118 protein-coding genes, 5 tRNA genes, 1 pseudogene and 1 riboswitch (1 of these 125 cut by a window edge) are annotated in these 115,343 nt (G+C 45.6%); of the genes and pseudogenes, 40 read left to right on the top strand and 84 right to left on the bottom strand.

Annotated features, from left to right (window positions below; genetic code table 11):
* Nucleotides 1-612, bottom strand: partial view of an alanine racemase gene (gene alr / locus Pas1_RS04800; protein WP_112238475.1) — the 5' portion only. The gene continues 489 nt to the left of window position 1, outside the view; 612 of the gene's 1,101 nt are visible here — the first part of the coding sequence; it begins with the start codon at nt 610-612; the stop codon falls past the left edge of the window.
* Nucleotides 613-687: 75 nt separating this feature from the next.
* On the opposite strand from alr, the gene lplT reads away from it, so the two are divergent.
* Entirely contained in the window at nt 688-2,007 is a 1,320-nt protein-coding gene (gene lplT, locus Pas1_RS04795; RefSeq protein ID WP_112294650.1) for a lysophospholipid transporter LplT, read from the top strand.
* Between the two features lie 2 nt (nt 2,008-2,009).
* On the opposite strand, the gene Pas1_RS04790 is transcribed toward lplT, so the two are convergent.
* From Pas1_RS04790 to scpA, 8 genes are read right to left on the bottom strand one after another with little or no spacing between them, the layout of a single operon-like run.
* Entirely contained in the window at nt 2,010-2,519 is a 510-nt protein-coding gene (locus Pas1_RS04790) for a uracil-DNA glycosylase family protein (RefSeq protein ID WP_112294649.1), read from the bottom strand.
* Complete coding sequence (rimI, locus tag Pas1_RS04785; RefSeq protein WP_112294648.1) at nt 2,516-3,028, bottom strand: ribosomal protein S18-alanine N-acetyltransferase; 513 nt, start codon at nt 3,026-3,028, stop codon at nt 2,516-2,518. Before rimI ends, Pas1_RS04790 begins: the two co-directional genes overlap by 4 nt.
* Entirely contained in the window at nt 3,028-3,738 is a 711-nt protein-coding gene (tsaB, locus tag Pas1_RS04780; RefSeq protein WP_112294647.1) for a tRNA (adenosine(37)-N6)-threonylcarbamoyltransferase complex dimerization subunit type 1 TsaB, read from the bottom strand. The genes rimI and tsaB overlap by 1 nt, the downstream gene beginning before the upstream one ends.
* A 21-nt stretch (nt 3,739-3,759) precedes the next feature.
* On the bottom strand, nt 3,760-4,224 hold the full coding sequence (locus tag Pas1_RS04775) for a VOC family protein (protein WP_112204049.1): 465 nt from the start codon (nt 4,222-4,224) through the stop codon (nt 3,760-3,762).
* Between the two features lie 9 nt (nt 4,225-4,233).
* Nucleotides 4,234-6,258, bottom strand: coding sequence for an acetyl-CoA carboxylase biotin carboxylase subunit (accC, locus tag Pas1_RS04770; protein ID WP_192874768.1), 2,025 nt, complete (start codon nt 6,256-6,258; stop codon nt 4,234-4,236).
* Nucleotides 6,259-6,281: 23 nt separating this feature from the next.
* Nucleotides 6,282-7,814 carry an acyl-CoA carboxylase subunit beta gene (locus Pas1_RS04765; RefSeq protein ID WP_112294645.1) on the bottom strand — a complete coding sequence of 511 codons (1,533 nt, stop codon included), beginning with the start codon at nt 7,812-7,814 and terminating at the stop codon, nt 6,282-6,284.
* Between the two features lie 9 nt (nt 7,815-7,823).
* Complete coding sequence (gene meaB, locus Pas1_RS04760) at nt 7,824-8,846, bottom strand: methylmalonyl Co-A mutase-associated GTPase MeaB (protein WP_404824864.1); 1,023 nt, start codon at nt 8,844-8,846, stop codon at nt 7,824-7,826.
* A 21-nt stretch (nt 8,847-8,867) separates the two neighbouring features.
* Entirely contained in the window at nt 8,868-11,051 is a 2,184-nt protein-coding gene (scpA, locus tag Pas1_RS04755; RefSeq protein ID WP_112294644.1) for a methylmalonyl-CoA mutase, read from the bottom strand.
* 94 nt (nt 11,052-11,145) lie between these two features.
* Between scpA and Pas1_RS04750 the strand changes: the two genes are divergently transcribed.
* Entirely contained in the window at nt 11,146-11,784 is a 639-nt protein-coding gene (locus tag Pas1_RS04750; RefSeq protein WP_112204059.1) for a GntR family transcriptional regulator, read from the top strand.
* 78 nt (nt 11,785-11,862) lie between these two features.
* Here the strand turns inward: Pas1_RS04750 and Pas1_RS04745 are convergent, their stop codons facing one another.
* Nucleotides 11,863-12,207: a c-type cytochrome gene (locus tag Pas1_RS04745; RefSeq protein WP_112295168.1), complete on the bottom strand. Its 345-nt coding sequence runs from the start codon at nt 12,205-12,207 to the stop codon at nt 11,863-11,865.
* A 13-nt stretch (nt 12,208-12,220) separates the two neighbouring features.
* Nucleotides 12,221-12,583 (bottom strand): c-type cytochrome, encoded by a 363-nt coding sequence (locus Pas1_RS04740; RefSeq protein ID WP_112204062.1) that lies wholly within the window; start codon nt 12,581-12,583, stop codon nt 12,221-12,223.
* A gap of 152 nt (nt 12,584-12,735) precedes the next feature.
* Here Pas1_RS04740 and Pas1_RS04735 point away from each other — a divergent pair, with 152 nt between their 5' ends.
* Nucleotides 12,736-13,194 carry a RidA family protein gene (locus Pas1_RS04735; protein ID WP_112294643.1) on the top strand — a complete coding sequence of 153 codons (459 nt, stop codon included), beginning with the start codon at nt 12,736-12,738 and terminating at the stop codon, nt 13,192-13,194.
* Between the two features lie 9 nt (nt 13,195-13,203).
* On the opposite strand, the gene parC is transcribed toward Pas1_RS04735, so the two are convergent.
* Both parC and Pas1_RS04725 read right to left on the bottom strand, forming a co-directional pair.
* The gene (gene parC, locus Pas1_RS04730; RefSeq protein WP_225971656.1) at nt 13,204-15,672 is read right to left on the bottom strand and encodes a DNA topoisomerase IV subunit A; all 2,469 of its coding nucleotides are present in this window, start codon (nt 15,670-15,672) and stop codon (nt 13,204-13,206) included.
* Entirely contained in the window at nt 15,672-17,660 is a 1,989-nt protein-coding gene (locus Pas1_RS04725; RefSeq protein ID WP_112294642.1) for a DNA topoisomerase IV subunit B, read from the bottom strand. Before Pas1_RS04725 ends, parC begins: the two co-directional genes overlap by 1 nt.
* Before the next feature lie 78 nt (nt 17,661-17,738).
* Here Pas1_RS04725 and Pas1_RS04720 point away from each other — a divergent pair, with 78 nt between their 5' ends.
* From Pas1_RS04720 to Pas1_RS04680, 9 genes are all read left to right on the top strand, one after another.
* A complete protein-coding gene (locus tag Pas1_RS04720; RefSeq protein WP_112294641.1) occupies nt 17,739-18,959 on the top strand; it encodes a CaiB/BaiF CoA transferase family protein in 1,221 nt (406 codons plus the stop codon).
* 62 nt (nt 18,960-19,021) lie between these two features.
* On the top strand, nt 19,022-20,203 hold the full coding sequence (locus Pas1_RS04715; protein ID WP_112295166.1) for an MFS transporter: 1,182 nt from the start codon (nt 19,022-19,024) through the stop codon (nt 20,201-20,203).
* Between the two features lie 138 nt (nt 20,204-20,341).
* Nucleotides 20,342-20,416 (top strand) — tRNA-Arg (locus tag Pas1_RS04710).
* A gap of 161 nt (nt 20,417-20,577) precedes the next feature.
* Nucleotides 20,578-21,426, top strand: coding sequence for an NUDIX hydrolase (locus Pas1_RS04705; RefSeq protein ID WP_112238195.1), 849 nt, complete (start codon nt 20,578-20,580; stop codon nt 21,424-21,426).
* 27 nt (nt 21,427-21,453) lie between these two features.
* Nucleotides 21,454-21,550: riboswitch (TPP riboswitch) on the top strand.
* 37 nt (nt 21,551-21,587) lie between these two features.
* Complete coding sequence (gene thiC / locus Pas1_RS04700; RefSeq protein WP_112209233.1) at nt 21,588-23,483, top strand: phosphomethylpyrimidine synthase ThiC; 1,896 nt, start codon at nt 21,588-21,590, stop codon at nt 23,481-23,483.
* Between the two features lie 21 nt (nt 23,484-23,504).
* Nucleotides 23,505-24,644 (top strand): FAD-dependent oxidoreductase, encoded by a 1,140-nt coding sequence (locus Pas1_RS04695; protein ID WP_112294640.1) that lies wholly within the window; start codon nt 23,505-23,507, stop codon nt 24,642-24,644.
* Entirely contained in the window at nt 24,635-24,832 is a 198-nt protein-coding gene (thiS, locus tag Pas1_RS04690) for a sulfur carrier protein ThiS (RefSeq protein ID WP_112204076.1), read from the top strand. Before Pas1_RS04695 ends, thiS begins: the two co-directional genes overlap by 10 nt.
* Before the next feature lie 14 nt (nt 24,833-24,846).
* Nucleotides 24,847-25,665: a thiazole synthase gene (locus Pas1_RS04685; RefSeq protein WP_112238480.1), complete on the top strand. Its 819-nt coding sequence runs from the start codon at nt 24,847-24,849 to the stop codon at nt 25,663-25,665.
* A 7-nt stretch (nt 25,666-25,672) separates the two neighbouring features.
* On the top strand, nt 25,673-26,599 hold the full coding sequence (locus Pas1_RS04680; RefSeq protein ID WP_112294639.1) for a thiamine phosphate synthase: 927 nt from the start codon (nt 25,673-25,675) through the stop codon (nt 26,597-26,599).
* Nucleotides 26,600-26,612: 13 nt separating this feature from the next.
* Here Pas1_RS04680 and thiD read toward each other — a convergent pair whose 3' ends face one another.
* Nucleotides 26,613-27,491 (bottom strand): bifunctional hydroxymethylpyrimidine kinase/phosphomethylpyrimidine kinase, encoded by an 879-nt coding sequence (gene thiD, locus Pas1_RS04675; protein ID WP_112294638.1) that lies wholly within the window; start codon nt 27,489-27,491, stop codon nt 26,613-26,615.
* 21 nt (nt 27,492-27,512) lie between these two features.
* On the opposite strand from thiD, the gene Pas1_RS04670 reads away from it, so the two are divergent.
* Nucleotides 27,513-27,587, top strand: a tRNA-Asn gene (locus Pas1_RS04670).
* A gap of 37 nt (nt 27,588-27,624) precedes the next feature.
* Here the strand turns inward: Pas1_RS04670 and Pas1_RS04665 are convergent.
* Nucleotides 27,625-28,905: a TAXI family TRAP transporter solute-binding subunit gene (locus tag Pas1_RS04665; protein WP_112294637.1), complete on the bottom strand. Its 1,281-nt coding sequence runs from the start codon at nt 28,903-28,905 to the stop codon at nt 27,625-27,627.
* A gap of 45 nt (nt 28,906-28,950) precedes the next feature.
* Here Pas1_RS04665 and Pas1_RS04660 point away from each other — a divergent pair, with 45 nt between their 5' ends.
* Nucleotides 28,951-29,493 carry a hypothetical protein gene (locus Pas1_RS04660; protein ID WP_112294636.1) on the top strand — a complete coding sequence of 181 codons (543 nt, stop codon included), beginning with the start codon at nt 28,951-28,953 and terminating at the stop codon, nt 29,491-29,493.
* Here Pas1_RS04660 and Pas1_RS04655 read toward each other — a convergent pair.
* From Pas1_RS04655 to cysS, 14 genes are all read right to left on the bottom strand, one after another.
* Nucleotides 29,490-31,175, bottom strand: a complete 1,686-nt coding sequence (locus Pas1_RS04655; protein ID WP_112294635.1) for an AMP-binding protein — start codon at nt 31,173-31,175, stop codon at nt 29,490-29,492. The two genes, Pas1_RS04660 and Pas1_RS04655, sit on opposite strands and share 4 nt — an antisense overlap.
* A gap of 15 nt (nt 31,176-31,190) precedes the next feature.
* The gene (locus tag Pas1_RS04650; protein WP_112204108.1) at nt 31,191-31,472 is read right to left on the bottom strand and encodes a YqjK family protein; all 282 of its coding nucleotides are present in this window, start codon (nt 31,470-31,472) and stop codon (nt 31,191-31,193) included.
* 15 nt (nt 31,473-31,487) lie between these two features.
* A complete protein-coding gene (locus Pas1_RS04645; protein WP_112204110.1) occupies nt 31,488-31,859 on the bottom strand; it encodes a phage holin family protein in 372 nt (123 codons plus the stop codon).
* Between the two features lie 6 nt (nt 31,860-31,865).
* On the bottom strand, nt 31,866-32,204 hold the full coding sequence (locus tag Pas1_RS04640; protein ID WP_112204112.1) for a DUF883 family protein: 339 nt from the start codon (nt 32,202-32,204) through the stop codon (nt 31,866-31,868).
* Between the two features lie 86 nt (nt 32,205-32,290).
* Entirely contained in the window at nt 32,291-32,587 is a 297-nt protein-coding gene (locus tag Pas1_RS04635; protein ID WP_112204115.1) for a hypothetical protein, read from the bottom strand.
* Nucleotides 32,588-32,926: 339 nt separating this feature from the next.
* The gene (locus tag Pas1_RS04625) at nt 32,927-35,974 is read right to left on the bottom strand and encodes an efflux RND transporter permease subunit (RefSeq protein WP_112294633.1); all 3,048 of its coding nucleotides are present in this window, start codon (nt 35,972-35,974) and stop codon (nt 32,927-32,929) included.
* 3 nt (nt 35,975-35,977) lie between these two features.
* Entirely contained in the window at nt 35,978-37,111 is a 1,134-nt protein-coding gene (locus Pas1_RS04620; RefSeq protein WP_204881700.1) for an efflux RND transporter periplasmic adaptor subunit, read from the bottom strand.
* A gap of 187 nt (nt 37,112-37,298) precedes the next feature.
* Nucleotides 37,299-38,825, bottom strand: a complete 1,527-nt coding sequence (locus Pas1_RS04615; protein ID WP_112294632.1) for an efflux transporter outer membrane subunit — start codon at nt 38,823-38,825, stop codon at nt 37,299-37,301.
* A 98-nt stretch (nt 38,826-38,923) separates the two neighbouring features.
* Nucleotides 38,924-39,018: transfer RNA gene (locus Pas1_RS04610), tRNA-Ser, on the bottom strand.
* Nucleotides 39,019-39,081: 63 nt separating this feature from the next.
* A complete protein-coding gene (locus tag Pas1_RS04605; RefSeq protein ID WP_112238239.1) occupies nt 39,082-40,332 on the bottom strand; it encodes an aspartate kinase in 1,251 nt (416 codons plus the stop codon).
* A gap of 52 nt (nt 40,333-40,384) precedes the next feature.
* On the bottom strand, nt 40,385-41,713 hold the full coding sequence (tilS, locus tag Pas1_RS04600) for a tRNA lysidine(34) synthetase TilS (RefSeq protein WP_112294631.1): 1,329 nt from the start codon (nt 41,711-41,713) through the stop codon (nt 40,385-40,387).
* On the bottom strand, nt 41,679-42,650 hold the full coding sequence (locus Pas1_RS04595) for an acetyl-CoA carboxylase carboxyltransferase subunit alpha (protein WP_112204129.1): 972 nt from the start codon (nt 42,648-42,650) through the stop codon (nt 41,679-41,681). The genes tilS and Pas1_RS04595 overlap by 35 nt, the downstream gene beginning before the upstream one ends.
* A 9-nt stretch (nt 42,651-42,659) precedes the next feature.
* On the bottom strand, nt 42,660-43,313 hold the full coding sequence (locus Pas1_RS04590) for a DNA-3-methyladenine glycosylase family protein (RefSeq protein ID WP_112294630.1): 654 nt from the start codon (nt 43,311-43,313) through the stop codon (nt 42,660-42,662).
* Nucleotides 43,314-44,735 (bottom strand): cysteine--tRNA ligase, encoded by a 1,422-nt coding sequence (gene cysS / locus Pas1_RS04585; protein WP_112294629.1) that lies wholly within the window; start codon nt 44,733-44,735, stop codon nt 43,314-43,316.
* Nucleotides 44,736-44,820: 85 nt separating this feature from the next.
* On the opposite strand from cysS, the gene Pas1_RS04580 reads away from it, so the two are divergent.
* Genes Pas1_RS04580 through Pas1_RS04570 form a run of 3 tightly spaced genes read left to right on the top strand, consistent with a single transcriptional unit; the run spans nt 44,821 to nt 46,935 of the window.
* Nucleotides 44,821-45,678, top strand: coding sequence for a tetratricopeptide repeat protein (locus Pas1_RS04580; protein WP_112204135.1), 858 nt, complete (start codon nt 44,821-44,823; stop codon nt 45,676-45,678).
* Nucleotides 45,650-46,153: a peptidylprolyl isomerase gene (locus Pas1_RS04575; protein ID WP_112294628.1), complete on the top strand. Its 504-nt coding sequence runs from the start codon at nt 45,650-45,652 to the stop codon at nt 46,151-46,153. Before Pas1_RS04580 ends, Pas1_RS04575 begins: the two co-directional genes overlap by 29 nt.
* On the top strand, nt 46,150-46,935 hold the full coding sequence (locus Pas1_RS04570; protein ID WP_112204139.1) for a UDP-2,3-diacylglucosamine diphosphatase: 786 nt from the start codon (nt 46,150-46,152) through the stop codon (nt 46,933-46,935). The genes Pas1_RS04575 and Pas1_RS04570 overlap by 4 nt, the downstream gene beginning before the upstream one ends.
* Before the next feature lie 30 nt (nt 46,936-46,965).
* Here Pas1_RS04570 and Pas1_RS04565 read toward each other — a convergent pair whose 3' ends face one another.
* Nucleotides 46,966-47,754: an inositol monophosphatase family protein gene (locus Pas1_RS04565; protein ID WP_112204141.1), complete on the bottom strand. Its 789-nt coding sequence runs from the start codon at nt 47,752-47,754 to the stop codon at nt 46,966-46,968.
* 126 nt (nt 47,755-47,880) lie between these two features.
* Here Pas1_RS04565 and Pas1_RS04560 point away from each other — a divergent pair, with 126 nt between their 5' ends.
* Both Pas1_RS04560 and cysE read left to right on the top strand, forming a co-directional pair.
* Nucleotides 47,881-48,639: an RNA methyltransferase gene (locus tag Pas1_RS04560; RefSeq protein WP_112238249.1), complete on the top strand. Its 759-nt coding sequence runs from the start codon at nt 47,881-47,883 to the stop codon at nt 48,637-48,639.
* Between the two features lie 23 nt (nt 48,640-48,662).
* Nucleotides 48,663-49,427 carry a serine O-acetyltransferase gene (gene cysE, locus Pas1_RS04555; RefSeq protein WP_112204145.1) on the top strand — a complete coding sequence of 255 codons (765 nt, stop codon included), beginning with the start codon at nt 48,663-48,665 and terminating at the stop codon, nt 49,425-49,427.
* On the opposite strand, the gene Pas1_RS04550 is transcribed toward cysE, so the two are convergent.
* The gene (locus Pas1_RS04550; RefSeq protein WP_112294627.1) at nt 49,428-50,045 is read right to left on the bottom strand and encodes an FKBP-type peptidyl-prolyl cis-trans isomerase; all 618 of its coding nucleotides are present in this window, start codon (nt 50,043-50,045) and stop codon (nt 49,428-49,430) included.
* A 146-nt stretch (nt 50,046-50,191) separates the two neighbouring features.
* On the opposite strand from Pas1_RS04550, the gene Pas1_RS04545 reads away from it, so the two are divergent.
* Nucleotides 50,192-51,319, top strand: coding sequence for a cupin domain-containing protein (locus Pas1_RS04545; protein WP_225971655.1), 1,128 nt, complete (start codon nt 50,192-50,194; stop codon nt 51,317-51,319).
* A 108-nt stretch (nt 51,320-51,427) separates the two neighbouring features.
* The gene (locus Pas1_RS09690; RefSeq protein WP_168183332.1) at nt 51,428-51,598 is read left to right on the top strand and encodes a hypothetical protein; all 171 of its coding nucleotides are present in this window, start codon (nt 51,428-51,430) and stop codon (nt 51,596-51,598) included.
* A 71-nt stretch (nt 51,599-51,669) separates the two neighbouring features.
* On the opposite strand, the gene bamC is transcribed toward Pas1_RS09690, so the two are convergent.
* From bamC to Pas1_RS04500, 9 genes are all read right to left on the bottom strand, one after another.
* Nucleotides 51,670-52,806 (bottom strand): outer membrane protein assembly factor BamC, encoded by a 1,137-nt coding sequence (gene bamC, locus Pas1_RS04540; protein WP_112295165.1) that lies wholly within the window; start codon nt 52,804-52,806, stop codon nt 51,670-51,672.
* 8 nt (nt 52,807-52,814) lie between these two features.
* On the bottom strand, nt 52,815-53,687 hold the full coding sequence (dapA, locus tag Pas1_RS04535; protein ID WP_112295163.1) for a 4-hydroxy-tetrahydrodipicolinate synthase: 873 nt from the start codon (nt 53,685-53,687) through the stop codon (nt 52,815-52,817).
* Between the two features lie 77 nt (nt 53,688-53,764).
* Nucleotides 53,765-54,328: a class I SAM-dependent methyltransferase gene (locus Pas1_RS04530; RefSeq protein WP_225971654.1), complete on the bottom strand. Its 564-nt coding sequence runs from the start codon at nt 54,326-54,328 to the stop codon at nt 53,765-53,767.
* A 2-nt stretch (nt 54,329-54,330) separates the two neighbouring features.
* Nucleotides 54,331-55,533: a tryptophan--tRNA ligase gene (locus Pas1_RS04525; protein ID WP_112204151.1), complete on the bottom strand. Its 1,203-nt coding sequence runs from the start codon at nt 55,531-55,533 to the stop codon at nt 54,331-54,333.
* Nucleotides 55,534-55,560: 27 nt separating this feature from the next.
* Complete coding sequence (locus tag Pas1_RS04520; protein ID WP_112294625.1) at nt 55,561-56,409, bottom strand: 3',5'-nucleoside bisphosphate phosphatase; 849 nt, start codon at nt 56,407-56,409, stop codon at nt 55,561-55,563.
* 9 nt (nt 56,410-56,418) lie between these two features.
* Entirely contained in the window at nt 56,419-57,522 is a 1,104-nt protein-coding gene (gene zapE, locus Pas1_RS04515; RefSeq protein ID WP_112294624.1) for a cell division protein ZapE, read from the bottom strand.
* Nucleotides 57,523-58,959 carry a dihydrolipoyl dehydrogenase gene (gene lpdA, locus Pas1_RS04510; protein ID WP_112294623.1) on the bottom strand — a complete coding sequence of 479 codons (1,437 nt, stop codon included), beginning with the start codon at nt 58,957-58,959 and terminating at the stop codon, nt 57,523-57,525.
* Between the two features lie 11 nt (nt 58,960-58,970).
* On the bottom strand, nt 58,971-60,182 hold the full coding sequence (odhB, locus tag Pas1_RS04505; protein WP_112204160.1) for a 2-oxoglutarate dehydrogenase complex dihydrolipoyllysine-residue succinyltransferase: 1,212 nt from the start codon (nt 60,180-60,182) through the stop codon (nt 58,971-58,973).
* Nucleotides 60,183-60,221: 39 nt separating this feature from the next.
* Entirely contained in the window at nt 60,222-63,077 is a 2,856-nt protein-coding gene (locus Pas1_RS04500; protein WP_112294622.1) for a 2-oxoglutarate dehydrogenase E1 component, read from the bottom strand.
* A gap of 269 nt (nt 63,078-63,346) precedes the next feature.
* Between Pas1_RS04500 and Pas1_RS04495 the strand changes: the two genes are divergently transcribed.
* Nucleotides 63,347-64,057 carry a helix-turn-helix domain-containing protein gene (locus Pas1_RS04495; RefSeq protein ID WP_112209259.1) on the top strand — a complete coding sequence of 237 codons (711 nt, stop codon included), beginning with the start codon at nt 63,347-63,349 and terminating at the stop codon, nt 64,055-64,057.
* Nucleotides 64,058-64,163: 106 nt separating this feature from the next.
* Here Pas1_RS04495 and Pas1_RS04490 read toward each other — a convergent pair whose 3' ends face one another.
* The 16 genes from Pas1_RS04490 to Pas1_RS04415 form a co-directional block, all read right to left on the bottom strand.
* Nucleotides 64,164-64,451: an H-NS histone family protein gene (locus Pas1_RS04490; protein ID WP_112238262.1), complete on the bottom strand. Its 288-nt coding sequence runs from the start codon at nt 64,449-64,451 to the stop codon at nt 64,164-64,166.
* A 175-nt stretch (nt 64,452-64,626) separates the two neighbouring features.
* Entirely contained in the window at nt 64,627-65,049 is a 423-nt protein-coding gene (locus Pas1_RS04485) for a PaaI family thioesterase (protein ID WP_112204168.1), read from the bottom strand.
* 27 nt (nt 65,050-65,076) lie between these two features.
* Nucleotides 65,077-65,153, bottom strand: a tRNA-Pro gene (locus Pas1_RS04480).
* Nucleotides 65,154-65,198: 45 nt separating this feature from the next.
* On the bottom strand, nt 65,199-65,558 hold the full coding sequence (locus tag Pas1_RS04475; protein WP_112204170.1) for a MerR family transcriptional regulator: 360 nt from the start codon (nt 65,556-65,558) through the stop codon (nt 65,199-65,201).
* Complete coding sequence (locus Pas1_RS04470; protein ID WP_112204171.1) at nt 65,536-65,859, bottom strand: integration host factor subunit alpha; 324 nt, start codon at nt 65,857-65,859, stop codon at nt 65,536-65,538. The genes Pas1_RS04475 and Pas1_RS04470 overlap by 23 nt, the downstream gene beginning before the upstream one ends.
* Nucleotides 65,860-65,916: 57 nt before the next feature.
* Nucleotides 65,917-68,370 (bottom strand): phenylalanine--tRNA ligase subunit beta, encoded by a 2,454-nt coding sequence (gene pheT / locus Pas1_RS04465; protein ID WP_112294621.1) that lies wholly within the window; start codon nt 68,368-68,370, stop codon nt 65,917-65,919.
* Between the two features lie 14 nt (nt 68,371-68,384).
* Entirely contained in the window at nt 68,385-69,431 is a 1,047-nt protein-coding gene (gene pheS, locus Pas1_RS04460) for a phenylalanine--tRNA ligase subunit alpha (protein ID WP_112294620.1), read from the bottom strand.
* 26 nt (nt 69,432-69,457) lie between these two features.
* Entirely contained in the window at nt 69,458-69,823 is a 366-nt protein-coding gene (rplT, locus tag Pas1_RS04455; RefSeq protein ID WP_112204177.1) for a 50S ribosomal protein L20, read from the bottom strand.
* A 25-nt stretch (nt 69,824-69,848) separates the two neighbouring features.
* Nucleotides 69,849-70,046: a 50S ribosomal protein L35 gene (gene rpmI, locus Pas1_RS04450; RefSeq protein WP_112204179.1), complete on the bottom strand. Its 198-nt coding sequence runs from the start codon at nt 70,044-70,046 to the stop codon at nt 69,849-69,851.
* A gap of 103 nt (nt 70,047-70,149) precedes the next feature.
* On the bottom strand, nt 70,150-70,674 hold the full coding sequence (gene infC / locus Pas1_RS04445) for a translation initiation factor IF-3 (protein WP_174683302.1): 525 nt from the start codon (nt 70,672-70,674) through the stop codon (nt 70,150-70,152).
* A gap of 41 nt (nt 70,675-70,715) precedes the next feature.
* A complete protein-coding gene (gene thrS, locus Pas1_RS04440; RefSeq protein ID WP_112204183.1) occupies nt 70,716-72,638 on the bottom strand; it encodes a threonine--tRNA ligase in 1,923 nt (640 codons plus the stop codon).
* A gap of 94 nt (nt 72,639-72,732) precedes the next feature.
* Nucleotides 72,733-72,809: transfer RNA gene (locus Pas1_RS04435), tRNA-Val, on the bottom strand.
* 18 nt (nt 72,810-72,827) lie between these two features.
* Complete coding sequence (locus tag Pas1_RS04430) at nt 72,828-74,798, bottom strand: RelA/SpoT family protein (protein ID WP_112294619.1); 1,971 nt, start codon at nt 74,796-74,798, stop codon at nt 72,828-72,830.
* A 12-nt stretch (nt 74,799-74,810) separates the two neighbouring features.
* On the bottom strand, nt 74,811-76,751 hold the full coding sequence (locus tag Pas1_RS09840; RefSeq protein WP_318784738.1) for an alpha/beta fold hydrolase: 1,941 nt from the start codon (nt 76,749-76,751) through the stop codon (nt 74,811-74,813).
* Between the two features lie 36 nt (nt 76,752-76,787).
* The gene (locus Pas1_RS04420) at nt 76,788-77,438 is read right to left on the bottom strand and encodes a CoA transferase subunit B (RefSeq protein ID WP_112204190.1); all 651 of its coding nucleotides are present in this window, start codon (nt 77,436-77,438) and stop codon (nt 76,788-76,790) included.
* Nucleotides 77,439-77,467: 29 nt separating this feature from the next.
* Complete coding sequence (locus tag Pas1_RS04415; protein WP_112204192.1) at nt 77,468-78,166, bottom strand: CoA transferase subunit A; 699 nt, start codon at nt 78,164-78,166, stop codon at nt 77,468-77,470.
* Nucleotides 78,167-78,311: 145 nt separating this feature from the next.
* Between Pas1_RS04415 and Pas1_RS04410 the strand changes: the two genes are divergently transcribed.
* Nucleotides 78,312-79,982: an electron transfer flavoprotein-ubiquinone oxidoreductase gene (locus Pas1_RS04410; protein WP_112294617.1), complete on the top strand. Its 1,671-nt coding sequence runs from the start codon at nt 78,312-78,314 to the stop codon at nt 79,980-79,982.
* On the opposite strand, the gene Pas1_RS04405 is transcribed toward Pas1_RS04410, so the two are convergent.
* From Pas1_RS04405 to Pas1_RS04390, 4 genes are all read right to left on the bottom strand, one after another.
* A complete protein-coding gene (locus Pas1_RS04405) occupies nt 79,974-81,146 on the bottom strand; it encodes an MFS transporter (protein ID WP_112294616.1) in 1,173 nt (390 codons plus the stop codon). The two genes, Pas1_RS04410 and Pas1_RS04405, sit on opposite strands and share 9 nt — an antisense overlap.
* A 15-nt stretch (nt 81,147-81,161) precedes the next feature.
* A complete protein-coding gene (aroC, locus tag Pas1_RS04400) occupies nt 81,162-82,271 on the bottom strand; it encodes a chorismate synthase (protein ID WP_112294615.1) in 1,110 nt (369 codons plus the stop codon).
* A 32-nt stretch (nt 82,272-82,303) separates the two neighbouring features.
* Nucleotides 82,304-82,759: a CBS domain-containing protein gene (locus Pas1_RS04395; RefSeq protein WP_112294614.1), complete on the bottom strand. Its 456-nt coding sequence runs from the start codon at nt 82,757-82,759 to the stop codon at nt 82,304-82,306.
* A gap of 82 nt (nt 82,760-82,841) precedes the next feature.
* Nucleotides 82,842-83,690 carry a YhjD/YihY/BrkB family envelope integrity protein gene (locus Pas1_RS04390; RefSeq protein WP_112209269.1) on the bottom strand — a complete coding sequence of 283 codons (849 nt, stop codon included), beginning with the start codon at nt 83,688-83,690 and terminating at the stop codon, nt 82,842-82,844.
* A 19-nt stretch (nt 83,691-83,709) separates the two neighbouring features.
* Here Pas1_RS04390 and wrbA point away from each other — a divergent pair, with 19 nt between their 5' ends.
* The 7 genes from wrbA (at nt 83,710) to Pas1_RS04355 (ending at nt 87,333) form a co-directional block, all read left to right on the top strand.
* Nucleotides 83,710-84,312: an NAD(P)H:quinone oxidoreductase gene (gene wrbA / locus Pas1_RS04385; RefSeq protein WP_112294613.1), complete on the top strand. Its 603-nt coding sequence runs from the start codon at nt 83,710-83,712 to the stop codon at nt 84,310-84,312.
* 11 nt (nt 84,313-84,323) lie between these two features.
* Complete coding sequence (locus Pas1_RS04380) at nt 84,324-84,710, top strand: DUF2069 domain-containing protein (protein ID WP_112209271.1); 387 nt, start codon at nt 84,324-84,326, stop codon at nt 84,708-84,710.
* A gap of 124 nt (nt 84,711-84,834) precedes the next feature.
* The gene (locus Pas1_RS04375; protein WP_112204208.1) at nt 84,835-85,023 is read left to right on the top strand and encodes a hypothetical protein; all 189 of its coding nucleotides are present in this window, start codon (nt 84,835-84,837) and stop codon (nt 85,021-85,023) included.
* A gap of 155 nt (nt 85,024-85,178) precedes the next feature.
* The gene (locus Pas1_RS09685) at nt 85,179-85,481 is read left to right on the top strand and encodes a hypothetical protein (protein WP_112294612.1); all 303 of its coding nucleotides are present in this window, start codon (nt 85,179-85,181) and stop codon (nt 85,479-85,481) included.
* Nucleotides 85,482-85,484: 3 nt separating this feature from the next.
* Nucleotides 85,485-86,288 (top strand): polyphosphate kinase 2, encoded by an 804-nt coding sequence (gene ppk2, locus Pas1_RS04365; RefSeq protein ID WP_112204210.1) that lies wholly within the window; start codon nt 85,485-85,487, stop codon nt 86,286-86,288.
* An 85-nt stretch (nt 86,289-86,373) separates the two neighbouring features.
* Nucleotides 86,374-87,048, top strand: coding sequence for a DUF3313 domain-containing protein (locus Pas1_RS04360; RefSeq protein ID WP_112204212.1), 675 nt, complete (start codon nt 86,374-86,376; stop codon nt 87,046-87,048).
* Nucleotides 87,049-87,060: 12 nt separating this feature from the next.
* Nucleotides 87,061-87,333 (top strand): EF-hand domain-containing protein, encoded by a 273-nt coding sequence (locus Pas1_RS04355; protein WP_225971653.1) that lies wholly within the window; start codon nt 87,061-87,063, stop codon nt 87,331-87,333.
* 21 nt (nt 87,334-87,354) lie between these two features.
* Here Pas1_RS04355 and Pas1_RS04350 read toward each other — a convergent pair whose 3' ends face one another.
* Both Pas1_RS04350 and Pas1_RS04345 read right to left on the bottom strand, forming a co-directional pair.
* Complete coding sequence (locus tag Pas1_RS04350) at nt 87,355-87,783, bottom strand: hypothetical protein (protein ID WP_112294611.1); 429 nt, start codon at nt 87,781-87,783, stop codon at nt 87,355-87,357.
* Between the two features lie 44 nt (nt 87,784-87,827).
* The gene (locus Pas1_RS04345; RefSeq protein WP_112294610.1) at nt 87,828-88,049 is read right to left on the bottom strand and encodes a hypothetical protein; all 222 of its coding nucleotides are present in this window, start codon (nt 88,047-88,049) and stop codon (nt 87,828-87,830) included.
* Between the two features lie 210 nt (nt 88,050-88,259).
* Here Pas1_RS04345 and Pas1_RS09640 point away from each other — a divergent pair, with 210 nt between their 5' ends.
* Nucleotides 88,260-88,427, top strand: a complete 168-nt coding sequence (locus tag Pas1_RS09640) for a hypothetical protein (protein WP_158525186.1) — start codon at nt 88,260-88,262, stop codon at nt 88,425-88,427.
* A gap of 111 nt (nt 88,428-88,538) precedes the next feature.
* Nucleotides 88,539-90,122 (top strand): rhodanese homology domain-containing protein, encoded by a 1,584-nt coding sequence (locus tag Pas1_RS04340; RefSeq protein WP_112294609.1) that lies wholly within the window; start codon nt 88,539-88,541, stop codon nt 90,120-90,122.
* Between the two features lie 3 nt (nt 90,123-90,125).
* On the opposite strand, the gene Pas1_RS04335 is transcribed toward Pas1_RS04340, so the two are convergent.
* The 3 genes and pseudogenes from Pas1_RS04335 to Pas1_RS09870 form a co-directional block, all read right to left on the bottom strand.
* The gene (locus tag Pas1_RS04335) at nt 90,126-91,871 is read right to left on the bottom strand and encodes an alkaline phosphatase (RefSeq protein ID WP_112294608.1); all 1,746 of its coding nucleotides are present in this window, start codon (nt 91,869-91,871) and stop codon (nt 90,126-90,128) included.
* A gap of 305 nt (nt 91,872-92,176) precedes the next feature.
* A complete protein-coding gene (locus Pas1_RS04330; protein WP_112294607.1) occupies nt 92,177-92,959 on the bottom strand; it encodes a glutathione S-transferase family protein in 783 nt (260 codons plus the stop codon).
* Between the two features lie 396 nt (nt 92,960-93,355).
* Nucleotides 93,356-93,460: pseudogene (locus tag Pas1_RS09870) on the bottom strand (integrase core domain-containing protein); the annotation flags it as partial.
* A gap of 285 nt (nt 93,461-93,745) precedes the next feature.
* Between Pas1_RS09870 and Pas1_RS04320 the strand changes: the two are divergent.
* Together Pas1_RS04320 and Pas1_RS04315 are read left to right on the top strand one after the other, a co-directional pair.
* Nucleotides 93,746-94,501: a hypothetical protein gene (locus tag Pas1_RS04320; RefSeq protein ID WP_112294605.1), complete on the top strand. Its 756-nt coding sequence runs from the start codon at nt 93,746-93,748 to the stop codon at nt 94,499-94,501.
* The gene (locus Pas1_RS04315) at nt 94,494-94,763 is read left to right on the top strand and encodes a hypothetical protein (RefSeq protein ID WP_112294604.1); all 270 of its coding nucleotides are present in this window, start codon (nt 94,494-94,496) and stop codon (nt 94,761-94,763) included. Before Pas1_RS04320 ends, Pas1_RS04315 begins: the two co-directional genes overlap by 8 nt.
* 383 nt (nt 94,764-95,146) lie before the next feature.
* On the opposite strand, the gene Pas1_RS09565 is transcribed toward Pas1_RS04315, so the two are convergent.
* The 3 genes from Pas1_RS09565 to Pas1_RS04300 form a co-directional block, all read right to left on the bottom strand.
* Nucleotides 95,147-95,959 (bottom strand): hypothetical protein, encoded by an 813-nt coding sequence (locus tag Pas1_RS09565; RefSeq protein WP_136625604.1) that lies wholly within the window; start codon nt 95,957-95,959, stop codon nt 95,147-95,149.
* 61 nt (nt 95,960-96,020) lie between these two features.
* On the bottom strand, nt 96,021-96,833 hold the full coding sequence (locus Pas1_RS04305; protein ID WP_112294602.1) for a hypothetical protein: 813 nt from the start codon (nt 96,831-96,833) through the stop codon (nt 96,021-96,023).
* Nucleotides 96,834-96,898: 65 nt separating this feature from the next.
* Nucleotides 96,899-99,124 (bottom strand): tetratricopeptide repeat protein, encoded by a 2,226-nt coding sequence (locus tag Pas1_RS04300; RefSeq protein WP_225971652.1) that lies wholly within the window; start codon nt 99,122-99,124, stop codon nt 96,899-96,901.
* 482 nt (nt 99,125-99,606) lie between these two features.
* On the opposite strand from Pas1_RS04300, the gene Pas1_RS04295 reads away from it, so the two are divergent.
* A complete protein-coding gene (locus Pas1_RS04295; RefSeq protein WP_215336886.1) occupies nt 99,607-100,143 on the top strand; it encodes a 3-keto-disaccharide hydrolase in 537 nt (178 codons plus the stop codon).
* Nucleotides 100,144-100,145: 2 nt separating this feature from the next.
* Here the strand turns inward: Pas1_RS04295 and Pas1_RS04290 are convergent, their stop codons facing one another.
* Together Pas1_RS04290 and Pas1_RS04285 are read right to left on the bottom strand one after the other, a co-directional pair.
* Nucleotides 100,146-100,958 (bottom strand): DsbA family protein, encoded by an 813-nt coding sequence (locus tag Pas1_RS04290; RefSeq protein ID WP_112294599.1) that lies wholly within the window; start codon nt 100,956-100,958, stop codon nt 100,146-100,148.
* Between the two features lie 326 nt (nt 100,959-101,284).
* Nucleotides 101,285-101,605, bottom strand: a complete 321-nt coding sequence (locus tag Pas1_RS04285) for a hypothetical protein (RefSeq protein ID WP_225971651.1) — start codon at nt 101,603-101,605, stop codon at nt 101,285-101,287.
* A gap of 354 nt (nt 101,606-101,959) precedes the next feature.
* On the opposite strand from Pas1_RS04285, the gene Pas1_RS04280 reads away from it, so the two are divergent.
* Nucleotides 101,960-102,925, top strand: coding sequence for a hypothetical protein (locus Pas1_RS04280; RefSeq protein ID WP_112294597.1), 966 nt, complete (start codon nt 101,960-101,962; stop codon nt 102,923-102,925).
* 21 nt (nt 102,926-102,946) lie between these two features.
* On the opposite strand, the gene Pas1_RS04275 is transcribed toward Pas1_RS04280, so the two are convergent.
* From Pas1_RS04275 to Pas1_RS04250, 6 genes are all read right to left on the bottom strand, one after another.
* Nucleotides 102,947-103,267, bottom strand: a complete 321-nt coding sequence (locus tag Pas1_RS04275; protein ID WP_112294596.1) for an SH3-like domain-containing protein — start codon at nt 103,265-103,267, stop codon at nt 102,947-102,949.
* Entirely contained in the window at nt 103,264-103,950 is a 687-nt protein-coding gene (nthA, locus tag Pas1_RS04270; RefSeq protein WP_112294595.1) for a nitrile hydratase subunit alpha, read from the bottom strand. Before nthA ends, Pas1_RS04275 begins: the two co-directional genes overlap by 4 nt.
* An 11-nt stretch (nt 103,951-103,961) precedes the next feature.
* A complete protein-coding gene (locus tag Pas1_RS04265) occupies nt 103,962-104,285 on the bottom strand; it encodes an SH3-like domain-containing protein (RefSeq protein ID WP_112294594.1) in 324 nt (107 codons plus the stop codon).
* Between the two features lie 732 nt (nt 104,286-105,017).
* Nucleotides 105,018-105,800, bottom strand: coding sequence for a class II glutamine amidotransferase (locus Pas1_RS04260; RefSeq protein ID WP_158525991.1), 783 nt, complete (start codon nt 105,798-105,800; stop codon nt 105,018-105,020).
* Between the two features lie 94 nt (nt 105,801-105,894).
* Complete coding sequence (locus tag Pas1_RS04255; protein WP_112294592.1) at nt 105,895-106,131, bottom strand: CDGSH iron-sulfur domain-containing protein; 237 nt, start codon at nt 106,129-106,131, stop codon at nt 105,895-105,897.
* A gap of 34 nt (nt 106,132-106,165) precedes the next feature.
* On the bottom strand, nt 106,166-106,375 hold the full coding sequence (locus tag Pas1_RS04250; RefSeq protein WP_112294591.1) for a hypothetical protein: 210 nt from the start codon (nt 106,373-106,375) through the stop codon (nt 106,166-106,168).
* 296 nt (nt 106,376-106,671) lie between these two features.
* Here Pas1_RS04250 and Pas1_RS09635 point away from each other — a divergent pair, with 296 nt between their 5' ends.
* Both Pas1_RS09635 and Pas1_RS04245 read left to right on the top strand, forming a co-directional pair.
* Nucleotides 106,672-106,845 carry a hypothetical protein gene (locus Pas1_RS09635; RefSeq protein ID WP_158525990.1) on the top strand — a complete coding sequence of 58 codons (174 nt, stop codon included), beginning with the start codon at nt 106,672-106,674 and terminating at the stop codon, nt 106,843-106,845.
* Between the two features lie 10 nt (nt 106,846-106,855).
* Nucleotides 106,856-107,047, top strand: coding sequence for a hypothetical protein (locus Pas1_RS04245; protein WP_112294590.1), 192 nt, complete (start codon nt 106,856-106,858; stop codon nt 107,045-107,047).
* Nucleotides 107,048-107,093: 46 nt separating this feature from the next.
* On the opposite strand, the gene Pas1_RS04240 is transcribed toward Pas1_RS04245, so the two are convergent.
* Nucleotides 107,094-107,651, bottom strand: a complete 558-nt coding sequence (locus Pas1_RS04240; RefSeq protein ID WP_112294589.1) for a hypothetical protein — start codon at nt 107,649-107,651, stop codon at nt 107,094-107,096.
* Nucleotides 107,652-107,983: 332 nt separating this feature from the next.
* On the opposite strand from Pas1_RS04240, the gene Pas1_RS09630 reads away from it, so the two are divergent.
* Both Pas1_RS09630 and Pas1_RS04235 read left to right on the top strand, forming a co-directional pair.
* Nucleotides 107,984-108,157, top strand: a complete 174-nt coding sequence (locus Pas1_RS09630; RefSeq protein WP_158525989.1) for a hypothetical protein — start codon at nt 107,984-107,986, stop codon at nt 108,155-108,157.
* An 8-nt stretch (nt 108,158-108,165) separates the two neighbouring features.
* Entirely contained in the window at nt 108,166-108,486 is a 321-nt protein-coding gene (locus Pas1_RS04235; protein ID WP_112294588.1) for a hypothetical protein, read from the top strand.
* A 441-nt stretch (nt 108,487-108,927) separates the two neighbouring features.
* Here the strand turns inward: Pas1_RS04235 and Pas1_RS04230 are convergent, their stop codons facing one another.
* From Pas1_RS04230 to Pas1_RS09760, 7 genes are all read right to left on the bottom strand, one after another.
* A complete protein-coding gene (locus Pas1_RS04230) occupies nt 108,928-109,290 on the bottom strand; it encodes a helix-turn-helix domain-containing protein (RefSeq protein WP_112294587.1) in 363 nt (120 codons plus the stop codon).
* A 340-nt stretch (nt 109,291-109,630) separates the two neighbouring features.
* The gene (locus tag Pas1_RS04225; RefSeq protein ID WP_112294586.1) at nt 109,631-110,344 is read right to left on the bottom strand and encodes a Crp/Fnr family transcriptional regulator; all 714 of its coding nucleotides are present in this window, start codon (nt 110,342-110,344) and stop codon (nt 109,631-109,633) included.
* 182 nt (nt 110,345-110,526) lie between these two features.
* Nucleotides 110,527-110,733, bottom strand: coding sequence for a hypothetical protein (locus tag Pas1_RS04220; RefSeq protein WP_112294585.1), 207 nt, complete (start codon nt 110,731-110,733; stop codon nt 110,527-110,529).
* Between the two features lie 403 nt (nt 110,734-111,136).
* Nucleotides 111,137-111,289 (bottom strand): helix-turn-helix domain-containing protein, encoded by a 153-nt coding sequence (locus Pas1_RS09625; protein WP_158525988.1) that lies wholly within the window; start codon nt 111,287-111,289, stop codon nt 111,137-111,139.
* 107 nt (nt 111,290-111,396) lie between these two features.
* On the bottom strand, nt 111,397-113,250 hold the full coding sequence (locus Pas1_RS04210; RefSeq protein ID WP_112294584.1) for a peptide transporter: 1,854 nt from the start codon (nt 113,248-113,250) through the stop codon (nt 111,397-111,399).
* An 85-nt stretch (nt 113,251-113,335) separates the two neighbouring features.
* Nucleotides 113,336-115,126 (bottom strand): methyltransferase domain-containing protein, encoded by a 1,791-nt coding sequence (locus Pas1_RS04205; RefSeq protein WP_112294583.1) that lies wholly within the window; start codon nt 115,124-115,126, stop codon nt 113,336-113,338.
* Nucleotides 115,119-115,343, bottom strand: a 225-nt coding sequence (locus Pas1_RS09760; protein WP_225971650.1) for a hypothetical protein, incomplete at its 5' end; no start/stop codon positions are given. The genes Pas1_RS09760 and Pas1_RS04205, both read right to left, overlap by 8 nt.

The raw sequence follows: 115,343 nt of genomic DNA, 5'->3' as shown, positions 1-115,343 counted from the left end.
TGTGTTCCGATGCCAAAGAATCGTCGCCGAATTACCGAATGAAGTTGCCCCCGGCAAACCATCAATCCCCGCATTGAAGCATTCCAATTGCTCATCTACTGTTGGAGAGCGATCGAGTTGATCAGCGTTAGCAAAATGGGTCATATGATGCATGTGATAACCAGCAGCATGAAGGCGATGAAAAGCCGTTCTGTATGCATCGGGCTTAAAGCCAAGACGGTTCATGCCACTATTCATTTTCAGAAACACATTCAATCTGGAGTGCGGCAGAGCATCAAAAGCCTCCAGCCAGCGAACTTGGTTTTCACAATGAATCACTACATCACAAGCCAGCTGATGAGCAAGACTGAGCTCATTCTCATGAAATAAACCCTCAAGAAGGAGAATTCGACCTTGCCAACCATGATCTCTGAGCCAGCCAGCATCCTCAATATCGAGAACCGCAAAGCCATCTGTTGAACCAAGACCCTTAAGGGCAGCCTCTAAGCCATGGCCATATGCCCTAGCCTTAATAACGCACCAAATCTTAGACTCTGGGGCTAAGCCCCTAATTTTGGCTAAATTATGCTCAAATGCAGCTGTATCAATAGCGGCCAAAATCGGTCTGGTCATCAGGCTATTCGCCGAACTGCCCATATAAAAAAGCCCCTTTCGTGTTTTAATTGCAGCAATGACTAGATTGTACGAATGAACCGTAGTTTTTACACCATTATGGCGGCGCAATTTTTTTCGTCGCTCGCCGATAACGCATTGCTGATTGCAGCAATTGCCCTCCTGGTCCAGCTCCAAGCTCCGGCCTGGATGACCCCTTTACTCAAATTATTCTTTGTATTGTCCTATGTTTTGCTAGCGGCTTTTGTGGGAGCCTTTGCTGACTCCAGACCCAAGGGTAATGTAATGTTCATCACCAACTCGATTAAATTTGTCGGCTGTATTTTCATGCTCTTTGGTGCCCACCCCCTACTTTCCTATGCCATTGTCGGTTTAGGAGCAGCAGCCTATTCACCAGCTAAATATGGAATATTAACTGAGCTGTTACCACCGGAAAAGTTAGTTGCAGCAAATGGCTGGATTGAAGGCCTTACGGTAAGCTCCATCATTTTAGGAACCGTTTTGGGCGGCATTCTGATTAGCAGTGCTGTATCAGGATCCCTCCTGAGCTTTGATATGCCCGTGATCGATACAGGTATTGATACACCCGCTGAGTCAGCAATCCTCATTACGATGTTTATCTATATGGTTGCAGCGCTGATTAATTTACGCATTCCAGATACGGGAGCGCGCTATCTTGCGCAAAAAACAAATCCTATCGAGCTCATTAAGGATTTTGCGCACTGCTTTTTGACCCTTTGGAATGATCGTTTGGGGCAAATTTCTCTGGCAGTCACCACTCTCTTCTGGGGAGCGGGTGCTACCCTGCAATTTATCGTTATTAAGTGGGCCGAAGTTTCTTTGCATATGAACTTATCTCAAGGCGCTATTTTGCAAGCGATCTCAGCCGTAGGGGTTGCTGGCGGGGCTGTCTGGGCCGCTTGGCGCGTACCTTTACGCAAATCACTCACGGTTTTACCTTATGGCATTGCGATGGGTATTGTGGTTTGTACCCTTGCTCTATATAACTCTGATATGTTGCCCGACACTGTTTTATTGAATTTCTATTCTTTAAAGCTGCATCTTAATCTTCTACCTGCCTATTTCTTATTGATGTTAGTGGGCTGGCTGGCTGGCTATTTTGTCGTACCAATGAATGCCCTATTGCAACATCGGGGACACGTTCTCATGTCAGCAGGTCACTCAATTGCAGTACAGAACTTCAATGAGAATATTTCGGTGCTATTCATGTTGGCAACCTACGCCCTTCTCATTTGGTTTGATTTCCCCGTGAAATACGTCATCATTGGCTTTGGCGTTGTAGTAAGTCTCATTATGTACATGGTCATGCGCCGACATGCCGCAAATCAAGCTGAATATGACTCACTTCACCTAATTGGTGAACACAAGCACTAAGTCTATAGACTTTGTAGTACCGATTTGGCGAGCAAAAGATCCTGCCATAACAATCGCTTATCTTGTGGTTTAGAAATGTAATGCTCTAAAGTAAAAGATGGTATCAAAGGAATCTCTTCCAGACCTTCAATACTGAGCTCCAAAATTGTCTCTCGTAGCTCATCCAAAGTATCTCTTTCACCAGTCATAGCCTGCACTGCTTGACCACCAAAGGCAATTGAGACTATCGGCAAAGCATTATCAGGCTTAGCAAGCTTGCTTTTATTAACGGGTTCTTGCCACAGCCATTCATCAGTGCGTAAGCCCAAGACGCGGATCAAATTCTGAAAGAGCGCTTCTGCCTCGCCCTTAGGCTTACTGCCGAAGAACCACCAAGTTCCCCTTGGTTTGCTCTGAGCAGAAGAATCTAAGGGTGCCTCAGTGGAAGCCAATGGCATGGCGTCTTTAGAAACCCATTCAGAAATACCCATCTCTTTAAGAATGGCTGAATTGGAATTGTTGACTGTGTTCATGCCGATAGGTTAATGGATTTAGCCATCACCTGTGCATCTTCTCGTTGGCCGCTCGCCTGATCAGCTGGGTAATAATCTTTACGTACCCCAATCTTTTCATATCCCAAACTCTCATACAGGGTAATAGCTGGGATATTGGATGGTCGCACCTCAAGAATAATGCGAGGCATTTGGCGACTAGCTGCAACTCCTTCAATAGCCCTCATGATTCTGGCTGCAATCCCGAGGCGACGCAATTTAGGTGCTACAGTGATATTGAGGAGATGTAATTCATCTACGGCCGGGTAGAGAACGCAATAGGCCCATAAAACTTGTGGATCCAAATAAGAGCCAGGCTCCGCATCCTTTGGCTCGGGGCGTATGCAATAAGCCCAATGACCCGCTGCTAAAGAGTCATTGAAGTTCCCTTTGGTCCAAGGGTGTGCATGAGAAATCTGCTCTATAGACAGAACTGCGTCTAGGTCACCACTCTGCATCGGCAAAAAAGCCAGCTCAGCTGCATCCGCCATTATTTGACCAGGGTGTTTTGTAAGCGCTCTTCAGTAGTGAATGCGACTTTATTGCGTATATAAAGAGGCTCTAAACGATCAACCGAGATTTGTAAGTCTTGATCCCACATGCTCTGAGCAAGCATGAGAACTCCAAGCGAATGAATGCCGATTTGCGCATTCTGAATTGTGGTCTTGGGAATTGCCAATCGATTGCCGAACTCTACAATCGCACTACCAATCACAACATCAGCTTCACTAAAGTCTACCGTCTCTGGTGAGCTTAGCTTGACTTCGGAGATGCGCTTTGGAAATGCATTTAATTGCAATTGATACTGTGCCCAATAAACCTCATCCATCCTTGCATCTATCGCTACCACGAGATTTTTTGCAGAGCTGTTGGCTTGATCTTTATGGCTAAATTGCGCTGCGATCGCATCCAGACTGATGACAGGGATTACGGGTAGATTCGCACTTAGCGCAAGACCTTGCGTAACAGCCACTCCTAAGCGCACGCCGGTAAAGGCACCAGGACCAACACCAACAGCAATGGCATCTAGATCTTGAAGATCAATTTCTGCTTCCTGTAAGAGCGCTTCAATCCAAGGCAAAAGATTCTGGCTAGCAGTTGCAGATAATTTTTCGTGACGAAATAATGGCTTAGCAGTCCCCGCGCTAAGGGCTACTGAACACCATGAAGATGAAGTATCAATTGCAAGTAAACGCGCCAAACTAAGCCTATGAGGAAATATCTAATGACTCAAGCCGCGAATGATATCCGCTGGGGCTTGCACTAATTCAATTAGAACACCTTCACCACCAAAGGGAAATTCTTCATTGCCTTTAGGGTGGATAAAGGTAATGTCATGACCGGCAGCCCCCTTACGAATACCGCCAGGAGCAAAGCGCATACCGTGGGCGGTTAACCATTCGACTGCTTTAGGTAAATCATCGACCCATAAGCCAATATGATTCAATGGCGTTTGATGAACAGCAGGTTTTTTATCGACGTCAAAGGGTTGCATGAGATCGACTTCAACTTGATGGGCCCCAGTGCCGATTGCACAGATATCCTCATCTACATTTTCCCGCTCTGAAACGAAAGTGCTGAGATATTCAAAACCCAATAAGTCAATCCACAGTTTACGAAGGCGGTCTTTGCTCTCTCCACCGATCGCAATTTGTTGAATACCAAGAATCCGAAAAGGCTTTGACATGGTGTACTCTTATTGAAAACGAATAATAAGTTGATCAACTGTCAAACTATCACCCTCTTTGGCACAAATCTCAGAGATGATTCCATCTTGCACTGCACTAAGGGTATTCTCCATCTTCATCGCTTCTATTGCTGCTAGTTTTTGGCCAGCCGTGACACTTTCACCGGCTTTGACAAAAATCTTCGTTAATAAGCCAGGCATTGGGGATAAAACCAATTTAGAAGTATCTGGCGGCAACTTAACAGGCATGCGGCGCTGTAATTCAGCGCCCAAGGGACTCAGAACCATGCAGTCATATTGAGCACCGTCTAGAACAAGATAGTATTTAACGCCACGACGTTCTACTTGAGCAGTAATCTTGCTGGTGCCATTGATTCTGGCGTGCAAAGTAATATCGCCTGGACGCCAAGTGCTTTCAATATCGTAACGACTCAAACCATCAGCCGCATCAATATAGACGGAGTAGACACCTTGCTTTAACTCAATACGGGCTGGTAACTCATATGGATCCTCGCTAGCACCGACCCGTTTGCTACTAACAATGACAAATTGTTTTGCAATCACCATCTCATGACCAGCTAATTGGCCGTCAATCAGCTTGATATGCTCAAGATAACGGTAGCGCATGAATGCAGCCAAAGCTGCTAATCTGTTTGGATCAGCAGGCTGAACGGAATCTTTCTTAAATCCCTGTGGATACTCTTCTGCAATAAACCCTGTTGTGAAATCGCCTGATACGAAACGAGGGTGTTGCAATAAAGCAGCCTGAAAAGGAACATTTGAATGAATGCCTCGAATCACGAAGTTATTCAGAGCATCACGCATCTTTTGAATGACTTCTGCTCGGTCTTTGCCATGAACGATCAATTTGGCAATCATCGAGTCGTAATACATCGGAATTTCACCACCCTCGTAAACACCTGTATCGACACGAACACCGTCCTGCTCTGCTGGAGGGCGGTATTTAACCAGGCGACCGGTAGAAGGCAAAAAGTTGCGGAATGGATCGTCAGCATTGATGCGGCATTCCATTGACCAACCATCAAGTTTGACGTCTTCCTGCTTAAATGCCAGCTTTTCTCCAGCGGCAACCCGAATCATCTGCTCAACGAGGTCAAGGCCTGTAATACCTTCTGTGACCGGATGTTCCACTTGCAGTCGAGTATTCATTTCAAGGAAGTAGAAAGAATTGTCTTTGCCCACCACAAACTCAACCGTACCGGCTGATTGATAGTTCACAGCCTTGGCTAAAGCTACGGCTTGCTCGCCCATTGCTTTGCGGGTCGCAGGATCGATAAATGGCGATGGCGCCTCTTCAATCACCTTTTGGTGGCGTCTTTGGATCGAGCAATCCCGTTCGCCCAAATAAACTATATTGCCGTGCGCATCCCCTAAAACTTGGATCTCAATATGGCGTGGGCCTTCAACAAATTTTTCAATGAAGATGCGGTCGTCACCAAAGCTGCTCATTGCCTCTGTTTTGCAAGCAGCAAAACCCTCAGCAGCCTCTTTGTCATTGAATGCAACCCGCAAGCCTTTGCCCCCGCCACCTGCAGAAGCTTTAATCATGACTGGGTATCCTATACCCTGAGCAATCTTTACCGCCTCTTCAGTTGTGGCAATTGCCTCGTTATGTCCAGGAATCGTATTGACTTTAGCTTCGAGCGCTAGCTTCTTGGAGGCAATCTTATCCCCCATTGCTGCGATGGATTGATGTTTAGGGCCAATAAAGACGATGCCTTCTTCTTCACAACGCTTGGCAAACAGTTCGTTTTCAGATAAGAAGCCATAGCCAGGATGAACTGCTTCTGCCCCTGTATCTTTGCAGGCTTGAATGATGCGATCCATGACTAGGTACGATTCACGCGATGGTGCAGGCCCGATACAGACTGATTCATCAGCCATCTGCACGTGTCGAGCCTCTTTATCAGCCTCTGAATAGACAGCGACCGTCTTGATGCCCATCTTTTGAGCCGTTTTAATCACACGGCAAGCGATTTCACCGCGGTTTGCAATCAGAATTTTCTTAAACATTTTGCTTGTCATAGTCAGCCGCCTTACAGAGGGATATTGCCGTGCTTACGAGCGGGGTTCTTTAATTCTTTGTCTTTCAACATTGCCAAAGATCGTGCAATGCGTTTGCGCGTCTCATGCGGCAAGATCACATCGTCAATGTAGCCGCGCCGACCTGCAACAAATGGATTGGCAAACTTGGCTTTGTATTCTGCTTCGCGCGCAGTTATTTTGGTGGAATCAGACTTTTCTTCACGGAAAATAATCTCTACAGCTCCCTTGGGACCCATTACGGCAATTTCTGCCGATGGCCATGCAAAATTGACATCGCCCCTCAAATGTTTTGACGCCATTACGTCATAGGCACCGCCATAGGCTTTACGTGTAATTAAGGTCACTTTCGGCACTGTGCAATCAGCATAGGCATACAGTAACTTTGCGCCATGTTTAATGATCCCGCCGTACTCTTGCGCTGTCCCTGGCATGAATCCTGGCACATCCACTAATGTCACCACTGGAATATTAAAGGCATCACAAAAGCGCACAAAACGGGCTGCTTTGATAGAGGCTTTGATATCGAGACAGCCAGCAAGAACCAGTGGCTGATTGGCAACAATGCCGACGGTTGAACCTTCAATGCGTGCAAAGCCAATAATAATATTCTTGGCAAAGTCAGGCTGAAGTTCAAAGAATTCGCTATCGTCGACCATTTTATGAATCAGCTCTTTGATGTCATAAGGTTGATTTGGATTTGATGGCACTAAAGTATCTAATGAATAATCAGGCTCTTCGTGTCGATTTGGAATACGGACTACTGGGGGTTTCTCACGGTTCGAGAGCGGTAAGTAGTTAAAGAACCGTCTAAGCATCATGATTGCTTCTACGTCATTCTCAAATGCAAGATCACACACCCCAGATACTGTGGAATGCGTTACTGCACCGCCAAGCTCTTCTGCGCTTACATCTTCATGCGTTACTGTCTTCACAACCTCGGGACCCGTCACAAACATATACGAACTGTCTTTGACCATAAAGATAAAGTCAGTCAGCGCTGGTGAATAGACTGCGCCACCAGCAGATGGACCCATGATTAAGGAGATTTGCGGTATCACGCCTGAGGCTGTGACATTGCGCTGAAAGATTTCTGCATAGCCACCTAAAGAGGCAACACCTTCCTGAATTCGTGCCCCACCAGAATCGTTCAAACCAATTACTGGAGCGCCGACTTTAAGTGCTTGATCCATGATCTTGCAGATTTTTTCTGCATGGGCTTCTGAAAGTGATCCGCCTAGAACTGTGAAGTCTTGCGAAAAAACAAATACCAAGCGGCCATTAATCATGCCGTAACCAGTCACCACACCATCACCAGGCACGGTTTGTTCATCCATCCCAAAATCATGGCAACGATGCTCAACAAACATGTCCCACTCTTCAAAAGAGCCCGCATCCAGTAGCAGTTCAATTCGTTCGCGAGCGGTGAGCTTTCCCTTAGCATGCTGTGCTTGAATTCTTTTTTGACCGCCCCCAAGTCTTGCTAGCTCACGCTTATCTTCGAGCTGTTGAATGATTTCTTTCATAATATTTCCTTAGAAAAATTCGTGTCCCATAGCTTCAAGTAAGCGACGGGCCGCTACGGAGGCAGCCATCGTTCCTGCATTCACCTCGGCGCTTAATCTAGGTAATAGCGCTTGAACTTCGGGATGGTTGCGGAAGGCGTGCTTAAGTCCAGCGTCGATGCGCTCCCACATCCAGGAGCCTGCCTGTTGTTTGCGACGCTCTTGCAGTCTTCCATTGGCGATCTGTAATTTTTGAAAATGAAGAATGCTCTCCCAGAGTTCTGGAATCCCTTGACCATTGAGAGCGCTTAAACTCATCACAATCGGATGCCAATAATCCTGCTGATGGGTCGCATGGTCTGGATTGCCCTGAAATCCCAACAACCGCAAAGAGCTGGTAATAAAAGCTTGCGCTCTCATTGCAGCATTAGGATCGATATCGGCTTTATTAATCACAATCAGATCTGCTAGCTCCATTACGCCTTTTTTAATAGCCTGGAGGTCATCGCCTGCATTGGGAAGCTGGAGCAAGAGAAATAAATCTGTCATACCCGCTACTGCAATCTCACTTTGACCTACACCCACTGTTTCAACGATCACGATATCGTGACCAGCCGCTTCTGCAACCAAAAGGGCTTCACGGGTTTTTTCTGCAACACCACCTAGAGTCCCCGATGATGGGCTTGGACGGATAAAGGCATGCTCATGAACGGATAGGCGTTCCATGCGTGTCTTATCGCCCAGAATCGAACCGCCCGAGATGCTCGATGAGGGATCAATTGCCAAGACCGCAACGCGGTGTCCTTTATTGATTAAATACAGACCTAGGGTTTCAATTAAAGTCGATTTACCAACCCCTGGCACACCTGAGATACCTAAACGAAAGGACTTGCCAGTTTTAGGAAGTAATGCGTTAAGTAGTTCGTCTGCGCGCGTACGGTGATCTGAGCGCGTAGACTCTAGAAGAGTGATGATCTTCGCCAGGGCACGACGTTGCGCTGGCGATGGTTTACCAGTGAGATCCTCAAACAAGGATTGATCAGCGGGATTCATCATGAACTTGGAATCCTAGACTTAACTAGGATTAACCTGTTTCCGAATTTGCTCTAGCACGTCTTTTGCTGAAGCTGGTATCGGTGTTCCGGGTCCATAGATACCCTTCACGCCCGCTTCGAACAGGAACTCATAGTCTTGGCGAGGAATAACGCCACCCACAAACACGATGATGTCATCAGCGCCCTGCTTCTTAAGCTCTTGAATAATTGCAGGCACCAAAGTTTTATGGCCGGCAGCCAAAGTGGAGATCCCTAAGGCGTGTACATCATTCTCGATGGCTTGACGGGCACACTCTTCTGGCGTCTGAAACAAGGGGCCAATATCAACATCAAAACCTAAATCAGCGAAGGCTGTAGCGACTACCTTGGCGCCACGATCATGACCATCCTGACCCAATTTCGCAATCATCACTCGAGGACGACGGCCAAAGTCTTTAGCGAAATCCGCGATTTCTACTTTGAGTTTTTCCCAGCCCTCGGCTGAGTCATAAGCAGCTGCATACACTCCGGTCACCTTTTGCGTATCGGCGCGATGGCGCCCGTAAACTTTCTCTAATGCGTCTGAGACTTCACCGACCGTGGCGCGCAAACGAATTGCATCCACAGCTAATCCTAGTAAATTACCGGTGTTCTCTTCTGCGGCTTTGGTTAAAGCATCAAGTGCCAAATCGACCTGTTTCTGATCACGTTTGGCTTTGATATTTTTTAAGCGAGCGATCTGACTATCACGCACCTTATCGTTGTCGATCATCAATACATCGACCAAGTCTTCTTTAGCAAGCTTGTATTTATTCACGCCCACAATGACATCTGAACCTGAATCAATCTTGGCCTGCTTTTCTGCAGCAGCAGCTTCAATCTTCAGCTTGGCCCAACCACTTTCAACTGCTTTGGTCATGCCGCCCATGGCTTCGACTTCTTCGATAATCTCCCAAGCCTTATCGGCCATTTCTTGGGTGAGGTTTTCCATCATGTAAGAGCCGGCCCAAGGATCAATCACATTGGTAATGTGAGTCTCTTCTTGCAAAATCAATTGCGTATTACGAGCAATGCGGCTTGAGGTCTCAGAGGGTAAAGCAATTGCCTCATCAAAGGAATTGGTATGCAAAGACTGCGTGCCACCAAACACTGCCGCCATCGCCTCAACCGTAGTACGGACTACGTTGTTATAGGGATCTTGCTCGGTTAATGACCAGCCTGAGGTCTGGCAATGGGTGCGGAGCATCAGTGATTTGGGATTCTTCGGCTCGAAGGTTTTCATAATGCGCCACCACAAGAGCCGTGCAGCACGCAATTTAGCAACCTCTAAATAGAAGTTCATGCCAATGGCAAAGAAAAAGGAGAGGCGTCCAGCAAAACCGTCGATATCCAAACCTTTTGCTAGCGCTGTCTTTACATACTCCTGACCATCAGCCAAGGTGAATGCCAATTCCAATACTTGGTTAGCGCCTGCCTCTTGCATGTGATAACCCGAAATGGATATCGAGTTGAACTTGGGCATGTACTTTGCGGTGTACTCAATAATGTCGCCAATGATGCGCATCGAAGGCTCAGGTGGATAGATATAGGTATTACGCACCATGAACTCTTTCAGGATGTCGTTCTGAATTGTTCCGGATAGTTGATCTTGCTTAACACCCTGCTCTTCACCGGCAACGATATAGCCTGCCAAGACCGGCAATACGGCCCCATTCATTGTCATAGATACCGAAACTTTATCCAGTGGAATACCGTCAAACAATATTTTCATATCTTCGACTGAGTCAATTGCCACACCTGCTTTGCCCACATCGCCTGTGACACGGGGATGATCAGAGTCATAGCCGCGATGGGTTGCCAAATCAAAGGCTACTGATACACCTTGGCCGCCGGCATCGAGTGCTTTGCGATAAAAAGCGTTGGATTCTTCTGCAGTTGAAAATCCCGCGTACTGTCGAATTGTCCAGGGACGAACCGAATACATCGTTGCTTGTGGGCCGCGGACAAATGGCTCAAACCCTGGCAAGGTATCCGCGTAGTTAAGGCCTTCAAGATCTGCGGAGGTATACAAAGCCTTTAAATGAATTCCATCGGGTGTTTGCCAACCCAATTGATCAACATCGCCATTAGGAGCGGATTTTTGAGCCGATTTATTCCAGGACTCCAGATTGGTCTTTGTTACTTCAGGCCAAGATGTTGTTTTGTCCTTCTTAATACTAGGCATCTAGCGCTCCCATATGGCTGCATCAATCTCACAAAATATTTAAGGCTATTTTGCTTGACAAATCCCAGTTTGTCTAGATATTGTATACATAATTATGAATACAAAACTAATAAATAGGCCCTTATACGAGGATGTCGCTGACCGTCTCAGAGGGCAAATCTTTGCCCACGAACTGGAGCCCGGTAGCTGGTTAGACGAGCAAAGCCTGGCTGTGCAGTTCGGAATTAGTAGAACGCCTATGCGAGAAGCCATTAAATTACTGGCTGCTGAGGGACTTGTGACGATCAAATTGCGTAGAGGCGCCTATGTCACTGAGGTAGAGCGATCTGATTTAGAGCAAATCTTCACTGTTCTATCCCTGCTGGAGGGCGAAGCAGCCAAAGAGGCGGCTATGAAGGCCAATGAATCCCAACTGAATCAGCTCGATGACTTACACCATCGCCTAGAGAAGGCAGCTGCGGATAGAGATATTGAGCAATTTTTTGAGATTAATGTGCGATTTCATGAGCTTATCCTCGATATAGCCGGCAATAAATGGCTGAACGGAGTGATTGGAGATTTGAGGAAGGTTCTCAAACTTCAAAGAAAAGACTCCCTAAATCGAACTGGAAGATTACAAAACTCCCTCTTAGAACATCGACAAATTCTGGAGGCCATCCTCAAAGGCGACGCTAAAGCTGCTGAGATGGCAATGCGTAAGCACTTGGCTCTAGGCTTGGAAGCTGCTAGATAGATTTAAGTGTATTAGTTCTATACAAAACAATGGCTTAGGAGCTTATCCTAAGTCATTACTGTACCTCATAAAGCAGTGTTACTTTTTGATTACTAAAGTGCCTGGTAACGAAGAAACGTAAGCTGCGATATCTTTTAAATCTTGATCTGAATAGGGTTGAACCTGGCCTGCCATGATGGCATTGTTACGGCCGTACTTGGCATTACTGCCACCGACTTGATAGGCATGTAAGGCGTAGTAGAGGTAATCAGCAGGTTGACCAGCCAAGCGTGGATAAACTGGCAAGATTGGGGCATTCAGTCCAGCGCCATGGCAAGAAGTACAAGCGCCCTTCTCTACCAAAGCCTGACCTTTTTGAATATCAGCAGCATTAGCCAAGCCAACACAGCAAAACACAAGAGTTGTGATGAATGCAAATTTCATAGACATATCTCGATTACTTCAATGGGTTAATCGGTGAGCTGGATGTTTGGGCAGCATAGTATTCGCCAATATCAGCCATATCCTGATCTGACAAGCTTCCGGCAATCGCTCTCATGGTTGGGTGCTTACGCTCGCCCTTTTTATACTCAGACAAGGCAACTGCGATATAGCCGGCATTTTGTCCGCCAATCATGGGAACCCGGTAGACCAGTGGGTAGTCAGCGCGATAGTCGGGAATCGAATGGCAGCCTGTACAAAGCCATACTTTTCCAGCACCTGCTTTAGCAGACCCCTGAACATCGTCAGCTTGTGCCGCAAAAGCAATAAAAGCCAAACCAGCGGATAAGGCCAATTGGGAAATCAAGTGTTTTTTCATAGAAATCATCAAGAAGCAGATTGATAAAAAGTTTGAGAGAGTATAGCGGAGACAGCAAGCAACTAGCCTGGAATGCGTATTTTTAGCAAATTGGCGTTTATAGGGAATATTTTTCCCTATACTTTCTCCTATTCCCAATTATCGAGAACACCATGACCGCCGTAGCCTCAGATCGCCTCAAAAGTTTAGGTATTGAATTACCCCCAGCGGGTCCTCCCGCAGCAGCTTATGTGATGGCGACCACCTCAGGAAATAGCGTTTACCTCTCGGGGCACATAGCAAAACAGGCTGGCAAAGTTTGGGTCGGCAAACTCGGACAAGATATGGATACTGAAACGGGCAAAAAAGCAGCACGCGCGATTGCCATCGACCTACTTGCCACACTTCATCATCACTTAGGCTCAGTCGATCGGGTCAAGCGCATTACTAAAGTGATGGGGTTAGTAAACTCCACTCCAGCATTTACTGAACAGCACTTAGTCATTAACGGATGCTCAGAACTCTTATTCGATGTCTTTGGTGATGCAGGCAAACATGCTCGCAGCGCCTTTGGTGTAGCTCAAATCCCTTTGGGTGCCTGCGTAGAAATCGAACTCATCGCCGAGATTTAAAACACTACTTTAGTTGGCTTTGAGTTTTCCGTCTTTCAGGCGAGGCTCAACAAAGTGACCTTTACGTGCACGATTGCCAACAAATGTTTTTAGAGTCTTAGCATCCAGATTGAGTTCCGTTGGTTTACCGGCCCTTCCTGCGCCCGAATAAGTTGCACCTTCAGCTCCCACTGTAATCGCAGAAGCTAAAGTCTCTTTACCATCTAAGCCCATCAGAATCACACCCTTACCTCCGGCAGGCAAACGCTTGAGTTCGTCTAATGGAAACACTAAGAGCTTGGCACTCTCCGATAAACAAGCGACCTGTTTCATGCCAACAGATACTTTGGCTGCCCCAAGTGGAGCATCTCCGCTCGGAAACTTCGCATCGACACCAACGAAAGCCTTACCGGCTTTATTGCGCGTCATCATATCGCTCACATTGGCCAAAAAGCCATTACCTGCTCGTGTTGAAATCAACACAAGGTCATCAGCATGACCTGCGTAATACGCCACCATTTGTGATCCGGCTGCCAAATTGACGAAGCTAGTGAGGGGTGATCCATCACCACGTGCACCAGGAAGCTCACTTACAGGGACGGTATAAACACGGCCATCACTACCAAAGCCCTGCATTAAATCGACGGTGCGGCATTCGAAGGTGCCGTACATTCCATCGCCAGCCTTAAATGAGAACTGGCTTGGATCATGTTCATGACCTTGACGAACGCGGACCCAACCCTTTTGAGAAACAATCACGGTCACTGGCTCATCAACCACTTTGGTCTCAGCTACGGCACGCTTATCCTCTTGGATGATGGTGCGACGATCATCACCAAAGTCCTTCATATCGGACTCAATCTCTTTGATGATGCGCTTACGTAAATTGCTATCGTTTTGTAAGAGTCCTTCAAGATCATCGCGCTCGGTTTTCAGCTCCTTGAGCTCTTGTTCAATCTTGATGCCCTCTAAGCGAGCCAACTGACGCAAACGAATATCCAAGATATCTTCTGCTTGACGCTCAGTGAGTTTGAAGGCAAGGATCAAATCTGCCTTGGGCTCATCGCTATTACGAATGATCTTGATGACCTTATCAATATTCAGAAGCACCGTTAAGCGGCCCTCCAAAATATGCATGCGGTCTTTGACTTTACCGAGACGGTACTCAGTGCGGCGAGTGACGGTTTGTACTCTGAAACCAATCCACTCTGAAATAATTTCTTTGAGGCCCTTTTGACGAGGACGACCATCCGTTCCAATCATCACTAAATTAATTGGTGCGTTTGACTCTAAAGAAGTATGGGCGAGCAAGAGATTAACGAACTCATTGACTTCCACGTTTTTACTCTTAGGCTCGAATACCAAGCGCACTGCTGCGTCTTTGCTTGACTCGTCACGCACGCCATCTAATACCGCCAAGATGGTTGACTTCAAGTTATTTTGATCGGTCGTTAAGGTTTTCTTGCCAATCTTGACCTTGGGATTGGTGATCTCTTCAATCTCTTGTAACACTTTTTGGGAGGAAGTTGAAGGTGGCAATTCATTTACGACAATTTGCCACTGACCGCGAGCCAATTCTTCTACAGACCAACGGGCTCTGACCTTCAGACTACCGCGACCACCCTCATAGATCTGGGCAATCTCATTAGCAGGAGAAATGATTTGTCCGCCCCCCGGAAAATCAGGGCCTGGCATGATCTCCAATAAATCGGTAGTCGACATTTTGGGGGACTTCATCAAGGCAATCGCCGCGCTGGCAACTTCCCGTAAATTATGCGAAGGAATTTCCGTGGCCATGCCGACCGCGATACCAGAAGCACCATTAAGAAGAACAAAAGGTAAACGCGCTGGCAATAACTTAGGCTCTTGGAATGATCCATCATAGTTCGGCGCAAAATCTACAGTACCTTCATCAATCTCACTAAGGAGTAAACCAGCAATTTTGGTTAAACGCGCTTCGGTATAGCGCATTGCCGCCGCGCCATCACCATCTCGTGAACCAAAGTTACCCTGACCATCGATTAAGGGATAGTGTAATGAAAAGCTTTGTGCCAAACGCACCAGTGCGTCATAAGCAGATTGATCGCCGTGTGGATGGAACTTACCCAACACATCACCTACAACACGGGCACTCTTCACTGGCTTCGCATCTGAGCGCAAGCCCATCTCGCTCATAGAAAATAAGATACGGCGTTGAACTGGCTTTTGTCCATCAGCAACATCAGGTAAAGCACGGCCCTTGACAACGCTGATGGCGTAGTCTAAGTAAGCACGCTCTGCGTAAACTGCTAGCGTTAAGCTATCCTTGTCATCTTCGTTGAGTTCGACCTTGTTAGGATCGTGCGGCGGAGAACTTCCGCCAGACTTTGATGGCTTTGGCAAAGGTTTGTTAACCTCAGCAACCTCAGTCTCATCGAGATTCGAAAAGAGATCAGCCTGCTCTGCTGGCTTAGTCGATTTTGCGGAAACCGTTTTCTTAACGGGCTTCTTAATGGCCATTAGATATCTGCCTCAACTTCATTACCGCGTTCCTCTAACCAATCGCGCCGAGCGCCAGATTCTGATTTACCCATCAACATATCCATGGTTTTAATGGTTTCATCCTGAGTCCACTCGCCTAGTGTTACTGGTAGCAGGCGTCGAGTGTCTGGATTTAAGGTGGTATCCCATAATTGTTCCGCACTCATTTCACCCAAACCTTTAAAGCGGGAAATCTGCCAAGCGCCATCACGAACACCATCTTTACGTAATTTATCTTCAATCGCTTGTAGCTCATTCGCATCGAGCGCATAGATTTTCTGAGCAGGCTTCTTGCCACGGGCTGGGGCATCAACCCTAAATAAAGGTGGTCTAGAAATATAGACATGGCCCAAATCAATCAATTTTGGAAAGTGCTTATAGAACAAGGTGAGTAGCAACACTTGAATATGGGCTCCATCAACGTCCGCATCAGAGAGAATGCATACCTTGCCATAACGTAAATTGCTCAAGTCGATCTCGTCATTGGGACCATGGGGATCAACTCCAATCGCTACGGCAATATCGTGCACTTCATTATTGGCAAAGAGGCGATCACGCTCTGCCTCCCAAGTGTTAAGAACCTTACCGCGCAGGGGCAAGATTGCCTGATATTCCTTATTGCGACCCATCTTTGCTGAGCCACCCGCCGAATCCCCCTCAACCAGGAAGATTTCATTCATGCCGGTATCTTGACTCTCGCAGTCGGTTAACTTTCCTGGAAGCACTGCAACCCCTGAAGATTTTTTCTTCTCGACTTTTTGGCCAGCGCGGGTTCTCGCTTGGGCTTGTTTAATGACCAGATCAGCCAGTTTTCGACCGTAATCCACATGTTGATTTAGCCAAAGCTCGAGAGCCGATTTTGAATAAGCAGAAACTAAACGCACTGCATCACGAGAGTTCAGGCGCTCTTTAATTTGTCCCTGAAATTGAGGATCCAAAACTTTTGCCGATAAGATGAAGGACGCCCTGGCAAATACATCCTCCGGCATCAGCTTGACACCTTTGGGTTGTAAGGCATGCATCTCAATAAAACCTTTGACGGCATTAAATAGGCCTTCGCGCAAACCGCTCTCGTGAGTTCCCCCGGCTGGCGTTGGTATTAGATTGACATAGCTCTCACGAACTGGGGCTCCATCCTCAGTCCAAGCAACAACCCAAGCAGCGCCTTCGCCTTCAGCAAAACCATCTTCATCACTATTACCCGTTGCGTATTGCTCACCTTCAAATGGCGGGATGACCTCAGCACCATGACCTGCTTGCGCGATTGCCTCATTGAGGTAGCCTCTTAAGCCTTGAGCGTATTGCCAAGTTTGACTATCGCCCGATTTCTCTTGAATCAGCGTGACCTTGACACCAGGGAGCAAAACTGCCTTAGATCTTAGTAGGCGAATCAACTCCGGCATGGGAATAACAGCGCTATCAAAATACTTTGCATCAGGCCAAGCTCGCACTCGAGTGCCATGCGACTTATCTTCTTTGCCGGCAACTTTGGATTTGAGTTTCTCGATGACCTTGCCATCAGCAAAGGTCAGCGTAGAAACTTGTCCATCACGCCATACGGTAACTTCTAATCGTTTCGAGAGTGCATTCGTAACGGAGACGCCAACACCATGCAGACCGCCGGAGAAAGCGTATGCTCCACCACTGCCTTTTTCAAACTTGCCGCCAGCATGCAATTGGGTGAATACGATTTCTACTACAGGGAGCTTCTCAGTGGGATGTATTCCAACAGGAATACCTCGACCATCGTCTTCTACGCTCACACTACCATCGGTATGCATCGTCACAGTAATGTGCTTACCAAATCCCCCTAAGGCTTCATCTGATGCGTTATCCAGAACCTCTTGAATGATGTGCAGTGGATTATCAGTACGGGTGTACATTCCGGGCCGCTGCCGGACAGGTTCAAGGCCTTTGAGGACCTGAATCGATGATTCGCTATATTCGGAGGTTTTACGTGTAGCCATTCGCGCAAATTGTAGCCATGTCTGGCTGATACCCTCAAATTTCAGCGATTAACCCTCTATTCATGCCAAAATTAGCTCATGGGTGCCTTAAGTCATATTCGTGTTTTAGACCTGAGCCGGGTCCTCGCTGGACCTTGGTGCACCCAAAATTTGGCTGACCTTGGCGCCGATGTCATCAAGGTAGAAAAACCTGGGGTTGGAGACGATACCCGCCATTGGGGGCCGCCCTTTGCTAAAGATGCGCAGGGTAAAGATAGTAGTGAGACGGCTTATTTCATCGCCATGAATCGGAATAAACGCTCAATCACCGTCGATATCAGTACACCCGAGGGGCAAGACATCATTCGTAAATTAGTCGCAGAGTCTGACGTTCTAATTGAAAACTACAAAGTCAGCCAACTAGTCAAATATGGTCTTGACTATGCTGCTCTACAAAAAATCAAGCCCGATTTAATCTACTGCTCGATAACGGGCTTTGGTCAAACTGGTCCTTATGCCAATCGCCCAGGCTATGACATGATTGTTGAGGGCATGGGTGGCTTCATGAGTGTGACCGGAGAAGCAGAAAATGTTCCTGGGGCTTCACCGCAAAAAGCGGGGGTGCCCATTGCCGATATTTTGACAGGCATGTATGCAACGAATGCAATCATGGCAGCCCTGATGTATCGCGATCGCACTGGTGAAGGACAATGCATCGATATGGCTTTACTCGATACACAAATTGCAGTCATGGCTAATGCAGCCAGTGCTTATTTATGTTCTGGAGAAATTCCGCAACGCTTAGGAAATACATCGGCAACGATCGTGCCCTATCAAACTTTCCCAACATCCGATAGTTGGATCATTGTTGCAGCTGGAAACAATAGTCAGTTCAAACACTTTGTTACTGTAGGTGGTCAGGCGCAGTTAGCCGATGATCCTCGTTTTCACGATAACCCTGAGCGGGTTAAGCATCGTGATCAACTCATACCACTTTTAGAGGCAATGACACGCCACAAGACTAAAGCGCAATGGATTGATTTGCTTGAAGAGGCGAAAGTACCCTGTGGTCCTATCAATAACTTCAAAGAGGTTTTTGAAGACCCACAGGTTATGGCCAGAGGGATTGAGCTTACCGTTCCCCATCCAGCGTTAGGTCAAATGAAATTGGTTGCCAGTCCAATGCATTTATCCAAATCGCCAGTGCAGTACAAAATGCCGCCACCCATGTTGGGGCAGCATACTCGAGAAGTTTTGCAGGAACGCCTGCAACTAGACGCTCAAGCGATAGAGAAACTCTATGACAAAGGTGTTTTGTGATTTCCCCTGAAAAAATTGCTCGCTCTCTCAGCATCAAAGAGGTGCTGATTTATGGTGGTTTAATGGTCACTCTCTCTATGGGTATTCGTCATGGATTTGGCTTATTTAATTTACCCATCACTATAGAAAATGGTTGGGGACGTGGCACATTTGCCCTCACAATTGCACTACAAAATTTAATTTGGGGCGCCTTCCAACCATTAACGGGTGCACTAGCTGATCGATTCGGCGCTTTCAGAATCATGCTCCTTGGTGGCCTGCTTTATGCCCTTGGCTTAGCAGGCATGGCTGTATCTAGCGATGTATTGAACTTCACGATTGCGGGTGGCCTTCTGATTGGTCTGGCGCAAACGGCGACAACCTATAGCGTGGTCTACGGAATTTTAGGCAGAAATGTGCCGGCTGATAAACGCGTCTGGGCAATGGGAATCACTGCTGCTGCAGGATCTTTTGGTCAGTTCTTGATGATTCCTGCTGAGCAGGCGCTCTTGAGTCGCTTTGGTCCACAAGATGCTCTCCTACTCTTGGCAATCATTGCAAGCTTCATGATTCCAGCTGCTTTTTTATTACGGGAGAAGAATTTTGTCTACACCAACACAGCTGACGATCAAACGATTCGACAAGCACTGCATGAGGCTACTAGTAATCCAAGCTATCGTTATTTAACTCTGGGTTATTTTGTCTGTGGCTTTCAGGTGGTTTTTATTGCGGTTCATTTAGCGCCTTACCTAAAGGATATGTCTCAAACTTATCCAGCAGTAGGATCACCAGCGATTGCAACCACCGCCCTCGCCTTGATTGGATTGTTTAACGTCTTTGGTACTTACTGCGCAGGGATTTTCGGTCAGCGCTTTCCTAAGCGCTACTTACTTTCTGGAATTTATCTAGGCAGATCAATTGCCATCATTGCTTTTTTATGGATTCCACTCTCACCCATCACTGTTTATATTTTTTCTGCCGTGATGGGTTTCCTATGGCTTTCTACCATTCCACTTACTAACGGCATTGTTGCGCAGATCTTTGGGGTTAAATACCTAAGCATGCTCTCAGGTCTGATTTTCTTTGCCCATCAATTGGGTAGCTTCTCTGGCGCTTTTTTGGGTGGCTATTTATATGACCTGACGGGGTCTTATAGTGTGGTTTGGAATATTGCGATTGGGCTTGGCGTATTAGCATGCCTAATTAACCTCCCCGTTAAAGAACAAGCCCTAGCACGAAACACTCACGCGGAACTCCCCGCATGAATACCTCTTTCTCTACTTGGTTGCTTCGTGGGATTACTTTAGTATTGCTAGCTCTCGTATTTATCAGCTACTATCGCCCAGAACTGATGCTAAATATTACCAACCAGTTATGGGCTTTGTGTAGTTAAGCCTAAGTGACCCGCTGTAGCACAATGGATAGTGCAACCGCCTCCTAAGCGGTAGATCCAGGTTCGACTCCTGGCGGGGGGACCAAATCTTCTGACAAAGTTATCCACAGCCTCTGTGGATAAATACCAAAATGTTTTGCTAAGTTACCGATTTGTATAGAGCGATCTGGCTTGCCCAATATTTGAGCAGATTATCTTGCTTGACTTTTTGTATAGTTCGCTAGCAATTTCTCATACACTCGGCTTATGCAAAAAATAAATGACAGCACCTTAGCTGCCTTAGAAGAAATGTTGCAAAATTCGGCGCGGTCCGCACCGCTGGATTTCTTGCCCATTTTTTTTATGGGTGCACATGCTGAAAAGCAAATCATTGGTCATATCAATCCCGAGTTCATTGCTTATATCCAAGACTCTTTGCAAGAGAAAAAAATTGCGCATATTCACATAGATCACCATGGCTTATTTATTGATAGCGCAAGTCCGTTTCTTATCTCCGCAAGCTTGACAGAGTTAGCTAATCGACTGCGCCAAGCTGGCTTTATACCCGGTTGGCGCAATGAAGAGTTTGCCTGGATTGATCACAATGGTCATGCCTACTTTCGCTTAGAGCGAGCCGCTTTTAGAACTCTGGGTTTGCGTAGCACTGCTAGTCATATCAACGGCTTTACCAAAGAAGGAAATTTGTGGCTTGGCCGCCGCAGTGAGAGCAAAAGAACCGATCCAGGTCTTTTAGATAATCTGGCTGCGGGCGGTATTGCTGCAGATGAAACACCCTGGGTTTGTGCTGTTCGAGAATTATGGGAAGAAGCTGGCGTCCCACCACAATTGGCCAACCAAATTACACCCGCGGGCAAAGTCCATATGCGCCGCCCTATTCTTGGGGGTGGTTTTCATGATGAGCAGCTGTTTATCTACGACCTTGCGCTTTCAAGCAACTTTATTCCTACCAATCATGATGGCGAGGTCAGCAGCTTTATTGAAATCTCCCTAGCCGAGGCAGCAGCCCGCATCTTGGCAGAGGAATTCACGACCGATGCCGCTTTTGTAACGGCTGACTTCATTTTGCGGAGCAACAAATCCAGTTTCCCCTCCTAAGTTCCATTTTGTGGTTAAATTAGTTTAAGGATGAAACAGGGGTGCCCTTAACATAAAGGCGCTGAGAAAGACCCTCTTACCCGAACCAGGTAATACTGGCGTGGGGAGTTCCATCAGACCGGTATCCGGTTTCGTCCATCTAAATATGTTAGGAGATGGATATGAGCAGCAAGAACCCAAAAACAAAACCTGAAATTCCAAGCCTTAAGAGCCTCGAACGAGACTTTGGTCAAAAATTTGCCTATCCGGCATCCAGTAAAACCTATTTAGCAGGATCACGGTCTGATATCAAGGCTCCTGTGCGCATGATTGATCAGTTCCCTACCCGCGTTGGGGAGCAGATGGTCCCCAATCCTCCCATCCCGGTTTATGACACCTCTGGTCCTTATAGCGATCCTGAAATCGTCATCAACTTAGAAAAAGGCTTGCCAGCATTACGCGAGACTTGGATTGATGAACGCAATGACACAGAACAATTAACAGGACCCTCATCTGACTATGGAGTCGCTCGCTCGAAAGATGCAGATACACAGCACTTACGCTTTGCCCACATTCGCGCACCTCGAGTGGCTAAGGCTGGTCAAAATGTGAGCCAAATGTATTATGCTCGCAAGGGCATTGTTACCCCTGAAATGGAATACGTTGCCCTGCGTGAATCGATGGGTCTAGAGCAACTGCGGAAGAATCCAGAGTACACCCAATTATTAAAGCAGCATCCTGGCAAGAGTTATGGCGCCAATCTTCCAGAGATCATTACCGGTGAATTTGTCCGCCAAGAAATTGCTGCGGGTCGTGCCATTATTCCCGCCAATATTAATCACCCAGAACTAGAGCCCATGATTATTGGACGCAACTTCCGGGTCAAGATCAATGGCAATTTGGGTAACTCGGCAGTCACCTCTTCAATTAATGAAGAGGTCGAGAAAATGGTTTGGTCAATCCGTTGGGGTGCTGACACCATCATGGATTTATCTACCGGCAAACATATTCATGAAACCCGTGAATGGATTATTCGTAACTCTCCGGTACCGATCGGCACAGTACCGATCTACCAAGCACTAGATAAGACTGGTGGTATCGCAGAGGACCTCACTTGGGAAATGTTCCGCGATACCTTGGTAGAGCAAGCTGAACAAGGTGTGGACTATTTCACGATTCATGCGGGTGTATTGCTGCGTTATGTTCCGCTGACTGCTGACCGTATTACTGGCATTGTGTCGCGCGGTGGTTCAATCATGGCCAAATGGTGCCTGGCCCACCACAAAGAGAACTTTCTCTACACCAGATTTGATGAAATCTGCGAGATCATGAAGGCCTATGACGTTTCATTTAGTTTAGGAGATGGCCTGCGTCCTGGTTGTATCGCTGACTCTAATGATGCAGCCCAGTTTGGTGAATTGCATACCCTTGGTGAACTCACTGCTAAAGCCTGGCAGCAAGACGTGCAAGTGATGATTGAAGGTCCTGGCCACGTTCCAATGCAGCGCATTGAAGAAAATATGACCGAGGAATTAAAGCATTGCTTAGAAGCGCCCTTCTATACCTTAGGGCCATTGATCACCGATATTGCTCCAGGCTATGATCACATCACCAGCGGTATTGGTGCAGCCCAAATTGGTTGGTACGGCACAGCGATGCTCTGCTATGTCACGCCTAAAGAACACTTAGGTTTGCCAGACAAAGAAGATGTCCGCGAAGGCATCATCACTTATAAGATTGCTGCGCATGGAGCCGATCTAGCCAAGGGCTTACCTGGCGCACAGATTCGGGATAATGCCCTCTCCAAAGCCCGCTTTGAGTTCCGCTGGGAAGACCAATTTAATCTCGGCCTTGATCCTGAGCGTGCGCGTGAATATCACGATGCCACCCTACCAGCTGAAGGTGCCAAGATTGCCCACTTCTGCTCTATGTGCGGACCTAAATTCTGCTCAATGAAGATCACACAAGAAGTACGAGACTATGCTGCCAATCTCAAGGCAGAGGGAGTTGACCCAAATAAAGGCATGGAAGAGAAGTCAATTGAGTTTCGTAAACGCGGTAGCGAAATCTACCAATAAATAACGGATCTGTAACTCAAGATGGATTCTATAGCGCAGGGTCGATTCGCTATTGTTGGTGCCGGTTTGATGGGTCGTCTCCTGGCAGTCGAACTCGCCCAAGCTGGAGGCCAAGTTGATCTTTACGATCAAGGTGGTCCTGATGCTGCATTGTCTGCTGCCCGAGTCGCTGCAGCAATGCTTGCGCCTTTAGCTGAATCCGCCATCACCGAGAACAATGTCGTAAATATGGGCGTACACAGCTTGTCACGTTGGCCAGAAATCATCGCCAAATTGGCTAGTCCGGTGTTCTTTCAGAAAAATGGCAGTCTGATTTTGTGGCATCGACAAGATGCAAATGATGCAGAGCGTTTTATTAAGCATCTGCAGAAGAATCAACGCAGTAACCCAGCGCTTACTGCGCCAGAGATGCTCGATTCTGCGAGACTGCTGGAGATAGAGCCGAGCGTTGCCGATCGTTTTAATCAAGGTCTCTATTTACCCAATGAGGGCCAACTGGACAACCGGCAGTTACTCAATGCTTTAGCGATCGAACTATCTACCTTACCCGTCAATGTATATTGGCATCAAACACCTGAACCACAAGCCCTAGAGCAAAGTGGCCGATACGATTGGGTGATTGATTCTCGAGGCTTGGGTGCTAAATCAGATTGGCCAGAGGCCAAGGGTAACTCTCTGCGTGGGGTTCGCGGTGAAGTCATCCGTCTTTACGCGCCCGAAGTCAATTTACTAAGACCTACGCGCTTAATTCATCCACGTTATCCCATTTATATTGCGCCAAAAGAGAATCATATTTATGTTGTTGGTGCTACTGAGATCGAGTCTGATGATCATTCAGAAATGAGTGTACGTTCAGCAATGGAGTTGCTCAGCGCGGTTTATACCGTGCACAGCGGTTTTGCAGAAGCCCGTATTTTAGAGATGGCTACCCAATGTCGGCCGACTTTAAAGAACAACTTGCCCGAAGTCCGCATCGAGAACGGTGCCGGTTCCACCAAGCGTCTATCTATCAACGGCCTTTACCGTCATGGTTTTATGATTGCCCCAGCAATATTAGATAGCGTGATCGAATTATTAATCAGTGGTTCAAGTCATACGGCTAAGAAATTGGGTCTTAATGTTGCTGACACCTCCATGAATCAGGTGGCAGCATGCGCGTAATGATCAATCAGATTGAACATTTACTGCCAGAGGGAGCAAAACTAGAGCACGCACTTGAGGCCCTAAAAGCACAACCCCCTTTTGCAGTAGCCATAAATTTGCAGTTCATTCCTAAATCGAATTATGACCAGTGCGCTCTAGTTGAAAATGATCAGATCGAGGTTATTTCGCCGGTCACTGGCGGCTAATTTTTACTATGAATATGAATTCCATTAAAGAGCAACGCGCTTTGAGCAAGGATGATCTCGTTCTGTATGGCGAGCATTTTTCTAGTCGCTTGCTCTTGGGCACCTCGCGCTACCCTTCCCCGCAAATCTTAGAGGAAGCCGTTCTAGCTTCTCAGCCAGCAATGATTACTGTGAGCTTACGTCGTCAAGGCTCAACTGTAGAACAGGGAAAAAATGCTTTTTGGGAGCTACTTAAAAAGATGTCTGTTCCCGTATTGCCTAATACAGCTGGATGTCATAGTCCCCAAGAGGTCATCACAACAGCGCAAATGGCCAGGGAGGTTTTTGAAACGGACTGGATCAAACTCGAGTTAATAGGTGATGACTACACCTTGCAACCCGACACCCTCCGTTTGGTAGAAACCGCGAAGACACTGATCAATGATGGTTTCAAGGTACTGCCCTATTGCACTGAAGATCTCATCCTTTGCCAGCGCCTTGTCGATGTGGGCTGCCAAGCAGTAATGCCTTGGGCAGCTCCCATTGGCACTGGTCAAGGCCCACTCAATCCCTACGCCATGAAACTCCTGCGGGAACGCCTTAAAGTCCCCTTATTGGTTGATGCCGGTCTTGGCTTACCATCCCATGCTTGCTCTGTGATGGAATGGGGCTTTGATGGTGTTCTACTTAATACCGCTGTCGCTCTTGCTGATAACCCGATTGACATGGCTAAAGCCTTTGCAATGGCAACTGCAGCAGGTCGCTCAGCGTATTTATCGGGCGCTATGTCCGCCCAAGAATCTGCTCAAGCTAGCACCCCACTGGTAGGCACCCCTTTTTGGCATCAAGCCTAGAGTTCTCATGAGCTTGGTGCGCGACCTTGCTGATCAAATCGTGGCTGCACATCGCACCGATGATGTCACTCTGCCGCCTCCCGTCTACAGCCTAAGCTCACCACCACCGCGAATAGATAATGAGCATGCTATTGATCACTATGAGCTTGCTGCTACTTTGGCGGCGATATCAATGGGCTTTATAGAGCTTGATGCAACGGTGCTAGGGAAAGCATGGTCCAGAATGGTTCACCACGACGGAAATTTTGATCCGATCAAATGGCCCAATCGCCCTGAATATTTTGATTTACTGCCTTGGACCCGCATTATGAATCCCAAGGCATTTCCGGAATGTCCTAAGCGCTTAGGGCTTTATGGAGTCATGCCTGACTCAGAGTGGATTAAGCGAATGGTGGATGCAGAACTTCCAACCGTCCAACTCAGACTCAAGAGCAATGATGTAAAACACATCCATACAGAAATTAAACAATCTATTGAAGCTGTCAAAGGTAGTAAGACACTACTTTTCATTAACGACTATTGGCAAAGTGCAATTGAGTTAGGCGCCTATGGCGTGCATCTTGGTCAAGAAGATTTAGCCACTGCTGATCTCGATGCCATCAGAAATGCTGGGCTGCGCTTAGGTTTAAGTACCCACGGCTATGCCGAGATGGTTTATGCAGATCGTTTCTGCCCCAGCTATATTGCTATGGGGGCAGTTTTTCCAACGACACTCAAGCGGATGCCAACTGCACCTCAAGGCCTAGGCCGACTCTATAAGTATGCGCAATTAATGCAAGCTTATCCTTTAGTCGCTATTGGCGGAATTGACGAGAGCAGTATGCAGGCAGTTGCGCATAGCGGGGTGGGATCAGTAGCAGTAGTTAGAGCCATTACGGGATCAGATAATCCTAAAGCTACTGTTAAACGACTACAAGAATTAATCAAGCGCTAGATATTTTTAGAGACTATTGGTCTTCAAGCGGTAACGCAGTTGGATAGAACTCAAACATCGGCCAAAGTGGTCCTGGCCCCTCACCGATCGATAAAAAACGTCCGGCTTGTAAACCCGCCTCTACGTATGCAATAGCCTTTCCCACAGCATGCGGCAGATCATGGCCATCAGCAAAATAGGTCGCAATCGCTGCAGATAAGGAGCAACCAGTGCCGTGTGTATTTTCAGTATTGACACGCGGATGCTTAAACTCTTTTACTTGAATGATTTCTAAATCATCTTCAATACTGCGCCACATCAGATAATCCGTGAGTTGAGTGTGCGCAGAATCTAGATGACCACCCTTAATGAGAACTGCCTGAGGTCCTAAAGCTAATAATTTTTCGGCGGCAGATTTAAAGTCATCAACATGGGAAATATCGCGACCTAATAGCAAAGAGGCTTCTTCTAAATTTGGTGTCACTAAACTTGCCATCGGAAATAATTCCTTCATCATGGCCTGAGCAGTGTCATCGCCACCTAAGCTTGCTCCAGACGTTGCCCTCAGCACAGGGTCCAAAATAATTCTGGTGATGTCATGCTTACGTAAAGAGTTGGCAACCACCTGGACAATTTCTGGGCTGGCTAGCATCCCAATTTTGATTGAGTCAGCACCGATATCATTTAAGACTGCATCGATTTGCGCTTCTATGACGGCCAAGTCAACATCCTGAATCGCTGTAACACCTAATGTATTTTGGGCTGTGATGGCAGTAATGACCGACATTCCATAGCCACCCAATGCGGTAATGACTTTGAGGTCAGCCTGAACCCCCGCACCCCCACCACTGTCAGAGCCAGCAATGGTCAGTATCTTAGGGATCTGGACGGAAGTCGGAAGAAGTGCCTTCATATTGCTATAATATTCGCTTATTCCTCGATAGCTCAGCGGTAGAGCAGCAGACTGTTAATCTGTTGGTCCGTGGTTCGATCCCACGTCGAGGAGCCAGATTCTATTAAAAAAGCCGCTCATTGAGCGGTTTTTCTTATTGAAGTCCGTGCTGCTCGATCACTTGACTGACATGCCCTCTAAGGTCATACAGTAGATTTGTATACATACTGGGGATCTTCTCCAGCTTAATCAGTAATTCAATCTCGGCACGCAGTATCTGTATATCGTATTTAATTCGCTCTAGATCCGCATGATGATCTAAACGCTTCTCAATCTTCACTAACTGGTCATAGAAACGATTCACCTTATTGGTGTAGTACCACTGCTGCAAAGCTGGATAGGCTTGCGAAAGTGGATAAAAAATAGCTAGGAGAGGAACTAAAATCAGTAATAATTTTCCTAAGAAACTGGCGGCCCAATACGGAAGATATCTTTGTAAGAATGGTTTTCCGCCATTCTTGTAATAGTCTTCAGCATCGTCACTCATCGGAAAGTCAACGTCCTTGTCTGAGGGAAACTCATTCTCTGATTGCAAGAGACTGGGCCTCTCATGCACCTCATCCATTACACCCATCATTAAATAGATCAAAGCAGAATGCGTATCTTTTTTAGTAATCACCGTAATGGTGGTTGCTAACACCCTCATATCGGTCGACGGCTTAGAATTCTCCAAATCAATTGCACCCAATGGAAGCTTTAATACATGAAACTCTCGGAGGTTCCTAGCGATACCCTCAGCATCAGGCCACTTAAGTGGCTTTAATGTAGGGTCATTAAATAGCGTCTTTACCAAATGGTCCTCAGCAGGCGCTGAATAGAACATGGCATCAATCTCATTAGCATGCAGTTTTTTGAGGGCTTCTTCTCTGCCAATGTTTAAAAACTGGCTATTTTTTGTGTTGACGCCTACCGCATTCAAAATATCCAACGAATTTGTATGAATTCCTTGAGCTGGATACCCAATCGCTATGCGCTTACCCTTCAGGCCGTTAACATCAAATACATCTCCCAATTGACTGCGATAGAACACCCAAATTGGCGCATAAGCAATACTGCCTAAAGACTCCAAGGAAGGATAATCTTTGCGATCTGCTGCACCACCCTCTAAAAAACCAAACTCAATCATTTTGTCAGGGTGCTCTACATGTTCAAGATTATCTAGGGTTCCAGCAGTCTCCAAGACGGTGACCTTGACTCCAGATTTCTCAAATTCCTGGGCATAGATCTGAGCAATCTCATATAAATAACCACCCTTAGGACCTGCAGCAATTTCAATACTGCTGGGGGGCAATAGGAAAAGTTTCACGACGGCTACTGCAATTGCCACCAGTATCGCCAAGCCAGAAAGGTAAAGAAATATTTGTTTTTTGGTCATAATAGAAGCATTAAAGCATAAGGATCAGACAAAGATTATTACAAAATGACCAATCTAGAAGCCTCCAAAACCCCTATTCATTCTGGCTCAGTCAAGCAAAAGCTGGAAAGCGAGTTCAAAAAAGGAATCTCTCTATCACTCTACTTCGGCATCTGGTTCTGTGCATTGGCTTTTTTAGGGGCTACAACTCTAAGAGAATGGCCAATTCCCCTCAGAATGTTTGGCTTTGCCCTGATCAAAGCCGGCCTCTGTGCCAAATTTATGCTCATTGGAGAAGCTGTTTTTCCATTTAATCCCAATCGGCGCTTGGGAATCGTTCCTTCACTCTTAGCCCAATCGCTCATTTATCTTGCCATTGTTCTTTTATTGAACTTTTTGGAGTCCGGCGTCGAGGGTCTGATGCATGGCAAAGAGTTTATTAGCTCATTGGCTGCTTTTGGCAATGGCGACCCCCTGCATATTCTGGCTCTACTGATTGTCTATTGGCTCATTGTTTGGCCCTATCTTTTATTTACTGGAATGAGCATCGTTTTGGGCAATACCCATACGATTACTATCCTTTTTGGGCCGCCAAAGAATTCCTCCTAAGAACTTGAATCTCCGAGTTTTCTGACTTCACGGCGCAAGATTTTCCCCACATTAGACTTAGGCAGCTCACTGACAAAGACAATTTTTCGGGGGCGCTTATAGCTCGTCATCTGTTCTTTGCAAAATTGCAGAACATCAGCATTTGTCAGATCATGTTTATCTTTCACGATATAAGCTTTAACAATCTCGCCGAGCTTACGGTGTTCAACGCCTACTACTGCACATTCATGAATACCCGGCATTGAAGCGAGAACCTCTTCTACTTCATTTGGGAAAACCTTAAAGCCGCCAACCACAATCATGTCTTTAATACGATCAACAATCGTTACATAGCCTTCGCTATCCATAAAGCCAATGTCGCCAGACTTGAAGTAACCGTCAACAGTAAATACTTTGCGGGTTTCTTCTGGCTGATTCCAGTAACCCGCCATGACCTGGGGGCCCTGAATGCAAATTTCTCCTGCCTCACCCATTGGCATTCGCTTGCCATCCTCACCCAAAATCACTACATCGGTATTGGGCAATGGCAAACCAATATGACCGGTGAACTTCTCTATTAATGGTGTATTGACGCACACAACCGGTGAAGTTTCCGATAAGCCGTAGCCCTGCGCAATTGGGTTGCCGGTGATGGCTTGCCAATGATCGGCTGTTTTCTTTTGCATCGCCATCCCACCACCAATAGTCACGAGTAAGTTCGATAGTTTCAGTTTGCTGAACTCAGGACGGTGGACCAGAGCATGAAAGAGCGTGTTAACACCAGGAAAGATATTGACTTCAGGGTGCTTTGCAAGCAATTTAATGAGCCCTGTGATGTCTCTTGGATTGGCAACCAGAAGCAATAACCCACCCTTGCGTAATCCCAATAGAGCGCAGGCTGTCAAGGCAAAGATATGGGTCATTGGTAATGCACATAAAAACACCAATTGCTGATCATGTTGATCCCTGAGTACTGGCTCAAGCCACGCATCAGTTTGAAGTACATTTGCAAGTACATTTCGATGCAATAAAATAGCTCCTTTAGATACACCAGTAGTGCCGCCGGTATATTGCAAAAAAGCAATCGCATTCGGATCAATCGTGGGCTTTTGAAAGAGATGTTGTTTCCCAAGTTGGAGGGCATCTGTAAAACGCGTATGTGGGAAAGCCCACTGAGGAATGATCTTCTTAATGTAACGCGCGGCAAAATTAACAAGCAGGCCTTTGGGACCCAATAAGTCTCCTAAACTGCTAACGATCACTCGCTTTACGGAAGTTTTTTCTGCTATCTGTTGATAGATATGGGCAAAGTTTTCAGAGAGTACGAGCACCAGTGCTTGGCTATCATTCAGTTGATGTTCTAATTCTCTCGATGTATACAGTGGATTGACATTAACTACCACTAAGCCTGCTCTCAATGCTCCCAGCATCGCAATGAGATATTGCGTTACGTTAGGAAACATAATCGCTACTCGCGAACCCATTGGTAGGTCAAGCGATTGCAAATAAGATGCAAATTGCTCAGAGAGTACGTTTAACTCTTCATAGCTAAAAGAATGGCCCATAGACTCGATCGCCTTGCGCTTTGGATATCGCGCAAAGGATTCATCTAGTAAGTCCACTAAAGAAGTCTGCGTTGGGAGAATAAGCTGTGCAGGAACCCCTGCTGGATAATTCTTCAGCCAAGGTTTAGCTGTATTCATATACAAGGAGAAAGCTTAGAGAATGGACTTAGCGGTTTTAACTAACTTCATCGCACCCCAGCCAAGAGCCAAAACTTTACTAGCCAATTTAGGCTTAAAGTGAGCTAGAACCGCAAAAGCACTCGTCCACAAAATTGGACTGCTTTTGAGAAACTGGACAGCCTCAAGGCCTTTGTCGGCCCAAGAAAATGGTTTCTTCAGAGCAGCGAAATGGGAGCTAAATCCCCGACGCTCTTTAGCAGCCTGAGCTTGCAAAACGCGTTGGCGCTCGAGAAGGGTTTCGAGAGATTGGCTCATTAGGGCTTAGTCAGTCTAGTGATGATTCAGAGCGGAGCGATCTTTTTCAAGCTCAGCAATCGATGCAGCAAAGAGTAAGGGCATTGTTTTGAGCGCACGTAGGATCATGAATCCAAAGACAAACCCAGCAAGTAAAAAGCCGCCGGTTAACAATGCCAATGCTGCCATGCGATTGGTCTCTGAGCTATAGACCACAATCCAGAGCGCCAACATCACTAAGCCAAAAAATAAACAGAAAAGACAAAATAGTATCAATACAAGTAGCTTGATGAACTGTACTCGCGCGACAGCAACATCGCTTGAAAGCAATTCAAGGCGAGTCTGAGCAATCGATGTTGCAGTAGAGAGCAAGCCCTTCAAAGAGCTTAAGAGATGTTCTGTTGCCATAGATTTTTAGCGGCGACTAATTAAAAGACCAATCAATAAGCCTGCACCAGCAGCAATACCGACTGCTTGCCAAGGTTTTTCATGGACAAAAACATCTGCCTCCTGTGCAGCTTCTTTTGCTTTTTCGCTAATCAGGCCTTGAGCCTCGGATAAGCTTTCCTTGGCGGTACTGAGAGTCTCTTGCGCCTTTACCCGCACAGAATGCATTGCTTCTCCACCGTGCTCTGCGCTGACCTTGATTAAGGCCTCAGCATCTGCAATCAGGGCTTTGAAATCATCCACTAACTGTTGAGAAGCATGGGGCTCATGCTCAGTAGAAATCGAAGGAGTTTTGTGACTTGTCATGACTATTCCAATAGAGAATCAACGCCCTATTCTAAGCAATTCTGAAGGCATTTCCTATCATGCCACCTTTTGCCTCTTCCAAGCTCTTAAGAACAGTATTTATGCTCTAAGGTACTGATATCTCTTGATTGGTCATCTACCATGCGATTCATCGCTTTTTGAGCTCTTTCTCTATTTTCTGGCGCTTGAAGATTGGTTTTGATCAATCCGCCTACATCTTTGCGGATTGAGGAGTTACCGTACTGAAGACCTTTGAGCATGGCCACTGTTTCTGCCGAAAGCTTACATTGTTGGCTAATCAACTCAGATGAATCTGGTGAGGTATTTGCAAAAGCGAATGCAAAGATCGAGATAGACAAAATTCCAATGAGAGTCTTTTTCATTTTATTTCCTTATTTTTTGACCGCATGTTGGACAACAACCTAAATCTTTCGCCCTGAGTTTTCTCAAAGCGGCATAAACGCTGGATTCTGAAATCTCCATCTTTCTGGCTGCCTGCGCAGCTGTTAGACCCTTTCCGACCCACTCCACCGCTTGATATGTCTTTGGTATTGCTCTTTTCATATTGCTTTCTCCATTTCGTTACTATACTACAGAAGTTGTGAAGTTGTGAACTATATTAATAAAAAAATAGATTGTTGTATTTAGGCAGCAATGAGCATTACTGAAGGTAATAAAAAAGCCCCATATCAGGGGCTTTAGATTGATCTGAATGAACGTGATTAAGTCGTAGTCTCGGGATCGGTATGTTGCTGATGATGGTGATCGGCGCCAATAAAGAGGTACATTGCGGGGACTACGAACAAGGTAAAGAGTGTTCCAATCGATAGCCCTGTAAAGATCACCAAACCCATTGACTTACGCCCAGCTGCACCAGCACCAGAAGCAATCACCAGAGGGAAAACTCCCAGCACCATCGCAAAGGTCGTCATCAAGATCGGTCTGAGACGAACTGTGGCTGCCTCAATGATTGCCTCTAGCTTAGTACGCCCTGCTATCTGAAGCTCATTTGCAAATTCAACGATCAAAATACCGTGTTTACTAATTAAGCCCATCAGAGTAACAAGGCCTACTTGGGTATAAATATTTAGGGTAGTAAAGCCTAGATTGATAAAAATCAAGGCGCCAAATAAAGCCAGCGGTACCGAAACCAAAATGACAATGGGATCTCTAAAGCTCTCAAACTGGGCAGCCAAGACTAAGAAAACAATCAAGATTGCAAAGAACATGGTTCCCAGGAAACCACCAGATTCATTGGCAAATTGCCGTGATGGTCCTGCGTAGTCAACTGAGTAGCCGCTAGGAGCAACCTCTTTCAGGGTATCTGCGAGGAACTTCAAGACCTCTCCCTCAGAAACAAACGGAGTACTCACACCTGAAATCGTCGCTGAATTCAATTGCTGGAAGTGATTAATCGACTCTGGCACTACCTGCTGTTTAATGGTTGCAAATGTTCGAACTTGTATCAAGCTCCCTTTCGGAGTTCTGATGTAGTAATCTAAAATTTGATCTGGGTTGAGACGATTGACCTGCTCTACTTGCGGAATCACACGATAAGATCGCCCTGCAATTGAGAAATAATTGACGTATCCACCACCTAAGGCTGCGGTTAAGGCGCTGCCGACTTGCTGCTGAGTCATCCCTAAGGAAGCTACCTTATCCTTGTCAACCACCAACATATCTTGAGGTTTATCGATCTTCAAATCGGTATCCACAAAGAAAAAGTTACCGCTTCTTCTGGCCTTATCAAGAACGGCCTGAGAGACATCATTCAAAGCTTGATAGGGTTCGGTTGTTTTAATCACGAACTGAACAGGCAATCCCTGCGAACCAGGCAAAGCCGGAAACTGGAAGGCCGCAACCCGAACCCCTGCAATCGAATTCCACTTTTTTTGAAGATCTTGTTGTAGAGCCATCGCAGATCGGCTTCGTTGCGACCAATCTTTTAACAAGATGCCACCAAAACCAGTGCCAGGACTCGTAATCTGGAAAGACTGAGCAAACTCTGGTTCTGCTTTTGCAATATCAAATATTTGATCAGCATAAAGCTGCATCTGCGCCACAGTACTATTGGGAGGCCCAGTCAAGTTCATCAGCACAATACCTTGGTCTTCAATTGGTGCCAATTCAGCTTTAGAAGTCGAATATAAATAAGCGACGCCGCCAAGTAAAATGACTCCCATCACGATGATGACCTGCCACGTCCTCAATAAACTACGCAAGGTAGATTCATAGGCATGATGAATCTTCTCAAAGACGCGATCGATCTTTAAGGCAAATTCTGAAGTTTCTTGTTCAGCCTTAAAAATACGAGAGCACATCATCGGCGATAAGGTCAGCGCAATCAGGCCTGAGACAGCCACAGAGCTAGCGAGTGTGAAAGCAAATTCTGTGAATAATGCACCCGTTAAGCCACCCTGGAAACCAATCGGAATATATACCGCAATCAAAACTACCGTCATGGCTAGAATCGGGCTACCGAGTTCGCGCGCGGCAATAATGGCAGCATCAAACGGTGACTTACCCTCTTTCATATGACGATCAACGTTTTCCACCACAATGATGGCGTCATCAACCACCAGACCAATGGCAAGAACCAAAGCCAATAAAGTCAGCAAATTAATCGAGTAGCCCAGCACCTGCATGAGGAAGAAGGTGCCAATTAAAGACAAAGGCATTGCAATCACTGGAATCGCAACAGCACGATAGCTACCTAAGAATAAGTAGATAACAATAGTCACAATAATCAGTGCCTCAAACAGGGTTTTGACGACCTCATCAATCGAGCTTGTAATGAACTGCGTTGAGTCATAGACGATCTGGCCTGTCATACCTACCGGTAACTGCTTTTGGATACCAGGCAAGAGTTTGCGAACCCGATCGACGACATCGAGCAAGTTAGCTTGGGGCGCTACTTGGATACCAATAAATACAGACTGTTTACCGCTGAAGGCTACATTAGTGTTGTAGTCCTCAGATCCTAAAGTCACAGTAGCTACTTGATCTAGATGAACTAAGTTAACGCCATCGCTTTTGATAACCAGTTTTCGAAATTCCTCTACCGTATGCAAGTCGGTATTGGCCATTAAATCGACCGATACCATATCACCCTTGGTAGTACCAACAGCAGAGAGATAGTTATTTGCAGATAAAGCGTTATAGACATCGTCAGCAGCGACTCCAAGACCCGCCATTTTTTCTCGATTGAGCCAAGCACGAAGAGCAAACTTACGACCACCAATTAACTCTGCGTTTTGAACACCATCAACGGCGTCAAACTTAGGCTTTACTTCACGCAATAAATAATCCGTGACACTATTGTTTGGGATATCGATGCTGGCAAAGCCCATGTACATCGCATCAGTAGTTTGTCCCATTTGCACTGTCAGAACAGGCTGTAGAGCTTGCGGAGGGAGCTGATTTCTGACTGAACTAATCTGCGTTTGTATCTGTGTCAATGCAGAATTCGAGTCGTAATTCAGTTTCAGGGTTGCTGTAATGATAGAAAGGCCACTGACACTGGAAGATGACAGGTAGTCAATGCCTTGTACCTGTGCAATCGCTTGCTCCAAAGGCTGAGTAATAAACCCCGCCATGGTTTGCGCATCAGCACCGTAGTAATTCGTAGTGATAGTAACAACAGCATTTTGGGTTTTGGGATACTGGCTAACAGGTAATGAGCCAATCGCCTTAAAACCAAAAACCAATACCAATGCACTCACCACCAGTGATAACACCGGCTTGTTGATGAAGAGATCAGTCCATTTCATTGTTTACTGCTCTTGTGGCTTAGGATCAGGCAGGTTGGTAGGTTGAACCGTGTTGTTGATATTCAGAGGGCTACCATTTTTAAGCTTGAGCTGACCACTCGTAACAACCGTCACGCCCTCCTCCAAGCCCTTGAGAATAGACACCTGGTCGCCACGAGTCTGACCCGTAGTGACAAATACTTGCTGAGCCTCGAAGATTGTTTTGCCTTCTTTGTCTTTCTTGCCAGAGTCTTTACTAATAAATACGGTAGCTCCATAAGGGTTGTATGTCACTGCAGTTTGAGGCACCGTAATTAAACTGAGTTGACTGCCCACATCAATATTCACATTAGCAAACATGCCAGGTAAGACTTTTTTATCTGGATTATCTATTTGAGCTTCAATTTGTAGATTACGGGTATTGGTATCTACCTTAGGACTGACAGCAGTGATCTTGCCAACAAAAGTCGCATTCTTAAATGCATCGGTAGTCACAGTGATGGATTGCCCAACCTGAATATTGGCAGCATCACTTTGGGGCAAATTGAAATCTATAAAAATAGGATCTAGAGTCTGCAAGGTCATGAGCTTGTCACCAGGATTGATATATTGACCTGGATTGATTGTGACGATACCCACGCGACCACTAAATGGCGCTTTGATATTTTTCTTGGCCACTAAAGCAGTTTGTGCTTCTACTTGCGCTTGCTTAGACTTTGCATCAGCCTTAGAGGTATCGTAAGTATTCTTACTAATAGCCTGAATAGCCAACTGCTGACGATCACGTTCATTAATTACTTTTGCTAATTCAGCCAAAGCTTTTAATGAATTTAACTGGGCCACGTCTGAGGCATCATTGAGCTTGACCAGTAAATCTCCCTCTTTTACGTCGACTCCAGATTGAACAGGGACGTTGACTACCAAGCCCCCGATTTCTGTGCTCAAATCAACGCCCCGATAAGCACGAACACTGCCTACGCTGGTGAGTTTAGGTTGCCAGACATCCGCTTTTGCAACCATGGTAGAAACAGACTGAGGGGGCATGCCCATCCCAGAAATATACTGCTTAATCATGAAGGTTTTTAACTGATTGAAAGCAAAAATCAGACCTAGCAGCAAGAAGACCCCGATCAACATGATGACCATTCGTCTTTCCATCTCGGGCAATGCCATCAGTTTTGCGTAAGCGCGGGTATTCTTAAAACGCGCCTTAAGTCGCCCTATCAGACCATCAACATCATCTTTGATTTTCTGCAGACGCTCTTGCATATGCCAAACTGTCCATTGCTGGATTACCCAGGCTTGCGCCTGCTTGGCGAGCGTAATCAATCGAAGCTTTAGTGTTTCAAGGCGTGTCATTTTGATTTTCGTTTACGTTGGCTTTAGGTTGAAAGGCAGGCTCAGTCCGATTCCACCATCCACCACCAAGGGCAGCAAATAAGGCGGCAGTATCAGCGAATCGGTTTGCTTGTGCTTGTATCGACTTAATCTTGGCCTGCTGATATTGAGTCTGATAATAAAGTACTTGGAAATAACTCGTAGTGCCCAGTTTGTATTGGATCTCAGATAACTTGAGAGTCTCATAGGCATATCGTTCTGCATTAGAAGCTGAGCGCAAGGCTCTTGCCCCGGTTTCTAATGCCTTTAAGGCATCTGCTACCTGCTGGAATGCGCTCAATACAGTAGCTTGATATTGATAGACCGCTTGCTCATAATTGGCTACTGCACCACGACGTTGCGCTATCAACTGACCGCCTTGGAATAAGGGCTGAAACACTGCCCCACCTACAGACCATAAGGCAGCACTGGGGCCAAATAAAGCACCTGCGGTTAGGGCTTCAGTGCCTATCGCGCCAGTGATATTAAATTGGGGCAATAAGTTCGCTGTAGCTACACCAACCAAGGCATTAGTTGATTTCAGGTTCGCTTCTGCCGCCTTCACATCTGGACGTTGACGTACCAAGCTAGAAGGTAAAGACAAAGGGATCTTTTCTGGTAAGTTCAGAGTACTTAGATTAAAAGCAGTAATGTTTGCGCTACTAGGTTGCTCTCCAACATACACCGCCAACTGATTACGAATGATGGATAAATTCTTTTCGTAGTTAATCAGGTCGACTTCAGAGGTAGACACCAAAGTTTCTTGTGATGACACATCAATTTTGGATGCCGTACCGATGATCAACTGTTTTTCAGTAATAGCCGCCTGTTTTTTCTGTGAATCTAAAATTTCTTGGGTCGCTTTGAGTTGAGCTTCTAGGGCCGCCTCTTTAACTGCAGAGGTCACAATATTTGAGGTCAGAGAGAGGTATGCGCCCTCTAGTTGATATTGCTGATACTCAGCTTGCGCTCTGGCACTTTCTACAGTTCGGCGCGCACCACCAAAGACGTCTAATTTATAAGTGACACCCACGTTGGCGTTATACAAGTTATAAATACTGGTAGGCCCGGTTTGTCCGTAAGCAGCAGGTGGCACCTGCTGTCTTGATCCTGAACCATTCAAACTAAATGCTGGAAAGTACTGTCCGCCAATTTGCGCATACAGATTTTGCTGGGCAGAACGCAAGGCGGCATCCGCTGCACCAAGTGTGGGATTTTGTTCTAAAGCTTTCTGAATCAGCGCTTCTAGTTCTGGTGACTTGTACAAAGCCCACCATTGCGCAGGAATATCGCCATTCTCCTCTAGCTCTTGCTGTGTACCACCAGGAACATCTGGTGCAGTAGCCAATTTAGTCGGAATAGGCTTTTCGGTATAACGAGAAACTTTTGGAGCAGGAGGCTCCTTAAAGTCGGGGCCAGCTGCGCAACCGAAGAGGCCGGCAATCACAATGCCCAACAAAGCTACAAGACGTATAAACGAGAGATAAACAGCCATGGGGCTCATTATCAAGGAAAAAATGGGAAGCCTGTCACAAAAGCTACCCTGAAATGCCCGCAAAATGGGCTCAATGCCCGTTTTCTTCAATGAATCCTTGGCGGAGACGAGAGGATTCGAACCTCCGATCAGAGTTTTAGCCCCGATGCTCCCTTAGCAGGGGAGTGCCTTCGACCAGCTCGGCCACGTCTCCGTATTTCATAAAACGAACTTCTAAAGCGCACACAGTTTAACGGATAACCGCTAAATACGGAACTTACTGCTGATCTAGCTCAAATGCCTTGTGCAGAGCTCTAACGGCTAATTCTAGGTATTTCTCATCCAATACGACTGAGATTTTGATTTCACTGGTAGAGATCATCAGAATATTGATGCCCTCTTCCGATAAGGTGCGGAACATTTTGCTAGCCACGCCAACGTGCGAACGCATACCAACGCCCACTACCGAGACTTTAGAAACTTTTGGATCGCCAGTAATCTCCTTAGCCTGAATATGCGACTGCACTTTATTCTTCAACAAGTCCATGGCTTTTTGATAATCCGCACGGGGCACTGTGAATGTAAAGTCAGTAATGCCATCCACGGATTGATTCTGAATAATCATATCGACATCAATATTGGCATCTGCAATTGGTCCCAAAATTTGATATGCGATTCCAGGTCGATCTGGAACACCCAATACGGTAATCTTGGCTTCATCGCGTGCAAAAGCAATTCCGGAAATAACGGCGGCTTCCATAGTGCTGTCCTCTTCAAAAGTAATTAAGGTGCCCGACTTCATCTCTTGATCAAGCGGCATCAATGGGTCTGTCAATGAAGACAGAACCCGGGTTTTAACTTTGTACTTGCCTGCAAACTCAACTGAGCGTATCTGCAAAACCTTAGAGCCTAAACTGGCCATCTCTAACATCTCTTCAAAGGTAATGTGATCAAGACGGCGAGCATCCTCACACACCCGAGGGTCCGTTGTATAGACACCATCCACATCGGTATAGATTAAGCACTCGTCAGCTTTGAGAGCGGCGGCCATTGCTACAGCTGAGGTATCTGAACCACCCCGACCGAGTGTCGTGATATTGCCTTGAGGGTCTACCCCCTGAAATCCAGTAACAACAACTGCTTTACCGGCATTGAGATCGGCTAGAATTTTTTTATCATCAATGCCCATAATACGGGCCTTAGTAAATGCAGAGTCCGTATGAATCGTTACCTGCCAACCAGCATAGCTAATCGCATCAATACCTTCTTTAAGCAATGCTAAGGCGAGTAAACCAGAGCTGACTTGCTCTCCGGTTGAGGCGATTTGATCTAATTCGCGCGGATGAGAATCAGGATTAATGTCTTTGGCCAAGCCCAGAAGACGATTAGTCTCTCCAGACATTGCAGAAGGGACTACGACAACTTGATGGCCCGCACGTATCCATTTGGCGACGCGTTTGGCCACGTTCTGGATGCGCTCTACCGAGCCCATCGAGGTACCACCATATTTGTGAACAATTAAAGCCATAAAACCGTTTATAACCGTATGTGTAAAGGGTCTATTTTACTAGGTTTTGAAGCTACTGAGCCGGCTGCCACTCGGGCAAAACCCTTTTGCCGCTCCCGATGAGATGGGGGAAGCTCACACCCAAGCCCGCTACAGCGATTAATTGCCCATCAATAAAGAGTAAGGGCGCCTGCCTTTGCCAGGGTGGAATGGCGTTTTCTTGAAAGAGATTTTTGAGTGTTTTACGCGGCGTCTTGGATTTGAGTTGCAAGCGCTCCGCACCCGAACGTTGCTTCTCCTCAATGCTGCCAGACGCCTTAGCCTGATTCACCCACTCTAGCGATAAACCCAGGGTTTTACTTCTTAACGGTAGCGGTGTAAAAACCCATTGCCCTGCAGTGTGCTGCTCTTGCATTTTGACAACGCTAAGTTGACCACGCCAAAGTACGATCTCATGATCATCATGTAACCACTTCAGCTGGGTATTGGCCCCAACTGTTTGAAGATCACTCCACCAGGATTGAAGACGCTCTTGCGATGGCATAGCTAAGTTCTGTAGCTTGAGCCAATAGCGCAGCACATTATTTGCTGCAGGTAAATCATGCTTGTGTAATTCAAGGAGAGGCTTAAGTTGGAGATGGTCTTGATTCAGAATCGTTTTGCCATCTGCTTGAGCGAGACGATCTAGTAGGAATTGTGCATCACCCAGAAGTTGCGCACTACGAGCCAAATTGGCAATCGCTTCTGGCTGAATTTTTCCCAAGCGCGGAATAATGTCTTTACGAATCGCATTACGACGATAGCGAGTCGATTGATTGCTAGGATCTTCAATCCATTTCAACTGATTCGCCTTTGCATAGGCTTCAAGCGCTTCCCTGCTCTCCCCTAATAAAGGTCGCCAAATCGTAATAGGGCCTTGATCTGCACTGATCATCCGCTCACTAGGCATTGCTGATAAGCCTGCAACACCAGCACCGCGCAACAATTGCAAGAGCACTGTCTCAGCCTGATCATTTTGATGGTGAGCAAGTAATAGATCTTCGATTTGATGCTCGGCACATAAATCAGCGAGTGCTTCATAGCGAGCTGTTCTGGCTCTAGCCTCAATATTCCCCTCGGCTGAAGGAATTAGGTGCAGGAGACGAAAGTCGAAAGCGACTGGATATTTTTTCTTTTGATACTGAGCAGTGAGTTTTTCGCAAAACTCAAGCCATTCATCGGCTGGTTTTTGTAAACCATGATGAATATGCAATGCCCAAATTTCTTCAATATTCTGTGACTGAAATGCTTGTGCTTTGCATACAGTATCGAGCAAGACAACGGAATCGAGACCACCACTGAGGGCAACCGCGATCCGTTTTCCAGGCTTAGGGCTTTGGGGTGATTTCCTTGAATTTGCCATAGCTCATCAAGCGTTCATGGCGGCGCTCTAACAAGGCCTCCACTTTCATACCATCGAAGGTTTTTAAAGATTCAGATAAAGCTTTGCGCATATGGCTCATCATCACATCGTAATCACGATGTGCACCCCCAATGGGTTCAGGAACAATCTTGTCAATTAAGCCCAACATTTTCAGTCTTTGGGCGGTTAAGCCCAGTTGCTCTGCTGCTTCAGGCGCTTTATCCGCCGTCTTCCATAAAATCGACGCACAGCCTTCTGGCGAGATCACTGAATAGGTTGAATTTTGGAGCATCAGCACTTGATCGCCCATGGCAATCGCTAAAGCGCCACCAGAACCACCCTCACCAATGATGGTACTAATAATAGGTACTTCAAGTTCGGCTTGCACATAGAGATTGTGTCCAATTGCTTCAGATTGATTGCGCTCTTCAGCATCAATACCTGGAAATGCCCCAGGCGTATCAACAAAGGTAAATACTGGTAAACCAAATTTTTCAGCTAAGCGCATCAAGCGCATCGCTTTGCGATAACCCTCCGGACGACTCATGCCAAAGTTTCGCAATGCACGCTCTTTGGTATCTCTACCCTTTTGATGACCAATCACCATACAAGCACGACCATCAAATCTGGCTAAGCCAGCAATGATCGATTGATCATCAGCAAAGCTGCGATCGCCATGTAGCTCATGAAAGTCTGTGAAGAGTGCAGTAACGTAATCTAAGGTGTAAGGTCTTTGGGGATGGCGGGCAACTTGAGAGACTTGCCAAGGGGTGAGGTTCTCGTAGACCTCTTTGGTCAGTTGCAGACTTTTTTCTGAGAGCGTTTTAATTTCATCGGAAATATCTACCGATGATTCATCCTGCACAAAACGCAATTCCTCAATCTTGGATTCGAGTTCGGCAATCGACTGCTCAAAATCTAGAAAAGTGGTCTTCATACAGTGATTTTAGTATTCAACCGGAATGGGGTCGATACTTCGCCATAAATACCACGTTGCTACCGTGCGCCAGGGGGCCCAATTGGCAGCTACCTCTCTGGCCTCATGACGGCTGACAGGCTCACCACTGAAATAATTGATAGAAATAGCCTTAATCAGCCCAATGTCATCGAGAGGAAGAATATTGGGTCGGGTCAGATTAAAGATGAGGAACATCTCCGCTGTCCAGCGGCCGATACCCCGAATTTCACTGAGCTCCTTAATGACGGACTCATCATCCATGTCTTTCCATTGATTGGCATGCAATCGGCCAGACACAAAATGGTCTGCAAGATCCTGAATATATTCAACCTTACGTCCAGATAAACCAGCAGTTCGTAATTCTTCCACAGTAAGAGCCAGAATATTTTTCGGATTGATCTTCTTTTTTGCAGCAATCACCACCCGATCCCATACCGCTTGAGCTGCAGATACTGAAATCTGCTGACCAACAATCGATCTTGCCAAGGTAACAAATGGATCACCACGTGTCATCAAGAAACCAGTGCCGAACTTCGGAATCAGTTTGCGCATGATCCGATCATTTTTCATTAACTCTTTACAAGCTTGTTCCCAATAATGCGGAGCAACTGCTTCCAGAATGACTTCGCTTGATTTAGTCACTTACAGTCTGCGCCATTCTGTAATACCGCCAGGTTTATCTTCTAGCACGACACCCTGCTCTAGTAATTGCTTACGAATCCCATCCGCTTTTGCAAAATCTTTTGCCTGCTTCGCATTTGCTCTTGCAGTAATTTGCAGCTCGATCCGCTCTACACTCAAACCACTCTCAGTATGGCGCGCACCGGCCTGTAAAAATTGATTGGGCTCGCGTTGTAAAAAATTCAAACTTCCAGCTAAAGAGCGCAAAGTATTGGCAAGTTGGTCTTTCTCTTTGCCGTTTGCACGATTAATTTCACTTGCCAGATCAAAAAGTACTGCAATTGCCTCAGGCGTATTGAAATCATCATTCATGGCAGCGTTAAAACGCTGTACCCAAGTAGACTCTATATCAATGGCAATATCACTTGATGGGGTATGGGCTAATGCAGTGTAGAGGCGCACTAAACCGGCATGAGCTTCATCTAATTGAGCATCGCTGTAATTAATTGGGCTGCGGTAATGGGCTCTCAACATAAAGAAACGGAGTACTTCAGGATCATAGGTTTTCAGAACATCGCGAATCAGAAAGAAGTTACCCAAAGACTTAGACATCTTTTCTTCATTAACCCGAATGTGGCCGTTATGCATCCAGTAATGTACAAAAGGCTCATCACTTGGAGCGCGACCTTTACCGTATAAAGCGCCTTCGCTTTGGGCAATCTCATTCTCATGATGCGGAAACTGGAGATCTGACCCACCACCATGAATATCAAAATGTTCGCCGAGCAGATCGCAAGACATGGCTGAGCATTCAATATGCCAACCTGGTCTACCCTCACCCCATGGAGATTGCCACCGAGTATCTGCCGGCTCTTCAGGCTTAGCACTCTTCCACAACACAAAATCGTGTGGATCACGTTTGGTTCCAACAATAGTCACGCGCTCACCTGCTTGGAGTTCATCCAAACTCTTGCCTGACAATTTACCGTAACCTGGAAACAATCGCACTGCAAAATTCACATCGCCATCATCAGCTTGATAAGCCAACTCTTGCTCAATCAGACGGCTAATCATGCCTTGCATCTGCCCAATAAATTCGGTGGCACGTGGCTCTTGATCAGGATGCATTAATCCCAAGCTATCAGAGTCAGCACGCATAGCATCAATAAGGCGACTGGTTAAAGCTGCAATGGATTCTTTATTCTCGATTGCACGGTTAATGATCTTGTCGTCGATATCGGTGATATTGCGAACGTAGAGCACCTCGTAGCCGCTAGCCCGAAGCCAGCGAACGACCATATCAAATACGATCATGACGCGAGCGTGGCCGATATGGCAAAAATCATAGACCGTCATGCCACAGACGTAAATCTTGACCTTGCCCGACTCAATCGGCTTAAAGACCTCTTTTGAGCGGCTTAGGGTGTTATAAATTTGCAGCATAGGCAGATAAAAGGCGGGAATTCACTCGAATTTGTTAGACTGATGAGTATATCGAATGAGTCCGCAGTTTTACCCCCTTCTATTTATGCAAACCTCCCGCCCCTTACTGAAATTGACGCTAGCGCCCCGCATTGGTCTCACTAGCGCCCTAACCATAGCCTTGCTATCCCTCGGAGGCTGCAGCACCCCAGGTCAGCAAAGGGCCGATGCAGAAATACTGGCGGTCAATAAGTCAGAGATGCAACAAAATGCTGGCGCACCTCAAGCTTATCTAGGCTCTTACGGGCCTTCAGATCCGCAGAGATTAAGCACAAATCCCGCCTACGAACCTTTAGCCCCCTCATTGGCAGATTCAGTAGCGGTGCCCTATCTTGCTTTCTTGATTATTGAACCCGATCCTGTCAGTAAAAATGGTGTCCCTTCGGATATTGAAAAGCTTGTCAAAGCCAGACAGTTTCCTGCCGCGATTGATTTAATCAATGAACGACTCAGTAAAACACCTAAAAATGTTCAGTTGCGTTATGTCAAAGCCAGAATTCAAATTCAGATGCGTGACTTTGCTGCTGCCAAACAAACTCTCATTGAAATTACGCAGCAGTTTCCAGAATTGCCAGAGCCTTATAACAATTTAGCTGCGCTAGCTGCGAACCAAGGTCAATGGATTGAAGCGCGAGATTATTTAGAGCTCGCTCTTAAGCTCCGACCCACTTATGCCATCGCCTCTGCCAACTTGGGTGAAGTCTATGTGCGCTTGGCAGCTAAAGCCTATGAAAATGCGTCTCAATCCAGAACCAATCAACGCTTTTATATCAATCGCGCCAAAGCACTCAATGAGATGCTGAAACAAAAGCCCGATAGCGCATTACCCCAATCTAATTTACAACCGACCAACCCCAAGGAAAGTACCCCAAGCAATGGCGAAAGTTCTTCTAAAAACCAATAAGGGTGATATCACTCTCAGTCTCGACGCAGTTAAAGCCCCAAAGACTGTCGCGAATTTTTTACAATATGTGAAAGCAGGTCATTATGACGGCACTATTTTTCATCGAGTCATTAATAACTTCATGATCCAAGGTGGCGGCATGGGTGTTGGTATGAAAGAAAAATCCACTGGTGCCCCAGTTGAAAACGAAGCCAATAATGGTCTCAAAAATGAACGTGGCACAGTTGCGATGGCGCGCACTAGTGATCCTCACTCTGCAACTGCTCAGTTTTTCATTAACGTCAATGACAATGATTTCTTGAACCATACTGCGCCTAGTGCACAAGGCTGGGGTTACGCTGTCTTCGGTAAAGTGACTGATGGTCTTGATGTAGTTGATATGATTCGCAAAGTAAAAACTGGTAATGCAGGCTTTCATCAAGATGTCCCCGCAGAAGACGTAATCATTGAAAAGGCCAGCGTCATCGAAGCATGAGCGTGCAATGTCAAAGCGCCCTGCTGATCTCTGATCTGCACCTGACCCCCTCCATGCCTCAAACGGCTCAGTGCTTCTTTGACTTTTGTCAAAAAGAAACTGGGTCAGTAGAGGCAGTTTTTATTATGGGTGATTTATTTGAGTATTGGCTAGGAGATGACGCCAATACAGGCTCGCCTTTTCAGCAAGAAGTCCGGAGTGCTCTGGCATTGTTATCAACCAAAGTGAAGCTCTTTTATTTGCATGGCAATCGGGATTTTTTACTCGGCCCTGACTACCTCAAGAAAACGGGGATGACCTTATTACCCGATCCTTCCTCCGTCAGCATTGCAGGTCAAGACTATATATTGAGTCATGGTGATGCTTTATGCACCGCAGACATGGGTTATCAAGTCTTTCGTAAATGGACTCGTAAGCACTGGGTGCAAAAACTATTCTTACAATTTCCTTTGCAATGGCGCCGCTCGATTGCAAACCAACTACGTCGTAACAGTGCCCTGAAGTACCAGAGAGCAACTCGCTATGCTCCAGCAAACCGATCTGTACAAATGGATGTGACTACTGGCGCCTGTGCCTCTCTCATCGAGAAACATTCGATTGATCGCTTGATTCATGGCCACACCCACATGCCAAATCATCATCATGAACAACTAGGTGATACCCGTTGGCAGCGTTGGGTTCTATCGGATTGGGATTTAGATCATCCTGAAAGCGTTTTACCAAAAGCCAGCGCCCTACTCATTAATGAGCAAGGTGTTCGTTATCTAGACTTAGTGAAATAAGCTGGCTCAGTAATGTACTGAGTGCTTTACTTAGTACTTGGAGTAACGCGATAGAATTTGCGCCATTTGGGCAAAAATTCGGGGGTTCGCACACATGACTTCACCACTCTCCAAGAAGCCCTCTTCGCCGCGGTAATTGCCGATCAAGCCGCCTGCCTCAGTAAGCAGCAAGGCTCCCGCTGCCATATCCCAGGGCTTGAGATCACTCTCAAAGAATCCGTCGTAGCGACCAGCAGCCACATAAGCCAAGTCAAGGGCTGCTGCACCAGGACGACGTAGGCCTGCGCATTGGCGGGACATCTCCGCAAAGATTTTCAGATAGGTCTCAAGATCTTGATCTTGCCGATATGGAAAGCCAGTACCTAATAAAGTGTTTGCTAAACGATCTTGCGTGGCTACGCGTAAGCGGCGACGATCTAAGTAGGCTCCCGCTCCACGGGTGGCAGTAAAGAGTTCATCACGGGTTGGGTCATACACAACAGCTTGTTGGGTGACACCATTGACTGCGAGTGCGATTGATACTGCATATTGTGGAAATCCATGGATGAAGTTGGTTGTACCATCCAATGGATCAATAATCCAAATGTGATCAGAGCCACTATTTTGAGAGCCGGTTTCCTCAGCCAAGAATCCATGAGTTGGATAGGCTTCGCTTAGGGTTTCAATGATTGCTGCTTCTGCAGCTTTGTCCACTTCAGTCACAAAATCATTGTGCTGTTTACGATCAACCTGCAAACGCTCTAAATTGAGAGAGGCCCGATTAATTACGGTACCGGCACGACGGGCAGCCTTAATGGCCACATTTAACATGGGATGCATAGTGTATGGACAAATTAAATAAGAGCGGACCCGAAATATTGCAAATTCCAATAGAAACTGAAGGACAATAACGAGCTAATAGCTTGATTCTAAACGATTGCCCACATTGCTAGCCAACTAAACTCCATGATTTCTCAAAATGCTGAATTGATCCGCTGGGTCTTGGTGGAAACCAGCCACCCTGGCAACGTCGGTTCTGCAGCCCGCGCACTCAAAACAATGGCTTTTGACCATTTGCTATTGGTTAATCCCAAACACAGGCAAATTGCCCAAGATCCTGAGGCCATTGCGCTTGCTAGTGGCGCTACGGATGTTTTGCAATCTAGCGAAGAACTCCAAACTCTTGATGGAGCAGTCCAAGGCTGCACCCTCGTATTAGGGCTCACGAGTCGAGACCGCGAATTTGGTCCGCCGGCCCTCAATTGGCAAGTAGCTAAAAATTTAATTGCAAAAACAGTTCATGCAGGCCAGTCGGTTGCTTTGCTCTTTGGTCCCGAGCGCACTGGTCTTGATAACAGTCATTTAGCGCTTTGCACCCATCGCGTTTGGCTAGACGCCAACCCAGCCTACCCTTCCCTTAATTTGGCTCAAGCGGTCATGGTCTGCGCCTTTAGCCTTAAAGAGGCGCTTGGCCAATTAGCAGGTTCCGGGAATGCACTATTTTCAGGGTCTCGTGAGGATCTGGCTGAGTTTGCAGACCCTGCTGCCATTGCGGCGATGTTGGAGCATTGGCAAGCAGGCTTGATTGCCCTGGGCTATCTTGATCCTCAAAATCCCAAAAAACTCATGCCCCGCTTACAAGCTCTTTTTGCCAGGGCTAGACTCCATAAAGAGGAAATTGATCTGCTGCGGGGAATCGCAAAACAGATGCTCCTGAGAAAATAAGCCCAAACCATTAGAATCAAGCTATGTTGAATACCCTTTTTGAGACTGTTGACTCCATCATTGCGCGCGATCCTGCGGCACGGAATCGTTTTGAGGTCATCACCTGCTACCCAGGTTTACATGCGATTTTTCTTTATCGCATCTATCATTTTTTATGGATCATTGGCTTTAAGTGGCTGGCTCGCTTCTTATCTTTGCTTGCTCGCATCATCACCGGCATTGAAATCCATCCAGCTGCCAAAATTGGACGCCGGGTATTTTTAGATCACGGTCTAGGTATTGTGATTGGTGAGACTACGCAAATTGGTGATGACTGCACCATCTACCAAGGAGTAACGCTTGGTGGCACTTCACTCTATAAGGGAGTTAAACGTCATCCCACTCTAGGCAAAGGAGTTGTCATTAGCGCTGGTGCAAAAGTATTGGGCGGCTTCATGGTTGGCGACGGCGCTCGGGTTGGTTCAAATGCAGTTGTCCTAAAGGAAATTCCTGCGGGCGCTACTGCAGTAGGCGTTCCTGCTCGTATTTTGCATCCAGATTTACCGCAAACCCAAGCTACAGACAGCAAGGCTTACTTTTCTGCGTACGGCATTACGCCTAATGTCGATGATCCAGTGTCGATGGCTTTAAAGGGCTTGATTGATGCAAGTCTTGAGCAAGAAAGCAAAATTGCTGCTCTAGAAAAAGCCTTGGCTCAGTTAGGCAACAAATCAATCGGCAATGAATCCAGCACTCAGAGCGATACGAAACGTGATCTTGATGCCATCAAAGAATGGCTTAAAGAATAATTAATGCAGAGTGCGGGGATTGCTTCTACCTGCGCCTGAAGCAATAGAAATAAAGTCGTCAGCATCAGACTCTTCACCATCTTCTTCGTTGGGCATGCCAAAGGTAAAACTCTCTGCGCCTGCTGGATGACGATTAGCAATTTCTTCATCGGTAGCAGCGCGAATATCTTGCACTTGTACCCAAAAGCGAAGCGCCATGCCTGCCAAAGGATGATTGCCATCCAACACCACTTGATTATCTGCAACGTCGGTTACGGTATAGATCAGTGAATCATCTTCGTCTTCTTCGGCCGCCAATAAATCCGTATCTTCTTCACTATCTTCTTCAGGAACGCCCTCGAACTGCATACCGACTTCTAGTGGTTCTGGAAAACGTGTGCGGGGTTCAATCTTGAGCAACTCTGGGTTGTATTCACCAAAGGCCTCAGTAGGCTCTAGTTGCACAGTGGTTTCAAAACCAATATTCTGACCCTCCAGGATCGCTTCAATCTTCGGAAAAGTCCCTTCGTAACCGCCATGCAGGTATACCATCGGAGAATCAGGTTCTTCAATGACATTGTTTTGTGCGTCGGTTAATTTATAACGTAGGGATACAACAGTATTTTTATCGATCTTCATGCGGACTTTTCAGTGCTATTACAGTACTACTTTTGATATAGGAAACATTTTACTTGAGTAAGCCTTACGAGCCACCTATCCCCCCAAAACCGCTGCCAATTGACCAAAACTGGGCTCTATTGGGCGGTAGAAGCCCTCAGGAGTTTATGAAGGTGTTTTGGCATAAAAAGCCCTTACTCGTGCGAGGCGCCATCCCTGCTTATAGCTTAGCCAAGTCTCAAAATACTCCCTTAGATAGTCCGATTTCTGCACAGACCCTCTTTCAATTTGCCCAATCGGCAGATTGTGAATCGCGTCTGGTTCACTCGAAACCTTGGCGTCTTTCTGCTGGTCCGCTGAGCAAAAAAGACATCCCTAAGATAGAAGATACCGATTGGACCATCCTACTTCAGGGCATGGAGGCAATACACCCTGCTGCTGCCAAGATCCTCTCGTGGTTTCGGTTTATTCCGGATGCGCGTCTTGACGATTTAATGATTAGTATTGCAGGTCCTGGTGGCGGAGTTGGGCCCCATTTCGATTCGTATGACGTCTTTTTAATTCAGATGTCCGGGAGAAGGCGTTGGAAGATTTCTGAACAAACCGACTTAAGTCTGAAGCCATCGCTGCCACTAAAAATCTTGAAGAACTTTAAAGCGGAGTACGTTTGGGATTTAGAACCAGGCGATATGCTCTATTTGCCGCCGCATATTGCCCATGAAGGGATTGCGCTTGATCCAGGCTGCCAAACATGGTCAGTTGGATTTCGGTCGCCCAGTTATAAAGAGTTGTTACAAGAGGGGCTATGGCGTCTTGCTGAATCTTTAGAAGATCTGCCGCACTTAGCAACATACTTTGCCGATCCTTTACAAAATGCCACTGAGAAGGCCGAACAATTACCTGACGAACTCATTAAACAGGTTCAAGAGAAACTGCGCACCCTCAAACTGCAAGAGATTGATACCTTTCTTCCAGGAATAGCAGCCTATTTGAGCGAACCCAAACCGCAAGCGATTTTTGCAAGCAAGTCGCATGTGACGCCATTTGCATTTGCTCAGAATTTATTAAAACTGACTCTTGTGCCCCATCCTCAGACTCGGATTTTGAGCTATGGGGAAACCGTGTTTTGTAATGGGGAAAACATGACCCAAAATGAGGCACAGGAAATTCAGGACGCTTGGAAAAAACTGAGTAAATTCAAGGCACTTCCCGCGGGCCATGCTATCGGAAAAAAAGCCCATAACAGCCTCCTAGAAGCTTACCTATCTGGCTGGCTCGAATTTATTAAGCGGTAACAAAGAGCTAGCTATAATAAATACAGGAAAGTACTTAGGGATTTTCCCTTCGTATAGTCCGTCACCAATTACCGGTAATTGATATTTATTTTTAAGAGGAAATTACAAATGAAGAAGTCACTCGTACTCGCTGCTATGTTGGCAATCGTTTTAGCTGCTTGCGGTAAAAAAGAAGAACCAGCTCCTGCTCCAGCTCCTGCTGCTGCACCTGCTGCTGATGCTCCAGCCGCTGCTGCACCGGCTGCTGCTCCTGCTGCTCCTGCTGCTGACAAGAAGTAATTTCCTTCTTGAAGAAAAAGCCGCTTTCGAGCGGCTTTTTTTACGTCTGTATTAAAGCAGATGGGTTCGACTTAGCGACCTAGCTGATCCGTAAGTAAGGTTAAGAGTTGCAAACCAGCAGGCGTATTTTCAGGTTTGCCATCGGCATCCTGCACATATACGCTACAGCTTGTGTCCCCTGTCGATTTCACTATCACCCGATACTTCTTCGCCTTTAATGCTGAATCATCCTTACTACTAAATAAGTTTGAGAAGAAACCTTTTGTTTCGCTGGTCTCCTTTTGATTTACATAGCGAACGTAATAAATACCGTTGGAGCGATCACGATCCTCAACGGTAAAGTTAGAGCGATCCAGCGCTAAGCCGACATCGCGCCATGCACGATCAAAGCCGTTGCCAACTTCAATGTGAGCTGCATTACCTTCTTGCACTAAGTTTGCCTTCGGTGTTTTAGCCACTACAGGCGCTGCCATTTGGGCCTTGGCCATTTCTTGAGTCATACCTAAACGCTCCATCAGGCGCTGTAAGAAGACGGCCTCTAGTTCAGGATCAGTCGGGCGAGGCGTCCAAATTGTATAAAGACAATTACCAGAAGAATCGCTCACGCATTTTTCAAGAGCACCTTTTTGGGTGATGTATACCTCTGTCTCGTCAGGCTTAACCACTTCAAGACGGGTTTTATATCGATCCCGCTCACCCGTATCAGAAATGGAATCGAGAGCACTGTTGATAGTAGAGCGAATCCAGTCTTGTTGAATCTTAGGACGATTTTCAGCCCAATCGGTTTCCATGATTCCGGTAGAGGGAGAATCCGTTGTTAATAAAAAACCATTCTCCTGCCAGAAGTCTTTAATCTGGGGATATAACTCAGCAGCGGGTTTTTCTACTACTAGCCAGCGACGATCACCATCACGGGCAATGCGCATGCCTGGAATACCAGTCATCACATTAGCGCGTAACTGGGCTGTTTTCTTGGTTGCTGCAACATACTCGGACATCGTAGCTGTACCATCTTGAACAACGTAGCGACGATCTGCTTGAGCAGTAATGAGGTCAGGTGGATAAGATAGGTTGGGGCCACGCACTTCTCCAGAGCTTCTCTTATAGTCCACTGTATCGCTACTTGTAATGGTCTTACACCCTACTAAGGCGGAAATCAAAATAGCCAATATGGCCAAACAGGAAATATTACGAGTCAAAAATGGCATAGCGCTCTTCATAGTAAACCGACTTGTTTCAATGCGATCTTTAAAGGTTCACGCAAGGCAACACTCAAAGGAGTTAAAGGTAGACGAATTCCGGGGCCAATCTTGCCCATCTCATGTAAGGCCCATTTAACTGGAATGGGGTTTGCTTCAATGAACATGGCTTTATGCAGTGCAAGCAATTGATACTGCAGATCACGGGCACGAGTGAGCTCACCAGACATGGCGCATTTACACAAGTCATGCATTAAGCGTGGTGCAACATTGGCTGTGACAGAAATATTGCCTTTGCCGCCCATTAGCATTAATAAGATAGCACTTAAATCATCGCCCGAAAAAACGGCAAATTGTTCTTGGCCTGCGCGTTTCAGATCGGCAATTAAAGCCATGCCGCGCTCTAGATTTCCGGTCGCATCCTTAATGCCAATCATTCCTGGTACTTGTGCCAATCGAACGACGGTTTCGCCGGCTAAGTCAGCTACAGTTCGGCCAGGCACGTTATACAAAATGACTGGCAAATCGACTGACTCTGCGATCTTTTTAAAGTGGGCATACATGCCATCTTGGGTTGGCTTGTTGTAATAAGGAACTACTTGAAGACTCGCATCAGCGCCGACTTTCTTGGCATATTGGGTGAGCTCTATAGCCTCACTAGTCGAATTACCGCCCGTACCTGCAATCACCGGAATTCGGCCGGCAATATGCTCAACGCACACTTTGATTAACTCACAATGCTCTTGAACCGAAACGGTTGGTGACTCACCACTAGTACCAACGATCACAATTCCATCAGTACCCTCAGTGACATGCCAGTCGAGCAAGGAGCGTAAACCTGGGAAATCAAGACTGCCATCCTCCAGCATGGGCGTAACAATCGCCACCATGCTGCCAGCAATGGGTTTTTTATTGGCTTGATTTAAGGAAGTGCTGCTCACTAGGTAGATGCCATATAGATAGGTGTTTAACCTCGAAATTGTAACGGAATGCGCCCCTGTAAATCGCCTTTTACAGCGCAAAGCCTCTGAATCATGGCGGGCTTGGGGTCGTCAATATAAAGATGCTCATAAGCCAGAACTTTCAGGCCATTCTGGGCAGAAAACGAGAGTAATTCCCCTGTTTTTAGGAGGAAATCAGGGTTGGATGGCTTCCCAAACTCCCCGTTACCTTGCGCAAAGGTTTCATAAAGCAAAACCCCACCATCTGACAGCATTCTGGGTAATTCCGCTAAGTAGGGTCGATACAGATAATTGGTGACCACAATTCCGACAAACTGCTTACCGAGTAATGGCCAGATCCCACCCTCTAAATCCAGGCATTCCACCGCTAAATGAGGGTGCTTGAATTGACTAATCGCCTCAATATTTTGATCTACTGCCAAAACAGAATACCCCGCTTCGACTAACAGTTGAGAGTGTCGACCAGAGCCGCAGGCTAAATCTAAAACCAGACCATTTAGTGGGATTGCGGGAGTAAAGCGTCTAATCCAAGGAGACGCTACTTCAAGAGCAGTATGACTTGAATTCAAGTCTAGTCGTAAGCTAAGCCCATGGCTTCACGAACCTCACGCATGGTTTCTTGAGCAACCTTACGTGCTTTATCGGAACCATCGGCAATGATTGAGCGCAATAAGCTAGGATCATCTAAATATTTCTGGGCACGCTCAAACATGGGTTGTTGTTCGGCCAATATCGCATCAATCACAGGCTGCTTACACTCAAGGCAGCCAATTCCTGCACTTTTGCACCCCTTCTCAGCCCATGCTTTTGTCGCTTCATCTGAATACACAGTATGAAATTGCCAAACAGGACAACGGGCAGGATCGCCCGCATCGGTTCTGCGAACTCGCGCAGGATCAGTAGGCATCGTGCGCATTGAGCGAATAATTTCTTCAGGTTTTTCACGAATACTAATCGTATTGCCATAAGACTTCGACATCTTCTGACCATCAAGGCCAGGCATTTTTGAGGCAGCAGTTAATAGGGCCTGAGGTTCTGGCAGGATAATTTTGCGCGCACCCTCCAGAAAACCAAACAATCTTTCGCGATCTGCCATCGATAGACTTTGCGAATCCTGCAAAAGTGCTTGCGCTTGTTCTAGAGCACTATCGTCTCCACGTTCTTGATAAGCCGTTCGGAGTTCTGCATACATCTTAGCGCGTTTGCTACCCAGTTTTTTGACTGCCTCTAGCGCTTTTTCTTCAAAGCCGGCTTCACGACCATAGAGATAATTAAAGCGACGCGCTACTTCGCGGGTCATCTCTACGTGAGGCACTTGATCTTCACCAACAGGCACGAATTGGGCGCGGTAGATGAGAATATCGGCGGACTGTAATAAAGGGTAGCCCAAGAAACCGTAGGTCTGCAGATCTTTTTCTTTCAGCTTCTCGATCTGATCTTTATAGGTGGGCACTCTCTCCAACCAGCCTAACGGGGTTCCCATTGCCAGCAACAAGAAAAGTTCAGCATGCTCGGGCACTTTACTTTGAATAAACAGGGTTGCCTGATTCGGATCAACACCTGCTGCTAACCAATCAATCACCATATCCCAAACAGACTGCTCAATCACCTCTGGGGTTTCATAGTGCGTAGTTAGCGCATGCCAGTCTGCAGCGAAAAAGAAACAGGGATACTCCGCTTGTAAACGGACCCAGTTCTTCAATACGCCATGGTAATGCCCAAGGTGCAAATTGCCCGTTGGGCGCATGCCAGAGAGAACGCGTTCAGCAAACATGGGGATCTTTATTGATAATGTGATTCATTAGTGAAATACCGACCAAACAGGCGTTAGATTACTCGGCAACAATGGCAGTGTCCCCAAGTCGATATGGCTTTCCTTTGGATCATGAAAATCGGAGCCACGTGAGGCCATAAAACCATATTTCTCTGCAATTTTGCCGTAGGTTTGATACTGGTCTGGGCTATGGCTACCGGTGATGACTTCAATCCCTACTCCGCCAAAGTCTTTAAAACGCTCGTAGAGCTGATCCATTTGTGTGGACGTAAAATCATAGCGGCCAGGATGTGCAATCACTGCCACGCCACCCGCTTGCTTAATCCATGACACAGTATCTTCTAGATTGGCCCATTGATGTGGCACAAAACCGGGCTTGCCTTCAACCAGATAATTCTGAAAAACGGTTTCAGTGTTGCGACACACTCCCCGCTCCACTAAAAATCGAGCAAAGTGCGTACGCGAAATCAAATCATGATTACCTGCGAAATGCAACGCGCCTTCATAGGCACCATCAATACCAACTTGAGCTAGAGCATCAGCAATTTGGTGAGCGCGTTTGCCGCGACCATCTCGAGTCAACCGCAGACCCTCTAGTAACGCAGGGTTTTTCTCATCAATTCCAAGGCCAACAATATGAATGGTCTGTCCCATCCAAGTTACTGAAATCTCCACGCCTCCAACATATGCCATACCAATCGCCTGAGCCGCTGCACGCGCACGTTCTTGACCACCCAATTCATCATGATCAGTCAAAGACCAAAGCCTCACGCCATTAGCATAGGCGCGCTGCGCCAAATCTTCGGGTGTTAAGGTGCCATCAGAAACCACAGAGTGGCAATGTAAATCAGCATTGAGGTCAGAAATACGGGTCATAGCGCTATTTTAGGTCAAGGCGCTCGAATGGATACGCCTAGGCGCATCTAGGTAGTCTCTAGACTGCATCTCAATCAATCTAGACACGGTTCTTGAGAATTCAGCGGTAATTTGCCCCTCGGTATACAGCTCTGCAGCAAGCACAGCCGCTGAAATAATCAACTTATTTTTATTGTCATACAGGACATCGACCAACCAAATAAAGCGGCGGGCTTCATTCGTTAAACGGGGTGGCATATAAGGTACCCCAGACAGAATCACCGTATGAAATTGTTTAGCAATCTCTAAATAATCGTTTTGAGAGCGTGGCCCACAACAGAGCGTCTCAAAATCAAACCACACCACTCCGTCACCCATATGAAGGGGGAGCAATTCTCGTGACTCAATATATAAAATGGGATTGGGATCTTCGGCTCGATTACCGATCAAAGCATAAAACATATTCAAGAGTTTAAGATCGGTCTCAGAAGTAATGGGGGTCAAGTAAGCATCTACCTGCTCCATTTGTAAGCGACGGTAGTCATTGCCTGCGTCCACATTTAAAACGTCGAGCTTTTCTTCCAACAAACGAATCGCTGGCAAGAGCCGATCTCGATGCAAACCATCTGGATACAGTTGGTCAGGTCGATAGTTTGAGGTCATCACAAACTGCACACGATCCTCAAACAAAGCCTTGAGTAAACGATAAAGGATCATTGCATCAGCAATATCGTTAATGTGAAACTCATCAAAACAAATGAGTCGGTAGCGTTTTGAAATCCGGATTGCTAACGCATCCAGCGGATCTGCTAACCCAGATAGCTCATGTAATTCACGATGAACTTCACGCATGAATTCATGAAAATGGATACGGATCTTTTTTTCTAAAGGAGAGGCTGCAAAAAAACAGTCCATTAAAAAAGATTTACCCCGTCCTACACCACCCCATAAGTAAACGCCCCGGGGTAAAGAAGGTTTAAAGAGTTTCTTTTTGAGTTCGTTGCTACGAACATGCTTGTAGTCTACCCACTCATCTTCGCATGCTTGCAAACGCTCAATTGCACGAAGCTGCGCGGGATCGGTATGATACCCGTGCGCTTTTAACTCTTGTTGGTAGTACTCGATGGCTTTCAATTACATGTTTAAGGCGCGTTGATCTGCTGCAAGTGCCGCTTCACGCACCACCTCAGATAAACTTGGGTGTGGATGACAGATCCGAGCAATATCTTCCGCTGCAGCCTTAAATTCCATAGCAACTGCTGCCTCGGCAATTAAGTCAGATGCGTTAGGGCCAATGATATGAACACCGAGAATCTCATCCGTCTTCGCATCGGCTAGGACTTTCACAAAACCATCGGAGCGCCCCATTCCTAAAGCACGGCCGTTGGCAGCAAATGGAAATTGACCGGCTTTGTATGCGCGACCTTCATCTTTGAGTTGCTGTTCGTTCTTACCAACCCAGGCAATTTCAGGGTCGGTGTAAATCACCCAGGGTATGCAGTTGTAATCGATGTGGGGTTTTTGACCAGCAATAATCTCGGCTACCAAAACACCTTCGTCCTCAGCTTTATGGGCCAGCATTGGCCCACGGACAACGTCACCGACGGCATAGACGCCAGACGCAGCCGTTGCACAGGTGTGATCATCAATTGGAATAAAGCCGCGCTCATCGACCTTCAAGCCTATTTTGTCTAAGCCCAACTTATCAGTATTGGGTACGCGTCCAACGGAAACAATCAAACGCTCGCAGTCTAGCTTTTGAGCCTTACCGGTGTTATCGACGTACTGAATAGAGACGCCCTTTTTATCAGCCTTCACTTCGCCAATCTTTACGCCAGTCTGAATATTGAGACCTTGCTTGGCAAATAACTTCTGTGCTTCTTTGGCGATACCAGGGTCGCATGCACCGAGAAAGCTTGGCATAGCTTCTAGAATTGTGACCTCTGCACCTAAGCGGCGCCAAACTGAACCCAACTCGAGGCCAATTACGCCAGCTCCAATCACACCTAATTTCTTGGGGGCTACATCAAACTTGAGAGCGCCTTCGTTATCACAGATCAACTGATTATCGACAACGACACCTGGCAAATGACGGGCTTTTGAACCTGTAGCGATGATGACATTCTTTGCCGTAACCGTTTCCTTTTCCTTGCCATCAATCTGAATTTGATAGCCGCTAGCATCTTTGCCGGCAAATGAAGCATGGCCCTTTAACAAAGTAATCTTGTTTTTCTTGAACAGATACTGAATGCCACCAGTCATCTTGGTCACGATCTCATCTTTACGAGAAATCATTTTCTTGGTATCCATGCTGACCGAACCAACCTTGATGCCATGGTCTGCGGCATGGTGCTCGATCTTTTCAAGCTCTTCGGAAGACGCCAACAAGGCTTTAGAGGGTATGCAGCCTACATTCAGGCAGGTGCCCCCCAAACGAGGCTCACCCTTAGGGTCATCATAGGCGCTGGATTCTGCACAAGCAACATTAAAGCCCAATTGCGCTGCACGAATCGCCGCAATATAACCACCAGGACCACCACCAATCACGAGAATATCAAATGCTTTACTCATAGATGCCCCGCTTACAGATCAAGTAAGAGGCGTGAAGGATCTTCTAAAGCTTCCTTCATGGCCACTAAGCCGAGTACTGCCTCGCGACCGTCAATAATGCGATGGTCATAAGACAGCGCCAGGTAGTTGATTGGACGAATCACAATTTGCCCATCTTCTACAACGGCGCGATCTTTAGTCGCATGAATCCCCAAAATTGCTGACTGAGGTGGATTAATGATTGGAGTTGAAAGCATTGAACCAAACACACCACCATTGGAGATCGAGAAAGTGCCGCCAGTAAGCTCTTCAATAGTGAGCTTGCCTTCACGAGCCTTAGCACCATACTCAGCAATTTTCTTCTCAATGTCAGCCAAGTTCATTTGGTCAACATCACGCAGAATAGGCACCACTAAACCACGCGGTGAACTAACTGCGATACCAATATCAAAGTAACCGTGATACACAATATCGTTGCCGTCTACCGATGCGTTCAGTAAGGGGAACTTCTTTAAAGCGTGTGTAGCCGCTTTCACAAAGAAGGACATGAAACCCAACTTCACACCGTGGGTCTTTTCAAAGATATCTTTGTATTTATTGCGCATCGCAATCACCGGCGCCATATTGACTTCATTAAAGGTAGTCAATATGGCGTTATTAGCTTGGGACTCCAGTAAACGCTCGGCAATCCGAGCACGCAAACGGGTCATTGGCACCCGCTCTTCTGGGCGATCACCTAAAGGAATCGAGACGGCTGGCAAAGGTGCAGCACTAGATTTAGTGCCGCCAGATACGGCGTTGAGTACATCACCTTTGGTAATACGGCCATCACGGCCTGAGCCAGCCACTTGACCTGCATTGAGATTACTCTCGGCCATGAGCTTTGCTGCTGAAGGTGCAGCTGCAGGGGCAGCTGATGAAGAGCTGGATGCAGGAGCTGCAGCAGGCTTTGCGGCAGGGGCTGCCGCTTTTGGAGCTGCTACCGGCGCTGCACTGGCTACTGCAGTGCTGTCGATCTTGCCGATTAATTGCTCGGCAACGACTGTGCCGCCATCACCAACCAAAACTTCAGTCAGCACGCCAGCAGATGGTGCGGGAACTTCCAGCACGACTTTATCGGTTTCAATTTCGATCAAGATTTCGTCTTGCGCAACAGCATCGCCGACTTTCTTTTTCCACTGTAATAAAGTTGCTTCTGCAACAGATTCAGAGAGCTGGGGGACTTTCACTTCAAATATAGCCATGATGATTCCTAGAGGTATGGGTTGAGATTATGTCGACGATTACTTCGTGATCACATAACCTTTAAGTTTGGCAAATGCGGCATTGATTAATGACTTCTGCTGTTCTTGATGGAGATGGGCATAGCCCACTGCAGGTGAAGCTGAAGCAGGACGTCCGGCATAAGATAACTTCATGCCTTCAGACATGTTCTCCAAAATATTGTGCTGAACAAAGAACCAAGCGCCTTGGTTTTGAGGCTCATCTTGACACCACACCACTTCAGCAAGATTAGGATACTTTTTCAATTCTGCTGTCAGGGCTTTGTGTGGGAATGGATAGAGTTGCTCCAAGCGAATAATCGCTACATCACCAATCTTCTTCTCAGTACGCTCTTTGGCTAAGTCATAGTAGACCTTGCCTGAGCAGATCAAAAGACGTGTCACTTTTTGAGCATCAATACTCTCATCACGTTCAGGCAAAACTGTATGGAACTTACCTTTAGTAAATTCAATGAGTGGTGATGAGGCTTCCTTATTTCGCAAGAGCGATTTGGGCGTCATCAAGATCAAAGGCTTACGGAACTGACGGATCATTTGACGACGTAAAACATGGAAGATCTGTGCTGCGGTCGTTGGCTGAATCACCTGCATATTGGTATCAGCACACAATTGCATAAAGCGCTCTAAACGCGCAGAGGAATGCTCAGGACCCTGACCTTCATAACCGTGTGGCAGCATCATGACCAAACCATTAGCACGACCCCACTTCACTTCACCAGAAGCAATAAATTGATCGATTACCACTTGGGCGCCATTAGCAAAGTCACCAAACTGGGCCTCCCAAATCGTGAGTGTATTGGGTTCTGCTGATGCAAAGCCATATTCAAAACCAAGCACGGCCTCTTCTGACAGAATCGAGTCAATCACAATAAAGGGAGCTTGATCTTTGGTGACATGCTGCAGTGGAACGTAAGTCCCGGTATCCCACTTCTCACGATTTTGGTTATGCAATACAGCATGACGGTGGGTAAAGGTACCTCGACCGCTATCCTCACCCGATAGGCGAACTGGATAACCGCTGGCTACCAATGAGGCAAAGGCCATATGCTCGCCCATGCCCCAATCCACATTTACTTCACCACGTCCCATAGCGGCACGGTCGTTGAGAACCTTCTCCACTAATGGATGCACCTTGAAATCATTTGGATTTGCAGAAATCTTCTCTGCTAAGCGCTTCCACTCAGCTAGAGGAATAGCTGTATCGGCTTCGTCAGTCCATTTCTTATTCAGGAATGGTGACCAGTCCACCGCATATTTACCAACAAAGTTGCTCAAAATAGGATCTGAAGTTTGCTTACCCTCATCCATCGCAGCACGATACTCTTTGACCATGAGATCGCCAGTACCAGCCGTGAGAATACCTTGGGCTTCTAATTTATCCGCGTATAACTTGCGGGTGCCGGGGTGGTCACCAATGATTTTGTACATCAAGGGCTGGGTCATTGCGGGCGAATCTTGCTCGTTATGACCGAGTTTGCGAAAGCAAACAATATCAATTGCCACATCTTTATGAAACTGGGTCCGGAAGTCTAGCGCCAACTTCGTGGCCAGCACTACTGCTTCAGGGTCATCGCCATTGACATGCAAGACTGGTGCATCGATCACTTTCATAATGTCGGTGCAATACAGACTTGAGCGCAAATCGCGTGGGTCAGAGGTTGTAAATCCAATCTGATTATTGATTACGATATGCACTGTACCGCCAGTCGAATAGCCACGCACTTCAGCCATCGCGAGGGTCTCTTGCACTACGCCCTGTCCTGCTACTGCAGCATCACCATGCACTAAAACAGGCAACACTTGTTTACCCATTAAGTCGCCACGACGTTCCATACGCGCCCGAGCAGAACCCTCAACCACAGGATTAACGATTTCTAAATGAGAGGGATTAAAGGCTAAAGATAGGTGCACTGGACCACTTGGTGTCGAGATATCACTTGAAAAACCTTGGTGGTATTTAACATCACCCGCAGGCAGATTTTCTGGGCCGGTATGCTCAAATTCAGCAAAGAGATCTTTTGGCATCTTGCCCAGAACATTGACCAACACATTCAAACGTCCACGATGCGCCATACCAATGACAATCTCTTGCACGCCCTCTGCACCAGCCTGACGAATCAATTGATCCATACAAGGGATAAAGCTGTCTCCACCTTCCAGTGAAAAGCGTTTTTGCCCAACATATTTAGCGGAGAGATAGCGCTCCAATCCTTCTGCAGCAGTTAAGCGATCCAAAATTTGGCGCTTTTCATCCACATTAAATTGAGGGGCCGAACGAATCGACTCCAACTGTTCTTGCCACCACTTCTTAATCTTTTGGTCGGCAATAAACATGAACTCGACACCAATAGTGCCGCAATAAGTTTCACGCAAGGCTTGCAACAAATTGCGCAAAGTCATTTCTGACTTGCCAAAGAAGGTATTGCTGGTATTGAAGACGATGTCCATATCGCCATCAGTAAAGCCGTAAAACGCAGGATCTAATTCGGGAATATCTGGGCGCTCAGAACGCTTTAATGGATCTAAGTCCGCCCAACGATTACCCACATTTCGATAGGCAGCAATCAGCTGTTGAACAGCGACACGCTTACGACCCATCTCAGAGTCAGCCGAATCGGAAACCGTTCTAATGGGACCTTGCTTAGCACGCTCGGCAAAGGATGCCACGATGGGTGCATGAGCAATATCCTTCATGGATGAACCATCCACGGCTGGCACCTGCTTTACGCTATCAAAATAATTTCGCCAATGATCCTCAACAGAGCCTGGATCTAGCAAATACGATTCATAGAGTTCTTCTACATAGGGGGCATTTCCCCCGAAGAGATACGAGTTATCTCTCTGGTCCTGCATCATGATGCTCACCTTTCATCGGGTTTCCCGAATAAAAACTGTGGTTATAACCATTCGCTTTCTGGCTTCACCAGTCCACGAATCGATCTGTGCAAATACTGTTACTACCGTAGTAATTTAACACGATTAACTGCCTAACCACTAGGGCCTTTCCCTATTTCCTGCTGATGAATCAGAACTTTCCTACCTGCTATTCAAGCGTGGCTGACAGATTCAAATGAAATTGATTTTTATTCTTTAAATCTTTAAATCACACCTCAAATGAAGGAAATATGAAAGAAATCACCCCTGGAATGGAATACCTCAGCACCCGTCAAAGCGCAAAAGTACTACAAGTATCCCTGGGCACAGTCCAAAAAATGGTGGAATTAGGAGAATTGATTGCCTGGAAAACCCGAGGCGGCCACCGTCGTATTTTGGCGAGCTCTCTTGAGCAGCAGTTACAACGTCGAAAGCGGGCCATGCGGCAAAAGTCCACCCAGAAATGCATCGCAATGGGTATTTTTAGGCGGACTGAGAATAGTCTTGAGCTTTTAGAGGCTCTACAAAGATGGCAGCTTAAGGTGGAGATGGAGATTTCGATCGATAGCTTAGAGGGGCTTATGAAATCTGTCTCCCTGGCACCCGATCTGATCTTTTTAGACGCCTTGATTCCCCCAGTCGAGCAAGTCCACCTCATCCACTACCTCAGCAAAAACAAAGATACCCAACGCACTCCCATTTTGGTCGATGAGGGATTTATCAAACTGCACCCCGGGGTGATGAGTCTGGCTGAAGAAAATATCAGCGCCAGTACAGCGCTTCACCCAAAAGATACCCAAGACCTGCAAAAAGAACTAGAGGATGGGCTAATAGAACAGAATCCCCTGATTGTTCCTTATCCAGCTACAAATGGCGATCTTGATAATACTTTTGCCAATAAATCGAGACTAGAAAGTCTTGAAACCGTATTTATTGAAGCTTTAGCCAGAAAATGCCACTAAAACCGGTATTTATGGAAAGAATCTAATAAAAAAGCCATCAACCCGAGGGGTGATGGCTTTTTTTAAACATTGCGCCAGAAATAAATAGTGCAATTAATTCAATGACTTAAATTAAAAAGCTAGAGCGATCTCTACCTTCGATCCATTTTGGAGCCTTACCTCTACCGGTCCAGGTTTCACCATTAGCGGGGTTACGGTACTTCGGAGCTACCTTGCCGCCACTTTTAGGTCCAGAACCCGATTTTCGACTAAATAGGTCGGATGCACTGAGGTGGTACTGATCAATAATAAGCTTAGCCTTAGCAATCCCGTCTGCTTTTTCGCGGGCAATGGCTTCTTTAATTTGTTTATCTAATTGCTCGCGCTGAGCTAATAACTCTTTATAAGAGGACATATTGATGACTTTCTAGATAATGAAAAGGAAGCCAGATTATAAGATAGTTAACTTAATAATCAATTATTAGGATTTAATGAGTTAAACCAATACGAATGGTATGGTTTTATATTAATTCTATATATTATTAATATTATAGATAATACTTATTTAATATCGAGCTTAAATCCCCGCTCTACTTGGCCCTGAGCATAAAACTGCCACTACTTTTGGCGGTGATCTCGCCGGCGGCATTGATGACTACCGCTTCGCAATACTGAATCGATTTGCCGGATTTAAGAACCTTACCCTCCACCATGAGCTTTCCACGACTGGGACGTAAAAAGCTGGTTGTCATATCAACAGTAGTAGCGCCGAGGGGGTGATTAAAGGTGCTGCGAGCTGCTGCAGACATCGCAAAGTCCAATATAGCCATGATTACCCCGCCTTGAGCAACTTGAAAGCTATTGAGGTGCTCGGGTTTGAGATCTAAGCTAATCAACGCCTTACCTTCTTTGGCATATTCAGGAACCACGCCTAAATGGGCTAGAAAAGGAATATCTAGGCCAAAGTAATCAACTGAAGGAATGGAGGTTGGTGAGCTATGGGTGGAGGTCATATCAATTTCTAGGATGGGCTTGAAGTATGGTCGGGGCGAGAGGATTTGAACCTCCGACCACTTGCACCCCATGCAAGTACGCTACCAGGCTGCGCTACGCCCCGACGAAAGACAAAATTGTATCAGCTCAGAATTTGATGGAATGGGGCTTATTTAGCCAAAATCTGCAAAACAGCCTGTAATTCTTCGCGGAGTTGTAGTTCACCGCGAGCCTCTTCTAAGCGATTGCGAGCGCCACTGATCGTAAAGCCCTCTTCGTATAAGAGAGCACGAATTCTGCGAATCAGCACGACCTCATGGTGTTGGTAATAGCGACGATTACCACGTCGCTTTTGAGGGCTCAATTGCGAGAACTCTTGCTCCCAGTAGCGCAATACGTGTGAGCGAACGCCACATAGGTCTGCAACTTCACCAATTGTGAAATACCGCTTAGCAGGAATCGGGGGCAGCTGGGCACTAGTTAGTGTTGTGCCACTGGCGCTGGCATCAAACTCTGTTTTCTCGAGCATGCGACTCCACTACATCCTTAAGCTTTTGACTGGCATGGAAGGTTACGACCCGGCGAGCCGCAATTGGAATCATCTGACCAGTCTTAGGGTTACGCCCAGGGCGCGCAGACTTATTGCGAAGTTGAAAGTTACCAAATCCAGAAATTTTGACTTCTACGCCGGTTTCAAGTGACTGTCCAATACGATCAAAAAAGGCGTCAATCATATCTTTTGCTTCACGCTTATTAAGACCAACCTGATCAAATAAGGCCTCAGAGAGCTCATTCTTGGTAACGGTGTCGTTGCTATTTACGCTGTTCATTGCAAGATTCTTTCGCAATACTTTTATTAAATTTTCTCAGAACTTGTAATACTAAACCTAGCGCAAGCGCGCGGCACATTTTTTTTCTAGGGCAACTAATAAGCCACTCATTACGCCCTCAATTTGTGCATCCTGCAATGTGTCCTCAGGATTTAACAATGTGACACGGAATGCCAAACTCTTTTCATCTTCTGCCATCGATGCAGATCCTGCCTTGGGACGGAACTCATCAAATAATTCAATGGATCGGACAAAATGGGGTTTGCTTGCATACATTGCATCAAGCAACACTTGCGCCGCGATGTTTTGTTTTACTACCACCGCAAGATCACGTTGTACCGCAGGGAATTTGCTCAGTTCTTCTGGCTGTGGCAGACCGACATTACGCAAGAGCTCCAAATCGAGCTCAAATAAGATCGGCGCTTGCGGCAACTCATAAGCCTGTTGTAAAACTGGATGTAATTCGCCGATCCAGCCCAGAATCACAGGGCCCTCAGGTGATTTCATCATGACTTGTGCAGAGCGCCCTGGATGTAAGGCGGGGTGCTGCGCAGTCTCAGTTACCAGATGAAGTGGGTCAAATACCCGCTCAAGATCACCCTTCACATCAAAGAAATCCACAAAGCGATTGGCATTAGCCCACTGCTCAGGAACAAAACTGCCATAAGCCAAACCGCCGATGCGCTGTGGCTGATTAAAACCAGCAACTTTGCCAGACTGCTCAGTAACACCTGTATCTCGCTTAAATACCCTACCCGTTTCAAACAGGCGAACTCGGGTTGCACCTCGGTTGAGATTGGCTTTGAGGTTATTGAGTAAACCGCCCCATAAATTACTGCGCATGACTCCGTATTGGCTTGCAATGGGATTGAGTACTTTAATGAGAGTGGCATCACCTGCACCAACTAAGCGTTTTTCACTTTCAGCATCAATAAAGCCAAAATTCACTGCCTCTTGATAGCCCTGCAGAGCAAAGCGCTGACGTAATAAATGCACTGCCCGCTTTGCTTCAGGCTTAGCACTCATTTTTAAGCTAGCTACTGGTGGATGGTCTGGGATGTTCTCAAAACCATACATGCGTGCTACCTCTTCGATCAAGTCTTCTTCGATCTCGATATCAAAGCGATAGCTTGGCGGCGTAACAATAAAGGTATCGCTCTCGAGCTTAAAGTCAAAGTTTAGACCTTGAAATACACCACTCACAATTTGGGTTGTTAATGGAATACCGATCACTTTGCTGGCTCTATCTAGGCGCATCTTAACGCTCTTACGCTCGGGCATGGCCAGAACTTGATCATTAATGGGGCCGGCTTGTCCGCCGCACACTTGAATAATCAAAGCAGATAAATACTCAAGGCAATCGACTGTCGCCTGGGGATCAACGCCACGCTCAAAGCGATGGGCAGCGTCGGTACTAAAGTTAAAGCGACGGGCACGCCCCTGAATAGCGTTGGGCTGCCAGTAAGCCGCTTCTACAAAGATATTCCTAGTGTCGTCACTCACGGCACAATGATTGCCGCCCATGATTCCAGCTAGAGCTAATGGTCCATTTTGATCGGCTACTACGCCAATAGAGAGTGCCTTGGGGTTATTTTGTTCTACCAGCTGAACAGTCTGACCATTGAGGAGCTCTAATTGCTCACCCGTTTTCGCCCAACGCACAATGATGTCGCCGGTGACTTTATCCAAATCAAATACATGACTAGGTTGACCCACCTCGAGCATGACGTAATTGGATAGATCCACTAAGGCAGAAATACTTCTTTGACCTGCTCTGGCAAGACGTTGCACAATCCAATCAGGTGTTTTGGCTTTTGCATTCAAGCCCTGAATCACACGACCAGCAAAGCGGCCACAAAGTTCTGTGTTCTCAACGATGACTTTGCGTTGGTCTTTAATGGAAGCCGGTACGGCCTTCCACTCAGGCTTTTTGAGTACCGCTCCGGTAATCGCCGCAACTTCTCTTGCCATACCAACCAAAGACAAACAATCCGCTTTATTAGGCGTGAGCTTGATGACAAAAATCTGATCATCTAAATCCAAATATTGACGAATATCTTTGCCTACAGGAGCATCAGCTGGCAACTCCAAAATACCTTCATGATCATCACCCAAGCCGAGCTCTTTACCAGAGCACAACATACCTTGGCTTTCGACACCGCGCAACTTACCCACTTTGATTTGAAATGGCTTTCCCCCGACTTCAGAAGGTGGCAATTGAGCACCAACCAAAGCACAAGGAATTTTGATTCCTGGGCGAGCATTAGGTGCGCCGCATACGATTTGTAATTCTTGGCCAGTACCGGCGTTCACTTTACAGACTTTTAAACGATCCGCATCAGGATGTTGCTCAGCAGACAGAATCTGCGCAACCACAATCTGGGTAAAGGCTGGGGCAACTGAGTGCTGCTCTTCAAGCTCCAAGCCCGCCATCGTCATAGCATGACCTAGGGCTGCGCTATCAAGCTCAGGATTGACGTATTGTCTTAGCCAGGATTCAGAAAATTGCATGCCGGGTCCTTTTCTTATGCTGGGAACTGTTCGAGAAAGCGTAAATCGTTCTCAAAGAAGAGACGTAAGTCGTCGATGCCATAGCGCAACATTGTTAAGCGCTCTAATCCAGAACCAAAAGCAAAGCCGGTGTAGCGCTCGGGATCAATACCCATATTGCGCAATACATTAGGATGAACTTGCCCTGCTCCGGAAATCTCCAACCAACGTCCAGCGAGTTTGCCGCCACCAAAGGCCATATCAATCTCAGCTGATGGTTCAGTGAATGGGAAGTAAGAAGGACGGAAACGCACTTGCAATGCATTCGTTTCAAAGAAGGTTCTTAAGAAATCGGTATAGACGCCTTTGAGATCCGCAAAAGAAACGCTTTCGGCAATCCATAAGCCTTCTACTTGATGAAACATGGGTGAATGGGTTGCATCACTATCGACACGATAGGTTCTACCAGGCGCAATCACCTTAATAGGTGGCATGACCTTTTCATTGGCATAGCGTTTGACATGCTCGCTGGCATAACGAACTTGGATTGGACTGGTATGGGTGCGCAACAGCAGAGGTTTGCCTTGCTCATCTTTAGCATCAATATAAAAAGTGTCCTGCATCGAACGTGCAGGATGATTCTCAGGACTATTTAATGCAGTGAAATTAAACCAATCGGTTTCAATTTCAGGACCATCTGCTACATCAAAGCCAATGGAGCGGAAGATCTCTTCCACACGCTCCCAAGTCCGAGTCACAGGATGCAAACTACCAACAGCCTGACCACGACCTGGCAAGGAGACATCTATCGACTCCGCTGCAAGACGCTCAAGCAAAACACCATCAGCCAGTGCTTGGCGACGCGCCTGTAGCGCTTCTTCTACTTGGGTCTTGATTTGATTAATTTGGGCGCCAGCACTCTTGCGCTCTTCGGGCGACATTCCACCAAGCGCCTTGAGACGCTCAGTGAGAACCCCTGATTTGCCGAGATACCTAGCTTTGGCGTCCTCTAGAGCTGCCGCATCGGCAGCTCCGAGGAAATCACGTCTGGCATCCTCGACAATGTGGTCGAGAGAAACCATTGCGGCTGAATTCTTTTAGTAAAGAATTAAGCGGCAGCGCTGACTACGGATTTAATCCGAGTAACTAAAGCAGCAAAAGCCGCTTTGTCAGCAATGGCCATATCTGAAAGCACTTTACGATCGAGATCGATAGAGGCTTTCTTCATACCATTCATGAAAACGCTGTAGTTCATACCATGCTCACGCACAGCCGCATTGATACGGGCGATCCACAAAGCGCGGAACACACGTTTCTTATTGCGACGGTCACGATAAGCATATTGACCAGCGCGCATAACTGCTTGCTTAGCAATACGGAATACGTTTTTACGACGACCACGATACCCTGTTGCGGCATCGGTGATTTTTTTATGACGGGCTCTTGCGGTAACCCCACGTTTGACTCTTGGCATTGAATTCTCCTAATCTAGTCTGAGGTTAAGCGTAAGGAAGCATGGAGCGAATAGACTTAACGTCTGCCTTCGCAACTTCGGTGGAACCACGCAAATGACGCTTGTTCTTAGTGGTTTTCTTGGTGAGGATATGGCGTTTGAAAGCCTGTCCTCGTTTGATCGATCCGCCTGCGCGAACCGTGAAGCGCTTCTTAGCGCTACTCTTGCTCTTCATCTTGGGCATAAAGCACCCCTTCTTATTTTGCGCAACATAGGTGGTAACCGACGGTTACTCTTCCTGTACCCAGAAGCACATCACTACCTAAACCACAAGTTGCAATAACTTGTTACTTAGCCTTACGAATGGGAGCCAGCACCATGACCATCTGCCGACCCTCCATCTTTGGAAACTGTTCAACTTGACCAAACTCTTCCAGGTCCAACTTCAAACGTTCCAACATTCTGGCTCCGATTTCTTGGTGGGCCATCTCACGACCCCGAAACCGCAGCGTAATCTTTGTCTTATCGCCATCTTCCAAAAAGCGGATTAGGTTACGTAGCTTCACACCATAGTCACCATCGTCTGTGCCGGGACGGAATTTCACTTCCTTCACCTGAATCACTTTTTGCTTCAGCTTGGCTTCATGCTGACGCTTGGCTTCTTGGTACTTGAATTTGCCAAAGTCCATGATTCGGACTACTGGAGGCTCAGCTGTCGGAGCAATTTCCACCAAATCGGTTTCTTTCTCTTCTGCTAAAGCCAGGGCTTCACTCAACTTAACTACACCGATGGCTTCACCATCGATTCCAATCAAACGCACTTCAGGAGCAGTTATTTCCCGATTAATGCGCTGCAATTTTTCAGTAGCGATCTTCTAATTCCTCTAAAAAAACAATAAAAACCATTCCACCCCTAGCTAGGCTCGGGTCCGACTTTCTGGGAAATATCCTGCTGGAGTCGGGCAACGAAGGCATCAAGAGGCATTACGCCTAAATCCACTCCGCCACGGGCACGAACGGCCACCGTATTACTTTCACGCTCTTTATCGCCAACAACTAGCAAAAATGGGAGCTTCTGTAATGCGTGCTCGCGTATTTTATACGTAATTTTCTCATTCCGCAAATCTGATTCAACTCTAAACCCTTGTTTTTTCAGAGATTGCTGGACTTCTTTGGCATAAGCGGCTGAATTTTCCGAGATATTGAGGACTACAGCTTGGGTAGGAGCAAGCCAAACTGGCATATTTCCAGCATGGTTTTCGATCAAAATCCCAATAAAACGCTCTAAAGAGCCCACAATTGCCCGATGGAGCATGACTGGGGTCTTGCGACTGTTGTCTTCTGCCACATATTCAGCCCCTAATCGGGCTGGCATCGAAAAATCTACCTGAATCGTGCCGCATTGCCAGGTTCTGCCAATCGAGTCTTTGAGGTGATATTCGATCTTCGGACCATAAAAAGCTCCTTCGCCGGGTAATTCTTCCCATTCTTGACCTGAGGCCATAAGGGCTCCTCTCAGAGCGGCTTCGGCTTTATCCCAAATCGCGTCATCACCCACCCGCTTAGCGGGACGCAATGCCAATTTGACTGCAACCTCAGTAAAGCCAAAATCCTGATATACATGGCGTACTGCTTTATCAAAGGCCGCTACTTCAGCCTGAATCTGATCTTCGGTACAGAAAATATGACCATCATCTTGAGTGAACCCGCGTACGCGCATCAAGCCATGCAATGCACCCGATGGTTCATTGCGATGACATTGTCCAAACTCACCATAGCGCAATGGCAACTCACGATAGCTATGTAAGCCAGCATTAAAGATTTGCACGTGGCCAGGACAGTTCATCGGCTTTAATGCATAAGCCCGATTCTCTGACTCGGTGGTGAACATATTCTCTTTGTAGTTATCCCAATGTCCAGATTTTTCCCAGAGTCCACGGTCCAAAATTTGTGGTGCTTTAACTTCTTGATAGCCCTCTTGCTGGTACACGCGTCGCATGTACTGCTCAACTTCTTGCCAAATTGACCAGCCCTTAGGATGCCAAAAAATTAAACCTGGCGCCTCTTCTTGAAAATGAAATAAATCAAGCAATTTACCCAAGCGACGATGATCACGCTTCTCAGCCTCTTCCAACATATGAAGATACTGATCTTGATCTTCTTTCTTGAGCCAAGCTGTACCGTAGATACGCTGAAGCATTTCATTCTTGCTATCGCCCCGCCAGTAAGCGCCAGCCAGCTTCATGAGCTTAAAGACTTTGAGCTTGCCAGTCGACGGTACGTGCGGTCCACGGCATAAGTCAGTGAACTTACCTTCGGTATAAAGCGAGACATCTTCACCCTGCGGAATGCTACTAATAATTTCTGCTTTGTAATGCTCGCCTTGATCTTTAAAGAACTTTACTGCTTCATCACGAGGCAAGACTTGACGAATAACGGGCTCATCTTTTTTAGCAAGCTCAGCCATCTTCTTCTCTAGTGCAAGCAGATCGTCTGGAGTAAATGGGCGGTGATAAGAGAAATCGTAGTAGAAACCATTCTCGACGACTGGGCCAATCGTGACTTGGGCATCAGGAAAGAGTTCTTTCACTGCGTAAGCTAAGAGGTGTGCTGTCGAGTGACGGATGATCTCGAGGGCTTCAGGGCTTTTGTCGGTCACGATTGCTAACTGAACATCTTGCTCAATGAGGTGACTTAAGTCCACCATCTTGCCGTCAACAATCCCGCCTAAAGCTGCCTTAGCAAGACCACTTCCAATGCTCTGCGCGACATCAAACACCCGCACTGCGTTCTCAAACTCGCGTTTCGATCCGTCAGGAAGAGTAACTACCACCATAACAACTCCATCACATGTGCTTTAGTAAAAATGCTTACAGACCAAAAATAAAGCGCGGTGGCTTTTCGGCAACCGCGCTCTGGGTCAAATTCGTTGGTAGGCTCGATTGGACTCGAACCAACGACCCCCACCATGTCAAGGTGGTGCTCTAACCAGCTGAGCTACGAGCCTATATAAAACAAGAGTTTATCACCGGCGGCGCACGAGCGTCACGCCTTTGAGCTCTTCTAAGCTGTTTTGAACCAAGCGTAGGGCCTCTGAGTCTTTCACTTCAACTGTGAATAAGATCTGGGCCAGGCCTTTGCGAACCGATTTGCGTAAGTCGATCACATGAATACCTTGTCTGGTCAGAATCTCAAATAACTCGCGCATTAATTCTGGGCGGTCTAAGGCACTCACCGCCAAATCTGCTGGAAAAACCCGCTTCTCATAGTCTTTTCCATCACTATGGCTTGCATTCCAAGCGGTCTGAATGACACGCTCAGGAGCACGCTCCAATAGTCCCCGAAAGGTTTTGCAAGATCGACGATGAATAGACACCCCTCTACCCTGGGTCACAAATCCTGCAATCACATCTGGCGGAACTGGGCGGCAGCATCGTGCCAATTGCGTGAGAAGAGAATCGACACCCACCACCAACACATCACTAGCGTGACCAGATTTACGAGAACTTTGTCGCAAAACAATTTCAGTTTCGGGAGCGGTAAGCTTGACTTCTGCTTTATGAGTCTCCGTTTTCTCGGGAACTTTCTCAGTTTGCTCATCATCGAGCGCATTGAACCAAGCTCTCACGCGAGTTCGGGCCCGCTGAGAACGAAGATAATGACGTTCAGGGCTAATCCAGTCACGTGATGGTCCACCATGCTTGACTGCAATGATTTCAATCGTCTGCCCATTTTGTAGTGGGGTATCAAGCGGTACCATCGCGCCATCAACCCTCGCGCCACGGCAACGATGGCCTAAATCGGTATGTACGGCATAAGCAAAGTCAATTGGGGATGAGCCCTTCTCTAATGAAATGACTTTACCGAGCGGGGTAAGCACATAAATATGATCATCAATCTCGTGGTGCTTTAATTGTTCCCATGCATCTTCTTTCCAGGAGATTAGCTGTCTTGCCCACGCAATTTGTCTTTCGTACTCTGCTGCCGCACTATGCGTTCCGGTCTGCTGTCCAGCTTGATAAGCGCCCTCTTTATAGCGCCAATGGGCTGCTAAACCATACTCAGCTTGCTGATGCATCTCATGTGTACGAATCTGAATCTCAAAAGCAATGCCTTGGTCGTCCATCACTACCGTGTGCAAAGACTGATAGCCGTTCGGCTTTGGCCGTGCAATGTAGTCATCGAATTCTCTGGGTACGGGCTGCCAGATATTGTGGACTAAGCCTAAACTGGCATAACAAGATTTAACATCAGGGACCAGAACCCGAAATGCGCGCACATCATAGAGGTTAGCAAAGTCGAGTGACTTACCCTGCATCTTTTTCCAGATACTGAAAATATGTTTAGGGCGTCCATATACTTCTGCATCAATACGGGCTGCGGCCAGTTCATCTTGTAGTTGCTTTACGATTTGCGCAATAAAGACTTCTCGCTCATTACGCTTGGCATCAAGCATCTTGGCAATATCTCGATAGGTATCACCAGAGGAAGCTCTAAAAGCCAGATCCTCCATCTCCCACTTCATTTGCCAAATACCCAGACGGTTAGCAAGTGATGCATCGATATTGAGAATCTCTTGCGACCAGGCTTCTGGCATGCTAATTTTTTGTTGCGTCACCCAGCGTAGCGTTTGCAAGCGAGAGCCTAGATACAGCAGTACCACACGCAGATCATCGCCAAATGCGAGCAACATCTTGCGCAGCATTTCTTCTTGACCAGTAACACTGACACCACCATCTGCGCGAAGCAGCTTAGCTTGAGCCTGGCGTAAATCGCGATAACCAATGATCAGTCTGGCTGATTCTTCACCGATTAATTTTATTAGCGCTTCTTTGCCGTGCGTACGTCCAATATGACTTGCGGCAGTTAAGGTGGCTTCATCTAAATGCAAAGTTTGCAGAATCTGCAAAACTCCAGCCGCATGCTGCTCGGTTGGTTCACCATGCCAAGCGTCTATAAATAGCGGTTTTTTACTAAGGCTAGGGGCATTTGCCATTCTTACATTTAATCACGAACTGAAAAATTCTTTGGCAAGCGCTATCTGTTCGGCTTTGATAAAGGCTGGTGCGTGACCTACATTAGGAATCTCAATACTTCTCGCATTGGGGTTCAGCTTACACATCTTCGCCACCGTCTCGGGTGATAAAAGATCTGAATCGCCACCACGCACAATCAGCATCGGAATATGAATTTGCTTAAAGGTGTGCCACATTGCCATCTCACCAGCCTTTGCCATCATCGGCGTGACTGAGCTAAACGGTACTGAAATATCCGGATCGTAATGAAGACCCCAAACTCCGTTTTGTTCAATTAATTGTGGGCCATTCAACTTTTCCCACTCTTCGGGAGTGTGATCGCCGAAGGTTGCGGTAATCTGATTCAGGGCCTCCAGAGCATCAGCACGACTACTAAAAGCAAAAGGTTTACCAACATAGGAGCTCAGGCGCTCAATCGCTGCCGGTTCAATACGAGGTCCCACATCATTGATGATCATGCGACGAATCGGAGAATTAGGCAAAGCTGCGAATACCATTCCAATTAAGCCCCCCATCGAGGTACCAATCCAATCCACTTGCTTCACACCTAAATGGGTTACGAGGGATTTCATATCCGCAACATATTGCGGCACTGAATACATAATCGGATTACTTAAGCGATCAGACTCACCTCGACCAATCACATCGGGACAAACCACGTAATACTGATCGCAGAGTGCTTGCGCAAGGGTTGAGAAGTCGCTACCCCTTCTGCTCAGGCCATGCGCACAAATCAAGACGCGAGGGTTTTTAGGGTTGCCCCATGCTTGATAGGCCATGCGATGCTTACCTTCGCCGCTACGACAAACTACAAAATGGGTACTAGGATGCATCTGGGATTCTTTCAGGGTTGATGCATCGATCATGGGAGCGGGTGTAGCTTGGGATAAAGCTTCAGGAACAATCTCGGGGTGATCATCATGACTTGGTGCTTCACTTAAAGATTGCGTCTCTTCGGGTTGCAAGGTGACATGATCAATTCCATGTCTTGTGTACAACATATCATGAATTCGTGACATGATTTGTGGCCATTCTTTCATGAGCTCAACCTCAATATGGCCAATCAAAGCAGGAAAGCTAGGGGTCATCTCCCAAATATGTAAGTCATGCACTGCTACGACGCCAGGCACTTTCTTAAGATCGCTACCCACTTGTAAATAATCAATATGGGGCGGCACACCTTCCATGAGAAAGTGATAGGACTCATGCAAGATTGTGAAAGTCGATTTCAGAATTAATAAGGACACCAAGATCGAGAGTAATGAGTCAATCGGCATCCAACCGGTGTACTGAATGACTAAGCCAGCAACCAAGGCAGCAACCGAACCTAATAAATCCCCCATCACATGTAATAGTGCTGCGCGGGTATTCACACTCTTTTGATCTTTAGAAAGCACCCAGGCAACCACCAAATTCATGAGTAAACCTAACGCAGCCACAACCGTGACAGTCATACCATTGACTACATGTGGTGTGAAGAAACGGGTAATGGCTTCAAACACGATCCAAGCAACCAATGCCAACATCGCAATGCCATTCACGAAGGCCGCTAGCGCTTCTGCCCTACCCAAGCCAAAAGAGTGTTTAGGTGATGGTGGACGACGGGCAATCATCTGTGCCAAAACAGCTAAGCCCAATGAAGCTGCATCAGTCACCATATGACCTGCATCGGAGATTAGCGCCAAAGAATTCGAGAGATAAGAAGCAATCATCTCGACCACTGAAAAGCTCAGAGTCAGAACTAAGGCAATGATTAATAGATTCTGATTGGAGGTTTCTTTTGTGTGAGAGTGTTTTGCATCACCCTTTTTATGGGCATGCAATTCATGAGCCTCGCCATCACTCATATGACTAACTGAATGCACCCGCTTATGCGAGTGATGGTGATGATGGTGAAAATGGGAGCCAGACATAGGTGCTCCCATTATTTCACCATCTAGTGTGACAGTCTAAAAACCATTGGTATTGACTGGCGCACCCGTTTTAGCGATGACCTCTTCTTTTGTTACACCAGGGGCTAATTCCACTAAAAACAGGCCGTCAGGAGTAATGTCTAAAACACATAAATCAGTAATGATGCGATTGATGACCCCTACACCAGTTAAGGGTAAGGTGCATTTAGGCAAAATTTTGATCTCTTCAGTGCCATCTTTTTTCTTGGCAACGTGCTCCATCAGCACAACCACATGCTTTACGCCGGCAACCAAATCCATCGCACCGCCCATACCCTTGACCATCTTGCCAGGAATCATCCAGTTTGCTAAATCGCCGTATTCACTGACCTGCATGGCGCCCAAAATTGCGATATTGATCTTGCCGCCCCGAATCATCCCAAAAGAATCTGCCGATGAAAAAATCGATGAGCCAGGCAAAGTCGTAATGGTTTGTTTGCCCGCGTTGATCAAATCGGCATCAATATCTTTTTCAGTTGGAAACGGACCGATGCCCAGCAAACCATTTTCGGATTGAAGCCATACCTCCATATCTTTTGGCACATGGTTCGCAACTAGAGTTGGCATGCCAATCCCTAAGTTGACGTAGTAGCCATCTCTTAATTCTTGAGCAGCACGAGCTGCCATCTCATCTCTATTCCAAGCCATTTCGATATTCCTTTGATCTACTAATCTATTTAGGCGGCACGCAAGGTGCGTTGCTCAATGCGTTTTTCAGGCAATCGATTAATCACTAAGCGATGTACATATATGCCTGGCGTGTGAATTTGATCTGGATCGAGCTGACCGTTCTCCACAATCTCTTCCACTTCAGCAACCGTAATCTTGCCAGCCATTGCTACCACTGGATTAAAGTTACGTGCGGTATAGCGATAAACCAAGTTACCAGAGCGATCTGCTTTCCATGCTTTCACGATGGAGATATCAGAAACAATAGAGCGCTCCATGATGTAACGCTCGCCATCGAATACTTTTTCTTCTTTGCCATCCGCAACTAAAGTACCCACTCCCGTTTTAGTGAAGAAAGCCGGAATGCCACAACCACCTGCGCGGAGTTTTTCTGCCAAGGTACCTTGCGGAGTAAATTCCAACTCCAACTCACCGGCTAAGTATTGACGCTCAAATTCTTTGTTCTCGCCAACGTACGAGGCAACCATCTTCTTCACTTGGCGTGACTGCAAGAGAATACCAAGACCAAATTCATCCACACCAGCATTGTTAGAGATCGCCGTGAGGTTTTGGGCTCCCAATTCTTTGATAGCCAAGATCAGGGCCTCTGGAATACCGCAAAGGCCAAAACCGCCTACAGCGATTTTTTGACCGTCCTTCAAAATATCCCGCAATGCATCGGATGCGGATGGGTAGGTTTTATTCATAAGTTAAGTCCCAAGATTGCTAAAAATGGAGAAAAGCTCATCATAATGCCTCTCCGATCATGACTGGTTCAGGCCCGAATCCGTCGGCTTTAAGCCTAATACCCTGCTTGGAACTAAACTATGACCTTGATCCTGGAGAGATGGAATGAATTCCCAGCAGTTGCTTGAACAATTTGGCCCTCGAGAATCGATGGACTATGACTTAGTCATTGTCGGTGGTGGCCCTGCTGGCTTATCTGCAGCAATCAAAGCCAAACAACTAGCCCAATCTTCTGGCAAAGAGCTCAGTGTTTGCGTACTTGAAAAAGGTTCTGAGATCGGTGCCCATATTCTGTCTGGCGCCGTCATGGACCCTAAAGCCCTAGGCGAGCTTTTTCCAGATTGGCAAGCAATGGGTGCGCCTTTAGAGACTCCAGTTAGTCAAGATCAATTTCTCTTTCTGACAGAAGATCGCTCGTATTCTGTTCCTGAATGGCTTTTACCGGAATGCTTTCAGAATAAAGGCAATTACATTGTGAGCTTAGCTAACGTCACTCGCTGGCTAGGTCAACAAGCTGAGGCACTTGGTGTTGAAATCTTTCCTGGATTTCCTGCAGCAGATATTTTGTATAACGCACAAGGCGCCGTCTGCGGAGTGGTCACAGGCTCGATGGGTTTAGACAAAGAAGGTAATCCCACTGAGCAGTTCCAACTCGGTATGGAGTTGCATGCTAAGTACACCCTCTTCGCGGAAGGTTCTCGTGGACATTTAGGCAAGCAACTCATCAGTCGCTTTGCGCTCGATGAAGATTGCGACCCCCAAACCTATGGCATTGGTATTAAAGAGCTTTGGGAAGTAGATCCTGCGCAGAGTAAACCCGGTCTGGTGGTGCATACCGCTGGCTGGCCTTTAGAGTCCGATACTTATGGCGGCTCTTTCTTATATCACTTAGGTAATAACTTAGTTGCAGTGGGGCTCGTAGTAGGCCTCGCATATCAGAATCCCTACCTCTCTCCTTTCGAAGAATTCCAGCGCTACAAATTGCATCCCAAAATTCGGGAAACTTTTGAGGGTGGTAAACGCTTGGCTTATGGCGCCCGCTCCCTGACTGCAGGTGGACTCAATAGTTTGCCTAAAACCATTTTCCCAGGTGGCGCCCTGATTGGTTGTGATGCTGGCTTTCTGAATGCGTCTCGCATTAAGGGCAGTCATGCCGCAATCAAAACGGGGATGTTGGCTGCTGAAGCTGCAGTCGCTGCTCTGTCTGAGAATCGCTCACATGACATGTTGGCTGCTTACCCCGCTGCCTTTCAGAATAGCTGGCTGTATACCGAACTTCAACAAGCCCGCAACTTCAAGCCCTGGATGTCTAAGGGACTTTATCTTGGTACCTTAATGGTTGGACTAGAGCAAAAAATCTTTGGTGGCAATGTGCCCTGGACAATTCATCATCGTCACGCCGATCATGAATGCTTAGAGCCTGCTAGCCAACACCAAGAGATTGTCTATCCCAAACCTGATGGCAAGATTAGTTTCGATCGCTTGTCTTCTGTATTTCTATCAAATACCAATCATGCTGAAAATCAACCGGCCCACTTAAAGCTGCAAGACGCAGCTATTCCGGTTAATCTCAATTTGAAGACCTACGCCGGACCAGAGCAACGCTACTGCCCTGCTGGTGTGTATGAGTACATTGAGAAAGATGGTCAGGTCTGTTTGCAGATTAATGCGCAAAACTGTATTCATTGCAAAACCTGCGACATCAAAGACCCGAGTCAAAATATTATTTGGGTCACACCAGAAGGTGGCGGTGGCCCAAACTACACCTCAATGTGATGCGATAGGTTTGTGAACTGGGTCCTGTGGCCTGAGTTTCTGAATCGCCATGCCGGCTAGTCCGCAAGCAAAAGCCGACATCACAAAGACATCACGGGGTTGCGCTAAATCCCAAATCCAACCAGAACACAGTCCGCCAAGGGTGCCCCCCAAACCGTAAGATACAGTTGCCATTAAGGCCTGACCCCTTGCCTGTAATGGTCCAGTAAACCAACGCTGCAGTAATTTCGTTGCGGCACTGTGGTGCGCGGCAAATGTTCCGGCATGCATGACTTGAGCGATGATCAATACCCAGGTGAGCGGAAAAAATGCAATCAAAATGAAACGCAGCACACCAACCCCAAAAGAGGCTTGCAAAACAATCTCGGGTTGCAAACGACTGAGGACTTTACTCTGGAAATAAAAGAAGATCACTTCTGCAGAAACGCCAAGCGCCCAAAAGAGACCGATCTGAAATTTGTTATAGCCAAGCTTAGTCAAGTAGAGAGAATAAAAGACGTAAAGTGCAGCATGGGCAAAGATCATAAAAAATCCGGATACCAAAAACCAGCGCACATCTGGATTCAGCAATACGGAGAGCAATTCCCCTTTCACCATCCTATGACGTTGTACCTTAGGCTCATGTAAACGAAAGGTCACCATCGCCAATAACAACAACACTACAGAGCCTACGATGGGATAGAGTTCGATACTCTTGCGCTGAAATAATTCACCTGCAAACAGCACCATAGCAATAAAACCTAAGGATCCCCACAGACGCAATCTGCCGTAGCGTTTATCAAAAGAATTATCTTTATATAAGGCGTGCACTGTTGCAGACTCTCCTAGCGGCATCAAGCTACTGAGAATCGTGTGCAGCACAAACATCCACACAAAGAATGCGATGTAGCTATGCAGATAAAAAATGGCTAAGAAGGTCACGCTAGCCAAGCAAGCACAAAACCGAATAATGCCGATGCGGTTGGAGAGGTAGTCAGATAACCAGCCCCATGAGAAAGGTCCAATGATGCGAGTAATTTGCAACATCGACATCAAGACAGAAATCTGAATGACGTTAAAGCCCTGATCAACAAAGAAGAGGCTAGCGTATGGAGAAACTAAACCAACATAAGCGAAATATAAAAAGAAAAAGGACCCGAAGGCCCAACGTACTGAAGGTGTCATAGCAAGATGTGCTACCTACTTTGCGCCGGGTCTGGCTGCTGGCACGGCTCGAACCGATACTTTGACATCACCACACTGAGCACGATGACGTAAAGCGTGATCCATCAGGACCAGCGCTAACATTGCTTCAGCAATGGGCGTCGCCCGAATACCAACGCAAGGATCATGACGACCCTTAGTTTGCACGGTCATGGGTTTGCCCTCTAAATCTACCGATTGCTTAGGACTCAAGATGCTAGACGTTGGCTTGATCGCAATGGAAACCCGGAGATCTTGACCGCTGCTGATGCCACCCAAAGTGCCACCAGAATTATTACTGGCATAACCATCAGGATGCATCTCATCGCCATGCTCACTGCCCTTTTGCACTACCGATTGAAATCCAGACCCAATTTCTACACCTTTGACAGCATTGATTCCCATCATGACATGGGCAATATCGGCATCCAATTTATCAAACAGAGGCTCACCCAAACCCATGGGTACATTTCGAGCGCGCACTTCAATTCGGGCACCGCAAGAATCCCCCGCTTTACGCAAGCTATCCATGTACGCTTCAAGCTCAGGAATGATCTTGGCATTGGGTGCAAAGAAAGCGTTGCTCTCAATCTGCTTCTCATCCTCAAACGGAATCACGTGCTCACCCAGCTGACTCATATAGCCAAAAATCTCAGTGCCGTATTGTTGATGCAACCATTTTTTTGCGATTGCAGCAGCAGCAACGACTGGCGCTGTTAAGCGTGCAGACGATCTACCGCCACCACGCGGATCGCGCAAGCCATACTTATAGTGATAGGCATAGTCTGCGTGACCTGGTCTAAAGGTTTGCAAAATATCGCTGTAGTCTTGGCTACGTTGATCGGTGTTCCGAATTAACAATGCGATCGGAGTGCCGGTTGTTTTGCCTTCAAAGACTCCCGACAGAATTTCAACTTTGTCTTCTTCTTTGCGCTGCGTAACGTGGCGAGAAGTGCCGGGCTTGCGGCGATCCAGATCGGTCTGTAAATCGGCTTCAGAAAGCGCCATTCCTGGTGGGCAGCCGTCAACCACCGCCCCAATCGCTGGGCCGTGTGACTCACCAAAGGTGGTTACGGTAAAGAGAAGGCCTAAAGTATTTCCTGACATAGCAACATTATGGCATCTGTCAGAAAGAGTGTTTAGTTTGTAGCTTTAGTCGTGTCTTCCGGCCAATCCCGAATATAGGCCTTGAGCATGGAGTTTTCGAAATCCTGTGCTTCTACTACCGCATGGGCGACGTCATAGAAAGAAATCACACCCATCAGCATTTTTTGGTCAATCACGGGAAGATAGCGAGCATGTTCAAGCAACATCATGCGGCGAACCTCGTCCATCTCGGTTTCCATATTGCAAGTCAAGGGCTTTGCGTTCATCACCGAGCGTACTTCGAGACCACTCAAACTCCCATGGTGTTTTGCCAGCGCTTGCATCACCTCACGGAAAGTCAAAATGCCAGCCAATTTATTGCCCTCCATGACGATGAGAGAGCCAATATCATGATCACTCATGGTCAAGACTGCTGAGCCTAAGGCCGCAGAAGGTGGCACAGTAAATAATGCTCCCCCTTTTACCCGCAAGATGTCCCGAACCTTCATATCAATCTCCGTTGTTTTTATTCTCTTATGAGATTCAATATAGTCTCAAGCTGCCCTCAAATCAAGGCTATGGGGATCGCAATCAGTAGCGAATAACCCTAACCAATCCCGCTCTAATGGGTGGAAGGTTGGCGACAATCACGGCGCCAGCCAAGGTAATCCACCACGTGAGATAAATCCAAATGAGCGCCAAAGGCAGAATCGCAAATGCGCCGTAAACCGTTCTGTAAAAACGCGCATTGGTCAAAAATAAACCGAAGCCAAATTTCATGAGTTCAAAGAAGAAGGCGGCAATCAGAGCGCCGGCAATGGCATCTCGCCAAGCTACCGAAGTGTAGGGCAAATATTTATATGCGATTGTGAATACCACTACTGCCAATAGCATAGGAGAGATCGTGGCAAAGGCAGCAAAGCCCACAGTCAAGGCATCAATCCAACCCTCTGCCGCGCCGAGCAAAAGACTGCTTAAATAGATGCCGAAGCCCAGTAAAAAAGGGCCAATCAAAGTAGCCCCTGAGTAAATCAGAATTTGGTTCAGAATTGGTCGACGCCCTGACAACTGAAAGATGCGATTGAAAGCCTGCTCTACTCCAGCAATTGCCATCACACTGGTCACGATTAAGCCCAGGGTACTTACCAAGGTCAGCCCTTTCGCTTGACGAGAAAACTGATCTAAGTAAATGAAGACCTGCTCGTTCAAACCACCAGGCATATAGGTATCCAACAACCAAGACTGAAAAGCGACTTTCATTCTGACGACTTTGGGCAAGGTGCCCAATAGCATTGAGGCGACGGTAAACATCGGCACCAAGGCTAGCGTGGTAGTAAATGCCAAGTTCCCAGCAGCTTGGGATAAGTTTTGATGGCGATTACGCTCCCAGATATGTTTAGCCAGAGCGAGCCATAATTGAGGATTACGAAACAGGCGCATCGCCGTATCATAAGAGAATATGAGCCAACACGATATTTTAGTTTTGTACTACTCCCGCCATGGGGCTACTCGAGAGCTTGCTCGCCTAATCGCTGAAGGAATTGAGAGCGTGCCAGGTGCAAATGCACGCCTGCGGACAGTTCCTGCGGTCTCCACCGTATGCGAGGCCACCGAAGCGAGCGTTCCTACTGAAGGCGCCCCTTACGTTGAATATGCAGATTTACAAGAATGCATTGGTCTAGCTTTAGGATCCCCCACCCGCTTTGGCAATATGGCCGCCCCTATGAAATACTTTTGGGATGGCAGCTCTTCGCAATGGATGAATGGGGTCCTCATCGGCAAGCCCGCCTGCGTCTTTACGAGTACCGGTAGCTTGCATGGCGGTCAAGAGAGCACCCTCTTAACCATGATGATTCCCCTACTGCATCACGGCATGGTGATCATGGGTCTTCCCTACAGCGAGCCTGATCTCATGAGTACGCCCAATGGTGGTGGCCCCTATGGCGTGAGTCATTTAGCCCATGCCGATGGCCGCGCTCCGATCAGCCCAGAAGAACAGCGCCTGGCTAAGGCTCAAGGCAAACGCTTGGCTGAGATTGCCCTCAAACTGGGCAATCACTAATACCAATTCACATGCTCAAGCTACCTGCTAACAAAAATCCGTATCAGCTCTTGGCTCTAGCAGCCTTCGTTGACCTTTTCATATTGTGCGTCTGCTGGGAGTGGTTTATTTCTCCTCTCCGCCCTGAAGGCTCTTGGCTCATCCTCAAGGCTTTACCTTTGCTACTGCCGATGCGGGGGATTTGGAAAGGCAATGTGTACACCATGCAATGGGCTTCGATGCTCATCTTGCTCTACATCACCGAAGGCCTGGTCCGCATTACTGAATCGGGTTGGAATTTCTACCTCGCCATCCTAGAAACTGTCTTGGCTACCGTAGCCTTTGTGAGCCTATTGATGTACTTAAAGCCAATTAAAGCTGAGGCTAAAGCCAAAAATAAGGCTCAATCTGGGGTCTAAATCCCGTTTTTTTAGCATCAGAAGCCCTATTTGAGGGAAAAATGCCCATTTTTGAGGATTTTTTACAATTTGTGTCATCTTTGCCGGTTTGAGGGGCGTTATATCAGGCATGGAGGTGACAAATATGTCAACAAGACTCAAGCGTTGGGCCCGTGCAATACAACAAATTGATTTGGCTAAAAGAAGCGATCCCGAGACTGCTATCGGCTACTTGGACAGCAAATATCGAGATATTGCTTGGCGTTACATCCGCATTTTAGGATTCGAGCACACCATTAGCTTCATGGCCAGTAATAATTTTCATCCTGAATAAGCAGTTTTTCCCTGTCAATAAAACCCTAGCACTTCTAGTCTAGGGTTTTTTGCTTTATGGATGTCATAAAAGCTTGAAAGCCTATGCAATAAATCGTAGGATTAGCCTAAGCCCCGCCCTGTTACCAGAGCGCGTCCCATTAAACAAGGAACATCATGACTAAGAAAACGATTAAGAAGCTCACCAAGAAACTTCATAAATTAGAAGTTGCTAAAGAAAAAGTGGTGAAGAAACTGAATAAAGCTTCTGTAAAACCTGCTAAAAAAGTCGCAGCTAAGAAGACAGTAAAAAAGACAGCGGCTAAGAAAGTTGCCGCTAAAAAGACTGTTACTAAAAAAGCGCCTGCTAAAAAAGCAGCAGCTAAAAAGGTAGTGAGAAAAGTTGCCGCCAAGAAGAAAACTGTTGCTAAGAAAGTAGCGCCAGTAACTCCTACAACAACTCCAAGCAGCAATTCATAGTTCTTGAAAAAAGTCTCTGCTGCAGCAATCAAGCCTATCAAGATCAGTAAAAAGGAGTTGACTTACGAGGCAGAGCTTAGACTGCTGCAAATCGAACTCGTCAAGCTGCAAAAGCGCATTATCAGCAAAGGTGATCGACTCTTAGTGATTCTGGAAGGCAGGGATACTGCCGGCAAAGATGGCACGATCAAGTGCATTACCCAGAACTTAAGCCCTCGTGATACCCATGTGATCGCTCTTGGTAAACCAAGCGACCGTGAGGAAGGCGAGTGGTACTTTCAGCGCTACGTAGCCGAACTTCCGAGCGCAGGTGAATTTGTGATCTTCAATCGGAGCTGGTACAACCGTGCTGGTGTTGAGAAGGTCATGGGATTCTGTACCGATGCGCAGTACAAGGAGTTCATGGCGTCGGTCAATGACTTTGAAAGTCTTTTGGTTGCATCTGGAATCCAGATCCTTAAATACTATCTTGATATTGATAAGGTAGAGCAAGCACGTCGTTTAGCCGATCGCGCCAAGGATCCCCTCAAGCAATGGAAGATCAGTCCTATTGATCAGCAAGCGCAAAAGAAATGGCATGCCTACAGTGTGGCGCGCGATCTGATGCTCGAGAAAACTACCAGTCCTGATGCACCCTGGACGGTGGTTAATGCCAATGATAAAAAACTCACCCACCTCAATCTGATCCGAGATTTACTATCTAGGGTCGAGTACCCTGGCAAGAATAAAAAGCTGCTGGCTACCGACCCTAAGATCGTCATGCCTTGCTTGGCTACCTCTATCAAGCTACCAAAACTGGCCCCCTAGTTTAGGTATGCAAAACCGAACACCCAATTCAATTTACTTACATTGAATGGTGTTATAAACATCAAATACACCCTCTGGAGATTTTATGAACCGCCGCAATCTACTCTCACTCTGCTACTTCATCCCAGCTGTTCTATTAATCGGCGCATGTAGCAATACTTCTAAATACTTATCAGAGCCAATGCCTGAGTCTGGCTTCTTACCGAATTACAAATTATTGCAAGTAGTTCCAGATACTCCACAAGATATTCGGATGTGGCGCTATCGTGATAACAATATCGATCCCAATAAATATACTGGCGTGATCTTGACACCTATTTATCTGAATCAAACCCAAACACAACAAGTTTCTGCGCAAACTCTGGAGCAAGTAAAAGCTGCATTACAAGCCTCGATGGTGAATGCTATTAATGGCAAAAGCAATATCACGATTGTCCAAAAACCAGGTCCTGGTGTTGCTCGAGTATCGGTTGGGATTACCGGCGCCGAGATGTCAGCCAACAGCCTGCAGCCTTGGAACTTCACACCAATTGGCTTAGCAGTCAATGGTGCAGCCTATGCAGCAGGTATGAATGCCAAGACCCCTGCTTTAGTCATCGAGAACAAAATTACCGATAGTCAAACCAATCAGCTACTCGGCGAAGGCTTGATTACGATTCAAGGTGAATCCTTTAGAACGGGATCGGGATCAGTAGATTCGTTTACTGAGATGGCCAAGAAAGCGGTTCGTCAAGCACTGCAGTTATCTGCCAAACAGTAAGCAAGGTAACTCATGAAAACGCTATTGCATCGTGCTGTTGCTGTGAGTTTTGTGCTTGCGGGCCTAGGCGGTCAAATCACCGCCCAAGCTCAAACGCAAATGAGTGCTGAGGACAAAGAGATTGTCGCTAAATTTAAGGCGGCCGATAAGAATCATGATGGCAAGCTTACTTTGGCAGAAGCTCAAGCGGGCATGCCACGGGTTGCAGCTCACTTTAGCTATATTGATAGCCAAGGTCGTGGCTATGTCACTCTTGACCAAATCCTCGCCCTGGCTAACAACTAAAGTTCTCGAAATATCCCTGTATTAGGGATTTGGGCAAGGCATCAAGGCGCCTGTCTTTTGATGTAAGACCCCTTTGCACTCGGGATTAGCCATCAGACTCGGTGATATGACTTTAGCTGAGGATCCAGCATTACTCACGCTTGCCTGAGGTTTATTGCTCTCACTATTTTGCGGTGTGCTTGGGGACGTTGTTCCACTCGCATTGCTTGCTGGGGCTTGGGTCGCATTACTGGAAGGCGGGCTCGCAGGCTGCACATTTTTCTGGGTTACCACAGCGGGCTGCGCCTTGGGCGGAGTTGGACAAGGCATCAAGGCACCCGTCTTTGCATTCATGACAGGTGGGCATTGCGGGTCAGCCTCCAACCTTGCTTGAAGCTTATCCATACTTGTGCAGGCTGTTAAGCCAAGCAGTGTTGAGAATGTCAGGGTTGGGACGAGATATTTTGTCATAGTGGATCTATTTTACGAAAAGGCAGTAAGTCACAAGGTTGAGGTCAATCAAGCTCATCCGAAAGGGATGGCTCAATGACTTGGGAAATCTTTTTGAGTTCTGAGTGTGAAAAGCCACCAGCCTGAATACGATAGCTGCAGTCCTTGCCATGATTCTCTAGTAGTCCAAATATCTCAGTAGTGGGAATCTTGCAAAAAGCGCATTGATAAGCATGTAGATGCCCCTCAATCTTTTCTTGAGGATAGTCAATGTAAAAGGGTTTCATTGTCTTAGTCTCCGCTTTTTATTCTCAGTCTGAATCATTCTGTCGCTTTTGCACATCAATTGCAATCTTTTTTAGCAGATTGATAGACAGGTCATCTGGGCTTGTTCACACTGCGCACAACTAATGGATAAACGGAGCGAAATAATTCATCACCATATTAATTAGATTGCTCTGCTAGTCCTTAGGTCACAAACCTAAAGTGAGGAGGTAATGATGAAGATCCACCATTACGTTGAGCAAGCGGATGATTATTTTGATGAGTATGCTGATTCACTGAAATACCAGTTATTAAAAGATCGTTTGATTTGGCAGCACCAAACTCGCAAAGAGATTCATCTGGAATATCAGATGTTTGACGATGATTGTGACTTTGATTGAGTTAAAACTGGATATTTGCAGCTCAGCTAAGCCTTGATTTAGGGTATTTTTATTTCCCCGAAAAAATATGTCATGATCATGAACTTGATCAGTTGACCTATTGCGCAGCCCATGAATACCAAAGATTACGCCTTCGTTAGAGCTAAGTTAGTTAATAAGGAAGAAATTGCTTTTCTAGATGTCCGCGAGGAGGATCCTCATGCGCAAGAGCATCCCTTATTTGCAGCTAACTTCCCGCTCTCTCGCATTGAAATCGATGCCTATAGCAAGTTACCTCGTAGAGATGTGGCAATTGTGACCCTAGATGATGGTGAAGGCGATGCGCAATTAGCAGCCAGTAAATTGATGGCTTTAGGCTATGTCGATGTATCTGTCTTTGCTGGTGGCGTAAAAGAATGGAAGCGCTCTGGCGGTGAAGTGTTTCGTGACGTCAATGTTCCCAGCAAATCCTTTGGTGAGTTAGTCGAGTCTAAGGTCCATACCCCTTCCCTATCTGCTCAAGAGGTAAAGCAACTCATTGATTCAAAGGCAGATGTTGTAGTCGTAGATGTGCGTCGCTTTGATGAATATCAAACCATGAGCATTCCGACGGGTATGAGCGTGCCTGGAGCTGAGCTGGTACTTCGCCTTCCAGAAATTGCACCCAACCCTAAAACCAAAGTGATTGTTAATTGTGCTGGACGAACCCGGAGCATTATTGGTACTCAGTCCCTCATTAATGCGGGCATTCCCAATGAAGTCCATGCCTTACGGAATGGCACGATTGGCTGGAAGTTAGCAGACCAGGTCTTAGACCATGGTCAATCACGCAAGTTCTCTGATGTCAGTCCCGCAACCGCGAAAGAGGCACTTAATAAATCTAGAAAAGTCGCTGATCGAGCCCACGTCAAACGTGCTAGTAAATCTGATCTGAAAGAATGGCAAACACAATCTCATCGCACCACGTATTTCTTTGATACGCGCACTCCAGAAGAATATGAAGCTGGCCATCTACCAGGCTTTCGTTCAGTACCCGGCGGTCAGCTTGTTCAAGAAACGGAGATGTATGCCCCCGTTCGAGGCGCCCGCATTGTTCTAGTGGATCCCAGCGGGGTGCGAGCCAATATGCCAGCCTCTTGGCTAGCGCAAATGGCCTGGGACGTTTATGTGCTCGATGGTATTGAAAATGGTGATCTGACTGAGAAAGGAACGCCAGCCCTAACTCTCCCCCCGCTTCCTAAAACTCAAGAGGTCGATGCTCAAACTCTACAAAAATGGCTTAGTGAGTCCAATGGGGTTGTAGTCGATTTGAGTACGCACAAGAATTATTCCAAAGGACATATTCCAGGCAGCTGGTTTGCGCTACGCTCTTTACTGAAAGACGCGCTCGCTAAATTACCCAAAGCAGAACGCTATGTTCTGACGAGCAGCCCAGCCGAGCTGGCCATCTTCACCGCTCCAGAATTTTCTGCCCTCACGCAAACCCCGGTTTATGTCTTGGCTGGTGGCAATAGCGCGTGGCGTGACGCAGGCTATGCAATGCAATCAGATCCATTGAATCTAGCCTCACCCACAATTGATCGCTATCAACGCCCCTATGAGGGCACCAATGCAACCCAAGCATCAATGCAGGCCTATCTCGATTGGGAATTCGGTCTTGTCGAGCAGCTAGGTAAAGATGGGACCCATCATTTTTGGGTTTTGGATCCCCACTAGGAATTATTTTTGTCCTAGGCCCAAGCTTTCCACCATAACTTTAAAGACTTTGGTGTTATCCATGAAGCCTTTGAACTTATCTGAATTTGGGCCTGTGGCATTGAGTACAGCATCGTCCGCTGTATGAACTCCAGTCTCTTGATTGACCGGCAGATTACCGCCCACATGAATCGCATCTTCTTGTTGTTGCAGATATTTAGGATTTGCTACATAAGTGCCGTCGGCTGATTTGATAGCAGGTACAAAGGTGCCGTCCAATTTAGGGTGCATCGTTTCGTAATGGTCAGGATAGTTGCCATAGAAAAAGGCAAGGCGCTTGGAGACATCAATCTGATTGGGATATCCCTCGACATTGGCTTTTGGATAATTGGGATAGCCTGCCTCAGCATAAGTTCCCACCTTCTCTCTGAGTGGTCCTGGCTTAGCATCGTTTACTACTCCGCTAATTGAGCCGCTATGCGTATGATCCGGAGTCACAATAATTAAGGTGTCTGGATGGGTCTTCGCAAAATCTTTTGCAATCTGCACCGCATTACTGAGCATGATCGTATCAAAAGCCGCTCGCTCCCAGTCCAAGGGATGATTAAACTTATCAATCAATGCAGCCTCGACCATCAAGAAAAATCCATTCTGGTTCTTTGAGAGCACATCTAATGCAGCCTGAGTCATTTGGGTTAAATCAGGCTGGTTGGGATATTCCATCACGGTATTCTTTTTTAGGAAGAATCGATCTAAAGATCCGTCCATATTATCTGGATGAAAGACGCCAAAGAGTTTTTTGGTTGCGGGATTTTGTGCCTCAGTCATTAACTCTTGTTTAGTAAATGCCAATTGATAACCGTTTAACTTAAATTGATCGACTAGATTGTTCTCATCTTTACGCTTTGAGCCTTTGGATGATTGGGGATAAAAGTAAGCTGAACCGCCACCTAAAATGACCTCTGCTCCGCTAGCCAATAGCTGGTCGGCAATATATTGCTTATCGGCACGACGTCGTGTGTGTGATACGACCGCACCTGGGGTGGCATCCTCTAGCTCAGCATCAGACACAATGCCCACGGACATCTTTGTTTTGCGCTTGATGAGCTCGGCCAGAGTCTCCACTTTTGGATGGGCTAAGTTATCAGTAGCTCTAGATACATACACTCCCATGGCATTGACTGCTGTTTTATGGCCAGTCATATAGGCACTCATGGAGTTTGCCGAGTCTGTAATTAATGAGTCAGAGCCTGAGGTTCCAATCAAAGCAGTATTGGGCATATCGTCAAATGACAATACGTTTTGATACTTACCTTGGGTAATTCCTTTAGAAAGAACGCGGGCTGCCGTCCTATTGGCGATAGTCATACCGTCGCCAATAAAGAGAATGACGTTTTTAACCTTACGTGGACCACTTGCATACACATCCCATGTAACCTTAGCGACCTCGTCACCTGCTCTAGCGTCAATCATCAACTTACCAGCCTGCTTGAGTTGAACATCACGATAAATAATTGAGCTGCCTTTACCGTTCTCATTGGCAATGTATTGTGCAGGAACCGAAACCATACTCTTGATTGGAGCGCCATTGACTGTGAGTTGTATATCGTCAGCTGGCACAACCGTATTGAACTCCACCTTGATATCAAATTTAGAGCCCAATAAAATAGCGGCATCGTTAATTGGGTAGATCGTTGCCGCATGGATAGCCAAGGCTTGGGTGAGCACTAATGCAGTAAGGGCGAACTTCAATACAGTTGAAATGTTCATAGAGTGGCCATTTTGAGATAGAAAAAGCAATTGGGCTAACTTTCAGCTATTAATGTGACTGAAATATGACAGGGTGAATTGGTGGCCTGCCCAGCAAGATTCGAACGTGCGACCTACGCCTTAGAAGCTTTAAAAATGAGCTAAAACAACTAGTTAAACAATGGTATCGAGGTGTTGGCTTTTGGTGTCCAGTAGGCATCGAGAATCGTGGGGTTAGGTGGAATGCCTTGGATCTTGAATGGCATTGGCAGGCGGTTGGATGGTCAGACATCTAATTTGTCGGGTAAACCGACAAACACCGTCTTTTAGCCTCTAAGCAAAATGCGCCACCATTGAAAGCGCAGCCAGATGTCAGATTTTTGAAAAGCGGTCTGTTGTTGCATGCGGCTAAACCACTGGTCTAAAACAAGTCCTCGAGCATGATTGGTAACCAAGGCATACTCACCAATCATTTTTAGGCGTCCAAATAAAACAGCCGTAACAATATCAGCCGAGCTAGGTTTATCGCCAAATAAGAAATTGCCTAGAGTTGGTAATTGATCTAAATAGGCGCTCACTCGATTACGCTCTAATGTCATCTTCTCCTTTAAGCTAGCGCCTTGAGTAAAGTAAGCAATCCGCGATTGGTTCAAAGTAATCTTTGCTTGGACTGCAGCAGGATCTTTTGCTGTTGCAAGTTGAGCCTGAAGACCCTTAATGATGCCGCCCAATGCGCGTGGAAAAATAAACTTCAAGATTGGTAAATGAAGCATTGCCTTACAAAAGGTCAAGCGTTCAATCGGGATTGCATAGTGTGCTTTCACTACTGCCTCAATTTGAGGGCTTAGATTGAGATCAATATCAAGCCATTGATTGCCCGCTTGGGTTGCTGCTAAGCGCAAGATATCTTGACTATCAATCAAGATCGTTTTGCCATCCACTAAAGTAGGTACAGTCATGTGGGGGTTAAGCGCAATATACCAAGGGGCAAGTTGCTCCTTACGTACATGAATATCCATATGATGATTTTCAAATGATATCTGCGCTGCATTTAACGCCAAACGACCAATCATTGAATAATAAGATGGAGGGGCACTATAAAGGATCATTAATTTACTCACTTTAAGGAGTGGTTATTAAAAATTAGATTGCTTCAATCAGAACTCACCTTACTCTAATAATGATTAATGACCAAATTAAAACTGCCCGGAGGTGGTTTTAATATCATCTCATCGGCCACTCTCACCTTCGGCCTGCCCAGCACGATTCGAACGTGCGATCTGGGCCTTAGAAGCTGTAAAAATGAGCTAAAACAACAGCGCGAACAATGGTTTTAAGGTGTTTAGATTTGGTGTCCAGTAGACACCGAGAGTTGTGGAGTTGGGTGGAACTGACTATGTGGTGTTGAACTGCTGTCAATTTAGGGCCACTACCAAAGAGAGTTTTTCTATAGTAAATCATTGCAGCAACATGGGTTGATTTTGTATTATTTGGGGTACTTGGGTTTGGGGTGCTGGTGGTCTGTAACCTAATGCACTATGCGGCCTGACATGGTTGTAGTGCTTGACCCACTCCCCCACGATGATCTGGGCTTCTTTAACTCTTCTTCGGTTGGTCTCATCTATATTTCACTTATCAGCAAGTTATCAGTATTTTAAAAATATACACCCCCTCACCTGATTTAGAGGAAAACATAAGGGGGGCCTTCTCCATACCTATCACATGCCATTTATGGGTAGAAATCCTTTGTCCAAAATACTGTGTAAGACAGTCGTGGGACTCCTAACCCCAATTTAGGGGGGTGGCACTAGGCGGGGTCTGGATTCTGGGAATTTGATAAGGGGTAAAGCCCTTTCTGTCATAAGTCTCATATGTATTGGATTTAGAATGAACTGATGATTACTCGTGAGAAATTTGATGAAATAAAAAGCTGCTACTGGCGAGTTGCTAGTTGGGCCGTCTGGGCAGAGTCAAGAGGTCTGCCAGCAGACAACGTAGGTGATCTTTCGATTTTTGATAGTGATCATGTATTGGACGAGTTAAATCCAATCGTGGTCATTGTTGGGCTAAATATCTCTAGAAATGATATTGAAAAGCCATTTGCTAACTTTCATAGCTCAAATCCAAGAGCTAAAGACTTCAAGCTTAGATACGCTTTTAAAGACACCCCCTTATGGGGAGGCTACATGACCGATATCCTCAAGGACTTAGAGGAAAAGAGTTCTGGGGAGGTCTTAAAAAAGCTGAAGGAAAATCCGCAGCTTGAGAGGGAGAACGTGCAAAGCTTTCTTGAGGAAATAAATTCTTTGGGTTATCACGATCCATTAATTATTGCTCTCGGAGATGCAACATACAAAATTATTAAGCAAAATTTTAAACGCTTAGACATTGATTACGAAGTGATTAAGATTAAGCATTTCTCTGATTACAGTAGCCAAGAGGTTTACAGGAGTGATGTTCTAAAGGTTATAGAGCCAGCGATGAAGCTGCCAAAGGAAATGATCTCAAAGTTTATATACGCACTAGAGGACTATAAGGATAAATCAGACCGCAATCGCCATATTGCTAATAAACTGGGTATAACGAGGTATCTTGTAAAGCAATGCATTAACACTTGGGCAATTGACACTTATAGAGCATCTGATGAATAAGGACAAAGATGGGCTTGGTGACCTTGAGTTCGCTGGCAAGATCAAGACTCAAACCTTTAAGCAGCATCAGCAGGAGTTATTAATTAAAGCCAAGGTAATGCCTGCATCTAAACTGGCAGAAACCGCTAAGAGGAACGCTGAGCAGCTAAGAGCATTTGAAGCTGCTGCCGAGGATGAGCAGCGTCATAAGAGAACCGCAACACCAGCCCCGAGTGACAAGTTAAATAACCTACCGCTGACTAGAGAACCCTTTGAAGAGTAATTTGGTCCCCTTATGGTCCCCCGAGACACCAATGTCTCCAAAAATGAGGTATAAATTCATTTGGTCCTGAGGTAATGGATTCTTTGTAAGACCGCAGTCTTTTTGATACATGCCTGGCAAGAGGGGTAAGTAGGTCAGAAATTTGGCCTGCCCAGCACGATTCGAACGTGCGACCTACGCCTTAGAAGCTTTAAAAATGAGGTTAAACAACACTAAAAACAATGGTCTTAAGGTACTTAGATTTGGTGTCCAGTAGGCACCAAGATCTGTGGGATTGGTTGGAAATCATTGGATCTTGAGTGGCATTGGCAGGCGGCTAGATCGTTTGAGACGGAAATTTGTCGGTTTACCCGACAAATTTGGCAATGATTTGAGCTTTAAAATCAATTTCTTCCAGCGCCTGTAGGGACTGGTCCGCTCACTGGAAGCATAGAGCACGCGAGAGAAGGAGGTTGGTAATAAGAACCGGCTTCGGTGATTGAGGATTCGGTTGGAGCTACAGGACCACCAAAGTATCCCTCTCCGATTGGGCAAGAGCAAGTTGCTGTTTGCGCACCATTAGTAGTTTTTGCATCAAGGGTGCATAAATAATTCCAACAATTTACTGCTTTAGTTCCCGCTGGACATTCCTGCTTGACTCCAAGAGCAGTTGTAAACTTTGGGGTGTAACTTTCCTGTGGATAGGTTGTTACTTGAGAAAAGTATGACCATACATGCCCTACTGGAGCTATGCAGGAACCATTCATGTTACCTTCATTCAAAGCGGCATAGCCCTCCAAAGGAAGTCCATTAGCGGTTGAAATTTCTGCATTAATTACTGGGCAAGTGCACTTTGCTTCTGGATACTTCACTGATTTTGTACCCCCATCTTCTTTGACAGTAATCATTCTTCCAGTCGCCCTACAAGTCGATCCTGCACACAAGGCATAGTTCTGGCCCGAACACGTAGTTAGCTCAGTTTTGGCTACCGCAGTTGATTTTACGCTCGAGTCAGTCGATTTTAATGACTTTGCACTCTGCAGTCTTTCCCTGAAATCACCACGAGGGGAACTTTGATGTCCAGTAGCATCACGTATATTGTTTTGGGCTAGCAGATAAGATAGCTGTCCAGAAGAAGTGGTAGTGTCAAGCCCCAAAGAATAAGCGTTGAATTGAAAACAGGCCAAGAGGATTGGCAGAATTGAGAAAATTTTCATGGCTAGCCTTCAAGAAAAGATTTAAGTTTTTGACCAGTAAATAAACCTGAACACCAAAACCCTACTGCAATAACTGGAGTGGGAATCCGACTGGAGCTTGTTTGCAGGCATTGCTAGCTGGTGGCGAATAGGTGCCAGCAAAAGTTGTATAAGTAGAAGTTTTATGCGCCTTACTACCAAACAGGCCTTCATTGAACGGGCATGAGCAAGTAGCCGTACGAACATCACCGGTACTCGTTTTAACCACTTTTGGATCAATGGAGCATAAATAACTCCAGCAATTTGAACCTCCGCCATCGCTAGCAGGGCAGCTTTGAGAGACGGCGGGCTTACTTTCAAAACCGGCACTCTCTTGTGGATACGTGGTGATTGCATTAGAAAAGTATGACCACACCTTACCTGCAGCTGGTGGCTCACAAGAACCATTCATATTGCCTTCATTTAATGCAGCGATCCCAACCAAGGGCTGGCCGTTTTGTTCAACGGCAATTTTTTTCGTGATGATGGGGCATTTGCAAACGACTTCAGGGTATTGTTTGGTAGTCTTTCCGCCATTTTCTTTAACAGTAATTTGCTTACCAGTTTTCACGCAGGTTGAAGAGGCGCAAAAAGCAAACTCACCAGAGCAGACAGCTATAGCAGCCTTAGTTGCCCCTTTATTAGATGATGAACTATCACTGGAATCTGTTTTTTTTGTTTTGTCTGCATCTCGCCTCTGTTCAATCGGATCAAGACGTCGATCAGCCGGATTTCTAACATCGTTTTGGGCTAGTAAATAGGCTCGATCTGACGCACTTAAATCAATGGGATCAGCAGCGAATGCTGTTGAGCTGGCAAAAATAATACTTAGAAAAATTAATTTATAAAACTTCATGGCATACCCCTATGGGAATTAAAACCAGTTAAGAAATGAATAAAACATATTGGTAATAATATTTTTTACCTAGTGAAATACAATGTATCGCTAACGCTATTCAGAAATCTAGACATCTTTGATTGCGTAACCCAACTATCCTGTTCATCGGACAAAACTGCTAATTTAAACTGCCTAAAATACGAGCTATCTCTTTGCAAGGCTGCAAGCGTTCCGTTGATATTCGGATACATGCCCTTTATTAAATCTTGGTAACTTTTTATTGAATCGTAGACATTTTTTTCTTGCGGGGTTAACTCACCCTCCCTCTTTGCAAAATCTTCTTCCATCTTTTTTAAATCATTCGCATTAGAAATTAACTTACGAGGAGTAACCATGACAAGTACATTTTCGACATATTGCTGCTTCTGTGACTGGTTAAATAAATACTGAATGATGGGTATATCTTGTAGAACTGGAACCCCATCCTCCTCTTTTGAAAAGGTTCTAAGAGTCAACCCATCCAGAATTAATGTTTCACCATATTTAATTCGAACGTTTGAGGTAACTGCATGCTGCGCAACGGATAGTCCAGCATTAAATCCGCCAATCGGACTAGAGGCATTGATAAAGGAGCGGGAAACCTTTACGGCCAGCATCATGGTTTCATCATCTACAAATGTAGGCGTAACTGAAAGGCTGATCCCTGTTGGGATATTACTGACTTGAGCGCCTGACACACCGCCACCATTGAGGCCTACAGTCTGAACGCCACCCGAATAAAAAGTTGAGGGAATGCGATCTAAGGCAGTCAGTGTTGGTCTAGCGACCACTTGAGTATTAGAAGAGGTTGAATTAGCAATATTGAGCGTGTAATTTAATAAGCCACTTACTCCATTCAAGGTCGCAGTAGTGGCATTACCGATGCCCAATACACTGGCATTTGTATTTAAAGTTCCGGAGACAGTTCCAATAGTAGTGGTAGTCGATGATCTCTGTGATCCAGCAAAGATTTGCAATCCAGTTAAAAGATTAATACCAAAACTACTGCCCTGCACATCTACTGTCCTGATGAGTACGGCATCGATGGATGCCATCTTAGGGGGGTTGTTTGCACAAGGATTTGGCAAAGGCTCAAGATAAAGCGTTTGATCTCCAGAGGTGCCCCCGACCGGGACACCATAACTTCCCCCTGGTGCCTTACCAAGACCTGGCTTGGTATCACAATCAAACCAGCGGTCAGTTTGATTCTTCATTGATACCGCTGAGTAGGTACCCCCTCCGCCTCCGCCGCTAGTAGCAGGAGCTCCCGCACTAGCAGCTGGGGGTGGCATTGGGGCGCTTGAAGTGGTGGAGCCTGAACTGGAAGAAGTGCTATCAGTGCTATTTTGCTGCTCTACAGCCATGCCCTCAGCTATGGCTGCAGGATTGGTTGTTTTAGGTGGACGAGCAGCTGGAGCAGCAGCTATTTTTAACATCTTCGGACTTTGCGATGATGCGTTGATATCTAATTTAGCCATGTTTGCACTGACTGATGCCGAATCATCTTTAATGCTAGCAAAGGCGACTCGCTGCTCTTCAATGAACTGCACTTGACGCTGTAGAGACTGAATGGATTTCGAGTCGTTTATTTTTAGCTTTGCATACAGCGCTAGATGTTTATTAGCCTCTATAGTTTGACCAACAGCGGAATACATCAGCACCAGTAGACGTTGATTATCGGCAGACGATATATTCAATGCCTTTAGATTGTCACCCGCCCAAAGAGCAGTTTTAAAATCTTTTTGCAGTAAGGATGCTTGCAACAATCCAGCTAGCGCATCTTGATCGGTTGGGCTTAAAGCATATGCGCTGATAAACTCTTTACCAGCCCGAGGATAGTCTCCTGCCTCCATATGCAGTCTACCCAATTGAATCAAGGGTAATGGATCTAGCTTATCTAGCGTATTGGCAAGTCCATAAGCTGTTTCTGCAAGAGCTTTACTATCAGGGGCGCCATTCATGTACTCTAAGTGATAACTAATTCCATTTAATACATGGATAGTAGAATTATTAGGATTGACTTTGATAGCTGCACTAAATACTTTTTGCGCATCCTCGTAATTACCTTCGCGCAAATAAATGACGCCCTGTTTTACTAATTCTTGGCTAATATTCTTTTTGGGAGTAAGTACGGCTTTAATTTTGGAATCATCATCTGTTGAACTCCAATTTTTCTGCGCACCTAAGCCGCCCATAGATGAACAGCCGATCACAGAAATGATCGCTCCTACAGCTAGTACATAGCGGATTTGACTGCCCATAGAATTCATAGGCATATCCAGAAATATGAACCATTAAAATCTGAACGCGTAGCAGAAGTTGAAGATAATTTAATAAGTGCTAATACAGAAGCAAAAAAATCCGGCCTAGAAAGAAGCCCAAATATGACTTTTGTCATATGCATTTAACTCCTGAATGGTTTTATACACAGGGTCGAAACGGTTTTCTGAAAGGCACCCCTGTTTATATTCAAATTCTCAGGCATGGCGCTTAATGACTATTAAGCGAAAGAGGGAGTTTTCTTAAAATCAGAATGACCCTCATATTGTTATAGGTCAAATGATTTATCAGTTATTACATCAAAAGCAAGGGTATCCCCTATCACGCTCTTTGTTAGGCTGGGTAAAGGAGATCTTAGTTGTTAGCTTGTGTTGAAATGGATCCTATGAACAAACTTATTGGGCGATCAGTAAATATTAAGCAATTTATTTGGGTGATCTGTTTTTTGACTCTTATTGTGGCAATGCCCTGCATGTCCCAGGTGTTAGTGACCAGCGAAGGGGGCTCATTTCCCCTATTTAATGGGCAAGATACTTCTGCCTGGAATCAAAATGGAAATGCTAATTGGCACCCAATTGGAAATGGAGTTGCCGCAGATCAAGGCTCGGGAATGCTGGTGGGTAAATACCCTTTTACTGACTATCAACTCCAATTTAATTACAAAATTGATGGGGCGACTCAATTTAGCCTATTCACCCATTGCTTAGACCCCAATAATATTGTTCCCAATTCGGCTATAGAGATAAATCTTTCTAGCATTCCAATTAAAGGCTATGGGGCTGGGTCGGTAATGGGGCTAATTAAGGCTCCCAAAATACAGGTAGCCAACCAATGGAACACGGTTTTGATTAGCTCTGAATCAAACCAGCTCACTGTGATTCTTAATGGCATTACTGTGGCAAATAAATTGGACTATCAAAACTTTCAAACAGGTCCTCTAGCAATTCAATTTGGTGGTGGTAAGCTGGAAATTACTAACTTGAACGCCATAATTCCAACTCGTTGGTAGATCTATTTTGCAAGTAACCCCTTCACAGCATCCCTTAAATATTCCAAAGGAACGGCGCCAGGAAGTACATCTATCTTCCCAGATTCATGATTTACCAAAATGACACCTGGGGTACCATTGATTCCTGCAGCGATACCATCTTGTAGATCACCGTTAATCTGCTTTTGAACTTCTTCAGATGTAAAGCATGCCTCAAACTGCTCTGAATTGATGTCAAGTGATTTAGCTAACTTTAAATTGGGCTCCTCACCTTTCTCAACCGGCATACCCTGACCATTTAAACGCGTTGTCTTAAACACAGCTTCAGAAAATTTCCAAAAAGCATCATTGCCACCCAATCTTCCGATGCATATTCCAGCGCTAGCTTCAATCACTGCCATTGGATTATGAAAAGACAATGGGAAATTACGCCAAACAACATTCACCTGTTCTGGCATCTCAGCTACAAGCTTCAAGGGAACTTCACTAAATTTTTGACAGTATGGGCACTCAAAATCAGAGTACTCAATGATTGAAATAGTAGCATCAGGCTTACCATATATAAACTCTATCTTGGGATCTACTTTGCGTGCATTTTTAGCGAGGCTTTTCTTTTGTTGCTCAGCTTTATCCTCTTCTAGTTTTTCAGCAGCCAGCTGCTTTTGACGTATGCGCTTAAGACTCCGCTCCACCGCCTTGTCAATAGCTCCAGAACTTTCTAATTGTTTAATCATTTGGTCAACAGTTGGGGCTTGCGCACTGATAGGCGAACAGAAGGATAGGGAGAGGAGTAGCGAGACGACAAGAGCAAGCAAGTTAGAGAAACGGCATTGCATAGATAAACATCCTTAGTTAGCAAAACAAGTAGTAGTTTTAATATCATTGATTGGTGATGTAGCTTTAGCACATTAAAACTAAAATGATTCTATAGCATTGCGCATCTTGAGCTATCCAGTTTGTCTCTTAGTGGCCGCTCCGAGCCTGTTTACTTGAATTTGCATCGGGCCGCTATGCAATGGTTAGCAGCCCTTAACGCCAATCAAACCCCGTAGGCTCAACTCGACCCAAAGCAGTAATTGACCAGGCAATAAAAAACCTGCCGAAGCAGGTCTTATTGCAGGCATCCAAATGTTTTTGGAGCTCTAGGTAATGTAAAAATGAGTTATTGGGATTCTTGTAAGTGGTCAACCTCGAAATAGGTTGCCTGAGGTTCAGATTTAAACCCATCTTTAATTTGAGATTGGATTGTGGGTAATAAAACACCATCTAAAAATTTCTGCCAAGTTTCTTTAGAGTCATGAATAGCAACTACTGACCAGCCACCAGGGGAAGGTCCAGCTGCATGGTATAGCTGGCCTACTGGAAGGCCTGCCCCACCATGAGGATGAACTACCGCGATTTCAGCATCATATTGAGATTTAGTCCCATTTGGATAAAAGTGAATAATTCCATAAGCCATTTTGAACTCTCTTTCGTTATGCATTAAAGGGGTATTTAAAACTAATGGGGGTCTGCTTTGAAAAGGACTAAGGTCACTCGCAGGTCTGCTGAATAAACTCTAACCCCCTTTTGATCTAAATAAGACTATTAAGTTACTTATATTAAAAATAAGTCTAATTAGAATGGATAGAATTGCGATACCGAGGGTATGCCACTAGTGAAGTGGCACTTGATAGATGGGCAATAGCCGTGCCAGAAATAAAAGTAATTAGAATGCCTCCAATAATGCACTTTACTTTCTGGCACTTATCTATTGATACTTTGGGAATAAGCGCATGAGATGCAAGCAAATCTTGATAAACCCTATTCACTTACCAAGCAAAGTTAAATAGAAAATATGTTCTTCAAGCACACAACCCCTGCTGATGCGCCACTGATGGCGCAAGCTGTTGTCAGTACCTGCCGCCAAAATGGTTGGTTCGATGAGATACAACCACGATTCCTAAAGACTATCTTTCATAAGCTCATGTCCTATGACTGTGATTTCCATACACTGGAGCCCCTCAGTATTGAGGAATTTTCTTTAGCAATGCCAGAACCTCAAAAGCGCAATGAAGTCCTCGATTTAATGCTCGCAACTGAATTATTATGTTCATCGATCTCACCAGAAATTTCTAATGCTATTAATTTGTGGGCTCAAAAACTAGGCATTGAAAATAATGGTCTAGCATTAGTTCGAGACCTTTCTAAGAAATTAACCATTCAAGCCCAGCAAGACTTCTACCGCTCAAATTATTTTTACGATAAAGATCTTACCTCACCTAACTTTGCTGATCTAGATCAAAAGTATGGTCTGAGCGCAACCATGATGACTCTCGAAGTATCAGATGAGATAGCCACGCGCTATGAAAATCTGCAGCAATACCCTGCTGGTAGCTTAGGCAGAGGTCTTTGGGATTTTTACAAAAAAAGGAACTTTACTTTTCCTGGCGTACTTGGTGGTATCAATGAAGCGGTAGCGCATCATGATTGGATTCATGTTCTAGCAGATTATGATTCTGATGGTATTGGAGAAATAGAAGTAGCTGCTTTTAGCACCATGGCTACAGAATCACAAAGTGCAGTAATGAATTTCTTGGGAGTACTTAGTATTTTCCAAGGTGGCTTACTGAAAACGATTGTTGCTGGAGCTCCTCACTTAGGACATGACATGGAAGTAATTAATGGACTCGAGCGCATTTCTACCGCCCTAAAAAGAGGTAAAGAGGTCAATATTGATTTAGTTCTTGGGATCAATTATTTTGATTATGCTCGCGAGCCATTAGAGGAGCTACGCAAAAGATGGAATATTCCACCTAAATAAGCATAAGCATTCTCATTTGCATTACTTCCGCTCTGAAATCTCTTTAGTTTTATTAGCAATTTGATCGGGGGTCAAAATACGCTTTTCAAATAATATATTGACTGCTGAAACAATCCAGCGCTCGTAATACGTAAGATTACCGATGATTTCAGATCCCAGATTCTCAACGCCGCGACGCTTTTCTTCAGTGTTAACAATTTGATGGGTAGCAAGTACGTCCAAAAGTGCATGACAGCGTTTTTCCCAAGGAAGCATCGGATGCTCTTCCATGTTGATGGCGTCAGCATCTTTCCCGCCGATATCATTTGGTAAGTGTGAAATCAGGCCTTTTGTTGAACTCATGCTTGACCCCTATTCGTCTGTACTAATGATGATTTGACAATAGTAACCCCAATCATCGCATCCCGGGTTACCAGACTAGCTAACTCTTCTTCAGTCAAATGCTCAGTTCCAGCTGGACGTAAAGGCAGAATTAAGTAGCGCATGTTTGCATTTGAATCGTGTACATGGATACTCACTTGATCTGGGATGGTAGTGCCAAATTCTTTTAAGACCGCACGCGGCTCTTTGACTGCTCGAGCTCGATACTGTTTGTTCTTATACCAGTCTGGTGGCAAGCCCAGCACGGGACGTGGATAGCATGAACAGAGCGTACAAACCACCATGTTGTGAACTTGAGGAGTATTTTCATGAACAATGAGATGGGCGCCGTCATACATGGTGATCCCCAGTTCTTCACATGCAGCAGAACCATCCGCTAATAAGCGTTTTTTAAACTCGGGGTCTGTCCATGCACGAGCGACTATTTTGGCCCCAAGTACAGGAGAGCGTGAATCTAAGATTTCAATCTGACGACGATGCTCATCAGCAGTAATCAACCGCGCTTCAATTAATAGTTCACGTACTGCTAGCTCAAGAGTCGCATAGTAGCCATAGGGCTCTTCGTCTTTTGTGACACCTGGATGGGTGTGGTCATGATCGTGATCGTGCTTATGGTCATGGTCGTGATGATCTGGAACAGTCATATTTTCTCCGCTTAAGCAGGTTCAAGCCAATGTTCAGAAATCTCAATCTGGAGTTGATCTATCGAAGCACCTTGATATTCTGGCCATAGTTCTTGTTGAGCAAAAGAAACTCGATAAAGCCAAACTTTGCTACCTACATTCTTGCCGTAGGCTTCTTCTTCTGGATTGATGAACTCATCTAAAACACGCTCAATACGACCCGTTTTTCCACGTACATAAAATGGTGTACGGTAATGTCCAACCGGAGTTTTATTTTTGATTTTGACTAAATCATTGACCAAAAAAGCAGGGCTTGAAGCTTTGGCTAGATCTAAGCCTAATTCTTCAACATTCATATTTCGCCCCCAAAGTTTTACTATATCCGAAATCTAAGGCGGTAGTCTTAGCAAAAGGCCAAGTCAGCTCAAAGGTCTGTTGTAGGCAGAATGCCTATCAATTTGGTACAGGTCAAATGCTTTACGTGATATTTCATCAAAACCGAGGCCCCCGCAGTCTTACTGGGGCTGTTAGGGGTTGGGGAAGGGCTGCTTCTGGCCGTTCTCCGCCACCCAAATACTGCCAATCACCCAGCCTGAGCGTCCGCAAGCCACCCCATAAGAGCCACCCGAACCATCTCGTAACCGGACACTTCCGAGTCGGGTCAAACCGACACTAAATCGCCAGGGTCAGAAGTTTTCTGAGTCGCCAATAGTTAGCCAGGATCAACCTACGCCCTCTCAAGGTCTTCCCAGCGCCGGCCAAGCTCAGTCATGATCAGCCACAATCGAGCCAATAGATAAGCTTAGATTTATATGAACCCCTATGATTTTTGGCCTACCCAGCACGATTCGAACGTGCGACCTACGCCTTAGAAGCTTTAAAAATGAGCTAAAACAACTAGTTAAACAATGACTTTAAGGTGTTTAGATTTAGTGTCCAGTAGGCACCGAGAACCTTGGCGTCGGGTGGAAATCATTGGATCTGACTTGGCATTGGCAGGCAGTCGGATGGATTAGCGTGAAAATTTGTCGGGTAAACCGACAAATAAGAATGCTGATACCTCCTGATCTGACAACTTCAATGCCATTTTAAATGCTTAACTTACTAACCGAAACTTTACCGTCTATCCAGGTTATATAACTTGATTCTTTCACTTCGATCCAATGGTCTAAATCATCATCAAATGGTTCGGATGCAATTGTACTTACTGTGCCATCTTTTAAATGAACTTCGTGGGTGTCTGGGGTTCCATAAAAAAGACTAGGCGAATTGTGGTCTGTTGAATAGCGAAACCCCCAGATAGACTTTCCATCACTTAAGGCTGCTGAGAGTCTTAATGGATCAGAGGACTTGTGATGCTCTAATATTTTTTGCACTTTTTCTATAGCAAGGCTCATGCCTTTGATGGGATCATTCATTAAGCCCATAGTTAGTGCCAATAAAAATAGCGCCTCACTGTCCGTTGTACCATATCTATGGGCATAAAATTCTTGAGAGATATGCGATTCAATCTCCCTACGATGTATGTGCCAGTCTCCAATATGTCCATTGTGCATAAAAATCCAATTCTCAAATGCGTACGGATGACAATTCATACGGGAAACACTTGTACCTGTAGATGCACGAACATGAGCAAAAAATAAATTACTTTTAATATGTCGACTTAACTCTTTGAGGTTTTCGTCATTCCAAGCTGGCAGAATATCTTTAAATAAACCAGGTGATTTTCTATCGCCGTACCAGGCTACGCCAAATCCATCGCCATTAGTGACAAAGCTAGATTTTGTTGCCTTAAGACTTTGTGAAATTAGTGAATTTTTTTGTAGAAATAACAGATTTTCTAGATAAATCTCAGCTCCTGCGTATGCCATCCATCTGCACATATTGCTCCTATTGATGTGTTTTTATAACATCCTTGAATGAAAAAATCATCCTAACCCCCAATGACTTTACACACTTTAATCCTTAGAGTGTGGTGTGAGTACCATCACACAGGGGTGCATTGGCTGATTGTTTGCAGCCACAGAAATAGACTGTAATGCTCTCTGATGCAATAAATTCCAAAGGGCTTAAATCTGTTCTCTGATGTGAACTATCACAAAAAGGCTGACGATTACTTAAGCCGCAACTGCACCAATAGTAAGTCTGGCCTTTGACTACCTCTACTGGATAAGGTGTATTTTTAGCTGTCTTTATCTCCATGCTAGCTCCCTATGCAATTTGATGATAGATGTGCTTACTCATATGACCACTCGTAACCTACATCAACGATCTCCAATACATAACCAAAATGATGCAGGCAATGGGTATTCCAGTCTCTATGAAATGCTACCAAAGTTGTATCGCAGTGATGGCGATTAATTAAATTCAGCAGGCCATGATCTTTACTCTCAATCTGCCCGTCCTTAGATTTCAGAACCACATAAATTGCATGTTTTCCACTCATGACAACCTCTGCAGGTTCAATGATGGTTTTAGATTACTCTAGTAATTACGCTTAGGGAAGAAGATTTGCAATATCAATATAAAGTGGGCAATCCCTTGTCTTGACTTGCAATTTGGTGCTATGCAATACGATTTCACCTACTAAAAAACTACATAATTAGTTAGACAAACTCCCTCATTAGGTTCAGCATAAGTTGATGTTGATGGGTTTGTTGAGCACGCCTTGGTCCCGTCTCGATACAGCGTGAATCAATCCATCCATTAGCAACCATTTTTCCGCTTTGATAGGAGGATGCCATGGGTACCCAAAATTTACAAATTGAAGAAGATAGCTTGACCGAAAAGTTCTTTGAACTTCAGAGTAATGAATTGGTTCAAGAACGTCTTATTTGGCAACATTTAACAAAGCGCAAAATCAATGAAATGAATCATATCCCGGATGAAAGCTATGCAGACTGGGGCGATGATTGAATAGCCGAATATGAAAATAACCGTCTATCGTTACAAAGTGTATGACTACCAGCATGATGACTATGCTTATATACCACCGCACTATGCGACACGGAAATATATTGAACAACTAGAAGGCACGACCATTATTGAGTATGACCATTTGGAAGTTGATGAATCTGATCTAGACGCTCTTGGCCGGATTATAGTCAAAGAGGGCTAACTGGCTAAGCCTCCTTTTAAAGAAAACCTCAATCAGAGCTCTCCAATCAGTTTTTCTTCTTAAAAGTTGCTTCAGTAATCGGCATATGTGTAACTACACAACATACGTCATCCAAGTGTTTGTAGGCAGATACCTTAACCTCGAACCATCTTTTATCTCCATTGGTGTGGCAAGGATATTTTGAAGTAAATGTTTTCGAATTTGTTGCAATAACTTCACGAATAGATCTAGCCACTTTGTTAGCTTCCTCAGAGCCCGGTCCCATTGCTTTCTCACACACAGCAAGATAATTGACGCCCTCACATCCTAGACTTCCCCCCTTTAATTTTGGATATAGCATGGCAGCAGATCGCCATGCACTATTAACCAAAATAATGATGCCCTCTGTATTTAATACTGCCGTCAGGGGTGAAACAAAGTTCAAAGCAGCTTGTGCCAAACTTTCTACTTTTCTTAGTCCATAGGCCTCTACTTTTGCCCTATCTTGCTCACTAGCAATCCCTGCAGGAATACTCTCTTTCTCGGTGATGGTCGTAGAGTAAATGAACGATGCATCTAAATTGAGCCAGCCAATTAAAGTCTTCAGTCTTGCTGTCTCTGGCATTGATTGGCCATTGATCCATTTTCTTGCCGATTCACGACTGATTGGCTTTGACTGAAAGTTACGTAGATTAAATTCAATTGTCAGCTTATTAGCCGTGGGAATTTTGCCAAACTTATCTATTAGCCCTGCCCTGAAGGCTAAATAGAAACGTTCGATTACAAGTTGGTTGATAGTGAAAACTCCCTAGGATGTTCTCTTGTCTATCAAACATCATGGACCTTTTAAAAAATTTATGTCCGATTAATTACATTTACCAACTTAAACGTGGCAATAAGTGATGAATTAAGCCTAGCTTACTAAGAATGAGGCCAAATTGGCTAAAGGACATTTGAATGACTGAGCTAACACACGCTATGGCATTAGAAAGACTAGAGGCAGGAGACTCAATCAACCTTCTGGATATGAAGAACCTATCTTATGCCGATCTCGATAAGCTATTTGAAGACATCAAACATTGGAAAGTCTACGGTAATATCAACTCAAAAATAAAAGAAGTAAAGCGATAACAAAGTTCATGTTGGAATACTTATCCAAAATTGATAAAGCAAGATCAATCAATAAAAGCTATCACTTAAACGATAGGCAAGTCTTGATCTTAGACTATATATGTGAAAAATATCTTACCAATAAGGCCTGCCACGTTAAAGAGATTATTTTACTAAAAACAGTAGGATCTCAGGCAACGCTTCATGCTGTTACGAAAGAACTGGCTAGACTAGATTTAATTAAAGTTGGGATCGATTCGGTTGATAATAGAATAAAAAATGTCCTACCAACTTCTCTAGCTCTAAAACGTTTAAAGACTTTAGTAGCTATTTTCATGGATAGTCCCTAAGTTATATTGAATCACTGACAATATCTTAGACACTTGCAAACTTCGCTTGGTACTACATTTCAAATACTACCGGAGAAAGCCCAACGTTGTAACCATGATGCCTAACCGGGTTGTAAAAAATTTCAATGTAATCACAGATATCTACCCTTGTTTTTACTCTGCTGGAATGTCCTATTTATTAGTCAAGGTATACGGGCTATGAGACGAAGTGCCAAATCTGGCAGCGATGTCTTGAAATCAGAAACATCACTCAAGCACTTGCTTGAGTTCCTCTAACTTGAACTCTTCTGTTAATGGTCTTTTTGCACTCATTAAACACCTTCTAATAAACTAAATATTATGCTAGATAATGTCTATATAAGTGATAGCGATTCAAACTCGTGATCCGAGTTACCACTTATATGATGTACGTTGGTACCTTTGTCTCCAAAGCAAAATTATTTATCTTATTTCCAATTCTTTTAATGCTTTATTTAAATACACAGATAGCTTTTGAAAATGCTTATCTGCTTTTGCTGTTAAATAAATTAATTTTTTTCGGCCGTCCAGCTTTCCTTCTCGTAACTCAACATAACCTTTAGTACTCAAACTTTTTAATCGTTTATGAATCGTCGCTTGCGAACCAAATTGCCATAGAACTAGGAGATCCCCTACCAATAGATCATCGCCCTTAAATGTCATCAATAAAATATGATTCAGCAACTGCTCCTCTACAAGATCAATTTTATGATTAGCATTAATCCAATTTAAAGAAGTTGAGGCATTTAGATATTTAGCAAAAGCCAACGATTTGATCGAAATCATTTTTTACCGCCTAAATTAATTTAATAATTTAGTTACTTTATAGGGTATTAATAAATATTTATGTCTGCTACCGTACACAATGACGAGATGTTGATGAGTAAGGCTTACTTCTGTTAGAAGAGAAAAACTTACTTCACTTTTTAGCACAATATCGCTCTTCCACCTGTAATTGCCTTTGGTGCTCTATAAAACTAAATGGATGTTTGCTGTTAGCAGCTCTGATTCAGCCGGGTGTGTAATAAATAATTTTGATCAGCTGGTAAAAAAATTTACCCGAAAGTTAGACGCTGAGCAAAGTCTAAAAGAGTCAATGATACTTAGACATCCAATAAAAACTAACTTACGTTGCAATGCAATTGGGTAATAATCTATCGTATTCTTTTTTCACAACCTTATAGCACTCACAACTACGCTGTTCTAGGCCAGTTCGATTTAAGATAGTGATGTGACCACGGGCATATTTAATTAGACCTGCCTTTTGGAGTTTTGTTGCTGCCTCAGTTACCCCTTCCCTGCGAACGCCCAGCATATTAGCAATAAGCTCCTGCGTCATAATGAGCTCATTCCCTGTTAGACGATCGGCGCTTAGTAATAACCATCGACATAATTGCTGATCTAAAGAATGGTGCCGATTACAAACCGCAGTTTGTGTCATTTGACTTATGAGTGCTTGGGTGTAGCGTAGTAGAAGATGCATTACTGGAGCAGATCGATTAAATTCGTCCAATAAAATACTAGACTTGATTTTGTAACCAAAGCCTGCACTTTGGACAACGGCCCTGCTAGTAGATGTCTCACCCCCCATAAAAATTGATATGCCCACTAAACCTTCATTACCTGCTACAGCAATTTCCGCAGATGTTCCATTTTCTAATCCATACAATAAAGAAACAATTGCAGTGGCCGGAAAGAAAACATGAGTCATCTTTATTCCTGGCTCGTATAAAACCATACCAAGTTCCATGTCAACCAGTGTGAAGTGAAGCAGTAACCTCTTCCATACTTCTGGGGGAAAGGAATTGAATAATTGGTTTTGATCTTTAACTAAAATCATTTATTCTTTATATATATTTTATGTAACAGATCACTTAATATAACTATAACTATAACTATTATACTTACTATAGATTAAGTCTGTTCGATAGCGCACATAAGGATTGAGAGCAAACCGTTATGGTTGACCCCGTACATATTTAAGCTTTTCCCCAAATATATCTCTTGTCCAATTGAGACGGATTATTTTATCGGAGTGACTGGAGCCTTTCCGCGTCCAAAATAAATATCAATTAACACTCGACCGACTTCATGATCTAAATACGAGTTCATACGAGGATCCCAAAATTGCCCTTTATCGGCATCATAGAATACCTCTCTGCCATCATATTGTTGTGGCCCATACAAATGATGAGTTATGATCTTTTGAAACAACTGTTTCTTGTTCATTTTTTTTATCCCTTCCTTGAAACGAAGCTAAGCATAATTAGGGTGAGTAATTGAACTATGTTCGAAATCTAGGGCAGTAGATTTAGCAGGACGCCAAATCAGCTCGTAGGTTTGTTATAGACAGTCTAGTTATTTCTTGCTAATAATTATGTGCGGTACCAACCATAAGAAATTATTTTTATTACTGAATAGGAAATGTAATTGGCGCGAATGATTTAATCATTGCCGCAATCGCACGCGCTAATAATGCAATACTAATTACCCATAACACCGGTGAATTTGGCAGGGTGCAAGGCTTGCTAATTGAAGATTGGGAAGTTTAATGTGATGACCCCTACTGGGATCACTGGGCTACTTTCCGCTGGAATGGGCGCCAACTTTGGAATGGAATAGGTGGCAACTTTCACTGGAATACACACAATGCGTCATCACCCTCTTCAAGAACTTGATTTAGGTATTCGGCAATTGCTTTATCGCTATTTAAATAGCGAGCCATATCAAAGTTGGGCAGCGCATCAATCTTTGTTTTCTTAATTTCTTTGGCGATTTTCATCATCCCCCCAACGTTTTTAGTATTTTCTTAACAGTCTTTATGTCTGCAGCCTAAGTTGATTTGATAAAACCAGACAGGTCAACATCTCTAGATTTATTTGCTTTGCTACCCTAGGGACAGCTCATCTCGTTGAGTTTTTCATATATAAGCTCCCCCATAATGTGAGCTCTTCCGTTAAAAATTATGTTTGTTGCTCCGGGTCCGGCATGCAATTTTGACAAGACTATTCTTTCTTCATGATTTTCAACCAATCGAATGGCGGCCTCGACATACTGGTCCACAGACTTAGCGATCATCCAATTTGGAAATCCAAGGCGCTCAAAAAGACCCTGATCGATATGTTCATGTACTTCCTGCCCCGTCTTACAAATACCAACCAGTCCAGCGCTAACAGTATCGATAATCCCATTTGTATTGCCAAATGGAAAGGGATTGATAAATAAATCGCATTGATTTATAACCTTCATATATTCAGCGTATGCCTGATGCGGGTGTACAGTAACACCATCACCTAAATAGCTCTTGACCACCCTCTCAACATAAGGATGAATAATACCCTGCGCTTGACCTATTAGAAACTGAAAATGAATTGGCACCTTTGCGCGTTGGGATATTAGAGCGCAGGCCTGCAAAAAGCCTGGGTTTAACTTCATGGTGGTAGAACATACAGCAATTTGCACTAAAGTTGGCTTTTGGACGCGATCTAAATCAAGATTGAGAGGCAGAGCGGCGGCAGATGGTCTATATGGCATTCCATCTTTTGGTAATTTTAATAATCTTTCACTAAAACACTCCTCGCTACCAACATAGTCTTCCTCTACAACTACATAATCAATGGCATGGGCATGCGTTGTCGCTGGATGCCCTAACGCCATCAATTGCATTGGTGCAATCCGTAAATTTGCTAACCACATGGTTAAAGGGAACATGCCGACACTAGGCATGTAACACACTTTTGCCCCCTTATCCCTTGCTAAATTTTGAATTTGTCTTAACTGTTCTGGCATTGAGTTAGCTTTAATAACAACAAACTCATCAAACACTTGGCGAGTTGTTTCATCTACACACTGTTCATACGCCATTCCAATTACATAAAAATGCTGGCGAGCACTCTCAATGGTTAATGAATGTGTTCTGTAGATAGAATGGGCACTACCAAACCACTCCAAAACAACAAGCATTACGGGCTTATTATTTAAATCATGTACCTGAACATTATTTATAGAGAGATCAAAATCTAATAAATTATGTTGATTCAATTTTTTACAAATCAGAGCATTAATGGATCTTTTAATATCATGTTTCTTATGGTTATCAGCATAACTGCAGTGCATATATAGATCATGTAGAACTCCCATAGGGAGACTTTCCAAATCCTCTATTTCAACCAATCTCTTGGTGAGCCATGGCAAAATTTGCTCTCGCTTGCTATGAGCAAGAGGCGAACCCAAAAATCTTGGGGAGATCAATACAAGACAAAGACTTGCTGCCAAAACTTTGTCAGCCTCCCAAAGCGCATCTAAATCTAAAGGAACTTCCGAATCGGGCATATATAGAAGTGCAAATTTAAATAAATCTTCTTTTGCCAACTCCAGCCGGGATAAATCTGATTGATTTTCTTGCAAATTTAACGAGCGCATCACATGATCTGCATTATGGAAAGAGCTGACAGAAAATATAAGAGATAACCAACGGTGATAATTTAAAATGCGTGATTGCCATTCAAATGAAATTCTCAATTCTTTATCAGCGAAAAAGCAAGATATAGCTGCGGCAATGCGGGTCATTAAATGTCGATTTTCTTCTTGCTGCGCTACAGACTGCAAGGGTTGCGCCTCAAATTGAGAGCCAACATACCCATAATTTTGATCCAGCCCCTCCAATAGCGCCAGGAGCTCCCTCATTCCAGCCTCATGATTTCTGCTGTATGCAAATGCTTCAAATTTTTCTAAGTTAAATCCCACCTCAATAAATCCTTATTTTTTTAGCGCTCTGCTTTGCATATTTATTTTTTGATAATTTCCGGCGCGTGTCAAGGTAGTTGTCGCTTCATTTATGCTGCTTTGGCATCAATTTAGCCAACTCTTCTGAGAGACGTGTAGCCACCCTCTCTACTGGTACGTTCCAGAGGCCTGTAATGTGCTGTCTAAAAATTTCTGTTTTTGGGTACCAACTAGATATAGTTTGATCAATACCCCAACGCCAGTCACAAAATGTTGGTAATAACAGAAAAACGGGGATATTGAGTGCCCCAGCTAAATGTGCTACTGCAGTATCAACACTGACTACAAGATCGAGTTGGGTGCAAATTGCCGCAGTATCTAGCAAATCACCCAATTTATCGCCGACTATAGTTATGGACGCTTGCTCAAGATCGTCAAATACCTTCAAATCTGAGTTAATTTTTTCTAAATTATCATTTTGCAAAATCACCCAATCAATTCCTTGAATTTTAAATATTGGAGCAAGACTCCTTAAATCAAAAACTGATCGGAGCCGATCATTCTCATGGGTTGGATTACCCTGATATGCAAGCCCAACCTTTAATCGATTTACTTTTTCGGCAGTTAGTTTTAAGGCTGCTTTTTTTTTAGTTGCCGCACTCACTTCAATGTATGGCAATTTTTGTGGAACACCAAACTTGTTTAGCGAATAATATGCAGGTATCGAGTGGGGAAATACCCAATAATCCAAATCCTTAATGTGTTTATTATTTTCCGCTTGACTGCTCGACACAACTAAATCTACATCTGCCAAGCCAGCCATCAATGCAACAAGGGGCTTCTGACAAACCAAAGCAACTAATGACGCGCCAAGATCTTTGAATTGACTTGCAAACCTTGCAAACATAATCTCGTCGCCAAGGCCAAATTCAGTCCATATGGCAATCCGCTTCCCTTGAAGGCTCTGCCCTTCCCATCTAGGGTAATTTACGGGTGGAGTAATGGGTGTTCGTCGAGCATCAGGAACAAGGGGGTCTCTAGCTTGAAATCCTTCATCGTACCTCCCCATGGATAGCAAATGCAAAGCGCGGAAATATTGGCTTTCATAAGATGTCGGTTTAAGTTGTAAATACTGGTCCCATGCATCAAGCGCAGATTCTGCGGAGATACTCCTTGATAGCAAATTTGTAGCAAAGTTAATTGCCTCAAATTGAGTGGGCTCTAAATTTATAGCGCCCTGGCAATAATTCATTGCCTCTGCAAATTTCCCAGCCTGCTCACAGGCAATTGCAAGATCCATCAATTGACGAAATCCATGTAACTTTTTTCTCAGAACAATCTCAATTGCGCACTCAGCAATTCCTAGCGTTTGATCAATCAATTGGGTAGTTGGCTCATAATGATCGCTTACTAAATGAATGCGCTCACAATCAGCGACATTACTGAGCTGTCTGATTAAATCTATAACCTGAATTGATTTTGGCATCCTTGGATTTGATTTAGAAATTGTGAAAGACCATGAATGATCAGCGTTATGAATAGATGGCCAAATGCCATGTTCATACATATCCTCATCAGGCACACTAACAATCAGAAATCCCCCTGGTTTTGTAACTCTCAACCAATTTTTCAATGCTTCTAGTGGGTTTTCTAGGTCCTCAAGACAGTGTGAGGAATATACAAAATCGAATTGATCATCTAGAACACCCTCTAGATACTGAGCATCTCCATCATAAACATCCCAGCTACGGACAGATTTAATTTTAGTAAAGCGGGTTAGTTGCTGAGCAAGTGAATCTTCACCTGCACCGATATCAATGCCGTTTCCAACAAAAAATCTAGTGACAAATGATTGGTCTCTCCGTCTTCTTATAGAGGCTTTACTAGTTTCATTCATTATTATCTAACGGGATTTTGGTTGGCAAGTCTAGAAAAATTATCGGTAGAGCAATAAAGATATTTTTATCCGAGAAATTGTCAATCTTCACTTGATCAATCGAATATTTCGGTAAGGCAGAATTTTGCGGCTGAATAAACTGATCTTTGCCCAATATTTGCATTTGATAGAGGTTATCTATTGACGCCTGATATGACGTGTTAAGTTGGTCTCCATT

It is taken from the genome of Polynucleobacter paneuropaeus, from assembly GCF_003261235.1.
GTDB lineage: Bacteria > Pseudomonadota > Gammaproteobacteria > Burkholderiales > Burkholderiaceae > Polynucleobacter > Polynucleobacter paneuropaeus.
Note: the sequence above shows the minus strand (reverse complement) of the source record. Positions and strands in the feature narration are given on the sequence as shown.

Coding starts and splice junctions, on each gene's coding strand:
- Pas1_RS04680 (WP_112294639.1), top strand. CDS start 25,673: ATGAGCTTGGTGCGCGACCTTGCTGATCAAATCGTGGCTGCACATCGC.
- Pas1_RS04775 (WP_112204049.1), bottom strand. CDS start 4,224: ATGTCAAAGCCTTTTCGGATTCTTGGTATTCAACAAATTGCGATCGGT.
- Pas1_RS04745 (WP_112295168.1), bottom strand. CDS start 12,207: ATGAAATTTGCATTCATCACAACTCTTGTGTTTTGCTGTGTTGGCTTG.
- Pas1_RS04660 (WP_112294636.1), top strand. CDS start 28,951: ATGACCAATCTAGAAGCCTCCAAAACCCCTATTCATTCTGGCTCAGTC.
- Pas1_RS04235 (WP_112294588.1), top strand. CDS start 108,166: ATGTTGGAATACTTATCCAAAATTGATAAAGCAAGATCAATCAATAAA.
- Pas1_RS04295 (WP_215336886.1), top strand. CDS start 99,607: ATGTCCCAGGTGTTAGTGACCAGCGAAGGGGGCTCATTTCCCCTATTT.
- Pas1_RS04635 (WP_112204115.1), bottom strand. CDS start 32,587: ATGAAAAAGACTCTCATTGGAATTTTGTCTATCTCGATCTTTGCATTC.
- cysS (WP_112294629.1), bottom strand. CDS start 44,735: ATGCTGCAAATTTATAACACCCTAAGCCGCTCAAAAGAGGTCTTTAAG.
- Pas1_RS04490 (WP_112238262.1), bottom strand. CDS start 64,451: ATGTCCTCTTATAAAGAGTTATTAGCTCAGCGCGAGCAATTAGATAAA.
- Pas1_RS04665 (WP_112294637.1), bottom strand. CDS start 28,905: ATGACCAAAAAACAAATATTTCTTTACCTTTCTGGCTTGGCGATACTG.
- Pas1_RS09625 (WP_158525988.1), bottom strand. CDS start 111,289: ATGATGAAAATCGCCAAAGAAATTAAGAAAACAAAGATTGATGCGCTG.
- Pas1_RS04415 (WP_112204192.1), bottom strand. CDS start 78,166: ATGAATAAAACCTACCCATCCGCATCCGATGCATTGCGGGATATTTTG.
- Pas1_RS04550 (WP_112294627.1), bottom strand. CDS start 50,045: ATGAAGATCGATAAAAATACTGTTGTATCCCTACGTTATAAATTAACC.
- Pas1_RS04620 (WP_204881700.1), bottom strand. CDS start 37,111: ATGGAAAGACGAATGGTCATCATGTTGATCGGGGTCTTCTTGCTGCTA.
- Pas1_RS04640 (WP_112204112.1), bottom strand. CDS start 32,204: ATGACAAGTCACAAAACTCCTTCGATTTCTACTGAGCATGAGCCCCAT.
- Pas1_RS04240 (WP_112294589.1), bottom strand. CDS start 107,651: ATGCCAGAGACAGCAAGACTGAAGACTTTAATTGGCTGGCTCAATTTA.
- Pas1_RS04765 (WP_112294645.1), bottom strand. CDS start 7,814: ATGAAAGAAATCATTCAACAGCTCGAAGATAAGCGTGAGCTAGCAAGA.
- Pas1_RS04300 (WP_225971652.1), bottom strand. CDS start 99,124: ATGAATTCTATGGGCAGTCAAATCCGCTATGTACTAGCTGTAGGAGCG.
- meaB (WP_404824864.1), bottom strand. CDS start 8,846: ATGAATCCCGCTGATCAATCCTTGTTTGAGGATCTCACTGGTAAACCA.
- Pas1_RS04395 (WP_112294614.1), bottom strand. CDS start 82,759: ATGAAGGTTCGGGACATCTTGCGGGTAAAAGGGGGAGCATTATTTACT.
- Pas1_RS04355 (WP_225971653.1), top strand. CDS start 87,061: ATGAAAACGCTATTGCATCGTGCTGTTGCTGTGAGTTTTGTGCTTGCG.
- Pas1_RS04615 (WP_112294632.1), bottom strand. CDS start 38,825: ATGGCTGTTTATCTCTCGTTTATACGTCTTGTAGCTTTGTTGGGCATT.
- Pas1_RS04720 (WP_112294641.1), top strand. CDS start 17,739: ATGGGTGCCTTAAGTCATATTCGTGTTTTAGACCTGAGCCGGGTCCTC.
- Pas1_RS04285 (WP_225971651.1), bottom strand. CDS start 101,605: ATGCATAACGAAAGAGAGTTCAAAATGGCTTATGGAATTATTCACTTT.
- Pas1_RS04290 (WP_112294599.1), bottom strand. CDS start 100,958: ATGCAATGCCGTTTCTCTAACTTGCTTGCTCTTGTCGTCTCGCTACTC.
- Pas1_RS04255 (WP_112294592.1), bottom strand. CDS start 106,131: ATGGAGATAAAGACAGCTAAAAATACACCTTATCCAGTAGAGGTAGTC.
- thiC (WP_112209233.1), top strand. CDS start 21,588: ATGAGCAGCAAGAACCCAAAAACAAAACCTGAAATTCCAAGCCTTAAG.
- Pas1_RS04725 (WP_112294642.1), bottom strand. CDS start 17,660: ATGGCTACACGTAAAACCTCCGAATATAGCGAATCATCGATTCAGGTC.
- pheT (WP_112294621.1), bottom strand. CDS start 68,370: ATGCAATTTTCTGAATCCTGGCTAAGACAATACGTCAATCCTGAGCTT.
- Pas1_RS04260 (WP_158525991.1), bottom strand. CDS start 105,800: ATGGCATACGCAGGAGCTGAGATTTATCTAGAAAATCTGTTATTTCTA.
- thiD (WP_112294638.1), bottom strand. CDS start 27,491: ATGAAGGCACTTCTTCCGACTTCCGTCCAGATCCCTAAGATACTGACC.
- Pas1_RS04495 (WP_112209259.1), top strand. CDS start 63,347: ATGAAAGAAATCACCCCTGGAATGGAATACCTCAGCACCCGTCAAAGC.
- Pas1_RS04470 (WP_112204171.1), bottom strand. CDS start 65,859: ATGAACAGCGTAAATAGCAACGACACCGTTACCAAGAATGAGCTCTCT.
- Pas1_RS04305 (WP_112294602.1), bottom strand. CDS start 96,833: ATGAAGTTTTATAAATTAATTTTTCTAAGTATTATTTTTGCCAGCTCA.
- Pas1_RS04740 (WP_112204062.1), bottom strand. CDS start 12,583: ATGAAAAAACACTTGATTTCCCAATTGGCCTTATCCGCTGGTTTGGCT.
- Pas1_RS04250 (WP_112294591.1), bottom strand. CDS start 106,375: ATGAGTGGAAAACATGCAATTTATGTGGTTCTGAAATCTAAGGACGGG.
- Pas1_RS04790 (WP_112294649.1), bottom strand. CDS start 2,519: ATGAACACAGTCAACAATTCCAATTCAGCCATTCTTAAAGAGATGGGT.
- Pas1_RS04705 (WP_112238195.1), top strand. CDS start 20,578: ATGCAAAAAATAAATGACAGCACCTTAGCTGCCTTAGAAGAAATGTTG.
- Pas1_RS04595 (WP_112204129.1), bottom strand. CDS start 42,650: ATGAAGACCACTTTTCTAGATTTTGAGCAGTCGATTGCCGAACTCGAA.
- Pas1_RS04750 (WP_112204059.1), top strand. CDS start 11,146: ATGAATACAAAACTAATAAATAGGCCCTTATACGAGGATGTCGCTGAC.
- Pas1_RS04205 (WP_112294583.1), bottom strand. CDS start 115,126: ATGAATGAAACTAGTAAAGCCTCTATAAGAAGACGGAGAGACCAATCA.
- Pas1_RS04545 (WP_225971655.1), top strand. CDS start 50,192: ATGAAGGTGTTTTGGCATAAAAAGCCCTTACTCGTGCGAGGCGCCATC.
- Pas1_RS04695 (WP_112294640.1), top strand. CDS start 23,505: ATGGATTCTATAGCGCAGGGTCGATTCGCTATTGTTGGTGCCGGTTTG.
- Pas1_RS04410 (WP_112294617.1), top strand. CDS start 78,312: ATGAATTCCCAGCAGTTGCTTGAACAATTTGGCCCTCGAGAATCGATG.
- bamC (WP_112295165.1), bottom strand. CDS start 52,806: ATGCCATTTTTGACTCGTAATATTTCCTGTTTGGCCATATTGGCTATT.
- Pas1_RS04575 (WP_112294628.1), top strand. CDS start 45,650: ATGGCGAAAGTTCTTCTAAAAACCAATAAGGGTGATATCACTCTCAGT.
- lpdA (WP_112294623.1), bottom strand. CDS start 58,959: ATGAGTAAAGCATTTGATATTCTCGTGATTGGTGGTGGTCCTGGTGGT.
- lplT (WP_112294650.1), top strand. CDS start 688: ATGAACCGTAGTTTTTACACCATTATGGCGGCGCAATTTTTTTCGTCG.
- Pas1_RS04520 (WP_112294625.1), bottom strand. CDS start 56,409: ATGACCCGTATTTCTGACCTCAATGCTGATTTACATTGCCACTCTGTG.
- thrS (WP_112204183.1), bottom strand. CDS start 72,638: ATGGTGGTAGTTACTCTTCCTGACGGATCGAAACGCGAGTTTGAGAAC.
- nthA (WP_112294595.1), bottom strand. CDS start 103,950: ATGACTGTTCCAGATCATCACGACCATGACCATAAGCACGATCACGAT.
- pheS (WP_112294620.1), bottom strand. CDS start 69,431: ATGGTTTCTCTCGACCACATTGTCGAGGATGCCAGACGTGATTTCCTC.
- Pas1_RS04405 (WP_112294616.1), bottom strand. CDS start 81,146: ATGACACCTTCAGTACGTTGGGCCTTCGGGTCCTTTTTCTTTTTATAT.
- Pas1_RS04565 (WP_112204141.1), bottom strand. CDS start 47,754: ATGCATCCCATGTTAAATGTGGCCATTAAGGCTGCCCGTCGTGCCGGT.
- Pas1_RS04380 (WP_112209271.1), top strand. CDS start 84,324: ATGCTCAAGCTACCTGCTAACAAAAATCCGTATCAGCTCTTGGCTCTA.
- aroC (WP_112294615.1), bottom strand. CDS start 82,271: ATGTCAGGAAATACTTTAGGCCTTCTCTTTACCGTAACCACCTTTGGT.
- Pas1_RS04390 (WP_112209269.1), bottom strand. CDS start 83,690: ATGCGCCTGTTTCGTAATCCTCAATTATGGCTCGCTCTGGCTAAACAT.
- rplT (WP_112204177.1), bottom strand. CDS start 69,823: ATGCCAAGAGTCAAACGTGGGGTTACCGCAAGAGCCCGTCATAAAAAA.
- Pas1_RS04225 (WP_112294586.1), bottom strand. CDS start 110,344: ATGATTTTAGTTAAAGATCAAAACCAATTATTCAATTCCTTTCCCCCA.
- wrbA (WP_112294613.1), top strand. CDS start 83,710: ATGAGCCAACACGATATTTTAGTTTTGTACTACTCCCGCCATGGGGCT.
- Pas1_RS09840 (WP_318784738.1), bottom strand. CDS start 76,751: ATGTCTGGCTCCCATTTTCACCATCATCACCATCACTCGCATAAGCGG.
- Pas1_RS04350 (WP_112294611.1), bottom strand. CDS start 87,783: ATGACAAAATATCTCGTCCCAACCCTGACATTCTCAACACTGCTTGGC.
- Pas1_RS09685 (WP_112294612.1), top strand. CDS start 85,179: ATGACTAAGAAAACGATTAAGAAGCTCACCAAGAAACTTCATAAATTA.
- Pas1_RS04230 (WP_112294587.1), bottom strand. CDS start 109,290: ATGATTTCGATCAAATCGTTGGCTTTTGCTAAATATCTAAATGCCTCA.
- Pas1_RS04420 (WP_112204190.1), bottom strand. CDS start 77,438: ATGGCTTGGAATAGAGATGAGATGGCAGCTCGTGCTGCTCAAGAATTA.
- Pas1_RS04580 (WP_112204135.1), top strand. CDS start 44,821: ATGCAAACCTCCCGCCCCTTACTGAAATTGACGCTAGCGCCCCGCATT.
- Pas1_RS04345 (WP_112294610.1), bottom strand. CDS start 88,049: ATGAAACCCTTTTACATTGACTATCCTCAAGAAAAGATTGAGGGGCAT.
- Pas1_RS09565 (WP_136625604.1), bottom strand. CDS start 95,959: ATGAAAATTTTCTCAATTCTGCCAATCCTCTTGGCCTGTTTTCAATTC.
- Pas1_RS04735 (WP_112294643.1), top strand. CDS start 12,736: ATGACCGCCGTAGCCTCAGATCGCCTCAAAAGTTTAGGTATTGAATTA.
- Pas1_RS04245 (WP_112294590.1), top strand. CDS start 106,856: ATGAAAATAACCGTCTATCGTTACAAAGTGTATGACTACCAGCATGAT.
- dapA (WP_112295163.1), bottom strand. CDS start 53,687: ATGGTGGCGATTGTTACGCCCATGCTGGAGGATGGCAGTCTTGATTTC.
- Pas1_RS04340 (WP_112294609.1), top strand. CDS start 88,539: ATGAATACCAAAGATTACGCCTTCGTTAGAGCTAAGTTAGTTAATAAG.
- parC (WP_225971656.1), bottom strand. CDS start 15,672: ATGGCCATTAAGAAGCCCGTTAAGAAAACGGTTTCCGCAAAATCGACT.
- Pas1_RS04430 (WP_112294619.1), bottom strand. CDS start 74,798: ATGGCAAATGCCCCTAGCCTTAGTAAAAAACCGCTATTTATAGACGCT.
- Pas1_RS04475 (WP_112204170.1), bottom strand. CDS start 65,558: ATGCTCGAGAAAACAGAGTTTGATGCCAGCGCCAGTGGCACAACACTA.
- Pas1_RS04560 (WP_112238249.1), top strand. CDS start 47,881: ATGATTTCTCAAAATGCTGAATTGATCCGCTGGGTCTTGGTGGAAACC.
- rimI (WP_112294648.1), bottom strand. CDS start 3,028: ATGGCGGATGCAGCTGAGCTGGCTTTTTTGCCGATGCAGAGTGGTGAC.
- Pas1_RS04220 (WP_112294585.1), bottom strand. CDS start 110,733: ATGAACAAGAAACAGTTGTTTCAAAAGATCATAACTCATCATTTGTAT.
- Pas1_RS04525 (WP_112204151.1), bottom strand. CDS start 55,533: ATGTTTGCTGAACGCGTTCTCTCTGGCATGCGCCCAACGGGCAATTTG.
- Pas1_RS04275 (WP_112294596.1), bottom strand. CDS start 103,267: ATGAGTTCAACAAAAGGCCTGATTTCACACTTACCAAATGATATCGGC.
- rpmI (WP_112204179.1), bottom strand. CDS start 70,046: ATGCCCAAGATGAAGAGCAAGAGTAGCGCTAAGAAGCGCTTCACGGTT.
- Pas1_RS04360 (WP_112204212.1), top strand. CDS start 86,374: ATGAACCGCCGCAATCTACTCTCACTCTGCTACTTCATCCCAGCTGTT.
- Pas1_RS04280 (WP_112294597.1), top strand. CDS start 101,960: ATGTTCTTCAAGCACACAACCCCTGCTGATGCGCCACTGATGGCGCAA.
- Pas1_RS09630 (WP_158525989.1), top strand. CDS start 107,984: ATGACTGAGCTAACACACGCTATGGCATTAGAAAGACTAGAGGCAGGA.
- thiS (WP_112204076.1), top strand. CDS start 24,635: ATGCGCGTAATGATCAATCAGATTGAACATTTACTGCCAGAGGGAGCA.
- tilS (WP_112294631.1), bottom strand. CDS start 41,713: ATGGCAAATTCAAGGAAATCACCCCAAAGCCCTAAGCCTGGAAAACGG.
- Pas1_RS09640 (WP_158525186.1), top strand. CDS start 88,260: ATGATGAAGATCCACCATTACGTTGAGCAAGCGGATGATTATTTTGAT.
- Pas1_RS04500 (WP_112294622.1), bottom strand. CDS start 63,077: ATGATGCAGGACCAGAGAGATAACTCGTATCTCTTCGGGGGAAATGCC.
- Pas1_RS04330 (WP_112294607.1), bottom strand. CDS start 92,959: ATGATCCTTTATAGTGCCCCTCCATCTTATTATTCAATGATTGGTCGT.
- scpA (WP_112294644.1), bottom strand. CDS start 11,051: ATGCCTAGTATTAAGAAGGACAAAACAACATCTTGGCCTGAAGTAACA.
- cysE (WP_112204145.1), top strand. CDS start 48,663: ATGTTGAATACCCTTTTTGAGACTGTTGACTCCATCATTGCGCGCGAT.
- Pas1_RS04375 (WP_112204208.1), top strand. CDS start 84,835: ATGTCAACAAGACTCAAGCGTTGGGCCCGTGCAATACAACAAATTGAT.
- Pas1_RS04650 (WP_112204108.1), bottom strand. CDS start 31,472: ATGAGCCAATCTCTCGAAACCCTTCTCGAGCGCCAACGCGTTTTGCAA.
- Pas1_RS04655 (WP_112294635.1), bottom strand. CDS start 31,175: ATGAATACAGCTAAACCTTGGCTGAAGAATTATCCAGCAGGGGTTCCT.
- Pas1_RS04625 (WP_112294633.1), bottom strand. CDS start 35,974: ATGAAATGGACTGATCTCTTCATCAACAAGCCGGTGTTATCACTGGTG.
- odhB (WP_112204160.1), bottom strand. CDS start 60,182: ATGGCTATATTTGAAGTGAAAGTCCCCCAGCTCTCTGAATCTGTTGCA.
- Pas1_RS04605 (WP_112238239.1), bottom strand. CDS start 40,332: ATGGCTTTAATTGTTCACAAATATGGTGGTACCTCGATGGGCTCGGTA.
- Pas1_RS04315 (WP_112294604.1), top strand. CDS start 94,494: ATGAATAAGGACAAAGATGGGCTTGGTGACCTTGAGTTCGCTGGCAAG.
- Pas1_RS04645 (WP_112204110.1), bottom strand. CDS start 31,859: ATGGCAACAGAACATCTCTTAAGCTCTTTGAAGGGCTTGCTCTCTACT.
- accC (WP_192874768.1), bottom strand. CDS start 6,258: ATGTTTAAGAAAATTCTGATTGCAAACCGCGGTGAAATCGCTTGCCGT.
- Pas1_RS04570 (WP_112204139.1), top strand. CDS start 46,150: ATGAGCGTGCAATGTCAAAGCGCCCTGCTGATCTCTGATCTGCACCTG.
- Pas1_RS04715 (WP_112295166.1), top strand. CDS start 19,022: ATGGTCACTCTCTCTATGGGTATTCGTCATGGATTTGGCTTATTTAAT.
- Pas1_RS04485 (WP_112204168.1), bottom strand. CDS start 65,049: ATGACCTCCACCCATAGCTCACCAACCTCCATTCCTTCAGTTGATTAC.
- Pas1_RS04685 (WP_112238480.1), top strand. CDS start 24,847: ATGAATTCCATTAAAGAGCAACGCGCTTTGAGCAAGGATGATCTCGTT.
- Pas1_RS04265 (WP_112294594.1), bottom strand. CDS start 104,285: ATGAATGTTGAAGAATTAGGCTTAGATCTAGCCAAAGCTTCAAGCCCT.
- Pas1_RS04335 (WP_112294608.1), bottom strand. CDS start 91,871: ATGAACATTTCAACTGTATTGAAGTTCGCCCTTACTGCATTAGTGCTC.
- Pas1_RS09690 (WP_168183332.1), top strand. CDS start 51,428: ATGAAGAAGTCACTCGTACTCGCTGCTATGTTGGCAATCGTTTTAGCT.
- Pas1_RS04320 (WP_112294605.1), top strand. CDS start 93,746: ATGATTACTCGTGAGAAATTTGATGAAATAAAAAGCTGCTACTGGCGA.
- Pas1_RS09635 (WP_158525990.1), top strand. CDS start 106,672: ATGGGTACCCAAAATTTACAAATTGAAGAAGATAGCTTGACCGAAAAG.